Here is a 104489-nt window from a genome sequence, read left to right as displayed (position 1 = left end):
CTGGAGAAATTAATAACTCGATGCCTGACTATGTTATTAATCGTGCAATGCAAATTTTAAATGATGACGGAAAAGCACTTCGTAACGCAAAAGTACTATTACTAGGCGTAGCTTATAAAAAAGATATCGATGACATGCGCGAATCTCCATCATTGAAATTAATTGAGTTATTAATCCAACAAGGTGCAGATTTCAAAACAGTCGATCCACATGTAGAAAAATTCAGAGTGAACGGCGAAACACTAGAAACTACTGAATTAACAGATGAATTATTGGAAGAGGTAGATATCGTTATTTTAGCGACAGACCATACAACATTTGACTATGCGAATATCGCGCAAAAATCAAAAGTAGTTTTTGATACGCGTAATGCATTCAAAGGTATTGAAATGCCAAATCGTTATATTAAATTATAAAATATCATCACTGTTTTAAAAAACTGATGGATTTTATTCAAGTTGTATCCAGTATACTACTGATTAACTTTGCTGATGCATCCTTACATAAGTGAAGAGGAACTTGAGGAAGTTTGTAATGTAATTAAAGAATTTATAATTTAATTTCAGCGAAAGTAACTGGCCGCTGGAAGTGGCTGTGTCACTTCCAGCGGATTTTTTTCATTTTCGTGTTGAGATAGGTACATTCAAGATTAATATTATGTCTTTTTCATTAAAGAATTCATTAGATGATAGAAAAATAGTTGAATAATTATTTATGATAGGATTAATGCCCAAAAGGAGTAAGGTAGGTGGGTGAAAAGCAAAATGAAAAATAGGAGTTTAATCATATTTCTTCTATGCATCACACTGATTTTATTAAGCATAATTTATTTTCCAAGATCACTTTTAATTGATTTTTTATTTTATGAAGATGAAGTAAAACATTCCGACTTAATAATTCTTAATAGTGGAAACTCAGAGAGAATGAAAAAAGTGGCTGAATTATATCATTCAGGATATGCGGATAAGGTCTTGTTAACGAATGCGCTCTCATCAGATAGTACAATCGAATATGCAGAATCGTTTGGTATCTCCCGTAACGATATATTAACAGAGAATGCGGCAACGAGTACATATGAAAGTGCACATTATACAAAGGAGATTTTGTTGGATCATGAATATAAGTCCGCAATAGTGGTAACAAGTAATTTCCATATGAGAAGAACCAGGTTGGCTTATGAGCGAGTTTACCATGATACCAATGTTAATTTTATTTATGTACCATTCAATCATGAATCTATAACGAGAGATAGTTGGAAAGAAAATGAAGAATTATTCATGAAAGAATATAAGAATCTAATTGGAGGATATTTCTTATATTTTGACGGAGTGATTACACCGGTAAGGGAATGGTTTGAAGATGAATGATTTATATGAAATCATGTCTAGTCTAGTTTGTCTAGTGAAGGGATAGGTTTTATCACTTCGCACGTCTATCTTTGATTTTGATATTACTATGGATTTATTTCGTAAGGGGATTCTAGTTTAACGTTTACATGTACCAAAGGGTGATTTAGTAATAAATTTACACTGTTTGTCCAAATTAAATTACTAATAATAGAACCTAATTAGAAAGAGGAGGAAATAAAAGTGAAGATAGATCCTAAATTAATTGAAATTTTGAAAAAGAAAGAAACTCAGGAAATGTTAGTGAAAGTTGGAACGGAGGTCCTCCCAGAAGCTATTAAAGGGGTTCCTGCTTTTGCCAGAGGAGGTGCAAGTAAAGTTAAGGATACCTTTGCTCTAAGTAAAGATAGAATTAATAAAGGATATGAGTCGTTAAACCATGAAAAAATATTCTATAAGAAAATTAAAGAAAAAGTCATACCTTTTCCTTCGAATTATAATAGGAATCATTTAAAACAATTTGTGAGTCAATCCTCTACCTATATTAAACAAAGGTCTCTAACTGAGGACTCCACAAAGAAAAAATTTGTGAAGTACAATAATCTGCATAGATTACTTGAAGTAACGATTCAAAATAAAGATTATGAAGAATATTTGAAGATTTATATCGGTAACCTTGAGAGTAACTATTTTGTGGATAGTAAAAAACTCAGAGATGATTTTCACAGTATCGTGCATGATTATAGAAAAGTGGTTTTTTTTCTTTTTAATGTACTGGATGGGAAAAAGAGTGAAGAGGAAATTATGAGGGAATTAGCAAAAGAAAAACCAATTACCAATATCTAAATATAAGAAATTCATATTAAAATCGCATCTCTGTGTTAGGAAAAATTCTACACTATTCTTACAATTCATATGTAACAGGTAATGATAAAAAATCGCTCACTTAATGAAAGGGGACGTTATTGTACCCTAGCATTAGTAATAACTTTTGAAGCGACAAAACACATCGATTAAATTGCTGATGTTTTTCCATTATTATAAATTAAGGGTTTTTACAAATCATCTCGTCTATAGGACTATCTTACACTCCCATTTCTTTAAGAAGATTCTCTAAATCCTCATCCCAGGAGAATTAGAAGAGAAGTTCACCCCCGAAACAGATCAATCAGGTCAGGAAATTGTTAAACCTTATGCAATAGGTGGCATTATGGCTTCAGTTTCATTTCTTGAAGGCAATATAAATGAATTGTTCGAGAAAATAGTTGATAAACCCAATGACTTTACGACTCTAATGTAACCGTCAAGTAGAATTGAACACTTTTTGCTAATTTAGATTGAACACTTTTGCCTAAAACAAATTCTGCCGGTTTTTCATCCGATAACTGTCTCCATTCATGTGTACTACCTTCACACGATGTAAAAGGTGATCTAAAATTGCCGTGGTAATTCCTTCATCTCCCATTAACTCTCCCCATTGATCAGGACTCTTATTAGAAGTTAAAATAATAGAACTTTGTTCATAAAGATGATTGATCATTTGGAAGAACAGATTTGCCTCTCGTTGATCCATAGCCATGTACATTAAATCATCAATAATAACTAAATCAGAAGCTCTTAATCGTTTCATCTGCACCTGTGATTTATGTGCAAATTCTTCGGTTTTAAGTAATTGAATTAATTCTCCCATTGTCACAAAGTACACTTGAAACCCTTTATTAATCGCCTCGATGCCTAAGCCTACGGCTAAGTGTGTTTTTCCTACACCTGGTGGTCCTAATAAGATCAAATTATACTGTTGTTCAAGCCAATTTATTTCTTGTAGTTGAGTAAGTTGGCGTTCACTTAAAGAATTTTGTGCTTCAATACTAAATTCCAGCAGGGTTTTTTGATAAGGAAATCGTGCCCATTTCAATCTTCTTTCCACACTTTTTTCGTCTCTTTTCTTTAATTCAAAGTTGGTAATGGCCTCTAGGAATTCTAAATAGGTCCATGAGGATTTTTCAGCTTCGCGAAGGAGCTGTGGTAGCTCCTCTGCTGTTTCAGCTAATCGTAATTGTTTGAAATGGCTCTGAATTTCTTTTACCGTATGATTCATGAAACATCGCCTCCTAAAATGCTTGTGTAAGTACTTAAAGGGCGTGTTTCAACTGGTATATCTGCTTTATTAATCGGCCGGCTCTCGCCTGCTATAGAAAATAATGGTTCCTGCTGGGATTGTTTTTTTAAGTAATGTACAACGTCTTTAAAATCATTCGCGCTATATATGTTTTCTTGGATGCATTTCTCAAGTGCTTTATCTAACCAGGTTGAATCATTTATCGAAACTAAACGAAAAATTTCTAAATGATCCCTACGATAACGCGGGTATTTCTCCAGCACTTTCTCTATGTACACTTTAGCTGCCTCTTCATTTTCAAATGCTGATAAAAGCCCATTTTTTAATGCCTCGATACCTTTAGAACGATCCCTACCATGATTTCTATTCTTTATGAGAATACCTTTCTCCTTGCTGACCGCGTGTTTGGCAATGACTTCACCATTCTTACTATTTCTGATAATTAACTGCCTGTCATTTGAACCGGTTATTTCAATGAATACCTGATTATTTCCTTTTGCTTTGTAAGTACCTATCGGTACAGAGTATCGATTAGACTCAAACCTAACCGTATTGTCCTTCATTACATTTCTTGATATACTTGACTCATTCATACTTTCTATTGAAAGTAGGCTAGAGACCGGTTGTAAGTGTTGCTTTTCGAGGAGAAGCACTTCTGCAGGTCTTTTTTTAGTTGTATAATGGACATTGTGATTTCCAGTACGTTTAAGCCACTGAAGGGCTCGTTCATTCCAGTCATCAATATCTTTAAAAACTCGACTATCTGCGAAGTTTCCTTTGATAAACTTGACGACATTTTCAATCATTCCTTTTGATTCAGGGTCTGCCTTACGACATAGATGAACCCGAAAATTTCGTTCTTTCACATACGACTGAAAATCGGTAGTCAAAATTAAATCACCAGCGTTCTCGCTAACTGAGAGTAAGTGATCCTGGTCGTATACTATTTCGTTTGGCATTCCCCCATAAAAATGAAAGGCTTTTTCGTGGCAGCGAATCGCATCTCTTGTTGTAAATGGACGAACTTGCCATTCCATATATTTATGACGTGAATGTGCCAAAACAAACGCGATAAAGTAAAGTTTTATTTCTCTTTTACTCACTGTCTTCTGCTTTGTTTCTCCCCAGTCAACTTGCATCTGTTTCCCCATAGGCTGTTGTTGTACTGCCTCATACTGCCTTATTTGAGTCGTCTTTTCAATTTGATATTTCTCTCTCACTTCTTGAACATATAATCGAACCGTACTGTCCCCTATTTCTAGATTTGGAAACTTTTCTAATAACCAATCTTTAATCTGAGCCGCGCTTAAGTGTGGATACTCCTCAAGCCAGGCAACTATCCAATCCAGATGCACATCTAATTTCTTCTTCCTTGTTTTACATTCTTCAAATTGGTGTAAAGCCTCTTCAAAGCTCATCTCCAAATATTTATAGACCGTCGTTCGAGATATTTTAAATTGTTTTGCGATTTGAGAAACTGTTAAGTTTCTTTTGGCGAGTTGATGAATTTCTAAATAAAGCACTAATTTCCCCTCCACTTGTCTGACCCCCAATAAACGAATATATCTAGTTTACTGAAAATCTATTAGATTAGCGAAAGTGTTCAATGTTATTTAGCAGAAACTGTTCATTTTATTTTAGCGTTTACATCTAACTGAAGAATGCAAACAAGAGATAATTGTATGGTGGAATAAAAACAAATCAAGAAGGGATTTATCAATTATTGCAAAATATCAGGAATTATTAATACTATGTGGAAAGAAAAAAATCAAAGGACATAATGAACTGTTCAAAAATGTTAATTTACTAATCGGATTAAGAAATGATCTTATACACTATAAACCAGAATAGAATACTACAGAATCTGAGATTGATGATATCCCTGTGTCTCCAAAGAAATTTCAGGATGAACTTCGAGGTAAAATAAAACCAAGTAAGTTTTTTGAATTCACAAGTAATCCATTCTATCCAGATAAGTGTCTAGGATACGGGGGGACAAAGTGGGCAGTATCCACTTCTTTTGAATTTGCTACTGAGGTTTATCGTTTGCTTAACATTAAGCCGGACTATTCTCATATTATAAAAGATTTATCAGAATTAACAACTTCAAAGTAAATAACATTTGGCTCATCTTCATTCAAGGAGGAGGGCTATTTTTTATTATACTTTAGAAGCCATTTGATATAATTTTATTGAGAAAACAGCATTCGGAGGAAGTATTAAATGAAAATAAAATTAGATGCACAACTACATGTTGCAAGAAATGGCATTTTGGACTTGTCCAAAATAAAACCAGTTCAAAACCAAGAATACATGGCTAAACCTAAATATGGATTCTGGACCACAACTTACATTAATAAAAAAGTGGGATCGTATTTTTCTAAAGATTTTACGATGGATGATGGAGAGTGGTACAAACTAGAGCCGGAGGAAGCTGAGATATTTGTCGTGGAGACAGGAAAAGATATAGATACGTTGCTATCAAATTATAGCCGATCAAATTTCTTAGAAGATAATACATTTATAGATTTTGAAAAACTTACTGAAGACTTTGATACATTGCACCTACTGAAGAGTTGTTTTGATAAGGGGTCACCTGTTAAAGAACTTCTCTTATATGATCAAACTTTAAATATACATAATTCTGATTTTCATCCTTTCCATCAATGGTGGACTGAAAGTACACTGTGGTTTAAGCCCAGATTTAATAGTTGCGAAAAAATAAATAAATAACTGTAAGAAAACGAAACAGACTCATCTCCATTAAGGGGTGGGCCGTTTTTTTGCGTTCTGCAGAGTGAGTTTCCTATTAAGCTAGTGACTAATAGTTAGAAAAATAAGGAATGGGGAAGAAGGGTAGGAAATATCGCATTATATACATAGTAGAAATTCAGATATTTTAATCTATATCTTGTGTATTTTTATCCATTCAGCCTCACGGCGTCGCTCGCACATCGAGGGGTATTGTTTTTGGATGAACTTGGTCATTTTCCAAGACGGCCCGCTGTCATCGCCTGTTGATCAGCAATTGGCTTGCCCTCCGTGACTGGCAGGTGAAGCATATTATTCCGGGGCACCATGGAGGGGAGCTAGTACCGCATGAAATGGGAAAATGGGGAGCGATGCCTATTATTGAAGAAGATAATACGGTTGTGTATCCCAAGTTGGAATGAAAAGCGTTCAAGTGTTAGAAATAAACTTACTATAATTCCCTATACTAACAAGTACTTCTGATGTGGTATATTTGTCCTATAACAAAACTAATTTCGATAGTCGAAATAATTAGTCCTTCGTGTCACTAAAGATATAGATATTCCGTGCCAAATGGCTATATCACATTACTAATTAATCAAATATTCATAATATATTTACTATTTAAATTTCCTTTGTTATTCTATTAACGATTCTAAGAATAAGAAGGAGTAGATACGTATTGAAGAAAAAAATCGTTAGTACAATTGGAATTTTAGGATTATGTACAAGCTTGGCTTTCCCTGCTTATGCGGCGGATACTGTAAATCAAGAACCGCATCATCATGAGTACTCAATCTCTGGTTTTATTAGTCATACTGAACTGCAAAAAAGCCTCAAACAGATCGAAAAATCAAGTAATGGGGTTGTGCAGGTAGAGGTCGTTGGGCAATCACATAAAGGGTTGGATATTTACACGGCAAAAGTTGGGACAGGTGACAAAGTTATTCTTATTCAAAGTGAAATTCATGGAAACGAAAAAACAGGTACGGTCGCTGTTTTAAATCTATTAAAAAACCTTTCCGCAAATTCAAAAGAAGCGAAGAAAATACGGGAAGAAGTCACCCTTGTGATCATGCCAATGATGAACCCGGATGCATCCGAAGGGGATAAACGCCGCAATAGTATGACGTGGGATGAAGTGGTGAACGATTTCCCGCAACTAGCAAGTGCTAAACCTTCTTGGAACTATTTAGACCGAGGAATCAGTCAAAGCTATAACTACGGTGAAAACCCAGGTTTCGATGTAAATAGAGATTTTAATCCAAATCTCAACTATGTCCCAACGGCACAAGATTTCCCTGGAGCATCTAATAAGCCTGGTTGGTTTATCACACCTGAATCGCAAACTTCTCGTGACGTATACAAAGCATTAAAAGCGGAATATGGAAATGTCGATGTCTTCGTGGATCTACATCATCAAGGTATGTACTATGTGGACGGCACCTCGGATGAAGTAACCCTGTCACTATCCGCACAGTTTGTTCCAGATCCGAACACGCCTGAAGGAGCAAAATATGCCGAGTACGCTGAAAACTACAACTATGATTTTTCAAGACAATTGAACGTTGCAGCTTATAACGAACTTCAATCTTATGGAAACTCTAAGTTTACGAATATATCACTATATTCTCAAGGACTTGATCTCCCGGGTACAGCACTTGGAAGTTATGCACTGAATGGAAGCGGAACGGTGCTTTTTGAGGTAAGAGGCCAGACACAAATGATGGGACAAAAGGAAAAAGGACAACTTGTTAAATCGGTTGAACGTGGACTCGAAGCAATTATCAAAGGAGTCGCAGATGGATCTGTTGAAACATTGAATCCGGAAGATTATGAGAACATTCCACTGACATCTAGTAGACCTTCTTGATGTTTTGAAGCGTTCCTGTGTTAGAAACGGGTTGCATTATGTTCACTAACATACTTTCATTAATGTGCACTCTTGCGAATAGTGTCTACTAATATCTAAACATATATCATCCTTAGCGAATAAAAAAGCACTTTTCACTAATATAAAAGTGAAAAGTGCTTTCGTTTAATCGTTCGCATCATTCATTAAATCGTTTATTGAACCCTCATCCTACGTTTCCGCATCCTCGTTTTCTACAATTTCCTCCACATCCTTTGCATTTACTTCGCTCTCAACATCTACACCGTTTTCTCCGTCATCTTCTATCACTGAATCATTTACTTCAATTTCCTCCTTTGTTGTTTGCAGAACGTGCTGGAAAAGAATACGGAGTAGATGCCAGGGATATTTTGAATACGGAAAGTTCAGCTTCCTACAAGAAGTATATGTCGTTAAAGAGGAAGAAGAGTGGAGGATACTGTGGGATTATAATTAATATAATTAGAAAGCGAGCCCTCATGTTAGAGAACATACTTTTGTTAGAACCCTAGTTTAATAGAAAAGTTATTGCCACTTCTCTCAATTTGAGAAGTGGTATTTTTCGTATAAAAAATAGTAAATGGTATTTTAATTACTTAATTTTTCAAAAAACACTTTGACAATACAATATAATTGTCTTACAATAAAATTTATAGAAAATTGTAATTATTAAACTTACTAGAAGGGTGGAATTTGTATGACAATGAGAAAGAGGAAAGCACCAAAAGGCATTTTAGGATTTCCAGTTGCACCAATGGATGTGGAAGGGAAACTAGATTTAGATGCATTAGGAAAGAATATTGAGTTTTTAATAGAAGGTGGTTTAAGTTCTATATTCGTTGCATGTGGAGCTGGTGAGTTGCATGCAATTAGCAATGAAGAATATAGGTCTATGGTTGAAGTTGCCGTGAAGAAGACGCAAGGGAAAGTACCGATTTATACGGGAGTAGGTGGCAATATTTCCAATGCTTTAGAACAAGCAAAAATTTCGGAAGAGCTAGGAGCAGAAGGTTACTTAATATTACCGCCATATTTAATAGATCCTTCACAGGACGGAATTTACGATTATTTAAAAACTATTATCCAAAGCACGGATTTGAATGCAATCGTCTACCAAAGGGATAATTGTATTCTAGATTCGAAGACACTGATCAAACTATGTGAATTTCCACAACTTGTAGGATTCAAAGATGGGGTTGGAAATATGGAGAATAATACGGAATTTACTCATCTAATCGGAGATCGTTTGGAGTGGGTGAACGGAATGCCATTAGCAGAAGTGACAATGGCTGCTTATGTGAACTTAGGGTACACATCGTATTCATCTGCCATTTCCAACTACATACCACATATTTCTGCTATGTACTATGAAGCATTATTAAATGGGAATAAAGAAGTTGCACATGAATTGCATGAAGACGTTATTTTGCCTATACATCGAATTCGTAAACAGAAAAAGGGCTATGCAGTTTCGCTTATAAAAGCGGGTATGCAAATTGTTGGTCTGCCAGTGACAACGAATGTTAGGGCACCAATTGCTCCTGTTGAAAAAGAACATTATGACCAACTGAAGAAAATTATTGACCATGCATTGGAAAAATACCCAGTTCCATCAAGAGTAATATAATAGGAGGTTCATTTTAATGACAACCATAACTAAAACAAAAACATACCTAAATTATATAAATGGTGAATGGATTGTGTCAGAATCTGGTGAAACAGCTGAAAGTAAAAATCCTGCGAACAAAGATGAAGTGGTTGGCCTTTATCAATTATCTTCAAGTAAAGACTTTAACCAAGCGGCAACTTCTGCAAGAAAAGCGCAAAAAGCATGGCGTAAACTTGCTGGAAATGTCAGAGGGGATTATTTACTAAAAGCTGCCGCTATCTTGGAAGAACGGATTGAAGACATTGCAACTGCTATGACGAAAGAAATGGGTAAGACATTTGCAGAGGCAAAAGGAGAAACTGCACGTGGTGTAGCGATTTTACGTTATTATGCAGGAGAAGGAATGCGACCAGTAGGTGATGTAATTCCTTCTACTGATAGCGACGCACTTATGTTCACAACTAGGGTACCACTTGGTGTTGTTGGTGTTATTACACCTTGGAACTTTCCGGTAGCTATTCCGATGTGGAAGATGGCACCAGCACTTATTTATGGGAATGCAGTTGTTATTAAACCTGCTAGTGAGACAGCTATTACTTGTGCAAAAGTGATTGAGTGTTTGCATGATGCAGGAATACCAGCGGGTGTTATAAACATGGTAACGGGATCAGGTTCTCTTATTGGAACGGAAATGGTCAATCATCCTGAAATAGATGCGATTACATTCACAGGCTCTAACACTGTAGGGAAACAGCTCGCACAAACTGCTATTTCGAGAGGTATTAAATATCAACTTGAAATGGGAGGAAAAAATCCAGTGATCGTTGCGAATGATGCAGATCTGGATTTGGCTGTAGAAGCAACGATTAGTGGTGGATTAAAATCATCAGGTCAAAAATGTACAGCTACTAGCAGGGTTATTGTACAACAAGAAGTTTATGACCAGTTTAAAGAAAAGCTATTAGAGAAAGTGGCAGCTATTACAGTTGGTGATGGCATGGAAGAAGGAACTTGGATGGGGCCATCCGCAAGTGAAAATCAGTTGAATACTGTACTTTCAGCTATTGCAAAAGGCAAATCAGAAGGGGCAAACCTACTTTTTGGTGGAGAAAAAGTAGAAAAAGAAGGATTGAATGGGTATTACGTTGAACCGACTGTGTTCGAAAATGTATCATCCACTATGACACTTGCACGGGAAGAAATCTTTGGACCAGTTCTTGCACTTATGAAAGTAAAGACAATTGAAGAAGCATTAGAATTGGCAAATGACTCGGAATACGGATTAAGTGCTTCTATTTTTACAACAAAAATTAGTAATATGCTTTCATTTATTAATGAAATGGATGCAGGATTAGTACGTATAAACGCAGAAAGTGCTGGTGTTGAATTGCAAGCTCCATTTGGTGGCATGAAACAATCCAGTTCTCATTCACGTGAACAAGGCCAAGCTGCAAAAGAGTTTTACACAGCTATTAAGACAGTGTTTGTTAAATAAAATGTAAGCGCTACAATGGAGGTATAATGATGAGTTATGAAGAAAAGTTAGAAAGTAAAGGCTATAAACTTTCTACACAAGCAAATAAGCGTATATTCGAGGCAGGAGTAAGAACTGGAAATTTGATATTTGTAAGTGGTAATGCAGCGAAAGTAGAAGGTGTATTAAAATACAAAGGGATTGTAGGTGATACAGTTTCATTGGAGGAGGCCCAGGATGCAGCTAAAATTGCTTTCGTGAATTGTTTAGCAACAGTTCGAAATATGATAGGTAGTCTGGACTCTATGATAAGAATTGTTAATATTAAAGGTTATGTCGCAAGTACGTCTAACTTCACTGACCAGCCAAAAGTGATGGATGAAGTATCTGCATTGGCGATAGAAGTATTCGGTGAAGTAGGAAAACATAGTAGGGTTTCACTTGGAGCATCTTCTCTTCCTGAAGGAACACCAGTAGAAGTGGAAATTATTGTGGAAGTTTAATGATTGATAAAAATATAAATTACTAGAATAGGAGAGTTGGTTGATGAAAGATATGAACGAACTACCATTAGGTATCAAACAATTATTTACCAGTATTACTTATTTGAAGGAAGGAGAAAGAGTACTAATCATTACGGATGATGATAAGAGAGAAATTGGTGAATTTGTTTATAAGTATGCGAAACAATTTTTTGAAACTTCCATGATTGTTATGCCTCCAACTGAAGGTCATGGGGCAGAGCCGACAGAGGCTGTTACTGCCGCGCTAAATAATTGTGATGTTGCGTTTGGTGCGACTACCTATTCTTTATACCATACAAAAGCACGTTTAAATGCAAGTAAAAATGGAAGATTGCGTTGGATTGGACTTCAAGATTATGCGCTTCATATGTTCGAAACAGGCGGATTAACTGCAGACTTTGATGAAGTTACACGAGTTGTCAATCGAGTTGCTCCTTTTTACAAAGGTAATACATTTACACTTACCGCTCCAGGTGGGACTCATATGGTATGTAGCATAGAAGGACGGGAACCAGTGCTGGATCATGGAACAGCAACTGTGCCTGGTTCTGCTTCATTTCCTCCAAACGCAGAAGTTGCACTGGGGCCAGTTGAAGGAACTGCAAATGGTGTACTAGTTTTTGACGGAAGTATCCCACACCCATTGTTGAATCTAATAGAAGAACCTATTACATGCACAGTGAAGGATGGGTTCATCACGGAGATAAGCGGTGGACGTGAGGCTGATATTTTACGTAAGATGCTGGCAGACTTTAACGATCCAACTGTTTATAATATTGCAGAGCTTGGACTTGGGCTTAATAAAGAAAACTTCTTGTGCGGGCATATGGCACCGGATGAAGGGTCATTTGGAAATATTCATATTGGTATTGGAAAGAATTTAAACTTTGGTGGACATGTCGATTCACCTTTACATTTAGATATGATTATCAAAACGGTTACATGTAATATTGATGGAAGAGATATTATGAAAGACGGAGACTTACTAGTTTAAGATAGGGATGAGCAAAGAACTCTTGGTATTCTACTTACATTGCAAAATGTTAATTAGGTATACCAAGAGTCTGCTTTTAGAGAAATATATTTACCAATAAAGGTAAGCGCTTTCAAATATTTGTTTATTTAGAATATAAAGAACGAGGTGATTAAATGAAAAAGAAAAATAAAATCACAGCTATTCTACTATGTATTACATTGATGATGGTGATAGCTGGATGTTCGGCTTCAGCTAATGGAGAGATAAGTAGTAAGCGAATTATCAGTGTTGCAACAGTGCAGCCTGAGAGTCATGCAATCTATCTTGGATTAAAAGCATTTAAAGATTATGTAGAAGAAGAAATGGGAGATAAATTCGAAATTAGACTTTTTACTAACGGTGTAATTGGTGGAAATTCGGAAGCACTTGAATTGTTACAAATGGGATCACTCGATTTGGTTGCTACGAGCGGAAGTAACTTGGAAGCTTTTGCAAATGAGTATAAAATTTTTGGTTTGCCCTATTTATTCAACGACGAAGCAAGCTTTCGTAAAGTAATGAACGACGAAGAATTTACGGATGTGATTTATAATTCGACAGCTGACAAAGGAATTCAAGGTGTGGCTTGGTTTTCTAATGGAGTGAATAATTTTTATGCTTCAAAGAAAATTGAAACTCCAGAAGACTTGAAGGGATTGAAGATTCGTGTTCAGTCGAGTGAAGCAAACGTCAAACTTGTACAAGGATTTGACGCGGCAGCTGTTGTCATGGCTTATGGTGAAGTATATACAGCATTACAGAACGGTGTAATTGATGCTGGAACTAATCCTGAGATGGCGCTCGTTGATATGAAGCACGGGGAAGTTGCAAAATACTATTCACGAACAGAACATCAGATATTTACTGATATGCTTGTTGCAAATACAGACTTTTTAGATTCACTTACAGTAGAAGAAAGACAGATTTTCCAAGAAGGGTTTAAATTGAGCAGTCAAGTCTCAAATGAAGCATGGGACAAACGTATTTCTGAGGTTACAAAGGAAGCAACGGAGATGGGAGTAGAATTCATCACAGTTGATAAACAATTATTCGAAGAAATGCAAAAACCAGTAAAAGAGGCATTATTGGTCTCCAATCCAGAATTGCAGGCACTTTATGAGAAGATTCAACAAATCCAGAACTAAATAAAGAGGTGTATTTTGTGGGAAAAGTAAAGAGAATAATGGATAAAGTGTTATCTGCTGCTTGTGCCGCTTTGTTGTCTTTTATGACTCTACTTGCAACTTATCAAGTAATTTCACGATATGTTTTTAGTAGTCCGAGTACGATGTCTGAAGATTTGCTGAGCTATTCTTTTGTTTGGGTATCATTGCTTGGTACAGCACTAGTATTTGGTCAAAAAGATCATATGAATCTATCAATACTTTCGGATAGATTAGTTGGGGTGAATAAGTTTGTGTTATCGATTTTTACAGAACTACTCATCATGTTTATCGCAATAATTGTCTTTCTGTTTGGCGGTACACAGGTTGTCGGCGTAGGTGCAATACAAATTTCTCCTACACTGAATATCTCTATGGATTGGATTTATATAGTACTTCCAATAAGTGGTGTATTAATCGTGATCTATAACTGCATTAATATAATCCAATTAATCCAACAATTTAATGAAAGTAAAAAGGAGGGGATTCTATGAGTGTAGCAGTAACAGCAGGTTTGTTGATTTTTTTTACGATTGTCATTCTATTACTTCTCGGTATTCCAATTGGTATAGGACTCATTGTTGCATCAATACTAGCAATCACCCAAGTATTAGGTTTTTCGGCGGCAGTTCCATCATCCGCTTTGAAAATGTTTCAAGGTATCAATATATTTACTTTATTGGCTATTCCTTTCTTTATACTTGCAGGTAATATTATGAATAAAGGTGGTATAGCAGTCCGGTTGATTAACCTAGCAACTGCATTGACAGGAAGGATACCAGGCTCACTTGCTCAGACGAATGTGGTTGCTAATATGCTTTTTGGCTCTGTTTCTGGTTCTGGAACAGCAGCGGTTTCTGCAATGGGATCTATTATGGGACCAATTCAAAAAAAAGAAGGCTATGACGAGAATTTTACAGCGGCAATAAATATAGCAACAGCTCCTACGGGATTATTAATACCACCGAGTACTGCATTGATCACCTATGCTTTAGTAAGCGGAGGCACTTCAGTAGCCGCTCTTTTTCTTGGCGGTATCATTCCCGGTATTTTGTGGGGGATAAGTTGCATGGTCGTTGCGTTCTTTTATGCTAAAAAGAAAGGGTATGTTGGTAAAAAGCAAATAACGTTAAATGAATTCTTTAAAGTTGCACTAGATGCAATCCCTAGTTTATTACTAATTATTATTGTCGTTTTTGGTATTGTTGGAGGTATATTTACAGCTACAGAAGGCTCCGCAATTGCGGTTGTCTATAGTTTGCTTTTATCTACAATATTTTATAAAACGATCAATCTCAAAGAATTGTATGTTATTTTGATAGATAGTGCGAAGCTGTCTGCTATAATCATGTTTTTAATCGGATCATCTAATATTATGGCATGGGTTATGTCGTTTACTGGGATTCCAGATATGATGGCCAACTTGATATTAGGCATATCCGACAATCCCATAATTATTTTGTTAGCAATTAATATTTTATTGTTGTTCGTTGGCACATTTATGGATCTAACACCAGCAATCTTAATTTTTACACCAATTTTGCTTCCTGTTTGTTTAGCATTAGGAATGACCCCATTGCATTTCGGTATTATGCTTACGTTTAATCTTTGTATTGGTACTATTACACCGCCAGTCGGCAATATTCTTTTTGCTGGTATTAAAGTATCGAGTGTAAAATTGGAAAAGGTTATGCCACAAATTCTTAAATTTTATGTGGCTATTGTTGTTGTTCTAATACTTGTAACGTATTTTCCATGGTTTTCCACATTTTTACCGTCTTTAGCTGGACTTAGTTAAAGTATTTTGAGGATTAAATGAACGAAGAGGGAGAATGTAGTGCAAAACGACTACATTCTCTTTTTACATAGTATTATGAAATTCCGAAGAGATTTTAGTGTATAATTGTTATAAAGAAATTCTCGATTATTTTTTATGGAAAGGAGGGATTTAATGAAGGAGCATACAATGGACACTATCCGTAGGAGTACTTTATCCCAGCAGGTGATAGAACAGGTTATTTATATGATAACGAGCGGTCAATTGAAGCCTGGCGATAAATTGCCTTCTGAAATGTCATTGATGGAGCAGCTTGATGTAAGCCGCCCAGTATTACGAGAGGCACTAGGCTCACTGGAAACGTTAGAAATTATAAACAGAAGACCTCGAAGTGGTACTTTTGTCAATGATAAGGTGGGAAGCAGTCCATTCAAAGCGATGCTTGCATTGTCGATTAATAATGTCCCTGCCGTTATTGAGGCAAGAATGACTTTAGAATTGGGACTCGTCACAATTGCAGCTGAAAAAATTTCCGATGATCAACTTGAAAAATTAAAAGAAACAATTGATAAAATTCAAGAAAACCCAAATAGTGATTATGGAAAATTAGATAAGGAATTTCATCGGCTAATTGCCCAAAGTGCAAATAATCCAGTAGTCGAAGGAATGATAGATTCCCTTCTTATCACACATGAAAAAACGGATAGCTTGATTACTTACCGAGAACCTACTATTACAATCGAGCATCATGTAGCAATATATGAAGCATTGAAGAATAGAGATCCCTATGAATCGTTCAATCAAATGTATAATCATTTAAGATATGTACGGAAGAAGATATTAGGTGACTGAATGCTATAAGAGACGTAATTAAAGTGGCTGATATTTTCATCTTCAGCCGCTTTATTTTGTTAAAATTTCTGCTCTTATGCTATTTTTAGGAGGTATAAGTTTGGAAAACTTCTTTATCTATATATGTATTATACTCGTGGCATCCATTTTACAAACAAGCACTGGTTTTGGATTTTCGATTATGGCCACACCTTTTTTATTGTTGCTATTTAAGCCTTCGGAAGCTATTCAAATAAATATTATCCTTTCTTTAATTATTTCCCTTGCATTAATAATGAAAGTCAAAAAGAGTATTGATACATATTTATTGAAAAAATTAATTTTGGGAAGCATTATGGGACTTCCACTTGGTGGTCTAATTTATTTAACGGTTGATATTAAGACGTTTAAGCTGCTAATTAGCATCATTTTATTGCTGCTGACTTTAATGTTAATTTTTAATGTTAGATTCAAATCGACTACGGATAGAGATTATATAGTAGGTGGGATATCTGGAGTTTTAACTATAAGCATAGGTATGCCAGGACCCCCATTGTTGATATACTTTGCGGGCACAAACACCGGAAAAGAAAAAACTAGAGCCACCACATTAGCGTTTTTCTTATTTATCTATCTCATTAGTTTGTTATCACAGCTATTCTTAACTGGTACAGATATGCTTGTCTGGCGTTCTAGTTTGTATGCCATTCCTGCTGTATTTATAGGATTGATTTTAGGACAAATCCTATTTAAATATTTAAATCAACAAGTATTTAAGATTTTTACATACATCCTTTTAGGAGGTACTGGGATTTACCTCTTAATTGATAGTATTTTATCTCTGTGACTTGTACGTATTCATTCATCTCTACAATGTTAAATAGATAACCAACAAAGTTAATGACCATTGTTTTCAGAGGAAAAAAGAAGTACTAATCACAGAACTTCCTTACATACCCACCCTCATCAAAGGGATCTGAAAACAATGGGAGTCTTCCATCAGTTTAGGTGACATCTTGTGTATTGATGTTTATAAGCTTGTAATAATTCTTTTCAATTTCTTTTAACCGCTTTATCTCGTATTGTGTAACGGAAGTGAAGCCATTTTCCCCATATTCTTTATATTTTTTTATCCATGTGGTAATGGAATTAACGCTCACATTTAATTCTGTAGCAATGTCTTTTCGGGATCGTTTTTCTAATAGAACTTCCTGAACTGCATAAAGTTTTTGCTCACATGACGCATGGATATGTCTTTTTCTACGAAGACCATGCATGGATATACCTCCTAACTCCTATTAATATTAATGGACTACAGCAATTCTGCTAAATTGGCATAGATAATATTACGCGCTATAATTATTGGTTTATTTGTATGTTCCCTTATTATGTTTTTCATTTCATTGGAATATCCCATACAGTCTAAGAGAATTGCTTGAACTTGTGACTCATTTATTCTTTTGGTTGCTTGAACAAATTCTTCGTGTGACCCATCATATGGTGAAGTGGAAGTAATATACGTTTTGAAATCCACTTCATTCCATTTATCCGAAATCATCTCCGATTGTTGGATTAAAGGTACGATAACCCCTAGTTTACCCTCTCGAAGTAACCCCTTTACTGCATAATTTAATAGAAAGTCGGGATAGATAACAGGAATTTCCGATAAGAAAAAAGGAAATTTCCCTGTACATGCAAGTAATATCAAATCTATCTCTGTTTTTTGGCATTCATCAATGAGCTTTTGAATGATTGGAATTACTTTTTCTTTGCTCACTACTACACTTTTTCCATTTTTTAATCGTGAGACTAATGTTGTTTGGCCATCTTCCACACATAGATTTTGAATTTCCTCTATTGATAATGAATCTAAAACTCCTTTTTCGATAATTCTAGTATCATTCGGTAAATATGATTTTAGTGGAGGAATCATATCAGTACGAGGAGTTTGGCCGATTGTGATGACACATATTGTTTTCATGAGCATTTCAAACTCCTCTTTTGTATCTTTTGTATACTTGTTCTCCATTAATATACGTTTCTACTATATTTGCTTCTGTTTCAAAGGGAGGATGGGACCAAATAACAAAATCTGCGTCTTTTCCAATTTCTAGTGAACCTACTCTGTTATCGATCTTTGTTAATTTTGCAGCTTCTATCGTTATGCTTCGCAATGCGGTTGTTTTACTTAGACCGTATTTGACAGCTTCAGCAGCACAATAATATAAATACTGAATAGGAATAAAAGGATGATCTGTCATAATTGCAAATGGAATACCTGCTTGTTCAAAATGCATAGGTCCTGCAGGTGTTGAATTCCTAGTTTCATACTTACTAGGGGGAAGCATAAATGGCCCCAATGTTACGTGTGCTTTACTGTCTTTAATAGCATCTAACATTAAATGTCCTTCCGTACAGTGTTCTATGGAAAGTTCTATATCGAACTCTTTCGCAATACGAATAGCAGTTGCAATATCATCTGCACGGTGACAGTGAAGATGGAGCGGCATTTTATGTTCCAATACTTCGATGAATGGGTATAGATTAGATCTGTTTTTTAGTACGGTTTCTTTTTCTGTCTCTGATAGTGCGAGGGCTTCTTGAAAACCTTTCCGAATAATTTCTGCAACTGCCATTCGAGTCATTGGTTTTTCCTTGCTATTACCAAACACATTTTTGGGGTTTTCTCCCAATGCTCCTTTTAGTCCGCTTCGCTCGATAATTATTCTTTCTTTTAAAGAGCGTCCGCTAGTTTTTAATATCGTCCAAACTCCACCGATGGGATTAGCACTACCTGCTCCTGTTTGTATAGTTGTTACCCCGCCTTGAACAGCTAAATCAAAAGAAAAATGCCGTATATCTATTCCATCTATTGCGTTCATTAGTGGTGTGAATGGAGAAGAGTATTCATTTGCATCATTAATCTGCTCATTGATTTCGCTCCATAAACCGACATGCGTATGTATATCTATCAAACCAGGGGTAATAATACAGCCATTTTTGTCTTCTATTATTGCATTCTCTGGTGGAGTTTTATCACTTCCTACATATAAAATCTTGCCATTTTCCACCCAAATTTCTGCGTTTTCATAGTATGAATTTTGTTCATCCATTGTAACTACCGTGCAATTTTTATAAATTGTCGTCATTTGCAATCGCTCCCTTTATAAACTTCTTTTCCTTTAATAAACGTACTCAATACTTTAGCTGTTAAATTAAGAGGGTGTTGGTCCCATACGACAACATCTGCATATAGACCAGTGGTTATAGAACCAGTTAAATGATCTATTTGAAGAATTTTTGCAGCGTCTGTTGTTAAAGATCGGAGGGCGTTATTTCTTGAAACACCTTCACGAATGGCTAACGAACTCTCCAGTTTTAAATGAGATACTGAGCTAATAGGGTGGTCTGTTGCGTTACATGATAAAATATCTGTCGTTTGTAATTGATTAAAGAGGGAGGGATGCAAATTTTTTAGTTCAAATCTTTCGATTGCTTGAAAAACTGGGCCGGCAATTACCTGGCTAATTTCTTTTTTTGCATCCGTGTCTATAAGTGCAAACTCTGTTGCATGGACAAGTGTGAAATTTGCTTGAAGCTCTTTTTGAATTCGGAGTGCTGTTTCTATATCATCGGCACGATGGCAACGTATAAAAAAAGGAAAATCAAGTGGTAATCCATCCACTCTTAGCTTTTGTATTGTTTGTCTAATAATATTTGCAATACCCATACGTGTTAATGGCTTTTTAGTAAAGTCGAAGAATGCTTTTTTGGGAACATCACCCATAGAAAAAGAGAGTCCTACATTATTTGTAATAAGCATTTCATCTACGGTTGCACCGTCCATATGGATAATTGCAGAGTATGCACCAACAACGTTTTCAGCAGTGGACATAATATGTGCGCTAGTAACTCCAGTAGAAATGGCTAGTTTAAAGGAAGGATCAAATGGATATATACCGTCTACAACAGATAAAATAGTATTTATTTCTTGAGTAGGCTCATATGAATCATTGCCTTCCCAACGAATACCAGTTTCTTTCAAACCAATTTGAGAGCAAGCATCTATTAAACCGGGTGTAATATATAAACTGGATGCATCTATATTTTGATAAAGGTTTTCTTGTTCAATGGTAGTATTACAGTCTAAAATGGCATGTATATATTGATCTTTCATCACTAATTTCTTCTTCTCGAATTCATTAGAAGTGGGATTTAGAACGTATGCATGGTTTAATATAATCATTTTGTTCTTCCTTTCATTTAAAAGAAAAGCAGAGAATATATACTCTCTACTTTTCTTGGATATATTTAGATATAATAATTTGTTATTTCTCCAACCATACGTTTGTACCATTTGGATTGACAATAGAGATAGAGAAGTCAGGAGAAACATCAAAGCCTTTTACTTTTTTCGTAATTCCTGCTGCAGCTTCTGTATTTTCTAACTCAATACGTGGAACATCCTTTAAGATTAGTTTAAGCGCTTCTTGATAAAGTGTTGCACGCTCAGCTTGGTCAACTGTTTCTGATACTGCACGATTCAATAACTCATCAACTTCTGCATTTTCGTACCCTTTTCCATTACCTAATGCTCCAAGCTGATCCGTGTGGAATAATTGGTATAAGTAGAAGTAAGGGTCTGGATACCAGGTCCATCCACCAATAGACATCGGTGCATTTCCTTTAGAGACAGTATCGCTATATGTTCCCCATTCCACAGTTTTTATCTCTACATCAATATTAAGGTTTTCCTTCATTTGATTTTGGAAGATTGTCGCATATGGAACTCGAGATTCCGCTACATAAATTTCAGTTTTGAAACCATCTGGATAACCTGCTTCTGAAAGTAAGGCTTTTGCTGCTTCTGGGTCATATGTTGGAACAAGCGCTTCTAAACTTTCGTCATATCCCCATGAATCTTTAGGGATAGGTAGAAGGGAAGGGACTGCGCCACCCCATTGGTTTACACCTTGGACAATTTCTTCTACATTAGTAGCTTTATAAATTGCTTCACGGACTTTAGTATCCGCAGTAGGTCCTACTTTGTTATTTAAGTCTAGATAAACTGTAGCAAGTGCTGATTTTGATATTAACTCTAAATTAGTATCTTGCTTAATTAATTCTCGGTTTTGTCCTTTCACATCCGTAGCGATGTCAATGTCACCAGAGCGAAGTGCATTTGTCATCATATTAGGATCTGAAATAATTTTAACCGTTACACCATCTAAGTGAGGCTTTTCTCCCCAATATTTATCATGACGTACAAGCTCAACTTGTTGATCTTGTTGCCAATTTTTAATCTGAAAAGGTCCTGTTCCTACAACGTTTGAACCGAAGTTGTCTCCCCAGCCTTCTACTTCTTCTTTAGCTATAATCATATTTCCAGCGTCTGTAAGCATTGCTAATAGTGCGGCGTTTGGTGATTCTAAGTGAAGTTTGACCTCGAATTCTCCGCTCACCTCAACGCTTGTTACTCCTCTAAGGCGATTCATCGCAGATTCTTTAGCAGAACGTTCTAAGCTATATTTTACGTCCTCTGCTGTCATTTGACGCCCATCTTGATATTCGCCAGGTTGGAAAAATACATCATCTCTTAATGTGAAGGTATATTCTTTCATATCTTCTGATACTTCCCAGCTTGTTGCTAGGGAAGGTTGAATCTCACTTAAATCTTTACTGTAAACAACTAAAGTATCGGAAACCATTCTCATTATTTGAGATTCATATACCCCAGTATATTTAATAGGATCAAGCGTTTTAGGGTTTGCTGATAAGCCTAGACGAAGGGTACCCCCATCTTGAGGTTCTCCAGTGCCATTCCCGTTTCCATTAGAAGAAGCTTCTTCATTGGAAGATGTTTTCCCAGAACAGGCTGCAAGTACTAACACCATACATAAAACAAGTGTTAGTAGTGATAAGTATTTCTTCTTCAACATATTTATAATCACTCCTTTTAGTTGATTCACATTGTGAAACGCTGTATCACATGATGAATTGTTAACTAATTTATCACATGAGAAAAGAAGTGTAAATGGTTTTTTAAAAATGTTTAGATAATTTTTAATTTTATATTTACAAATAATTTTTAGGGTGATAAACTTTTTTTAATTCACATTGTGAAACGGTGATTCATATAGTGAAAAAAGGAGGGGTTTTATGGGTAAATATATACTTAAACGTTTAGTAGACTTGCTACCGACTATATTTGTCGTAGCTATTATTGTATTTGTCATAACACGTTTAATACCTGGTGATCCGGCTGCAGTTATGTTAGGACCACAAGCAAGTGTAGAAGACATACAAGAGTTAAGAGATGATTTAGGATTAAATGAACCATTGCATACACAATTCTTTCAGTATATTGGGGATTTGGCTCAAGGAGATTTCGGAGTTTCACTAACTTATAATCAACCAGTCATTTCGTTAATTATGGATAGATTCCCCAATACGCTTATTCTAGCCATTTCAGCATTAGTAATAGCGTTATTAATAGGAATTCCAGCAGGTATTATTTCAGCGTCAAAGCAAAATTCAGTAATGGACTATACGGTTATGGTTATTTCGTTAATAGGAGTCTCTATTCCTATCTTTTGGTTAGGAGTAATGCTTGTACTGTATTTTAGCGTGAATTTAGGTTGGTTTCCTGCTACCGGAATGGGAACGATGGATGAAGGATTTATCACATACATTAAGCATTTAGTGTTACCGAGTATTACGCTTGCAACGATTCCCATGGCTACTTTCGCAAGAATTACACGTTCTAGTATGTTGGAAGTAATTTCACAAGACTATATTAAAACAGCCCGAGCAAAAGGGTTAAAAGAGTTTTTTGTTATAGGAAAACATGCGTTTAAAAATGCATTAACACCTATTTTAACAGTACTTGGTATGCAAGTGTCTGCCTTATTAGGAGGAGCTGTTTTAACAGAAACAATTTTTAGTTGGCCTGGAATGGGCCGTTTAATAGTAGATGCAATAGATAAACGAGATTTTGTAGTAGTGCAAGGAACAGTTCTATTCATCGCTATAATTTTTGTACTAGTCAATCTACTAATAGATGTTTTATATAAAATTGTGAATCCGCGTGTCAACTATTCTTCTGGAAAAGGAGGAGCAGGAAAATGACTTCTACTCAACCTTCATCTATAGAAACAAGAGAAGTGAAGAAAAAGGAAATAAATGAGCGAAGTTTTATACGAAAGTTGTTGAAAAATCGAATAGCTGCATTTGGTTTGTTCGTTACTATTTTCATGACAATTATTGCAATATTCGCTCCACTAATTGCTACACATTCACCGAATGAGATGGATATTACACATAGTCTACTAGGGGCTGGAGTGGATGGACACTTCCTTGGTACAGATAATTATGGGCGTGATTTATTTAGCCGAATTGTGTATGGAGCCAGAATTTCTTTGATTGTAGGAGTATCTGCCGTTTTATTTGGAGCAGTATTTGGTACGTTTTTAGGTTTAATAGCTGGTTACTTTGGTGGGAAATTAGATTCTCTTATTATGCGTACAATGGATGGATTATTTGCTTTTCCTTTCATCCTACTTGCAATAACTTTAATGACGGTTTTGGGTCAAGGGTTAGTCAATGTAATTATTGCGATTGGCATAGCTAATATACCAGGGTTTGCACGAATAGTACGAGGGCAAGTATTAAGCGTAAAAGAGGAAGAATTTATAGAAGTTACGCGTTCTTTGGGTGCAACCCACGGAAGAATTTTATTTCAACATGTGCTTCCTAACTGTTTAGCTCCATTAATAGTATATGGAACGATGAGTATTGCGGGAGCTATTATCTCTGAAGCTGCATTAAGTTTCTTAGGATTAGGTGTTCAGCCACCAACAGCTTCATGGGGGAGTATTTTGAAAGATGGCAAGGACTTCTTAGTACTTAATCCACAAATGGCCACTTTTTCTGGTCTTGCTATTCTTATTACCGTATTAGGAATAAATCTATTCGGTGACGGGTTAAGAGATGCATTAGATCCTAAAATGAAAGTTTAAAAATTACTATTACTGGAGGTGGAAAGATGTCAGATGAAATACTAAAAGTTGAAAATTTAGATGTCCACTTTCGTTCTTCAGCATCCATTGTAAAAGCAGTTAATGGTGTAAATATATCATTGAAGAAGAAAGAAACTTTAGGGATAGTTGGAGAGTCTGGATCGGGTAAAAGTGTTACTGCAACAGCACTGATGAGATTACTACCGAAGGGAATTGGCAGTATTCCAAATGGGAAAATTACCTTTAATGGAAAAGATATATTATCCCTTTCCGATAAAGAAATGAGAGATGTTCGTGGTAATGATATTGCTATGATATTTCAAGATCCAATGACCAGTTTAAATCCAGTGTTTACTGTGGGAGACCAAATCGAGGAAGCAGTTCGTACTCATCAACAGATATCCAAAAAAGAAGCGAAGTTAAAAGCAATTGAAATGTTGAAAGTTGTCGGAATTCCAGAGCCAGAAAAAAGGGTGAAAATGTATCCTCATGAGTTTTCAGGGGGGATGAGACAACGAGTTATGATCGCTATAGCATTGTCGTGCAATCCAAAGTTACTAATTGCTGATGAACCAACTACTGCATTAGACGTTACAGTGCAGGCACAAATATTGGAACTTATGAAATCGTTGCAGGAAAAGAATGATACATCGATTATTATGATCACGCATGATTTAGGGGTTGTATGGGAGATGTGCGATAAAGTAATTGTGATGTATGCAGGAAACACAGTAGAATCTGGCAAAGTAAAAACTATTTATGATAATCCTCTACATCCATATACTTGGGGGTTGTTAGAATCCCAAATAACCAAAAATACATTGAATGGCAATAAATTACCTGCAATCCCGGGGAGTCCTCCTGATTTACGCAACCCAATCCGGGGATGTAATTTTGCTGATCGTTGTCCCTATGCAAAAGAAATTTGTAAAACAACAAAACCAGAGCCGATTGAGGTGGAAGAAGGTCATATAGTGTCATGCCATTTCCAAACTAAATCTAACCGTCTTGAAAGAAAGGAGCTCGTTTACATTGAGTGAAGTTGTGATTAAAGTAGAAAATTTAAAAAAACATTTTCCTATTAATGAAGCAATACCTTTCAAAAAATCTACACAAAGTGTAAAAGCAGTGGATGGAGTTAGTTTTGAAGTGTTTAAAGGTGAAACACTAGGGATTGTTGGAGAATCTGGTTGTGGAAAATCAACGATGGCAAGGCTGATTAACCAACTAATCCGTCCTACAGAGGGGGTTGTTGAGTTTAAGGGAAAGAATTTAGCAACACTTGGTTCAAAGGAGATACGTTCCATTCGAAAATCTATCCAAATGGTTTTTCAAAATCCATATGCTTCTTTGGACCCTCGTAAAACAATTGAGTATTTAATTGCGGAACCTCTAGTTATACATCAGATTGGTGACGCTAAATCTAGAAAAAAGAGAGTAATAGAATTATTAGAAGTTGTTGGTTTAAGTGGTTATCATGCCGAAAGATATGTTCATGAATTTTCTGGTGGACAAAGACAGCGTATAAATATCGCTCGTGCACTTGCATTAAACCCAGATATTATTATATGCGATGAACCGGTTTCCGCTTTGGATGTATCTGTTCAAGCACAAGTTATAAATTTATTAAAAGATTTACAGCGTAAGTTTGATCTTACTTATATTTTCATTTCTCATGATTTAAATGTTGTTCGCTATATATGCGATCGAATTGCGGTAATGTATTTAGGAAAAATTGTGGAAATTGGTACTTATGAGGAGTTATACGAAAATCCAAAACATCCTTATACAAAAGCATTATTATCGGCAATTCCAAAAGAAAATCCGTTTGATAAAAAAGAGAGAATTCTTTTGGAGGGGGATGTACCAAGTCCTGTGAATCCACCATCTGGTTGTAGTTTTCATAAAAGATGCCCTCATGCAATGGAACATTGTAAAAAGGATATACCAGCATTTGTAGACTTGGGTAAGACCCAAAAAGTAGCTTGTCACTTATATTCATAAAAACTAGGAGGAACAAATCATGTCATTAAAACACGTAATGGAATTATTTGAAGAAATGGATAGTATTCATGTAACTGGAGAAGTAATTAAATCGTATTTAGAGAAAATCTCAGATAAAGGTGAGATTAGTGTTCAAACAGTTGAAGGAAAAGCTGGATCTACAGATTTCGTTAAAGTTTTCATCCCTGGCACGAATGGAAAACGAATGGGAGGTACAGCTTCAACACTAGGCATAGTTGGAAGACTTGGTGGAATCGGAGCTCGTCCTGAAGTAAAAGGTTTTGTGTCTGATGGAGATGGGGCCTTATCTGCAATGGCAACAGCTGCTAAGTTATTAGATATGCAAGCTAAGGGAGATCAGCTGGAGGGAGACGTAATTTTAACAACACATATTTGTCCAACTGCCCCAACGTTACCGCATGACCCTGTACCATTTATGGACTCTCCGGTTGATATTTTAACAATGAATCAGTATGAAGTGACGGATGAAATGGATGCAATTCTTTCTATAGATACCACTAAAGGGAATATGATTACAAACCACAAAGGATTTGCAATTACTCCAACTGTAAAACAAGGGTATATTTTAAAAATAAGTGACGATCTACTTCATATTTACACGCAATCTGCTGGTATTTTACCAGTAACTTTACCTATCACGACTCAGGATATCACTCCTTATGGTAATGGAGTATACCATGTAAATAGTATTTTACAGCCAGCAGTGGCAACATCAAGTCCAGTGGTTGGTGTTGCAATTACAACAGAAACAGCTGTCGCTGGTTGTGGTACAGGAGCTAGTCATTTAGTGGACATTGAACAAGTTGTACGTTTTGCTCTTGAAGTTGCAAAAGTTTATGGTGAAGGTAAATGTTCATTCTTTAACGAGGAAGAGTTTGTATTATTAGAAAAGCTTTATGGCAAGATGGAACATTTACAAACTTTTGGAAAGCAGGAGGTAGCTAGATAATGGATAATGCACAATTGAAACAGCAATTAGTGGATGAAGTCGAAAAGCGAAAAGACGAATTAATCGAATTATGTAGTTCACTTATCCGAATTCCTAGTGAAAATCCACCAGGTGACTCAACAGAAGCGAGTGAATTTGTATCCGACTATTTAAAACAGTTTGGACTAGAGGTGGACTGGCATGAAGCATCCGAAAAAATGTATAATCTCGTCAGTTCTTTTGGAGATGAATCCGGAAAAAAACTCATTTATTGTGGTCATACTGATGTAGTTCCCGCTGGTGACTTATCTAAATGGGATTTTGATCCTTTTTCTGGAGAAGTAGTAGATGGTTGGATGTTAGGACGTGGTGCAAGCGATATGAAAGGCGGACTTGCCGGTATTATTTTTGCATTCACTTTGTTTAAACGACTAGGAATCGAGTTACCTGGACAACTTACTTTAGCAATTGTTCCAGATGAAGAGACAGGCGGAGAATATGGTGTCCCGTGGTTACTTGAGAATAAATTGATTGATGGTGATGGGTGTTTGATAGCAGAACCTTCCTCTCCGTTAAATCCAACAATTGGCCAAAAGGGGTCCTATTGGTTTGAGTTAGAGGTATTTGGTGAGCCGGGTCATGGCAGTCTATCACCGGTAGCTGGAAACAATGCCATTGTAGATGCAATCGCAGCGATTGAAAAGATTCGTACACTTTGGGATTTGGAAATTCACATGCCAGAAGAAGTGAGAGAATTAGTGGAAATTTCTAAACGTTATTTACGCGAAGTGGAAGAAGAAAGAGAAATTTTTCAACCTGTTTTAGAAAGAATTACGGTGAATATTGGGACGATTAATGGAGGAACAAAGTCAAATGTTATTCCAGAAAGCTGTAAAGTTCAAGTAGATTGTCGTTTACCGTTTGGTATTACCCACGAAGAAGTATCGGATTATTTAAAGAAAGAGTTAGATAGCTTAGGTATCCGGTACTCGATACGGTTATTTGGTTTTAAAAGTGTTGCAAATTATACATCTGCGCAAGATCCAGTCTGTAAAGCGATAGTTGAAAATATTGAATTTGTCACAAAAGAAGAAGCATACGGAGTAATGCAATGGGCTAGTAGTGATGCTAGACATTTTAGAGATTATCATATTCCAGTGTTACAATATGGTCCAGCATATTTACCTAGCATTCATGGCTATAACGAGAAAGTATTAGTAGAAGATATAGTAAGATGTGCAAAGGTATACGTTGCTGCAGTCGTCGATTTTTTATATGAAACTTCCAATGATTAGAAGAGAGTGTAAAATTACTTGTGTTTTATTCTAATTTAGGTAAGCTAGTATATAATTAGGAAAGATATGGGGGATTTTTACTTGTTAAAGACACTAGATTTATCTCTAAAAGTATTAAGAATGTTCACTCGAGAAATGCCAGTTTGGGGTGGGCGAGAACTCGCCAATGAAATGAATATCAATCATACGAATATATATCGTATTTTAGAAACTTTAGAAAAAAATCGATTTGTAACCAAAGATCCAGTTACCAAAAAGTATTCCCTAGGTTATGCCACTTGGGAACTAGGGAAAATTATGTATGAATCTCTTAATGTAGATACCCTCATCAAGCCATCTTTAGATAAGCTGTGTGAGGAGACGGGAGAGTCTGTTTTCTTAACTATTCTTGACCGAGATGAAGCGGTCACTTTAGCTGCGGTAGAACCTGAAAATAAAGTAAGGTTTACCGTTTCAGCAGGAAGTCGCTCGCCATTATATGTTGGGGCGTCTTACCGATCTATACTGGCGTTTCTTCCAGAAGAAGTAGTTGAAAAAGTTATCAGTGAAGGATTTATCAAGTATACGAAATATACAGTGGATAGTGGAGAGAAATTGAAGGAAGAACTTGCAGTTATAAGAAAAAATGGTTGGGGAGAAAGTCAAGGAGAATTTACTCCTGAAGTGCTCGCTATAGCCGTTCCATTAAACGATGACTTTGGCGTTATTGGATCTATAACTGTTTCAGGTCCTATTTATCGTATGACAGAGGAACATAAAGAGGCATGTCTTCCTTTATTAATGAAAGCACGTGATGAGATCGAAGTAATTATTAAGCGTTACAATATTAAGCTCAAATCTTAATATAAAGGAGCGATAGGTTTTGTCTACTATAGAAAAAGCAAAAAATGTATTGACTAATAATCTACATATAAAAAAGGACGAGACACTTCTTGTACTAACAGATACTGCGCTATCAGATATTGCCCAATATTTTGTAGAGGCAGGACGGGAATTAGGTAATGAAACTATTTCTATGCAAATGTCTACTCGAAGTAAATCTGGAGAAGAGCCTCCCCATCTAGTTGCAGAGGCAATGCAATGTGCAGATGTAGTACTTTGTATAACAGAACATTCCCTTACTCATACAGTGGCACGAAAAAATGCTTCCAAAAAAGGTGCGCGTGTAGCAACAATGCCTGGAGTAACTTTAGATATGCTAGAAGAAGGTGCGATTTCTGCAAATGCAGAAGAAATAGAAGAGTTAACTGCAGAGTATTGTAAAATGTTAGATGAAGGTTCAACAGTTACAATTGAAAAAGAGGGAATGAGTTTGTCCTTCTCCATAGAAAAGAGAGAGAGTATTGCCAGCACGGGAGTATTTAAGGAAAAAGGCCAATCGGGTAATATTCCCTCTGGTGAGAGCTATATAGCACCTATTGAGAACTCAGCGAATGGCAAAGTAATAATTGACGGTTCCATAGCAGGGATTGGTCTGGTTCAAGAACCGATTATTCTAGAGATTAAGGACGGTCGTTTAGTAAATGCAACTGGTAGCCAAGGTAAACAATTATTAGAAATTTTAGGCGAGAATAATGGTCGGATTATCGCAGAATTTGGTATAGGGACTAACAAAAAAGCACGACTTACAGGTAATATACTAGAGGATGAAAAAGTTTTTGGAACTGTACATATTGCTTTTGGAAGTAATAAATCGTTCGGTGGTGAAAATGAAGCTGGTGTTCATATCGATTGCCTTATTAAAGATCCGATTATAACCATCAATTGATTATTTAAGCGTCCAGGATATATATGGTTCTACAACACTATGACAATAGTGAAAGTTCACTATTTGAATTTCACTCCAATAAAAAATTTGTATTATATTCGATTAAGAGCCTCGGTAGTGATTTTATCACATCCCTTGGCTCTTGTTTTTTCTCTGTGCAGAAGTTTCGTCAAAAGACAGCTTAATGGAAAAATACTATAACGGAGAAGTCAATACGTACTGGCTTGCTCACATTCCTAGAAGAGTCCACGTATCTTAACATCATCCGTGTAAGGGATAAAACAATTCATTTTTTTGTTATTTTTGAAGGCGTAGAAATCAACTTATTAATTCATCTTGAAAATACGATAGCATAGCTCTGTTCGATTCGTCACATTTAGTTTTTGATACAAATTCTGCAAATGTTTTTTAACCGTGTTAATGCTAATAAATAAGATTTCACTAATTTCTTTGTTTGAGAACCCCTGTTTTACAAGTTGTATGAGTTCTCTTTCTCGTGCTGTTAAATGTTCCTCTTTTTTCCTATTTGGACTACTAAGAGAAAGGATTTCATAAGCATTAAAAGCACTTTCAATCGGTTTTATCAACAAGCGTAATCGATTTCTGTCCTGCTCACTAAAGTAATTTTCCCCTTCTTTTCTAACCAAACCAATCACACCAACAATGTTATTTTTATTGAAAATATACATCCCAATTTCGTCTATATATTGATGTTTTAAGAAAAATTCCTTATAAAAGTTAGTTTCAGCAAAGTTTGAAAGCGACATGATATCTCCAATTTTTACGACGTGGTTGTCTGTTCTTAAGGAAAGATTGTTAGGAATTAATACATCTAGTGGTTGAAAGAACTCAAGATACTCACTAATCACTTTATCTTTAACATTATTTAGGATTGGATCGATTAAATCCCCCTGTTTATTCGGTAACCAAAAGATAGATTCCGTATAACCAAAGATATTGGAAAGAGCGTTTAATACGTTCTTGCGATAACGAACAGGATCACTGAGTCCAGGATCGAAGGCAATAGAATCTAAACATTTAAGAATCTTACCGTAATCTCTCTTTGTTAACTGCAATTAATCTCCCTCCATCTATCTTTCTTCCTACCATCCTATCATTTATAGAAAATTCAATCAATTTAAAAGTGTTATTCTTTCGGGTAATAGTTTTACAAAATTTTCTCATTCATACTGAACAAAAAGGAGGAAAGAGAATGAATTTTTCAGAGTATACAACATACGACGGTTTAGGATTGGCTGAACTGGTTAAAAAGAAGGAAGTTACACCTGAGGAGTTGGTAAATACCTCCGTAAGTATCATGAAGGAACTTAATCCAACGTTAAATGCAGTCGCATCAATCGTCGAGGAAAAAGCGCTTAAAGAAGTAAAAGGTGGATTGCCACAAGGACCATTTGAAGGAGTTCCATTTCTCATTAAAGAGCTTGTTCTTCATGCTAAAGGAATTCCTGTTAACATGGGAAGTAAACTTGCTGAAGGAATTACATTCCCAGTGGATAGTGAATTAATGGCTCGTTTTAGGAAAGCTGGAGTTGTCACGGTCGGAACAACAACGACACCAGAATTTGGTTATAACGCTACTGCTGAAGCAACTTTATATGGAAATCCAACAGTTAATCCGTGGGACACTAATCTTAGCCCTGGCGGATCAAGTGGTGGTTCTGCCGCCGCTATTGCTGCTGGTATTACCCCTCTTGCGCATGCGAATGATGGTGGTGGATCTATCCGTATTCCTGCATCATGTAGCGGACTTGTTGGTTTGAAACCGACTCGGGGAAGAATTCCGTTCGGCCCTTTTAATAGCGAACCACTTAATGGAATTGCAATTGAATTTGCTTTATCCAAAACAGTACGAGATACGGCAACACTTCTTGATGCCGTCGCTGGTCCTGATATAGGATGTTATGGTTGGGCTGAGCCCCCTGCAACACCATTTGCCGAAGCAATGAAAAAAGCGCCCAAACCGTTAAAAATTGCTTGGACTGGAAAACCAGCATCAGGTGTTCCGGTAGATGAAGAATGTCTTCGTGCGTTAAAAGAAACAGTCGCCCTTTGTGAGGCACTAGGTCATACACTTGTGGAAGCTACTCCTGAATACGATGCGGAGAAGTTTAGCATGGCAACGGTACGTATTTGGACAGCGAATATTTATCATATGATTAATGGAGCGGCAGCTCTATCTAATCGTATACCGAGCGAGAAAAATATTGAGGCGGCAATTTGGGCTTGTTATCAATATGGTAAAGAAATGCCAGCATCTCATCTATTAGAAGCAATTGATACAAATGCCGCTGTTTCACGTGGTGTCGGACATTTTTTTACGGATTATGATGTTCTTTTATCACCGACACTTGCAACACCGCCAGCACCAATCGGCATGTTAAACTCAAACAATCCAAATATCAACGCTGTTGAATGGACAGAACAAATCTTTACGTATGCACCATTCACGAATCTGTTCAATGCTACAGGTCAACCATCCATCTCTCTGCCACTTTGCTGGAGTGATAAAGGTTTGCCAATTGGTATGCAATTTACTGGAAGGTTTGCTGATGAAACAACACTTTTACAACTTGCTGCACAATTAGAACAGGCAAGACCATGGAAAGGCAAAAATCCTCCTATTCATGCTTCAAATCTAATTAAGTCTTAAGGCATAAGGTGTGTAACACCCCTGTCTTAGAAACATTTCTGTAAATTGAATCCAATCCAATTCAATTCAAATCAATAAGATAGGCAATTATGAATTAACGTCCACTTAACAAATAAGTGGGCGTTATTTAGCGTTTACATAATTCGTGGATTAAAAGTAAAACTGTGAAAAGCGGTTCCCCCTGAAGATTACCCAACATAAAAGACGTGGAGTAGCACTATCAATAAATCCCTAAAATAATAGTTGACTAAAGCCACTTTCTAATATAAAGTAAACTTAAAATTCAAAGGATAGTGAAGATTTGAAAATGTCAGGAAATAATGTACAAAAAATCAAAAGATTTAACCGATTTTACACTCGCACAATGGGGCTTTTTAATTTATACACAGATGAGAGTCCTTATTCAGCTACAGAGGCATTAATATTGTTTGAAATTTCTACACGCAATGACTGTACAGCTGCATATCTATCGAATTATTTTCTGTTAGATAAAAGCTATATGAGTAGAATCCTTAAGCATTTTGAACGAGATGGGCTGATAGTTAAAAGTTTTTCGGAAGAGGATCGACGGATTCAACATATAAAACTAACAGATTTAGGGGGAGAGGCACTTAAAACACTTGCTGATAAAGCAAGTCTTAATGTTGAGAGTATGATAGACGGAATTGCTGAAAAAGAAATCGAAGTATTAATTGAATCAATGCAAAAAATAGAGGAAATTTTATATCCAAAAATTCGATAAGGGGGAACTAAAATATGAGAAAAAATTCATTGGTTTTGCTAGTTTTAAGTCTTTTGTTAATTTTATCAGGTTGTACTGAAGGAACAGCAGGTACTAGTAATTCAGATGGAGATGGAGATTCTTCCACCTCAACTAAAGATAGTCTTGTTATTGCCTTTGAAGCTGATGCTGGAACCCTCATTGCTAACTCAGATGTGAACTATGTGACAGATACACAAATTCGCAATATTTACGACCCTCTAATTGATAGAGATGGACAAAGCGGTGAATTCGTTCCTGTACTTGCTGAAGAGTGGAAAAATGTAGATGAACTGACTTGGCATTTAACATTAAAAGAAGGAGTTAAATTCCATAATGGAGCGGACTTTGATGCAAATTCGGTTAAGTATAGTATTGATTATATTTTAGATGATGCAAATCAATCATTTTATAAATCTAGATGGGTAGATGTGGAAGAAGTAAAGGTAGTTTCACCTTTTGAAGTAGAAATCAAAACATCTAAGCCGTTTCCAAGCTTAATCCAACGTATTACGGAAGATTTACTGATTATGGAACCTGGATATGTGGAAGAGGTAGGGACGGATGAAGCGGCTAAGAAACCAATAGGAACTGGAGCTTATAAATTTGTAGAATGGTCTCGGGATAATTATTTGAAATTAGAAGCCAATGAAGATTATTGGAAAGGAACTCCTGAGATAAAAAAATTAGAGTTCCGCTATATTCCAGAGTTCAGTTCTCGTCTTTCTGCCTTTTTAAGTAACGAAGTGGATATGTTCAAAAATATACCAGTGGATTCTGTAGAAAAAATTGAAAGTGACGATGATTCGAAAGTTGAAAAGGTTCCATCAGCTCGTATTAACTACCTTGCCTTAAATACATTCTATGATGGTCCATTAAAAGATGAAAAGGTTCGTCAAGCATTGAATCATGCTGTTGATGTCGATGAACTAATAGAAGCGGTGTTAAATGGAAATGGTACAAAAATGACAGGTCCTCTGGCAGTTATCAATACGGGCTACATTGAAACAGAGGGATATGAATTCGATCCTGAAAAAGCGAAAAGTTTACTAAAAGAAGCTGGATATGAGCCCGAGTCTTTAACATTAACGCTAGATACACCGAATGGTCGTTATCCGATGGATACTCAAGTAGCTCAAGCCATTGCTGCTCAATTACAACGAATCGGAGTGAAAGTCAATGTTCAAGTAAATGAATGGGGTGCTCACTTAGAGAAAATTAGAAATAGAGAAATGAAGGATATGTTCATACTAGGATGGGGTCCTGCATTTGATCCACAATCCACTATTGAAAATCTCTTTACAGAAGTAGCACCATATAGTGGTTTTTACGATGAAGACATCGAAGCGAAAATTTATGAAACAAATGCATTATTTGATGAAGAAAAACGATTCAATGGATATGCTGAGCTTCAAAATGCTTTAGTGGAAAAAGCTGCGTGGGTTCCATTATGGCAGCAGGCTGACTTATATGCTGTAAGAAAAGATTTGAACTTTAAGCCTCGTGTAGATGAAAAAATACAAGCCTTTGAAATGTCATGGAATTAAAAAACTATAATAACGGCTAATAGGTAAGGAGGGTTTCAATCCTCCTTTTCTCCTTAAGAATACAAGAAATATAGGTTACGAGAGGGAGGTAACGTATGCTTGATTTTGTGATTAAAAGGCTAATTCAAGTTGGGGTTGTTGTTTTATTGGCACTTACAGTTGTATTTTTTTTGATAAGACTATCTGGAGATCCGACTGCGCTGTTCTTACCTCCTGATGCACCAAGGGAACAAATAGAAGAATATAGAGAAAAATTAGGATTTAATCGTCCTATCTATGTTCAGTATGGAGATTTCATGGTAAATGCTGTTCAAGGAGACTTTGGTCAATCTTTACGAAGTAGAGAGGATGCATTGCCTTTAGTATTAGATCGATTGCCGGCTACTTTCCAATTAGCTATATCTGCATTAGTTTTATCCTTATTGATTTCCATACCACTTGGCGTTCTATCGGCATTCAGAAGAAATTCTATTTTTGATCGAATTGCTGTCGCCTTTACTGTACTTGGACAAGCCGTACCAAGCTTTTGGCTAGGTCTGTTGCTTATATACTTTTTTGCGGCTCAATTGAACATGCTTCCATCTGGTGGGGCGGGTTCTATCACTCACTTATTACTGCCGATGGTGACTCTTGCTGCTTATAGCGTGGCAAGATTTACACGCTTCACGAGGTCTACCATGCTGGATGTACTCAGAAAAGATTACATTAGAACAGCTAAGGCATCTGGAGTGCCTACTATTAGATTAATAGGGCGTTATGCGCTTAAAAATTCTCTCATTCCAATAATTACACTAGTGGCTCTTGATCTAGGAACTTTGCTTGGAGGAGCCGTCATTACCGAGGTTGTATTTGCTTGGCCGGGAATTGGAAGATTGTTAATGCAGTCGCTTATGAATCGAGACTTCCCAATAGTTCTGGCTGGAGTATTTATCATAGCCCTAATTTATGCAGTGATTAATTTTATTGCAGATGTGTTGTATGCATATGTTAATCCGCAAATTCGAGTGAAGTAGGTGAGATTATGACAGTTAATATTCCAAAGGTAACTCATACAACCCAAGCAATAAAGGTCAAGAAACAATCAGCTGTAGTTACGTTTTTCTCTAATTTACTAAGAAGTTGGACAGGAATGGTCGGATTTCTTATCATGATTCTCTTGCTATTTATCAGTATTTTTGGTCAATGGATAGTACCTTATGATCCTCTTCTTGCGGATTTCAGTAAGAAATTATTACCCCCTATGACGGATGGACATCTTTTAGGGACAGATCAGTTAGGACGAGATATTTTTTCTAGAATTATTCTTGGTGCCAGAGTGTCCGTCATTATCGGCTTAACAACTGTGCTAATCGCAGGTACTTTCGGAACAATTGTAGGAATTATTTCTGGTTATTTCAGAGGTTGGGTTGATGTAATTTTAATGCGGATTGTAGATGTTCAATTAAGTTTTCCTTTTATCCTGTTGGTATTGGTCATAAATGCGATTATTGGGTCAGGCCTTCGTAATATCATTATTTCACTAGCAATAGGGGGATGGGTTATATTTGCTCGCGTCATTAGGAGTGAAGTTCTTGCACTTCGTGAAAAGGAATTTATCACTGCTTGCGTAGCGACAGGCGTATCGAGAACTGGAATATTGTTTAAACATATTCTGCCAAACTTGTTTACTCCTATTATCATTCTGTCCTCCCTTCAAATTGGTACTTATATTATTGCCGAGGCATCTGTAAGCTTCTTGGGGTTTGGAGTACAACCACCTGAACCCGCATGGGGGAACATGCTAAATGAAGGAAAAGATTATATATTCAGTTCATGGTGGTTAATCACATTCCCAGGAATCGCTATTATGATCACGGCTCTCGGTGTTAACCTTTTTGGAGATTGGCTTCGTGATACATTGGATCCGGAATTGAAAGGTGAATAACAAGGAGGGATGATTATGTCAGATAAGGTTCTACAAGTGAACGACCTACGAATTCGTTTCAGAAATGGTAAGGAGACATCTCAACCTATACGAGGAGTCAACTTTCATGTGAAAAAAGGAGAAACATTGGGAATTGTTGGTGAGTCGGGGTGTGGAAAAAGTGTGACTTCTCTTTCGGTTATGGGACTTCTTCCAATAAAGACAAGTGAAATCGTCTCTGGCGAAATCCTATTCAATAATAGAGATATCTCTAGATTGAAGGAGAAAGAATATCGTAAACTTCGTGGCAACGAAATTTCGATGATTTTTCAGGAGCCAATGACATCTCTGAATCCTGTATTTACAATTGGTGAACAATTGAGTGAACCATTAAGACAACATAAAAAAATGTCAAAGTCAGAAATCCGTAACAATATTATTGCTGTGCTAAAACAGGTTGGTTTACCAAGAGCAGAACAAATAATTGACGAATACCCTCATCAGCTATCCGGTGGCATGAGACAAAGGGTTATGATATCTCTTGCACTCTTATGCCATCCAAAGCTTATGATTGCTGATGAACCGACCACAGCCTTGGATGTAACAATTCAAGCTCAGATTCTAGAACTATTAAAAGAGATTAAAGTAAAAAATGAGATGAGTTTAATGCTAATCACCCATGATTTAAGTGTGGTTGCTGAAATGTGTGATCGCGTAGTAGTCATGTACGCTGGAGAGGTAGTGGAAGAGGCAGAGGTAAATGAATTATTTGATAGACCTTTACATCCTTATACGCAAGGACTTATGAAATCTCTACCCTCTAATAATGAACGAAAGAGCAAATTATTTTCAATCGATGGTCAAGTACCAAAGCCCTCTGAGATAGGGGAAGGCTGTGTATTTGCAAATAGATGCCCATTTGCCTTTGAGAAATGTTTTGCGGAAACACCACCTGCGTTCAATCGGGGAAAACATATTAGCAAGTGTTGGCTACAGGACCCGGCAGTTAAGGAGGTCATGCAGAATGAAGAACGAAGTATTGTTAACAGTTAAAAACTTGAAAAAGTATTATGAGATATCTCAAGGAATGTTTAAGGAAAAAATCGTTGTAAGGGCTGTAGATGATGTGAACTTTACCGTTATGCGGGGAGAAACTTTTGCATTGGTAGGAGAATCTGGCTGTGGTAAATCAACTACAGGCAGAACAATTTTAAGGTTGGTCGAACCTACAGCTGGGGAAGTAGTTTTTAAAGGTACAAATTTGGCGTCACTACCATATGAGCAAATGCGGTCGCTTCGAAAACAGATGCAGATGGTATTCCAAGATCCATATGCTTCCCTGAATCCGAAAAAAACGATTTTGCAAATATTGATGGAACCATTAAAGGTCCATAACAAATTTGATAAAAAAGAAAGACTGCGCAAAATCATAGCAATGTTAAAAATCGTCGGACTTTCCGAATATCATCTAGATAGATACCCACATGAATTCTCAGGAGGGCAAAGACAGCGGATTGGGATTGCACGTGCGGTCATCCTTCAGCCCGATTTTATCATTGCAGATGAACCTGTTTCAGCGCTGGATGTTTCTGTACAGTCTCAAGTTATCAACTTGATGCTTGAGCTACAAAAGGAATTTGGATTGACCTATTTATTTATCTCTCATGACTTAAGCGTGATTCAACATATGACTGACCGTGTAGCTGTCATGTACTTAGGAAAAATCGTTGAAGTTGCTGATACAGAAGATTTGTTCCGAAATCCGAAACACCCATATACACAAGCACTGTTATCCGCTGTTCCAGTGGCACATCCTAAAGAAGAAAAAAAACGAATTATACTAAAAGGGGATGTTCCTAGCCCGGCGAATCCGCCATCTGGCTGTGCATTCCATCCAAGATGCCCATTTGCTCTAGAAATTTGTAAAACTAAAATGCCAGAACCAACAACATTTGAAAAAGGTCACACGGCAAATTGCCATTTATATATAAAAAACGAGGAGGAAATTGAGTATGTTACTAGCTATTCCTAAAGGTGAGTTTCAAGAACGTCAGCAAAAATTCTTTCATAAATTAACGGAGAAAAATTGTGATGCTGCAGTTATTTTTTCAGTAACTGATATCTTTTATTTAACAGGGTTTCACTTTCATCCGACAGAACGACCAATTGGATTGTTCATTGACCCAAGTCAAAAGGTTCACTTATTCTTACCGGCATTAGAGCATGAGCATGCAGAGGAATACGGTATAGTTGATCACGTTCACTCTTATCCGGAGTATCCAGGAATCAAGCACCCGATGGAGTATCTAAAAGAATTATTACTTCAATACGGCTTTGAAAACAAAACAGTTGGTTATGACTCTCTCGGTTATGGTTCTTCCATGGGATATCGAGGACAATCGATTGACCAACTGATTTCAGTTAAAGAGTTTGTATCTTTAAAATGGGTTATAGAGGAAATGCGCTATGTCAAATCTGACAAGGAGATCGAGTTAATCAAAGAATCATGCCGTTGGGGAAATTTAGCTCATCGCTTACTGCAAAAATATACGAAAGCTGGGTTAAGTGAAATTGAGATTACTAGTAAAGCATCTATGGAAGCGACGATGGCAATGATTGAAACGTTGGGTTCTGAATACAAGCCACATGGCCAAACAGCTTATGCAATTTTTAGAGGACAAATTGGACCTGAGTCAGCTTTCCCACATGCCGTCACTCAAAACCTTGTCCTTCGAAAAGGAGATACGTTGGTTACTGGAGCCGCTGCAGATGTCTTTGGCTATAAGAGTGAGTTGGAACGTACCATGTTTGTTGAAGAGGTATCTAATGAACAAGAAAAGTATTTCCAACACATGTATGAAGCGCAGGATGTTGCACTTTCAGCGATTAAACCAGGCATTCCATATTCTGCAGTAGAAGCTACAGTCCAAAAGTATTTTAAAGAGGCAGGCATCACAGAATTAACAAGTCACCACACAGGTCATAATATTGGGTTGCTTGGTCACGAAGCACCATTCTTTGATTTAGGTGATCATACAGAAATCAAACCAGGCATGGTAGTTACAGTAGAACCTGGAATTTATGTGAAGGGGATAGGTGGTTTCAGACATTCGGATACAGTCCTAGTTACGGATAGTGGTATAGAAATGCTAACTTATTACCCAAGAGATTTAAATTCTCTCATTTGTTAATCAAGTAATAACCTGACATGGCTAACTGTTTTTCGATCATCCAAAAAAGTTAAGTGAAATGAGGTTAATTGATTGAAATTATTTATTTCTGCAGATATCGAAGGAATCGCTGGCGTTGCGACTATTCAGCAGCTTACAACAAATGCTGAGTATCAGCGGTTTCGAAAGTTAATGACAGCGGAGGTAAATGCTGCTGTTAGAGGCGCCTATAAAGGTGGGGCAAAGGAAGTTGTCGTGGCTGATGGTCACGGAAATATGTCTAACATTCTAATAGAAGAGTTGGATCCAAGAGCTCGATTAGTGTCAGGTAATAATCGTGTCATGTGCCAATTAGAGGGGCTCGACAATACATTTGATGGAATCATTTTTATTGGGCATCATGGAAGAGAAAGTGCTTCACATGCAGTAATAAGCCATACTCTTGCTGGAATATGCGTTAAGGAAATGAAAATCAACAATCAGATTGTTGGAGAAACCGAAATGAATGCCTTGGTTGCAGGTAGTTTAGATATACCTGCCCTCTTCATCAGTGGGGATGATCAATATGTGGCCGAAGTGAAAGAGACATTGCCAGACATAGAATCAGTGATAGTCAAATTTGCACGTGATCGCTTAGCAGCAGAATTAATACATCCTGAGGTGGTACAAAAAGAAATCGAGCAAAAGATTGCTTTTTCTCTTACTAGGATTAACAATATTAAACCGTTAAAAATAGAAGGTCCGATAACTTTTGAAATTGAATTTAAAGGCCCCCAACAAGCAAAAATGACAACTACACTACCAACGGTTCAAATGATCAGTCCAACAAGAATTAAGTTTACGTGTGAAGATATGGTTACCGCTTATAAGCATATGTGGGGATGTGTAATTATTGCAATTGCATCTACTAATGGAGTACTCGGAAGCGTAAATGCCTGATAAAAAGTATTACATGTAAGAAAAAATTCTGACCATAGACTTTTGTCTTTATTAAATAGTTAAATACCAAATAACACTCACCTAATGAAGGGTGGGTGTTATTTGTATCTTGTTGTCCCTGTGTAAGAGACAATTCTGAATTGTTTCTTACACAGGGAAGGTAAAACTATTCATTTTCCCGTTTCCCAATCCCCTCAAAGATCATCGTAACAAGTACTTTAATTTCTTCGACAATATCCAATTTATTTTGGAAGATGATCCAGTCGAAGACGGTGGCTCTCATGCATCGAGTCAAGTTATGGAGCAATTGCTCTTTTTCCCATGCAGAAGTGAATTCCCCTTTTTCAAGCCCTTCATCGAGAAAGCTTTCTATCAATTTGTAAATGCGGCGTTCGGGGTCCACTAAATAGTGCTTCTCATCCATCGTACGTGACAGCGCACTTGTATAGACTGTTCTTACAAAATCTACTCCTAGTTCGTCACGTAAATATTTCATCTGCTCTTGATAAGCCAGGATGATTTTTTCTTTTACCGTACAAGCTGGATGTATTTTTTCATAGAAGCTCTCGTAAAAATTATCGATATCTTTGAATTTAACTGCGAAGACATCATATTTTGAATTGAAATGTCTGTAAAACGCGCCTTTTGAGACATCGCATTTTTCGGCAATTTCATCAATGGTCACATTATCAAACCCTTTTTTATCAAATAATTCAAGGGCTGTATCTAATAATAGCTGGCGTGTTTGCTGCGCTTTGATCGCTCTTTGGGAAGATGGTTTCATCTATCTACACTCCTTTATTAATTGAAACTAACATATTTTCTAAATAATACAAGGACTATTATTAGAATTTCAGAACTAAAAATATAAAAATCAGAAAATAGTAAATTTACTGTTTACAAATAAAATTCTTTCTATTATCATTTAAGATACTAAAGTATCTGACTTTGGTATCTCAAATCTTTGAATGCTTAAAGGGGAGCAGGGGGAAGAAGATGGTTATTGCGTTTATCGGTTTTTTTCTGGGGTTAGGGTTACTTATGTATTTCACCATGCGGGGGATGAATATTATCTTCGCAGCATTGATTGCTTCCATTGTAGTCGCTTTGACAAATCATTTGTCTTTAGAGAAAGCGCTTACAGAAAATTATATGACGGGATTCACCGGCTATTTTGCTAGTTGGTTCCTTGTATATTTGCTTGGGGCAGTATTTGGAAAAATCATGGAAGAAACAGGTGCGGCTAATTCGATTGCCAATTGGGTGAAACGGGTAATTGGTGCAAAGCACGCCGTTTTGGCAGTTGTCGTCGCTTGTTCGGTTATGGCATACGGTGGAGTGAGTGTGGCAATTGTGGCATTTGCTGCTTATCCGATTGCTTTATCATTGTTCCGGGAAGGGAATATTCCTCATAGATTTATCCCGGCAGCGATTGTTTTCGGATCGATTTCATTTACGATGACTTCACCAGGGTCACCAGAAGTGCAAAACTTAATACCAATGGAGTTTTTCGGAACGAAGCCGACTGCTGGTGGCTGGATTGCAATAGTCGTAGCGATTTTCATTATTATAGTAGGAAGTTATGCAATGAAGTTTATGGTGGACCGTGCCATCAAAAACGGTGAACAATTTGATGCACCTCAAGTGGTCATGGAGAACTTAAGTAAACTTGAGGCAGTAGAGCGTAATTTGCCGCCAGTATTCTTTTCTATTTTACCACTTGCACTTGTGGTCATAACGCTGAATATAAGCGCGCAGTTCATATCCTCGGTCGGTGCTGCTTTGTTAGGATTGTTTGTCGGCTGCGCAGTTGGGCTAGGTACGATGTATAAATACACCGATCAATACCGGGCGATGTTCACAAAAGGTGCTGAAAATGCCGTCATTGCTACTGTAAATATTTGTGCGGTGGTCGGTTTCGGAGCTGTAGCCCAGCAAACGCCGACTTTTCAAATGATTGTAGATGGCCTTGTCTCACTTCCAGGTATGGAATACATCGGGCTAGCAGTAGCGGTTACGGTGATTGCTGGAATCACAGGATCTGCTTCAGGAGGACTAGGAATAGCGCTTCCGATTTTGGCTCCAATTTACAATGTACAAGGCTTGGATCCAAACGCTATGCACCGAATCTCAGCACTTGCTTCTGGTGGTTTGGACTCATTGCCACATAACGGGTATATCGTAACGACGATTCGGGCAGTCAGCAATGAAACCCATGACCGCGCTTACAAACCAATCTTTGTGATTAGCGTTGGTGTATCGCTCGTAGCACTTGCATTAGCAATTATCTTATATTCAATCTTTTAAAAGGAGTGGAATAAATAATGGAAACAATCGGTTTTATTGGACTAGGCAATATGGGATTGCCAATGACAACTAATTTGATCAAGGCTGGCTACACCGTTTATGGAATGGATGTTAAAGAAGAGATACTGCAAAAATTTACGGAAATTGGCGGTAAAGTTGCGAAGACAAACGCTGAACTTGCGGCACAGACAAAAGTGATTATGACTAGTCTTCCAACACCTCAAGTGGTGGAAGCGATTTATACAAATCCAGGTGGATTAATCGAGACTGCGGCACCGGGGACTTTATTGATAGACTTCAGTACAGTAGATCCGAAGCTAAATGATGATATTGCGGCTCTTGCTAATAAAAACGGTCTGCATTATTTAGGAGCTCCAGTAAGCGGCGGTGTTATCGGAGCAGTTCAAGCTACCTTGACGATCATGGTTGGTGGAACAAAAGAAAACTATGAAAAAGCACTTCCACTATTAAATGTATTGGGCAAGAATATTTTCTTGCTTGGCGATTCACCGAGTGTCGGCACTCGCATCAAATTGCTGAACAACTTGATGATCGGCTTTTATACAAAGGGTGTCGCAGAAATGCTAGTGCTGGCAGAAAGTGTTGGATTGTCCCTCGATAAAGTTTATGAAATCTTAAATGTCAGCTATGGACAAAGCAAAATCTACACACGTAATTATGCGGAGTATATGAAAAATGAAGATTACCAGCCAGGTTTCTCCATCGATCTTTTACTAAAAGATATGCGCCTTGCACAGCAAATGGCTGTCCAAGGAGAAGTGAATCTGCCAGTGACCAATCAATTGATAGAGGAATATGAACAAATGTCTCAGGATGGGTTCGGACATCTAGATATCTCAGCAGCTTATTTATCAGAAGCCAAAACAAATAAGAAGGAGGAAGTACTATGACAACCATACAAGAAGTTCAAAAACTATCCCACTTTATCGGAGGTAAAAAAGTCGAAGGAACAAGCGGCCGTTTTGGCGAAGTGTTCAATCCATCAACTGGAGAAGTAATTGCAGGTGTGCCTCTTGCAACAGCAGAAGAAACCAAACAAGCAATCGAGCTTGCAAAAAAAGGTCAGGTAGAATGGCAGGCGAAATCACTCGCTAAAAAGATGGAAGTGGTATTAAATTTCCGTAACTTGCTGTATTCTCGACAAGATGAATTAGTTGATATTGTTTGCTTAGAAAGTGGTAAAACGAAAGCGGATGCGCTAGGAGAAATCACTCGTGGATTGGAATCAGTGGATTTGGCGTTAAGCGCACCTCATTTATTGAAAGGCGAGTATTCTGTCAACGTAGGTGGGAATATTAATGCTTTCTCAACCAAGTCACCTTTGGGCGTAGTAGCAGCAATAGCTCCTTTTAACTTTCCTGTAATGGTGCCTGTTGCAATGACCTCCATGGCAGTTGCAGTAGGAAACTCGGTTATCTTGAAGCCATCTGAAAAAGTGCCACATTCAGCGCTTTTCATCAGTGAACTATGGGCAGAAGCTGGGCTACCTGAAGGCGTATGGAGCGTAGTCAATGGAGACAAGGAAGTTGTGGATGAGTTGCTGAAGAATGAAGATGTCAGTGCGATTTCATTCGTAGGATCTACTCGAATTGCTGAATATGTATATCAAACAGGCACTCAGCATGGAAAACGCGTTGCAGCATTCGGAGGTGGGAAGAACCATATGATCATCATGCCAGATGCAGATCTTGAGCAGGCTGCCACTGCATTCTTAGGGGCAGCATATGGAGCCGCTTCCCAACGCTGCATGGCCATCTCAACAGCAATGCCAGTAGGAGAGGAAACAGCAGAGAAATTTGTTTCCATTCTAAATGAAAAAGTCAGAGCATTAAAAGTCGGTCCATACACAGACGAACAAGTCGATTTTGGTCCAGTCATCTCAAAAGAAGCGAAACAAAATGTATTGTCCGAAATAAACAATAGTATTGAAGAAGGTGCATCATTAGTTATTGATGGACGCAACCCAGAAATCTGTGAAAGTTCGGAAGGCTATTATCTTGGACCAACTTTGCTAGATAACGTTACACCAGACATGAAAATCTACAAAGAAGAGGTTTTTGGACCAGCACGCATCGTCGTACGTGTACCGTCACTTGAAGATGCCATCGATTTGGTCAACAAGCATGAATTAGGTAATGGAGTTACGATCTACACAAACAGTGGAGCTGCATCCCGTAAATTCACTAGCGAAATCGAAGTGGGCATGGTCGGTGTCAACGTGCCAATTCCAATCCCTGTTGGCTATTATAATTTCGGCGGCTGGAAAAGTTCCAAGTTCGGGGAAGGTCATATGTTTGGACCGGATACAGTTCGATTTTTCACGAAAAACAAAACTATTTCGGAACGCTGGCCAGAAGATCAGTTGGAGCAAGCATCTTTCTCATTCCCAAGTAATTAATTTATAGAATCCAGGACATTTTGATGTCCTGGATTTTTTGCGCTGTATACTTCCCTGTGTAAGGAACTATTCTGATAATTCACGAAAGTCTCCTATCCTTTCTATAGAACGCTACTAATACCAATATTGTATGCCTTCACTTTTCCTAGGTCATTTCCACTATTTATTAGCAATCCAATATAAATTAAATTTGTTTAACAGCGCTATTATACTAGATGTTACCTCATTAAATGATTAACTATATTTATTCTTAGGTCTTAAGGCATGAGTACATAGACTTCCCATTATTATGTCGTTTATAATAGAATAAAGTTGAAATTGAAAGATGGAATAATTGGAAGATATCGTAATAAAAGGGAGAGGCATAAGGATAAAATATCTTGTTATATTAGAAATGACATATGATAAATTCCATTCACTTCTGTATAAGAGATTAGGAGACATACATTTTGCGCAATGAGAGCGATGCTAATCCTATCATCTCTGCTTTCTCTAGGACATGGATTATTACCCAATTAAAACAAAAGAAAATGATTTTTGAAGACGTACCGATTGTATATAAAACTAGACATCAAGCAGTACAGTACGTATGCATTATTACTAGAGGGAGTAGTGGGAATAATGCTTGTCTATTATTGTCACTTTTATAGGAGGTTCATTATATGTTTTTTCTATTTTTAATTTTGTTATCCTGTATTCCCTTATGTATTGGAATTACGATACTTGTTTTATTCAAAAACAATAATCTATCCAAAATTATCTTTATGTTCCTTTTGTTATCCTCATTCTGGCAATTAGATGTTGCCTTTTTGTATTCGTCTACTATTTTTAAAGAAGAGACCATTGAGATCTTTTTCAAGCTCTTTCGATTTGGGTCTATTATGATACCGCCCACGATCTTTTATGTAGCATATATAATTGTTCATGAGATGTTGGCAAATGACTTAAAAAAGAAGTGGCGTTTTCTGATTAATCGTACTACCGTTCTATTATTCTATGTGATGGCTTTGGTTGTTTATATAAGCGGATGGAGTAATAAGGGGGTTAGTGGATTAGAAGCTATACATAATGGTTCCACTATATATTACTTTCCTGTTTATGGAGAGCTATCATGGTTGTTTCATTCTAATATTCTTTTATTTGTACTTAGTATGATTCTCTGTTTTTTAATAAGTTTACAAGTAAAAGACAAGAGTATGCGTTCTTTTTTAGTTTATTTTAATATCTTTGCTTTCACTGCATACGCAATAGGAACTTTAAATATGTTCCCAGCGACAAGATTATACCCAAGTTCTATTGCGATTTTACTCTTTGCAATTTCTCTTTTAATTCTGTCGAGCAGAATGTATCTAGAAATAGTAAACAAGATGAATATGAAGCTGTCTGAGCAAAAAAATTTTCTGTTTCAAGTTATCGATTTGAACCCAAACTACATTTATGCTCAGGATGAAAATGGTCGATATACTCTAGTCAATCAATCATATGCGCAGTTAATGGGAATGAAAATTCAAGATATGATAGGGAAAACGGACGATGACATTCAGCTAGATACTTGTGTAATAAGACAAAATGTTGATCAAAAGAAGATAATCCTCAAGCACACAGAAAAACTCTTTATAAAAGAGGAAATCGTCACAGCCAAATCAAGAGATGCCATATGGTTACAGACTGTTCAAGTACCAATCAATATTAATGACAGCTCAGGATCACTTGCTGTTTCAATGGATATTACCGATCGAAAGCAACATGAAAATGAAATTATGTTCCAAGCCAATCACGATATCCTAACAGGGTTACCGAATAGAAGAATGTTTAATGAGGATTTAACTAACTTTCTTGAAAAAGCTAAAATGGAGAACAGTAAGAATGCGATTATGTTTATTGATTTAGATCGCTTTAAATATATAAATGATACACTCGGACATGATGTAGGTGATCTGCTATTAATCGAAGTTACAAAACGTTTAGAAAACATACTGAAAAATAGACATTCTGGTGCCAAAATTTATCGACTTGGAGGCGATGAGTTTACCATTATACTTCCGCATCATAATGAGGAAGCTAGTGAAACTTTTGCAAAAGAGTTGCTGGAACAATTTAAGAATGGCTTTTGGCTCGATGGCAGTGATTACATTATTACACCAAGCATTGGGATTAGTATCTTTCCAACTGACGGAGATGACGCTAATACATTGATAAAACATGCAGATATCGCAATGTACCATGTAAAAGAAAGAGGAAAGAATGACTTTCAATTGTTTACACACGAAATGCATCAGAAACTTTACAGGAAAATGATGATTGAAAAACAATTACGAAGCGCATTAGATAATGAAGAATTTGAACTTTATTATCAGCCTATTATAGATTTAAATAACAATGAAATAGTAGGCATGGAATCTCTTATTCGCTGGAATAACGAAACACTGGGACAAGTTCCACCAGATGAATTTATTTCCATTGCGGAAGAGACAGGAATGATTATTCCGATAGGTCACTGGGTACTGAATACTGCAATAGAACAAAATGCTCGTTGGCAAAAGGCGGGTTACAAGCCTTTAACCGTAAGCGTTAATGTATCTGTAAGACAGTTACTCGAACCAACTTTTTTAGTGAAAGTGAAAAACGCTATCGAAAAATATGGACTCCCTGCATCCTATATTGTGTTAGAGATTACAGAGAGTATTGCGATGTATGCAGAGGTCATGGTTGAAAAGTTAGATGAATTAAAAGCGCTCGGTATAAGTCTATCAATGGATGACTTTGGAACAGGATACTCTTCGTTTAGCTATCTGACAAAATATCCACTTGACTCATTAAAAATCGATAATTCATTTGTGATTAGTATGAGTCAAGACGCTGAGAATAAAGCCATTGTAAAAACAATCATAGCGATAGCTAAGCAACTAGATTTGAAAGTCATTGCCGAAGGGGTGGAAGGAGTAGAAGAATATAATTTCTTGGCTGCGAATTGCTGTGATTTTGCGCAAGGCTATGGCATCAGCCGTCCACTACCTGCAACTGATTTTGAAGATAAATGGCTTACGAGAAGTGAATTACACTTAAAACCGGTAAAGAATGAAGGCTAGGAGACCAATTAGAGTAAGCTACTTTCTTATTTCCGAGATTTATCCCGCATTAACGGGCAGTAAGACTCCCACTTCAAGATTTAAGAAAAACGAAAAGATAATAGGGAGTTCAACTGCCCGTAAAAGCCCGATTGGTTTAACTAACAATCAGTGGGGATGAAGACCCTCCACTGATTGAAGTTTCACTTTATAGGATCCAGGACATTTTGATGTCCTGGATTTTTTTAATGAAGGAAGATTCATATACCTTACAAAGAGCAAAAAGGTATTGTTGTGGATGTGCGAAATTTGATAAATTTCAATTAAGATAGGTAGATATAGAGTAACTTAGTGTATTCTATAGTTAAAAGAATTTTCGTATAATAAGGGTTTTAAAGGGGGAGAGACGATGAACTGGGAGCAAAATGTGATTAATTCGATTAATGAAGGAGTAATGGTTGTTGACACGGATTTGACAATTACTTTTGCCAATAAAGCAGTCAATTCCATCGGGTTAAATCATGAAAAAATAATCGGGAAAAGTGTGTTTGATGTTTTTCCTAATTTAATAGATAGCAAAAGTACTTTTCAAGAAGTGATTAATACGGGAAGAGAGATTAGTAGTAATCAGGTAACATTTTTAACTTATAGGGGGGAAAGAAAAACGACTTTGACTTCTACCTATCCTATTATGAAAGAAGGAGTTATAGTTGGTGCCTACGAAGTATTTCAAGACTTTTCTGCACTTCAAAATTTGAAAGAACAATTAATGGATTTACAAAAAAACAGGACAGATTATCAAAACAAAATAGATAACAAAATTAATAATTTTGAGGAGAATTTCCAATATTTTATTGGTGAAGATGAAACTATTTTAAAACTAAAAAACCAAATAAAGCTGCTTGCAAACTCTCCATCTCCGATTTTTATATATGGTGAAACGGGGACAGGTAAAGAGGTAATCGTTCAAAACATCCATCATGCTAGCTCGAAAAGTATCCCTTTAATCACACAAAACTGTGCTGCTATTCCTGATAATTTATTGGAATCCTATCTTTTCGGTACAGTAAAGGGAGCTTATACAGGCGCATTAGATAAGGAAGGACTATTTGAAATAGCGAATGGCGGTATTTTGTTTTTAGATGAAATAAATTCATTGTCAAAAAGTTTACAAGCAAAATTGCTTCGGGTTATTCAAGATCAAAAGGTAAGAAGAGTGGGAGGAACAAAAGAAATTCCAGTAAATGTTCGCATCATTGCGGCGACAAACGTTCACCCAAGAGAATTGCTGGCCAATAAGGAATTTAGAGATGACTTATATTATCGGCTATGTGTATTGAATATTGAACTTCCTCCACTGAGAAACCGAAAAAGTGATATTCCTCTTCTGATAAATCATTTCATCGCTCACTTTAATGAAAAATTTGGGAAACGTATACAAGGTATGTCTAATGAGGCAATGGAATATTTAATGGATTATTCATGGCCAGGGAATATTAGAGAGTTAAAAAATATGATAGAGCGATTACTCAACATGGTACAAACAGACTGTATTGAAAGGAAGGATATACAGCTAACTGACTATCTTCAATTGCTATCCACAAATGGAGATAACAATAATGTACGAGAGAATTATCATAAAGTAAGCTTTAAAGAAGAAATAGAGAAAAAAGAAAGACAGCTTATTATGGAAGCATTACAACAATCGACGGGGAATATATCGCAAGCTGCTAGAAGTTTAGATATACCACAACAAACATTAAGCAATAAAATAAAACGATACAGATTGGAATCGCATATCCATAAAATAAAATTACTCAAATATGAGTAATTACTCAATATTTAATAAAAAATTGAGTAAAACTGATTTACTAACACTGATGAATATTCATTATCAGTGTTTTTATTTTTGGCACGCTTCTTGCAATATATTAAGTAAACAGAAAAAGGAGAGAATGACAATGAAAAAATATGAATACTCAATCTTACCAGAATATGCTCCACTATATCCAAAGCTGCCATATCGCTATGAGGAATATGAAAAAGTGAGTGTTTATTGTCGAGGAGATAAAGAAAAAATGCAGAGACTTTTACCTAAAGAGTTTACTGTGACAGATGATGTATTTGAAGTTTTTCTATTAAGAAATAACAAAATTGAAGGGCTGGATAATTACAATGAAGGAGGATTAATCATTCCATGTTCATACAAAGACATAAACGGAGCTTGTATGTCTTTTGAATATGTAGACACGGACGATGCTTTATGTGCAGGAAGAGAGATTTGGGGTTATCCCAAAAAAATAGGAGAAATTGAATTTAATGTGGACGGTGGCAAAGTTTCCGGTAGTGTTAGCCGTAAAGGTAAGAAAATAATTGATGTAACGTTTGAAGAAACCGGAGAAGCATTCGAACAACCAAATTTGTTTCCAAGACTTCAAGTGAAAAGATTTCCACATGTAGAACATGAAGGAACACATTTGAATACCATTTTGAAAAATGAATTTTATGATGCAGTAACAAAAAAGCAAGTTACAGGAAAAGCAACATTAAACTGGGAAGAATCATTGGACGATCCATTAGCATCATTAGGGGATGTAGAAGTAGTGGGTGCTATTTACTTCGTTGGGGGCTATACACTTTCTTATGGAAAAGTAATTGATGAACTTTAAGAAATAAATTACAGGGGGAAAGTAAATGGAGAATGCGGGTTTAGTTTGGTTTTTGTATGTTATCGTTCCTGTCATAGGATTTATTTCTACATTTATTCTTGCAAGTCGTGCACAGAATAAAGGTGATGCAAAATGATGCTTACAGTTTTTGTTGTTTACTTAGCTGTTGTTTTTGTCATCGGGATTATGGCTGAAAGACGTATGAGTAAGAGTGAAGAAGGTTATTTTCTAGGAGATCGAAATTTTGGACCATGGGCGACAGCAATTAGTGCGGGTGCTACAGATACGAGTGGATGGATCTTTATAGGAGCAGCTGGGTATGCATATACTGCTGGGATTTCAACGATGTGGATGCTGCCAGGGTTTATTGTAGGTTATCTAATTAACTGGTTTGCTGTAGCTCCCCGTCTTCGTAAAGAAGGCGAGGAACTCGGTGCGTTAAGCTTAGTAGATTTCTTTAGTTTGAAGTTAAAAGATCGCACGAATATGATTAAGATTGTAGCAAGTATTATCGTCATTATTTTCTTTACTGCTTATTTAGCATCTCAATTGACAGCAGCAGGGAAAGCACTGAATTCTATTGTAGATTTTGATTATAGCTGGGGATTAGTTTTATCGGCGGTGTTTGTATTAGGTTATTCAGTTTTTGGCGGATATAATTCTGCAGTGTTGACGGATCTTTTCCAAGGATTGCTCATGCTAGCAGTACTATTATTATTCCCAGCCTATATGATTTTCTTTGAATTTGGCGGTCCAGTGGAGTTCTTTCATATTCTATTTACACTTGATCCAGTATTACTTTCATATGCAGGAGGGGCAACAGGCGCCGCTGCTTTTGGAATTATTGTCGGGTTGGTCGGATTTGGGTTAGGAGAACCGGGACAACCGCATATTGTTCAACGTTTCTTATCAGCAAAAGATGATAAAACGGTTAGACAGGCTTCTTTAATCGCAATGTTTTGGGTAGTTGTTGTAATGATGGGTTCAAATTTACTCGGTCTTATTGGAAGAATATTAATACCTGATTTAGCAGATGCAGAATATGTATTTCCAACTTTGGTAGGGGATACAATGCATCCAGTTATTGCTGGGGTTGTAATTGGAGCTATTTTTGCAGCTATTCAATCCACTTTTTCTTCTCAATTAATGACCGTTACACAATCTTTTGCTAGTGATTTATTAAAAGTAATAACAAAGAGAACATATACAAATGAACAAATGATTAAAATTAGTCGTATCACTATGTTAGTTTTCGGTATTATCGCTACAGGAATTGCATTAATGGATATACAAGCAGTATTTGAACTTGTGCTATATGCTTGGGCGGGACTCGCTGCGAGCTTTGGAACGGTATTGCTATTAGTTTTATATACAAATTTGGTAACGAAATGGGGAGCTGTTTGGGGGATGATCACAGGTACTGTGGTGACTATGGTTTGGATTAATACACCTTGGGTCGCTTATATGTATGAACTTATCCCAGCAGCAATAGTGTCAGTTATTGTCATTTTAGTTGTGAGCAAATTTACAAAAGAAAAAGAATTGTTGTAAAGGAGGTTATACTGTGTCAGTAAAATCGTATAATACACCAGCGCATGCACCAATGTTTCCAGATCCTTTTGTACCATATGAAAGTAAAGATTATGTGTCATTATACGCTGTAGTAGAATTGAACGAAGAAGAAGTCCGTCGAATTCTTTCGTTTACACCATATGAATATGTGAGTAATAAAGCAGTAATCTCCATTACCGACTTTAGCAAATGCAATAAGGTGTCTTATATGGATGCTGCTATTGTAATTCCGGTTACCTTTGAAGGGAAATCTGGTGGATATTATATTTATGAATATGAAAACAATGACGCAGCAATAGCTGCAGGTAGAGAACTTTGGGGATATCCGAAAAAGTATGCAAAAATTTCATTGACAGAGAACAATGATTTATTTAGGGGGAAAGTTGAAAAAGATGGCAAAGTGTTTTTAGAATTAATCGGCGAGAAGACTGCTGACCTACCAATAGTGGAGGAACCAAAAACGACACCACACTTACTTATAAAGACTATCCCCCACCCGGGCGGAGAGCCTTCGTCTAAACAAATTATCGAAAGAGATACAAATCCCGACTTTGTACTGAAGGAGAAGTTTGCAGTTGCTACACAAGTAAATATCCAATCGACTGAAAGAGAACCGCTAGAATTATTAAAGCCTATGAAAATTCTAGGTGGTGGGGTTATTAAGGGAGACTTTTATGCAACCGAAGAAAATGGGTGGGGAAAAATTATTGCTGAATATAAGTGAGTATAGATACTTATTCATTAGCCAGCGATATCCCGTTTTATGGATGATAAAAAATAATATTTTTAATACGACACAACTGAGGTTTTCCATGAGTTCATTGAACTTATGGGAAGCCTCTTTTTCATCTCTTTTGTTACATGATTAAAAATAGTCATAAGTGCACTCATGAACAAATATACTGCTTATTATAATCGACAGTCGACAGAAAAATTTTTAGCTCAATTGTTTATTAAACATAATATGAATTGGAGAATCGAGGATGAATAAGAAAACTTTACAGAAAGCAGAGCCTTACTACTTGCAACTTCAGCAGACAATAAAAGAAAGAATTTGGAGCGGGTTCTATAAACCAGGTGAACGTTTGTATGAAGCTCAACTTGCAAAGCATTTTAAGGTTAGTAGGAGTCCTGTTCGTGAAGCAATCCGCACATTGATTAATGAAGGACTGCTAACCATGGGTAGTAATTCTCAAATCACTGTGTATGAACCTTCTTTACAGGATGTTCGAGATATCTATGAATGTCGCATAGCACTTGAATCTATTGCAGTTGCCCTTACGGCTGAACAGGCAACAGATGAACAGTTGGAGGAATTGGAAGAAACACTGCGAGAAACGCAAGAAGCTATTAAGAAGGAGGAAAAGGAAAGAATCGTAGAATGTAATGTACGTTTCCATGAATTGATTATCGAAATCAGCGGAAATTTACGATTGAAAAAGATTGTCGAGGATCTTCATTCATTAACCTATTATTATAGACTTCTCAATACTAAAGGAGTGCAACGTGCTACCACTATATTGAAAGGTCATTCGGACATATTGGATGCAATTAAAGAAAAAAATGCGGAAAAAGCTTCGAAAAGATTAGAGAAACATACGCAGGAAGACCTTCAGAATTTAATACGTTCTTTAAGTATCGAAATGATATAGAGGCGCTTCTAAAAAAGAAGTACTGCTTACTTGGAAAAGTGCGAGATAAGGCGTTTATAAAATTTAAATGGAGGCAGCCAAAGTGTAACGAATCTATGGGGGCGATTTTCAAAGGAATTTAGTGCAAAGTTATAATACCAATCTAAAAAAGGAGTTGTATAAACAGGATGAAAAATTATGAAATTGCTGTAATAGCAGGAGATGGAATAGGAAAAGAGGTTGTTCCTGCATCATTGAAAGTATTGGAAGCGGTTGCAGAAATTCATGGTGGATTGAATTTCAAATACAAAGAGTTTCCCTGGAGTTCCGAGTATTACGTAGAGCATGGGAAGATGATGCCAGATGATGGGTTGGATATACTTCAGAATTTCGATGCGATTTTTCTAGGGGCAATTGGTAACCCTGACCTTGTACCTGATCATGTCTCTTTATGGGGTCTGTTAATAAAAATTAGAAGAGAATTTGAACAGCAGATTAATATCCGTCCCGCAAAATATTTTAAAGGACTAAGGTCCCCTTTGGTTAATCCTAATGACTTCGATTTGATTGTCGTAAGAGAGAACAGTGAAGGCGAATATAGCGAAGTGGGTGGCAAGATTCATAAAGGCGAAGAAGAAATAGCGATTCAAAATGCAGTGTTTACAAGAAAAGGAACAGAACGTGCGATGCGTTATGCATTCGAACTGGCTAAAAAAAGGAGAGGACATCTATCATCTGCAACAAAATCGAACGGAATCGTTCATTCAATGCCATTTTGGGATAGTGTTTTCAATGAGGTAAAGAAGGATTACCCAGAGGTAAAGACCGCATCATATCACATTGATGCTTTGTCCGCTTTTTTTGTGACACGTCCACAGGAGTTTGACGTTATAGTAGCCAGTAATCTTTTTGGCGATATCCTGACAGATATCAGTGGTGCAATTATGGGAAGTATCGGGATTGCGCCAGCAGCTAATATTAACCTTAATGGTAAATATCCTTCTATGTTTGAACCGGTGCATGGATCAGCTCCCGATATTTTTGGAAAAGGTATTGCTAATCCGATTGGTCAAATCTGGACTGCCAAAATGATGCTGGATCACTTTGGCGAGCAAGAATTGGGTCAAAAACTTCTTGAAACAGTCGAAGAGGTTACAAAAGATGGGATTAAAACAGGAGATATTGGTGGTTCATTCACTACAGTTGAGGTTGCTGATGAAATTTGCAACCGGTTGAAAAAACTGGCTTCCGTGTAAATTAGTTTTTTTCCATAAATAGATTTTATTACGGGAGAATCATCCGAGCGATGAGAGTTTTCTATAGCGTCAATCCACGTAGAATTACTGTAAAAATATATTAAAACTTTTAGGGGGTAAATTATGAGGAATTTCAAAAGAGGTTTTATGATTGTTTCAATTGTTTTACTGATGATGTTGTCAGCTTGTGGAAATAAAAAATCTTCGGAACCTAGTGCTACCTCAAGCAATGAAGTACAAGAAATAACCATTAAACTTGCTCATGAAGTATCTGAAAATACATCTCAACATGTAGGGTCGTTGGCAGTAAAAGACTATATAGAGAAAGAATCAGGAGGCAAAATTAAAGTTCAGATATATCCGAACGGTCAGTTGTTTGGAGACAAGGACGTCTATCAGCAATTAGTAGCTAACAATGTTCAAATAACACAAATTGATATGGCGAAACTAGTTGGTGAAGATACTCGTTTTAATATTCCTTCAATGCCATTCTTATTCAATGGAGATGATGAAGCGGTAAAATTTTGGGATAGCGAAAAGGGATTGGAAATTCTAAAAAGCTTAGATAAAGATGGTATTTATGGTATTGCCATGTGGCCAAATGGACAGAAACACCTAACAAATGATAAAAGACCGATTAAGACTCCAGAGGACTTGAAAGGATTGAAATTCCGTACACAAGGCGGACAAGTACTTGAGCAGGTCTTCTCTACCCTTGGAGCTGGTTCAACATCCATTCCTTTCACAGAACTTTACACAGCACTTCAGCAAGGCACAGTTGACGGACAAACAAATACCTTTGTAAATATAGAAAGTAAGAAGTTTGATGAAATACAAAAATACTTGACCGTGTCTGGAGAAACACGAGTAGACCTGGGGCTTTTTGTAAATAAAAAGTTTATGGATAGTCTGAATGAACCAACCCGTAAAATTGTAGAAGAGGGTTTAAAGGCTGGTACAGATTCAGCACGTCAAGCTGCTAAAACTATGAATGTTGAAAGCCGTCAGAAACTTGAAGAAAGAGGAAACATTGAAATTTATGAGCTTACTACACAAGAAATCGATGCTTTCCGTGAAGCCTGGGCACCTATCTATGATGAATTTTCATCTATCATTGGTGAAGAATACATCGAAGCTGCAAAACAAACGAACGAATAATGAACAGTTTAAGAAGATTATGGTCTAATCCATAATCTTCTTAATACTCATAGAGTTATAGTTACAAAGGGGGCTATTCAAAATGAAAAAGATCCTATCGATTTTAGAAATAGTTGAAGAAGGTATTGCATCTTTCTTTTTTATTACAGGTTCAATTATTGCAATATACGGCGTGTTTATGCGTTATATTTTCAATAATCCAGTTGGTTGGACAACAGAAATTTTCGAGATTTTTATGGTTGCAGCCATTTTCCTTGGTTTTGGTATGGCATTAAAAGATGAACGTCACATTGTAGTGGACTTAGTTTATGATAAAATGCCACCCTTCATTAAGAAAATATTCAATATTATAAGCAATGTCCTAGGAGCTGGTTTTAGTATTTACTTAATGTTCATGGGAATAGAAATGGTAGACATTGCAAGAGTCCAAGGAGGAGTAACTGTAGATGTAGGAATTCCAATCTGGCTTACTTATATGATTATGCCAATAGGGATGGGACTGCTTTCTTTCTATTTTTTGGTTAGGATTGTAAGTGTTATTCGTAATCCAGTTAAAGATGAAGAACAAGAAAATATTGAACGCATGAAGAATGCGGTATAACGGGAAGGAGGGACCATTATGAGTGCCACATTAGTACTGCTGATATCATTTTTTGTTCTTTGCTTAATCAGGGTTCCAATTGCTGTAAGTCTCGGATTATCTAGTTTATTTGCCCTTAGTTTAATCGATTTTACGATGTATGCAGTTATACAAAAAATGTTTACTTCGGTTAGTTCCTCAGCATTAATGGCAATTCCGGGCTTTATTTTTGCCGGAATCATTATGTCAAGAGGAGGAATTTCTTTCGCTTTGATCGAAGCGTTAAAGTCATGGATCGGTCATTTTAGAGGCGGGCTTGCACTTGTTACGATTTCAGCTTGTATGATTTTCGCAGCTATTTCTGGATCGAGTCCAGCGACAGCTGCTGCTATAGGAGCTATTATGATTCCTGCAATGGTAGAAGCAGGTTATAGCAAGCGGTATTCGATGGGACTGGTTGCAGCTGCAGGAACTCTTGGTATATTAATACCGCCATCTATACCTCTAATTATTTATGGAGTGGTTTCCGAACAGTCCATCGGGGATCTTTTTACGGCGGGTATTTTACCTGGTATATTCCTGGGAGCACTATTAATGATCTCAGCCATTATAAATGCCAGAATAAATAAGTATGATACATTGCCAAAAGAAAGTATGCAAGAAAGAATCCGTAAATCACGAAAGGCAATTTGGGGTTTTATATTGCCGATTCTAATTTTGGGTGGAATTTATACTGGGATTATGACACCTACGGAAGCATCGTTTGTTGCAGTTCTTTATTCAGTAATTGTATCTGTATTTGTCTATAAAGAAATGAAATTTCCTATATTTAGAGGCATAGTGAAAGAATCCATCAATATTTCAGCAATGATTTTCTTGATTATTGCATCTGCTAATATTTTCGGTATGTTCCTGACTACTGAACAAATCCCACAATCGATAACACAATGGATAGAGTCAAGTTCCACAAATGTTTGGGTTTTCCTAATTGCCATTAACTTGTTGTTCTTTGTGTTAGGTATGTTCCTAGATGCGGTGTCTATCATTCTAATCACCTTACCAATCTTGTTACCACTACTAGCGATATTCGATATAAACTTGTTACATTTTGCAATCATTATGACGATTAATATGGAATTGGGAATGATTACACCACCAGTAGGATTAAATCTATTTGTAGTGAGCGGGATTACTAGAGAAAGTGTAGGAAATGTGGTCAAAGGCGTATTGCCTTTCTATGCTGTACTGATACTCGGTCTGATTGCTGTTATTGCTTTTCCTGCTCTTTCTCTTGGACTAGTTAAGTGATATCAAGATAAATGATGCAAAGGATGGGATATTAAATGAAAACTAAAGAAGATTTAGTGACTTACGATATTAAAAAGATTTCTGAAATGATCAAAGAGAAGAAAATATCTCCGGTTGAAATTGCTTTAAAATTCCTAAAACGCATAGAAAACATTGATCCTATAATCAATTCATATATCACCGTCGATCGCGAAGATGTTATAGAACAAGCTCATAAAGTTCAACGAGAAATAGAAGCTGGTAATTATAAAGGTCCTCTTCACGGAATTCCCATTGGTTTAAAAGATTTAATCTATACGGTGAATGCAAAGACTACAATGGGTTCTGAAATCTACCAGGATTTTGTCCCTGAATATAATGCAACCGTAGTTGAGAAATTGAAAGAGGCAGGAGCCATCTTAATCGGAAAGTTGAACACTCATCAATTTGCTTATGGTCCTACTGGTGATCGTTCCTATTTTGGCCCAGTTCGAAATCCTCACAATCCGGAAAAAATGACAGGAGGATCAAGTAGCGGATCCGCCGCTGCAGTATCTGCTTGCTTGTGCTACGCTGCGTTAGGCACTGATACAGGAGGATCAGTCAGGGTTCCAGCTTCCTTTTGCGGAGTTGTTGGAATGAAACCGACATATGGCCGTATTAGCAAACAAGGAGTTTATCCGCTTTCATGGACGCTTGATCATGTCGGACCACTGACTAGAACTGTGACAGATAACGCAATAGTTATGAATGCTCTTGCTGGTTTTGATAAAAATGATCCTTATTCCATTGATCGTGAATCAGAAGATTTTTTAAGAGATATAGGAAAAGGAATAGCAGGAATGAAAATAGGGTTGCCATCTAAATTTTATTTTGATGATATGAATGATGAAGTAAGAACGATAATGAATAAAACTATTCAAGTTTTACGAAACATGGGTGCTGTTGTTAAGTCTGTAGATTTGCCGCACATTGAAAAGTTCTCAGATGCACATAAAGTTATCTTACGAAGTGAAGCATTCGCTGTTCATGAACAGAATTTAAAAGATTATCCAGATCAATGGGATGACGAGGTGAAAGAACGCCTGTATACAGCCATGGAGACGAAAGGATATGAGTATGCGCAGGCTTTACAGACTCGTCAACTAGCTAAAGAAGAATTTAACCGAGCACTAGAAAACGTTGATGTAATTTTCACTCCGACATTGCCCATCCTGCCGCCGAAAATCGGTGAGCGCCATGTGGATATTGAAAAATATATTGGTCAGCATATTCGCTGGTCAATTATCAAACTTACAGCCCCGACAAATCTTAATGGTTTTCCTAGTCTGTCAGTACCATGTGGCTTTTCCTCTGATGGTATGCCAGTAGGATTTCAGCTTATCGGAAGAGAATTCGATGAAGTTACTTTATATCGGGTAGGTCATGCTTTGGAATCGGAACTCTCCATTAATACAGCAAAATATGACATTCTCAATTAAGTGTCGTCGTTTGATTGTATGTTCGTGTGTATTTAGCTAATGGATCAGATGGGAATTTTACATTTGGCAGAATATCTTCCTGGGGACTGTGAATATTAGTGTGATTCTTAAATAAACCAGATTAAGTGAACTAAAAAGCTTTCCTATTTTAATTAAATACATTAAAAACGTCCACTTAAACGAATAAGAGGGCGTTTTTTTATGTGAGCGAAGAAAAATGATTGTACACGAAAAAAGTACTTTCTATTAAATATATAATCCAAAACTAACGCTCACCTGATAAAAAGGTGGGTGTTATTTTATGTTCTCTTTTGATAAATTTCGTCCTTTTAGAACATAAAATCTATTCTTTATTCAGACTATTCTATAATTATGATGTTTGTTACAATGAAAATGGGGTAATTTACAATAAAAGCTAAAAAGCGCTTGCTTTGATAAGGCATTCCTGTATTATTATTCTGGAAGTTATCAGATATTTTAGAGGTGAGTTAATCATTCAAAAACTTTTGCATCGAATTTAATCGTAATTTAATAGATAATGAGTAGTTTTGACATCATGCTGTAATGGTGCTGTATTACAATATACAAAAAGTTAATTAATTATTAATAGATACAATATATTGAAAAACATAGGAGGTATTGTCGTATGACAACGGCAGAATTACAAGAAGAATTCAAGCGTATTTTAGAATATGGATATAATAGAGGAAATGAGAATGATTCGATTAAAACGGATGATATTATTAAAGAGTTATCGGAGCAGCTGAGAAGCTTATTGGATAAAAGTAAAGTTTGACAAGCGTGAGATGGAAGTTCTTAAACTTCCTCGTAGCCAAACCAAATGCCCACCTGATTTAGGTGGGCATTTGGTTTATTTATTGTGTGTTTCCTCTGATTCTTTAAAAATCTCTCCAGCGATTCCCATTGCGTGAACCGCTTTTGGAAAACCAACGTATCCGGCACAGTGGATGATAATCTCTATTATTTCTTCTTTGGAGAGCCCAACATTTAGAGCTGCTTGTAAGTGAACTCTAAGCTGATCGAAAGCTCCTTGTGTGATAAGCGTTGTCAGTGTAATGATTTCTCGTTGTGCGAACGAAAGTGTTTTTCGAGAGTAGAGGTCTCCAAAGCCAAAGGATACAATCATCTCCCATAAGTCAGGGGAAACTTTTTTTATTTCTTCCATGCCAGTTCGTACTTCTTGTGAAAATAATTCCTCCATTGCTTGTTTCCCGGCCTCATATCGCTTGTTGTTTTCCATGTTATTGCCTCCCCATAGTTGGTGGTATTTCGTGTTCATCCACCAATGCTTCAATTACGATTGGTTTATTTGTTTCTTTTATCTTCAGTAACGACTCTTTTATTTTATTGGATAAATCATATGGGTCATGACAAGTAAATGCTTCCAATCCCATAGATTCGGCAAACCCTTTTACATTGAGTGGAGTCTCGTACACACCACCGATAGAAGTGCCGATCATTTTTTGCATTCCTTTTTCAACCATATCAAGTCGTCCATTATTTAAAACGACGAACAAAACAGGGGAGTTATAGTTATAAGCCGTTGAAAGTTCAGTTCCGTGCATGAACATACATCCGTCCCCAACTAAGCACACAATCGTTTCTTCAGGAGCTGCTAGTTTTGCGCCAATGGAGTAGCCAATTCCGTTCCCCATGGCACCGAATATATCATCAAAGAAGAAAGTGCCTGGCTTATAGATATCAAAGTGTTTAATACCATAAAAAGAGTGACTTCCATCATCTCCAAAAACAATCGCATCGTTTGGAAGTGCGTGGCGCATTGCCCGTAAAACTTGGACTGCGGACATACGCTCCCCTGGATTATTTTCCTGAAGTTGAATCTCCTTGATTGGTGTTAAAAATGCTTCGCTATCTGTTTTTGGCATATCTTTTAACATAGCTGTTAAATTCGACTTTATATCACCAAGTACTGGAGTAGTGGGTACTTGAATCGATTTCCCGATAAATGTTGGGTCATAATCGAAGTGAATGACATGTTCGGGATACATCGCTTCCGATATACCAGCTGTAGACATATCACTTAGTTTAGAACCGATGACTATTAATAGGTCGACCTTTTCTTGTAAGTATGATGTTGCTTCAGGAGTACCACCGAGACCAAATGCGCCAAGAGACAGCGTATGGTTAGAAGGGAATGTTCCTTTTCCTCCTGGTGTTGTGATGACAGGGATGTTCCAATGTTCGGCAAGCTGTTGAACTTCTTCATACGCCCGACTCGAATGTACGCCTTTTCCTAAGAATAGAAGAGGACGTTTAGCTATATTCAGTTTCTCAATCACTTCACTAGTTTTAGGTGAAATCATTTCATGAGGTACCGGTAGGTCAAGCTGGAATGGTTCAATCTCTTCCAATAAAATATCAAACGCGATAGAAAGATGGACAGGTCCTTTTACACCGGATAGAGCTTTTTCCAGGGCATGCTCTAGAAAAGGTTTTAGCATATCTCCTCGTTCTACCCGAGCACTAAATTTCGTGACAGATCGGAACATATCTACAAGATCCGCACCAAAAAGACTTGAGTCCTGTCCCATTGCTTTTCCGGTGTCTTTCATGGAAGGATGTCCAGTGATGATTAATAATGGTAGATTCGAGGCTTTCGCCTGACCAGCGGCTGTAAGCAGGTTAGTACCGCCTGGTCCAGATGTACCAACTGCGACTCCGATTTTTCGATTCATCTGGGCATAACCAGTGGCTTCAAATCCTGCAGCTGCTTCATGTTTACTTAATACAAATTCCATTTCATGGTGTAATACTTCGAATAATATTGGAGATATTGCTTTACCTGGAATACCAAATATATGGTGAATTCCCCAATGTTTAAAATTCGATACTAATACCGATGAAGTCGTTGTCATGTTGTAAGAGTCCCCTTATAGTCAATGTTGTGCTAAATAGATGGTTTCAATTTCATCTACTGGAAGTGGTTTGTTAAAGTAATAGCCCTGTGAGATATCACATTGGTGATCTTTCAAAAAATCAAGCTGTTCCTTTGTTTCCACTCCTTCTGCTATAACTTCCTTATGAAGATTATGAGCTAATGTGATGATTGCTTTTACAATGATCGTATCTTTCTCGTTGTTCATTAATTCACTTACAAAGGATTTGTCGATCTTAATATAATCGATTGGAAAGTTCTTCAGATAATTAAGAGAGCTGTAACCTGTCCCAAAATCATCAATACTGATACCAAGACCAAGCGCTTTTAACTGTTTCAAAACGTGTATGGAATATTCGCCTTCCATTGCCATATACTCAGTAATCTCTACTACGAGATATGCCGGATCAATAGCTGTACGTTCGAGTACATTTTTCATGAATGAAACAAGATTTCTTGTTAGAAATTGCTGGGTAGATAGATTAACGGACATTTTTACTGGTGTCATGCCAGCATCTTGCCATTTTTTGATTTGGGAACAGGCTTCCTCAATTACCCATTCACCAATTTGCGTGATCAATCCATTCTCCTCAGCAAGCTTTATAAACTTTCCAGGAGGTATTAAACCTAGTGTCGGATGCTGCCAGCGAATGAGTGCTTCAAATCCAACCAACTTACCTGTGCAGTTATTAATCTGAGGCTGATAATGTAGAACAAATTCATTTTTATCCAGTGCTCTTCTTAAATCGACCTCTAGCTTGTATTCGTCCATCATGACATTTAATAATTCGGCAGTATGAATGACATAACGATTTTTACCTTGAGATTTTGCCTGATACATCGCATTATCGGCATAGACCATCAGTTGCTCCTTTGAAATAGAATATTCGGGATAAATGGCAACACCGATACTTGCTGTCGTATGTAATTCTTTCATGCCGACGTAAAAAGGTTGCTGAAACAGTTGAAGTATCTCTTCTGCTTTATTCGTAACATAGTCCCGATCAACAAAATCTTTTAGTAGGAAAACAAATTCATCTCCACCCATTCGAGCAAGTATATCCTTTTCTCCGAGACAGCTGCTTAAACGTTTACTTACCTCAATCAGAAATTTATCTCCAAAAGAATGGTTAAAATTATCATTAATAATTTTAAAGCGATCCAAATCTATAAATAACAGAGCTAAAGTCCTGCACTCACCGCCGTTTAGTGCTTGAATAATGGTTTCTATTTCCTTATTTATATATCGTCTGTTTGGGAGATTTGTTAAATCATCATGAAAAGCTAAATAGTTATATTTTTCTTGCAACAAATATCGATCAGAAATATCTCTGAACTGACCAAAGGCACCAATCATCTTGTCCTCTTCATAAATTGGCTGTGCATCGAATAGACAGACAATAAGGTTACCCTCTTTATCTCTAAATTTTAACTCTTCATTTTCTATAATTTTTTCTTGTTCCAGTACTTCCTTGAAATAGTTTCCTGTTAGATGAGATTCCTGAATATTTCTTCCCATAACCGAATCTCTACTATTATTAGATATTTTTTCGGCAAAGCTATTAAATTCTGTAGTAATTCCATTCTCATCGGTAATGACAATTCCGTTTCTTGTTCTGCTTAACATAATTTGATTCATAATATTAAGCTTCTTATTTTGTTTTCTTAATAATAGCTCTCTTTCAATCGAGTCAACTGCTTGAGAAAGCATCGTTAAGAAAAGTGGATTTTGAAACTCGATAGGCATCATAATGGACACACTGCCAAGCAAGTCATTATCATCCGTGTAGTGAAATGCGGTTCCATAACAAGCGATACCATGAAGAAATGTATGATAATGCTGTTCACCAATCAAACTGATCGGATGCTTTTGCTGCAATGAGAGGCTAATCACATTGGTTCCTGTATCCTCTTGGATGAATAAGCTACCAAGAACAATACCAAACTGCTCGATGGTAGACTTAATAGTCTCATCTCCCTCAATTTCAAGCAGATAACCAGCTGCATCTGAAACAACAACAAGTATCGGCGTTCCTTTTAAGGAATCTAGTAACTTATTCGAGAAAAAACTTACGACTGATAATATTTCGCTATATGATTTTCGCTTCTTTTCAAACTCCGATTTGCTTAAAAAGGTCTTAGGTCTCGATACCTCATACGGATCCATCCCAGCTTCTATACACATTCTATTAGATTCTGTAATGTAGTAAGGTTCTGTAAAATTCATGTTTTCCTCCTTAAGCTTTTATATATATACATACCCCTATTTAAAAGAGTATAAATTTTCTTATAGCATAGTAAAAAGGAACTCTTTTCTGCCAGGTGCAAAATACTAGAATCTGACCAATAGAAAGAATTCCCAATTGCACTAATTTTACCTCAAAATATTGCTAAATTCAATGGAAGTGGATTGTAAATATGGCTTTAGTAGGAGCGATTCTGTTAACTTTTTGTTGAATTGGAAAGCGTTATTGTAATTATAGTTTCAGTGAAGTGGATAGGGAGTAACATGCTAAAAATAAGGATCTCTGTAAGACACAAAATAACACCTCCTAGATAGGAAGTGTCTGTTAGTCACCATTCGATATGATCTGAGTATTCCTTGGAATAGCGAACTTGGTCTGGGTGTAATTCCTGTTCTTGTGCAAACTTGTGAATAGCGTTCTTGTCTTGGAGATACTGTTAATCTAGTTCACCTAATCTTTTAGCCATAATGCTGAGTTTTTTTTCACGCTTTAGGGAATCCTGTTTTAAAGAGGTATCTAAAAGTTAGGTGCATTACTACTAAAATGAGCAAAGTTTTTTCTGGCGGATTTTTTATGCTACATATCCTTATAAACTATCTAATATGTATAAATTCACTCTACCTAACCCCCATCGTAAAAAAATGAGGGTTTAGTTGCTGTTCATCGTTCTATTTTGTTCCATATTCATATCTGTCAACAGTATAGGAGATGAAATAATTAAACATAGAGGATAAAATATCCATGTTTTTTGTTATAGAACAGTTGTTTTAAATAGATTTACCATTCTAACTGGATTCACTGGAATATTTTATAGTAAAAAATTCTCCCATTCTATGTTTATACTGGTGGAGCACAAGAAGGAGGAGAAAATAATGAAAAAAAGTTATTCATTACTAGTTGGGGTACTTGCAGGAAGCATTCTATTTTCCACACACGCTGCCGAGGCATCTATGACTACTGGAAATGCAAATACCACTTCACCAGCAAAATCTTATAACACACAAACATGGAAATCTCCATATCAATATAAATATGATTTCAATAAATACAGCAATGAGGCAACACCAAAAAATGTAGAAGCTGAAAAAGCACCAGATGCTGAGCAACCAGTTGCTTCAGAGCAACAGCAACCAGCAGAACCAAACAATGAAAATGTACAAGTTTCTTCTGAAATTCAGCAAGTGGTCGATTTAGTAAATAGTGAACGTGCAAAAGCTGGACTTCAAGCATTGCAAATAGATGCAAAGCTTACAGAATCAGCACAAGCAAAATCACAAGATATGAAAAACAAAAACTATTTCTCTCATACGAGTCCAACATACGGCTCACCATTTGACCAAATGAAATCTCTAGGCATTTCGTATAAATCAGCAGGCGAGAATATCGCGATGGGTCAACGTAGTGCAGCAGAAGTTATGGACGCGTGGATGAAGTCACCAGGTCATAAAGCAAATATCCTGAATCCATCGTTTACACATATCGGAGTAGGATTATCTGATAGTGGTAACTACTGGACACAACAGTTTATTGGAAAATAAATAGAAGCAAAAAGTTTCCGTCTTTGGCGGGAACTTTTTTTGTGACTTTTTTACTTCTACCTATTATTTTGTCATGTATCTAAAAGTGCGCTCATCCTTTGTAGATCAAGCATTATGGAAGTAAAAAAATATTTTTATAAAAATAGGTTTAAAGAAAAGATAAGAAGGGTAATAGGGTTAAATAATAGGAAAAATGAAATAATTCATCCTATCTATGCCATCAAAAAAGAAGTGGGGGAAGTTTATCGAAAAGAAGAGGAGAATAACTTAGAGGTGTTGTAAGGTTTTTTAGAGTTCTGGCAGATTAATAGAGTTGGCTAGCATAGAGAGGATATCCTACCGTATATTGGATACGAGAAAAGTCCCCTAAATTAGTATCAATATGAACTGGCTAGAATACAATGGTAATTGTGCGAAGATTTTCACCCAAACAGAGGAGGAGAAACATGAGTAAACGTTTTATCAAGCAAACAACAGCGGCTGTATTATTAACTACATCGGTATTATCATTTTCACCAGCTGCATTAGGGGCAACGAATTCAGCCGTAGATCAAGCGGTGAATAAAACAAAAGCAGAATTGAACAAAGCGACGACACATTATGTTTATCCATCACTAGAAGAGAAGCTTGTATCCAGCAGCGCACTCTACCCAGTATTAAATAGTACGAAGAAAAACTATCAAGCTGCTAGAAAAGCAGTTGTTACTTCCAAGCTATCAACTTCTGCAAAGGAAGCAAAACTGAAAGAAATCGATGGTTTGTATAGCGAAAAAGTTTCAGGAGGATTGGTTCCTTATATTGATGCTTATAACTATGCAACTGAATACTTAGTACCGATTATGAAAGAATTAGAAGCTGCGCAAGCAAGAAATGACTTTGCGGCAGTGGATACAGCGTATCACAAGCTTTCCTACCAGCTAAAAGGAAGAACAGCGATTTTATACCGTTTCTCGGGTAAAGCAGCACGCGATCTTCTACTAGAACGCTATAAAAAACCAGCTGATGCAAAACGAGATGAAATGATGGTACCTGTAACCATTCATATGTCGCTTGTAAAGATTAATGATTTATTAGATGCTGGCAAGAAAGCAGAAGCGAAAAAAGAATTTGGGGAAGTCGAAGCTTTATTGGACCGTTTACCAACTGCAGCGTCTAATTCATTTATTAAGGCCTTATTAGATGAAGTGGCGAAAGTGAAAGTAGCCGTTGGTGAAGCTACAGCTACTCCTCAACAAAAATTGGATGAGAAGGTTGGTACTTTAGTAAAGGCATTAAATGCTAGCCAGTTTGATAATATTACAGCTGCAACAGGTGCTTCCAATTCTTTAATCATCGTAGTTAAGAAAGATGTGGGAGTTGTAGATTTCTTAGGAAAAGGATTCTATGAATCATTTATAAAAGAACTAGGCTTAACGAAAGTGAACGGGCTGGATCCAACATCCAAAGAAGCGGCTACTTTTATTGCGTCTAAATTCCCAGTAGGAACGGATTCACTGGAAGACTTGAAAGGTCAAACTATCACTCTTCCAATTACCGTGAATAATGGTGCTGATTTAACAGTAGATTTCACGATCTTATTTCAATAATTAATTGACATTAACTAAAAATGAATTAATCAATAGTTTAAAAAGCAGTCGAATGACATATTCGACTGTTTTTTACATGGTCGTATAGTGCCGTTTTTTCATTTTTACAAGGGTTATGAAAAGGTTTGTCGAATCATGGAAAAGGGGATAGGAAAAGCGAAGATTTTGAAATTTGAAAGGATAAACCCTTTTTTTATAGGAATGGAGGTTATGGGATGATTGAGCTTCGTGATGTTCGCAAATTTTATCGCTCGGGAAGTGGAAAGGCGGAGATTTTACGTGGTGTGAATTTGCGTGTGGAGCCTGGTGAGTACGTGGCGATTATGGGGAAGTCTGGTTCCGGTAAAAGCACGATGTTGAATCTACTTGGGACACTGGATTTGTTGGATTCAGGTACATATGAGTTGGCAGGGAAATCGGTACATAAGATGAGTAGAGGGCGACGTGCACGCCTGCGAAATGAAGAAGTCGGCTTTGTTTTTCAGCACTTTCAGTTGATCCCTAATTTGTCGGTCTATCAAAATGTGTTGCTTCCATTAACATACGGACGAAAACGTTTAAGAAGAAAGAAGTCCCGTGTACTTGCTCTATTGGATGAAATGGGGATTTCCAATAAGAAAAATCAAAAACCGGACCGCTTATCGGGAGGAGAAAAACAGCGAGTGGCCATTGCAAGAGCGCTTGTAAATGAGCCCAGGCTAATACTTGCAGACGAACCGACAGGAAGTTTGGACGAGGAAACGACGGAAAGCATATTAAAATTATTTGACCGTGTACATAAAAATGGTGCGACAATCATTGTAATAACCCATGACATCGAAGTAGCAGAGCGAGCAGAACGCATTCTATATTTGCAGAACGGGGTGCTCGTATGAAATTATTTACCGCATTTAAACTGGCTTGCTATGGGCTATGGTCGAACCGCTTTCGTGTACTATCTGCCATGATGGGCGTAGTGATCGGCATGTTTGCTGTCATTGTATTGACGGCGATTGCGATAGGCGTAAAAGATACATTAATGAAACAAATGGGCAGTCTTGGAGCCGAACAGATTCTAGTATTGCCTGGAAGGGTTTTGGATACGGCAAACGGGCAAAAGGATTTATTGAGTGGACTAACGAATGTGCCGAGTACATTGACGTATGAGGATGCCAAAGCAATTCAAGATGTGCCGAATGTAAAATCAGTGACTCCACAACTAGAGACAATAACTATTGCTCAATATGATGAAAGAAATGTACAGTCAGTGCTGGTAGGGACAAGCGATCAGTACAGCCGGATTCAGCATGCGGATCTTTCGGAAGGGCGTTTTTTTACGAAGGAAGAACAGGAAGAAGAAGCAAGAGTAATTGTACTTGGAAATAATATTCACGAGGCTCTGCTTGGTAAACAGGAGGTACCGGTGGAGGATGAAGGAAGCTCCGACGACGCACAACAAACAAAACCAATATGGAAAAAAGTATTGGATAAGTTACTAGGAGAAAGTGCCTCAGCTGAAGAGACGTCATTAGTCGGAAAACAAGTAACGATTAACGAAGAGACGTATGAAGTAATCGGGGTGCTTGCACCAAATGCAACACTAGGATCCAGTACGGACAATAATATTATGCTGCCGATCGAAACAGCACTAGCAACGACAGATATGAAAAATTTAACGAAAATGATTGTGGAATCTGCAAGCATTCAAGCGGTAGATGAAGTGGATGGAGCGGTGTTTAACGCTATCAAAGCTCAGCATTCTGAAATAGATTTCAGCGTTGTAAAGCAAGATCAAATGCTTGGTGCACTAGGCAAGGTGACTTCCATTTTGCAGATGATGCTGTTCGGCATAACCGTAACCGCGTTATTGATCAGCGGAACTGGAATTATGAACGTGATGGTTATGTCGGTACGAGAGCGGACGCGCGAAATTGGCATTCGTAAAGCACTCGGCGCGACAACATCGGAAATAATGGGCCAATTTTTCTTTGAAACGTTACTTCTTTGTTGCATTGGCGGAGCGGTCGGCATCGGACTCGGCTATGCCTTCATTGAAGTATGGAATAATAATATCGAGATATTTGCTTTAGTGTTACCGATGTGGGCAGTAAAGCTTGCATTATATACAACGTTTGGGATAGGTAGTTTGTTTGGGATTTATCCGGCTTTGAAAGCGGCAAGGATGAAACCTAGTAATGCTTTGCGGTTTGAGTGAAAATGGTGTGTTTGGAAGAAGAAAGAGACGCCTGCTAATAGTATGTATATCCTATAGAAGATGATGCCAGTCGTTAAGGGCATCATCTTTTCATTTACTAGTTTATTGCTTCCTCCAAATTCTAAATTTTCACGCACGGACTTTTAGGAATGAGCCGATAGTAACTAGCATACGATAAATAAAATAGTAAAAAGTGATGGTGATGAATTGAAAGTACTAGTTACGGGCGGTGCGGGGTTTATTGGTTCTTTTATTGTAGAGGAAGTGATGGATAGAGGGTGGGAAGTAATTGTTGTCGATGATTTGAGCACTGGAAATTTAAGCTTCGTACCAGAAGGCGTTTCATTTTATAACGTAGATATTTGCTCTCCCTCTTTAGAGCACGTTTTTTTGTTGCATAATCCGGATGTGGTCATTCATCAAGCAGCTCAAGTTTCAGTAGAATTTTCGAATCATCATCCTTTAAAAGATTGTGAAATTAATGCTTTAGGAACTTTAAATATATTAAAACTATGCGCTAAATACAACGTTTCGAAGTTAGTATATGCTTCTTCAGCAGCTGTATATGGAATGGCAAAAGAGGTGCCTTTAACAGAAGAGCATAATGTGTTACCCATTTCTTTTTACGGGTTATCTAAGTATACCGCTGAACAATACATTCATTTATATCATAAACTTTACGGACTAAGTTATACAATTCTTCGATATAGCAATGTATATGGTATGCGACAAAATATGCATAGTGAAGCAGGAGTAGTAAGCATCTTTGTTAACAAAGCAATTAACAATCAAACGTTAACGGTTTATGGGGATGGAAGCCAAACTAGGGATTTCATTTTTGTGCGGGATATTGCAAAAGCAAATATACAAGCTGCCCAGTACAGTGGAAGCGAGACATTTAACATTAGTACAAATCAGCCAATTTCATTGAATGATTTAATTGTTGAGTTGCAGAAGTCTACAAATCACCTACTAGAAATAGATTATAAGAGCGCTAGAACTGGAGATATAAAAGACAGTTATCTTTCGTATGAGTTGGCTAATCATTTGTTGGAATGGGAACCCCAAACAAGTTTCGAATCTGGCATAAAGGAAACCATTGCATATTATCAAAGTCTTGTAAAGATAGAAAAATTCGTCTAAATAAGTAGGTGAGGAGAACGGAAAAACTAAAAGTCTTACTCTCAACAGAAGGAACTTATCCTTTTCATGAAGGTGGTGTAAGCACTTGGTGCAACATTTTAATAGAAAAACTGGATATGGTTGATTATTTTTTATACAGTGTTGTAACCAATCCTTTTATCCTTCAAAAGTTTCCACTTCCCAAATCAACTAATCTTATAAAGGTTCCTTTATGGGGCACAGAAGAACCAAGTGAACATCTAGCAACTCCATTCTCGCAAATCTATCTACAAAAGAAACAAACCACAACGCAACTTATTGAAGCTCAATTTATTCCATTATTTAAAGACTTAATACATGAAATAATAAGTCCTAACAAGAACCCCGAAAAATTAGGGATGACAATCCATCAAATGTATAAGTATTTTCAAGAGTACGAGTATAAAGAAACATTCAAATCAGAACTGGCTTGGAATACGTATAAAAAGATTATATTAGATTCTACCGAAAGTTCAGAGTATAGACTGATTCAACCAGATATATATGGAATGATTCAAAGTTTAGGATGGGTGTATCGATTTTTAAATATCATCAACACCCCTGTTCCCAAAACGAATGTGAGCCATTCTTCCGCTTCTGCATTTTGCGGAATTCCATGTGTAATTGCAAAACTTGAACACAAAACACCGTTTTTATTAACGGAACACGGAGTTTACGTAAGGGAGCAGTATTTGTCTCTTTCCAAAAGAAACCTTTCTTCTTTTTTAAATATTTTCTTAATCCGTTTTATTCATTCTATTAATACATTGAATTACCATTATGCTGATCAAGTATCCCCGGTCTGCCATTACAATACAAGATGGGAAACTAAGTTAGGAGTTAATCGAGAAAATATCGAAGTCATCTATAACGGTGTAGACAAAAATATTTTTAAAGAAGCTAAAAAAATGGATCGCCCTCATCCTACTGTGGTATCTGTAGCACGAATCGATCCGATAAAAGATATTATCTCCTTGATAAAAAGCGCAGAAATTGTAAGAAAAACTATTCCTAACGTGAAATTTATCGTGTATGGATCGATTTCTGTACAAGAATATTATGAAGAGTGTCTTGCTCTTCAAAAAAAATTAAATCTGGAAGAAACTTTTATATTTGCTGGACATACGACAAATATGGCTGCTGCATATCATGCAGGAGATGTGATAGCTCTTTCTAGTATTTCTGAAGCATTCCCCTATTCGGTAGTAGAAGCGATGATGACTGGGAAGCCAGTTGTAGCTACAGATGTAGGGGGGATTAGGGAAGCTCTTGAAAACAATGGATTTCTTGTGACACCTAGAGATCCAAATGGGTTTGCAAACGCTATAATTACCCTTTTAAAAGATGAGGGGCTCAGAGAAAAAATGGGAAGAGATGCACGGGAGCGAGCAATGAAGTATTTCACATTGGAAAAAGTACTAGAACAACATTTAAAAACTTATATTAAACTTGCTACGCATGCGAATGAACAAATGACAGATGTCATGAAAGATGAGTCAAATGCTGCATCAATAGTGGAGTTACAACAATTTTATAGTGAAAAGGCTTATGCATTGTTTTCAAAAGGTGATTATCTAGAAGCCATTGAACAATTTCGTCTAGCTATTCATGTGGATCGAAATACACCTGCTGCGTTTGTATATACCACTGAAATCGCAAAAGCCTATCATCACTTAGGTGACTCAGAACAAGTCCAAAAAGAACTGGAGAAGTTACAACAATCCATCCGTGACCATTCATGATGAGAGCCATATAACGATTAGGGGTGATATAGATGCATATAGAAGAAACAATATTAACTAAACGATCTCTATCTGGTTATTCCTCCAGGAGCATCGTAAAGCATATTCAGTCGTTACAAGAAAAGTATCGAAAAGAAATAGGGGAATTGAAAGAAAAACTACTTGTTGAAAAAGAAATGAACCAAAAGTTAAAAGTAGAGATAGAGCTAAACCAGTCAATTCCATCTAAAAATAAGATAGAAGAACAGATAAAACTCATGTTAGAAGACGTGTTTCAACAACATATGGTTCATACGAGAGCGATATTGGATTATCAAACGGAACTTAAAGAACAGCAATTAAACTATCTGCAAGAGCTTGAATCAAAGAAACAGCAAAAAATATTGGCTAAAGAGAGACTACAAGAAGCGCTTCACTATTTCAAAATATTACCGGGTGTTCAAATTGAGCTCAAGAAAGTGAAGATAGAATAGATGAAAGAGAAAACGTTTGGTTTAAAAAAAGAGCCGATTAACATAACGTTACAAAAAATAGAAAGTGTTTTTATCTATGAAAAAATTGAAATTGAATTAGAATTAAAAAATTGGATAAAAGAAAATAATAAACTGAGGGTTCAGTTAAAAGAAGAAACTAAAAAGTTTATCAACAAACAGGAAGATCAAACATTATGGGATCTTGGAAAAGAACGTATGAGTAAAATTGCCTATCACTTAGAAAAGCAAAAAGAGATGGAAATACAGGAAATAGGCAAAAGTTTATCTGAAGAAAACAAATTAATCCAGCTTCAAATAGAAGAAATAGAATTAGAAATACAATCGACAGAACGACTGTATACTAAGATGTTTAAAGAAATAGCCAAAATTGTAGAACAGTTAGAAAAAGAGGGTTCCCATTTAGAAGCAGGATACTCTTCAAAGAAGTATAACGTCCAAGTTAACAGTATGCATAAAAGTGTTGAGACTAACTTAAAAGATGATAGCTTACTTATAGAAGAAGAGATACAGCTACAAAACCACGAAAAGAGCATAGGAGAAAGTAAGCAGAAGGCTGAGAATATTTTGGGAAGTATTCAAAAGAACGATACATCAGAAACAAAATCGGAAGAAGTCGATGAAGCCATACTTCCCACAGAAGATTCGCTTATACATCAAATCAATTCGATTAAATCACAGTATATAGTTGGAAAGATGACAGGCAAGGACTTATATGATGCGCAAGGGAATCTGATTATTTCTAAATCCAAGGTCATTACTTCACGGGTGGTCAATAGAGCACATCGTGAAGGGAAGTTAGCAGAGCTTATTGTGAATATGAAGATTTCTGGGCTGGGAGAGGATTAGTTTGAAAAATTATGACCCAGCAATAAGAGAATCAGCTAAATTTAATGAGCTGCTTAATGAAGTGATGGGTGCACAGTCGCATCCACAAGATTCATTTGAAATAGCTGCATTATTAGAATCAATGGGATGGAATGATGACCGGGTTTCGGTGGAGTTTGGGATATATGAAGTACATGAAATTTTTGATTTATCGGATCAGATGTGGGACGAGATCAAATCAAAAATAGGGTATCAAACATTTTCCGATACAGAAAAACGAAATACTTCTATTTTAATAATTTCCCTGATTAGAAGCTTTTTAAGAGGGTTAATTTTTGCTTTCCCAATGGCGATATCCATTTTCGCTATGCTGAGCTTGAAATTCTCTTTATGGTCTTATCAATACTTATCTTTGGAGCAAGCGACTAGTATAGCTATTGGCACAATTCTAAGTTTTGTTCTTGTCGGAGGGTTTACGCAAGCTATCGCGAGACGTGGCTATTTCTACATCATTCAAGGTTATTATGATCTTGCACGCAGAACTACATTTTTGCTCATCGGAATTGGGTTTGTCACCTGTTTTATCTTATCGATCTTGATGGTTGTCTTGAATTTCATTTTTAATATGTTCTCATACAATATGTTATTTCTTATTGTCCTATACTTCTTTTTCCTAACTGCTATTTGGCTTTCCGTGACTGTCATGTACATTTTGAAGAAAGAAATTGTGTTCACAGGACTTATCATTTTTGGTATTTTTCTTGTTTATGTTTTGTTTAAGCTTGTAGGAATCGACATTATCATTTCCCAATTAATCTCCCTTTGTATTGTTTCTGTTTGCAGTTTATTTTTGGTTTTGTTCTTTTTTAAAGTGGGAGAAAGGAAAAATAATAATGAAGTAGCTAAACTCCCTCGTTTTTCCATTACGTTGTATACTGTATGGCCTTACTTTTTTTATGGATTTCTTTACTTTAGTTTCCTATTTATCGATCGTATTATTGCCTGGTCCAAAAATGAAGAATTTATGCCTTATCTTATTTGGTTTAGAGGGCAATACGAACTTGGACTAGATTTTGCCCTGCTCACCATTATTATTCCTATGGGGGTAGTGGAAGTTGTCGTAAACAGACTAATGTTCGATTTAGAATCCAGCCAAAAAAAATACTTGGCTGCAGAAAGTCACAAATTGTATGAGAAGTTTATAAAGATGTATAAAAGAATGACCGTCTTTATTTTGATCAGTACGGTAGTTAGTAGTTTTGTGATTTATCGAGTAATAATTTGGTATAACGACATGTCTATAAGGTTGAATAATGAGAATATCTTGGAAAGCGAAGTCACCGTTTTTGTTTTGTTTTGGGGAATTGTCTCTTATTCCATTTTAGCTTTCTGCTTAATGAATGTAGTTATATTATTTGCGCTTTCGCAACCTGCAAGAGTGATAAAAGCCTTCATACCTGCCTTGCTAACTAATATAGTCGTTGGTTTTTTATTAAGTAGATGGTTCGATTATCATTTTGCTGTTATTGGATTGTTTGTTGGCTCACTTCTACTATTCTATTTAACGATTAAAGCTGTTATAGACGTTTTGCAAAATTTAGACTACTATTTATACGCCGCTTCATAGGGGATGAACCTATTAATGACATACGCAATGATTACAACACATCTGTTTCCTCTTTTTCACTATACCATCGCATTTTGGTTTTTGTTCATCTTGTTACCAAAATGGCTTTTTTCTACTAGCTATGTAGATAGGAGTGAAAGGTGGTTTGCCGCATATGTAAAGATGATTTTGTTCCTTATTTTAAGTGGTTATCTTCTGGTCATAACGAAGCTTTATGAGGTCCTTTCGATATTAGCGCTCATTATGGTCATCATAGGTTATCGGTTTGTACAACGGGAACAAGCGAAAAAGACAGGTACTTTAAAGAATCATCTGTTAAGGCGTTTATTTAATTGGTTAGATGGGTTAAATAAATTTACACTATCCGATATAAACGTAAAAATAGTAAATAAAGTAAGTGGGTGGACATTCACAGTAAAAAAGAAATTTAGTTGGATTATATTATTAGAAGGAATTGCATTGATAATTGTTTTGAGTGGAGCAGCCTATGTTCGTTTTTATGATGCATTTGTTCATGCAGCACCTCCATTATCAGATAGTTATGTGACACTTGCTTGGATGAAGTATATCGATAGTCGTGAATTATTTCATGATGGTATTTATCCTCAAGGATTTCATATTTACTTAGCGACCTTATTCAAATTTGCTGCAGTTGATGCCTTATTTATCCTTCGTTATACAGGTCCACTAAATGCTATCCTGTTTACCTTTGGGCTATACATTGTGATACGAAAGTTGACGAATACTGGCGTAGGCGCAATAGTAGCAGCATTTATTTTTGGTGTATGTTGGGTAATAATGCCATTCACTCCAATAGAATTTGAGCGTCAGGCGGCAACAAACTCACAAGAATTTGCCTTTGTTTTTATCTTACCGGCAATCTTTTTTTTGGTGAAATTTATAGGGAATAAGCGTAAAGAGGATTTAATCGTAGGTCTAGTTTGTACAACGATTATAGGCTTGGTACACTCATTGGCATACATGCTAATCGGAATGCTAATCGGAATACTAATTATTAGTAGCTTACTAACGATTCGGAATAGTTTTAAGTCAGTGATTTCCGTATGTATAGGGGCACTTCTAACAGTAATTGTTTCTTTGGTTCCATTGGGAGCAGGTTATTTGTTAGGTCAAAGGTTTCACTCCTCTTCAGCTGAGTACTTAGTTGATCGAAAAGAAGCTACTTATACGTACCCAGATGTTACGTTTGATCACTATATAGCACTAGGGGCTTGTATAATTCTCCTGTTTTGTTTGTTTAGTAAAAAGAACACAAGTATCGACCGTTTTATTCTCGTATTCACAGTACTTGCGGGATGTAGTGTTTTTACCTTATATTTTGCCGGAGGAACTTGGACACAAAGTACGCTTATTGCCAGTCGTTCAAGTGAATTATGGGGCCTTTTACTCCCGTTTTGCGTAGGGGTTTCCATCTCCTATTTGTTTAGATGGGTGAGAGGAAAATGGAACTCTATGTTATATATTCCGCTCATTTTCTTAGTTATCATGACTTGGATAGTATATAAACCAATGCCTATCGTTCCTTATAAACTAGAACATGATGAAAATATTGAGCAATATTTGAGAATACGTCATGAATATTTGCCTAAGACTTGGATGATTGTATCTCAAATAGAAGGATTCTCTGTTTCACTTGGTACCGGCTTTCATATGCATCTTGGAGACTTTCTACAGAAGTATCAGCCAGAAGGGGAAGCGCTGACCAGTATAGAGGATGGGAAAGTAGACACTAATCTTTCACAAAATATATTTATTTTTATGGAAAAAGATGTATTTGAAGTGTCTGAATCGAATAGTGTGTATGCACTATTAAAACCGGAATATGAAAGAAGAGCGAGAGAATACACACAACTATCCGAGTGGATGAACATTCATCATAGAGCTGGATATGAAGTTACCACTTATTTTGAAAATGAAAATATTCGGGTTTATCACCTCCAAACATCTGAAGATGATTCGTTGTTATTAAAAAATATTTGGGGTCATTAAGGAGGAGGGTAATTTGATAGTAAGTTGGCTTATGCTTTTAAAAATAGTGTTTCTTTTATTTCTTTTTCTTTTTGCCATTCCACTATCAGTTCAGGTGTGGCAAGAGAAACAAGATTGGAAGGACCGTTTGCTCATCTCGATCATCCATGCTCACTTATTTATAATACTCATTGTTCATATGTTAGTGGCGGTGCATTTGTATGAAACATTGTCTTTAATCATTACTTCGGTAATTGCCTATGTAGTGATTCTTCGTAGAAAAAAGAAAAAAGAAATCATTTCTCCGAGTAAAAAAGCGCTGTTATCTTTTATGCATGCTACTGATCAAAAAGAATTTTTAATTCGCTGGGGAAAAGATACCCTTTCACATATCGTAACGAAATTAAAGGTATGGTGGAGCAGGACTTTTAATAAAATTTCTAGGCAACCTTTTTCCGTATTATTCATTCTACTATTATTTTTTATGTCAGCAGCTATCCGTTTTTATCATTCAGTTACCCATTATTATTTTCCTTCATCTGATCCATACGTTCATTTAAAGTGGGTCAAATTACTCCGTGCAAATCAAATTTATGTCGATGGTGTTTATCCATTCGGATTTGAAGCAATTATTTCATCATTACACACGATTCTTAATATTGATCCCTATTATATTCTTCGATTCTTAGGCCCAATATCTGGTGTTTTTCTTGTGTTCACGATTTACTATGTTATTCGAAAACATCGACCGCAGGACTATTCCATTGCTGTATTTGCATTACTCATTTATTTTATTAGTACTTTTCAATTTGGGTTTATCTGGAGGCAGTACTCATCTCTTTCCATGGAGTATGGAATTACTTTTATTTTACCAGCCATCTACTTTTTTATCGAATATATGAAGGAAAAAAGAAATCAGTCATTAGTAATTAGTTTGGAATGTTTTTTATTAACGATACTAATTCATCCGTACGCGGCCATTTGTCTATTTATAAGTTATGTTGTACTATTCTTTTTTTCCTTTAAGCATTTTTCTCTTCTTCATATCCTAAAATTGGTAGGCGTCTTCGCGATTACGGGAATAATTGGAATCCTACCATTGGTGACTGGTTTATTAAGTGGGATAGGGTTTCATGGAGAATCATTTGATTTTGTTCAGTCCAGTTTGAGTTCAAACGTCTCTTCTATTAGAAATTTCACTTTAGATGGTTTTTTTGGAAGAACTGAATATGTGCATATTATGACATTCTTATTGATAAGTTTCTTGATATTATTAGTACTTCTCTTTTTTGGTAAAAAAGCTTGGAGTGCCATCTATCCATTTCAAATGTACATCGCGATTAGTATTGCATTATTCCTCTTTTATAAGTCGGAATGGATAGGTCTACCATCTTTGATGCTTCCATATCGTATAGAAGTTACTCTAGTACTACTAACAAGTATTTCGATATCCTCTATTCTTGTTCTCATACCACGTATGAAATTTACCAAAATAGTTAGCGGGATAGTTATCCTTGGTTACGTTTTCGTAGCTTATCAAACCATCCCTTCCTATACCTTACCAAAAGGAAATCAACTTCAATATGATGAGTCAGTGGAAGCATATCTAAAAATTAAAAATGATTTTTCTTTACAAGAATGGACTATTGTTTCTTCCGTTGAGGAATACCCATTAGCAATTGACTATGGATGGCATTATAATCTGACTGATTTTATTATCAATCTATCAAAAGGAGAAGAATTAAAATTTCCAACGAAGGATGTTTTTTTATTCGTTGAGAAGATACCTGTAGGAACAACGGATGAAATTACATCGAAAAATGTAACAGATCTATCTTTACCAGCTCGTGGGGAGATTTTAGATTTTTACCGTATACCTGAATATAGAAAAATGCTTCATGAAAAGACATGGTTTTGGATTGAGGGTGTACAGGAAAAGCATCCGAACCTATTAAAAATCTATTTAGATACACCTCGATTTACTGTATATCATATTGAACAAGATCCATTAAACCCATATGATGTTTCAAAATTATGGAAATAGGTGATAAAGGATGCTCCCAGTATTTATAACGGATGGATTGTTGAGAAAATCTTTGTCTACAACGAGATCGCTTGGTAAACGAGGGATACCCACTATTGCAGGAGAAAAGAGTTGGTTATCTCCAAGTGGGTATTCAAAATATTGCAGAAAACGAGTCAAATATCCCAGTCCAGAGACAAAGCCACATCTCTTCATGAAATGGCTGGTACAATTTCTTCAAAAAGAAAATCATCCTATCTTTTTACCGATGGATGATGCAGTTATGGAATTGGTAATGGAGCATCGTGATGAAATCACTACAATCAGTAAATGTCTATTGCCGACAAAGAGTTCATATGCAGTAGCAGCCGACAAATATGAAACAATGAGATTAGCAACCAAACAAAAGATTGATTGTCCTGCTACCTATCTAGCGAAGAATTTAGAAGATTTAAGGGAAATTGCAGAGATGGCTAGTTTTCCTTTAATCATTAAGCCGCGCAAAAGTAGTGGTTCAAGAGGGATTCGTCAAGTACCTAATAAGGAAGCATTAGTTCCAATTTTTTTAGAAATTCGGCAAGAGTACGCAGAGGTCCTGATTCAGGAATTTATCCCTCTTGGTGATCGGTATGATGTTTGTTTACTTTACGATGGTAATCATGAAATAAGAGCATCTTTTGTTCAAAGAGAAGTTAGACATTTTCCGATTGCAATGGGACCTAGCACAGTACAAGAGAGTGTTATTTATGATGATTTGATTGAACGAAGTAAGAAGTTATTAAAACCCCTAGGTTGGAGTGGGATTGTTGAAGTTGAGTATATGATGGATTCAAGAACGAATGTACCGATATTATTGGAGATTAATCCTCGTTTTTGGAACTCTTTAGACTTGTCTATCCAAAGTGGTATAGATTTTCCTTATTTGCTGTACCAATTAGCTCAAGGTGAAGAGGTATCGGTTCCAACTCACTATGAGATAGGAAGAAGGAGCAGGTGGCTCTTTCCGGGAGATGTTCTTCATTTTTTATGGAATCCGAAAAGACTGAAGATGAAACCTTCTATTCTTTCTGGAAAAAAACAACGTTTATATGACGATACGTTTAGTATTAATGATCCAATTCCAGGGGTTATATGGATTTTTAGTTGCTTGTTATTCACACTAAACGTAAAAGCATTAAAGACTTTCTTTACACGATAGGAGGTAATTTGATGATTAACGCATTAACAGTAGATGTCGAAGATTGGTATCATACAAATGGTTTAAATATAGCAAAGAAGGATTGGAACAAACTACCGTCAACCGTTTATCCAAATACGATGAAAATCCTTGATCTATTTGACGAGCTTCAAGTAAAAGCAACGTTTTTTATACTAGGGGATGTAGCAAAAAATTTTCCACACCTTGTAAAAGAAATTGTCGCTCGTGGTCATGAGATTGGTTCGCATGGGATGAATCATCGGCTAGTATCATCGCAGACTATTGAGGAGTTTAAAAAGGATTTCAAACAATCGATCAGAATACTAGAAAACATATCAAAACAAAAAATAAAATATTATCGTGCCCCTTCTTGGTCTATATCACAGGATAGATTAGAGGTGCTCTCCTTTATGGAGAAAAACGGTATTATCTGTGATTCAAGCTTACAGCCCTTTAAAACGCCGTTGTCTGGCATAAATGGGATTCCGCTACAGCCATTCAAGCCGATTATAACCGGAAAAAAACTGAATTTAATAGAATTCCCCCCTACCATTATGAGATTAAATAGACATGTTTCTATTCCTTTTGCCGGGGGATTCTATTTAAGACTCTTTCCTAACAAAATGATTATTCAATTATTAAGATCCATTAATAAAACGCGACCTGGTATGGTATATATCCATCCGTGGGAAATAGATGCAAAAATACCTAGATGGAAAACAAGTTGGTTCATAAAAATTATCCAATATTATCGACTACATTCAACGGAACAATCACTAAGAATGCTTATTAATGAGTTTGAATTTGCTCCGCTCGGACAAGTAATTAATGAATATCAAAGCCTGCATGAAGCAATTTAGACTGGGGGAAGCAGGTTGGAAGTAATGGAAAAAGAACAAAAAAGTTTCTGGCTAGTACATATGCTTGTACTCTTTAATCTATTACTTGCCTTTGTTGCATTTATAAAAGATATTGTTCTAGCTTCCTATTTTGGAACTAGTGGTATTGCAGATGCAATTAATCTGGCATTTTTTTTGCCAGATACTCTAGGAAATAATCTAGTAGGTGCTGCGATTGGAGTTGCTTGTATACCCATTCTAACAAGGCTTACTCTAAGTAAAGACCCGATGTTGTATCGACAAACTGTGCAAAAAACAGTGGCAGTGATCTTAACGGGCACCCTTTTACTAATGTTTTTCTCCCTATTTCTCTTTCAACCTATATTCCACCATTTTCCTATAGGAAATGATACGTACTCATCGACCGTTTTTAGCTACTTCCTAATTATGTCACCGATAATATGTTGTGCTCCTCTTTGGCTTATGGGGTCTTCCATATTGCAGGCATCTAGGAAATTCGTCTTTCCAGCTATTACACCCATAATCTTTAATCTTGTACTCCTAATCGCGTTACTATGGTGCAAGTGGCAAGATATACCACAAATTATTGGGGGAGAAGTATTCGCTTATGCAAGCATATTGGGAACATTGCTAAGTGCTACTATGACCTGGATTTATATTTTAAAGAAACAAAAGTGGAGTTGGTCTTTGAAAATATTTCAAATAACAACTGCATTTCAGGAAGTTAAGAAGATACTTTTAATATTTTCTGCTTATGGGCTTATTCTTTTTTTTACTCAAGCAGGGCTCCTCGCTGAAAGATTTTTTGCAAGTACACTCGAGACTGGAACAATTGCTGCATTAACATATGCATATCGCTTATCTCAGTTTCCGTTATGGGTATTCATTGCCGCAATTACTACTTTTATATTACCGACTATCAGCCTTCATCTTGGGAAAAATGATTTAGTCTCATTAAAACGTGATTTAGTTAGATCGCTTTTATTGGTGATTGCAAGTTCTGGTTTTATTTCGTTTATTTTTGTGTTTTTCTCAGAACAAATAGTTAGTATTCTCTTTTTGAGGGGTTCTTTCACAGTAAGTTCTGTACAGCTTACAAGTGAAATTTTGAAAGGTTATGGTCTATCGATTATTGGGCAAAGTTTATACGTATTTTGCACAAGATATTATGTTGCTCAGAGGAGTATGAAAGTTCCATTACTTATTGGTCTAATAGGAAGTTGTATCAATATAGGGCTATTATTTATATTTGTTCCATGGATCGGTGCATCGGGCATAGGATATGCAATAGCGGTTTCTTCCTCATTAAGTGGAGGAGTTCTATTTTTCTATTTCATAAACAACCTTCTTCGTATGGTAAAGAAAGGAGAAATAACAATTGAATGATTTTTTAATAATTATTCCAGCTTTTAATGAAGAGGAAAATATGTTAACAGTGATTAACACTTTAAAGAGTTTAAATAGTCCATTTGATATTGTCATTATAGACGATGGCTCTACTGATCAAACCGCAACAAAAGCAAAGGAATGCGGGGCTGAGATTATTAGTCATCCTACAAATCTGGGCTATTCAGCTGCCATTCAAACTGGATTTAAATATGCCAAAAAGAAACGTTATCCATATGTTATTTTCTTTGATGGGGATGGCCAACACGATTCGACCAATATTAGCGACATGATGGAAGCTATACAAATGGAGAATGTAGACGTCGTCATTGGATCAAGGTTTCTTCAAAAAAGGAATATGAAAATAGGATTTAGCAAAATGATTGCCATCAACTTTTTTCAACTCATTATATATTTAACTACCAATAAGCGTATTACAGATCCTACGTCTGGTTTTAAAGCATATAAAGCTAATGTTTATGAAAAGTTTACCAAATCCAGCGAGTTTTTTTATGATTTACCGGATAGTAACTTTATCATAGACATCTTACTTCGGGAGCTAATCATATTAGAAATACCCGTCAACATGTTTGATAGACAAAACGGAAAAAGTAAAATCCATGCGACAGGATTAAAACCAGTTATTTACATGGCTCAAACATTGTTAAGTATTCTTATCGTCGTAATTAAGAAAAAGGGATTCATTAAGGTTGGTGGCGATTTAAATTGAATAGTATGCTCCAGATATTTATAATTGGGTGTGCAATTTTATTTGCCACGTTCGTTATTAGTTTACTATTAAGGAATAAGATAGGTGAAAGAAACTCTGTTATATGGCTTGGAGGATTAATCGTTATTTTAGTTATATCGAGCAATCCTTCATTATTTGATAGTGTTGCTAGAGGACTTGGTATTAACTATCCCCCAGCGTTACTATTTTTCCTTTCTAGTTTGATCTTATTAACTTTTAGTCTATACCAAACAGTACAAATCACTAAACTTTCCATAAAAATTAAGGACATCTCTCAACATATAGCACTTGGATTTGAAGATAAGCAGCAGTATCCGACTATACAATTGGAGAATGAGATAGAAGATCATGCTACTGATGAGTAACTGGACTTTACTTTTCATAATTGCTCTTACTTGTGCTCCTATCCTATTGTATACCTGGTATTATTCAAAGATTAAAAAGAAGGCAATTCATACAAAGAGCTTTCTGGATTCCTTGAACCCTAGAGAAGGATTAGAAGGAAATCTGGATATGATGTTAATAAAAATGCAAGATTTTGTTAACGCTAAAAATTATGCGTTTTATATATTCGATTCTTCCCAACAGATTTACGTGCTGAAAGCTGTAAGAAAATCGACACGTAATACAATTATCACCCCATCTTATAGCGGACTATTACCTTATGAAAAACAGAACATTCTATTTCCACCAATGTATCCTAAAGAATATTTCCCCTCTGAGGTTTCACTCATTACAGAGGGGGAAATTTCGATGGTATCCATACCTATTAGAAGTGAAATTGGGTTCGTTAATGTAGGACCAGTAAAGAAACTTCGTCAAAAAGAAACTAACGTTTTAAATGAATATAGTGAGATTTTAGCGACTCCTCTTAAAAAAATGGTGGAGGAATATGCAGCAAGTAAAAAGCAAAGTAGAACTGCTTTACAGACAAGGCAGACAAGCAATCGAAAAGAACGAATGCTTTTAGCTAAGAATTATGCTTTATATTATGGATATGGCAAAATGAAAGAGTTGTCTTCATTTGATCTAATTATCGTGGAACCGAAAGCGTATACAATTCCTCAATTTCAAGAACTTAAATATACTAATAAAGTTATTCTTACTTATTTAAGTTTATTAGAGGTTCATCCCACTGATTCTGTATTTCAGGATTTAACAAAAGAAGACCTCTTAATAGTGGATGGAGAGCCTTTGAAGAACAATGAATTTGGTACTTATTTAGTCAATTTAAAGTCAAAAAAATGGATGGAACATTTACTAAAAAATATACAACATCATCTGGAGGAAATAGAAGCGGATGGATTGTTTCTAGACACTATCGGAGATATAGAAAGTCAGGCTCTTCCACCAAATATGCAAAGCATACAACTGAAGGCAATTGTAAATTTTCTTCATATCTTAAAGATGCTTTATCCCAACCATTTACTAATCCAAAACAATGGATTAAATACAGTAGTCTTGGAAACGGCCCCTTATATAGATGGCATCTTTTGGGAAAATCCCCCCTTTACTATTGAAAAGAGTAAAGAGTGGACAGATCTAATAGTCCAACGATTATCTTTGCTTAAGAAAGAATTTCAAGTGAAGGTCTTTTTATTGCTAGAGGAAAAGATAGAAAAGGAACGAAAAGCGTATTCAATGGCAAAGGTTATCGCTAAAGATAAAGGCTTTCAATTATACAATGCACCTATGGATTATTTGGAGGTTCGCCCTTTGGTACAAGATATATCTCAAAATTAGAAAGGATTATTACTAGGAAAGCTAGGTTTCTTATAAAAGATGATGCTGGTTGTCAGTGCATCATCTTTTTTTTGTCGTGTTCTCGGGGGTTTTTCTCTCGTTAAGGATAATTTATCATTTTATTAGAATTTATTTTACAGAATAATGAATCTTTATAGATAGAAAAGAAAGTTATCTGATATAGTAAAAGTAGAGTTATTATATGGTTAATGATAGAAGAGAGAGTTAAATATGAATAAATTTATTTCTTGTACAGCAGTCTTATTATGGATGGCGTTAATTTTTTATTTTTCACACCAACCGGCCAATGAGTCGAATGAGCTGAGCATAGGAGTTACCGAGGTTATAGTTGCGGCGGTTGAAAAAGTAGCTCCTCATTCGGACTTTATTGTTGGAAACGTAAATCATTTCGTCCGTAAGAATGCTCATTTTTTTATCTTTTTAGTGCTAGGCGTACTTGTAATGCGTTCTTTGCGCTTAAGTGGAATAGATAGATATAAAGCGGGGGGACTGGCATTATTCATTTGCATATTGTATGCCATCTCGGATGAATTGCATCAGCTTTTTGTTTCCGGAAGAGGAGCACAAGTGAGGGATGTGCTAATAGATAGTGAGGGTGCATTCGTTGGAATTTTGGTTTATGTCGTGGTTTTGTTTCGAAATCGCGTAGATGGGTAGGCTATGGACAGGGACGGAAGCCAATGCGAGGAAAGGATGATTCCGTATGATATACCCTCTACTTACTATTTTGTGGAGTGCTTGGATTCTAATTGCGACAACTACTTCAGATGCCTATATCTTTTTGTATGACCAAGTTGTTCAATTTAGCTTTGAACCTTCTCCCAATTATCTGGATCTATTCATTACGAGTGATATTGAGCTATCAAGCCAATTTTATATCATACAAAAAACAGGTCATATGATGACGTTTGCGTTATTGTATACTTTATATTTTCGCTGGTGGAAGAGGGTGGGTCTTGCTCTTTTAGTAACAGGCACATTCGCAGTTTTTACGGAGATTCTTCAGCTCTATTTTAATCGAAACGGCAGATTGGTGGATGTTGGAATAGACTTTGTTGGGATTCTGGTTGCTTATTTTGTTAGTGTTTTGGCTGTGAGGCGAAGTGGACGGAGTAGGAAGATGTTTTTGGGTAGGGAATAGTTTTTTGTTTGTTATTATACAAAGTCCGTTCATCGAGAAGTTGATGAATGGGCTTTTTTTCTTTTTATAGAGTTTTATTGGTTGGGATAAGATTGCGCACGCATTGAAGTAGGCGAAGTCAAAATGATGAAAAAGAATTTCTAAATCCAACTGAGTGTTGCAAAAATGCAACGATAATTGCGATATAACTGCAAAAGAAAAATTTATTTATGATAATATATCAAAAAATATGTTTAAAATTAATTTTATTTGCACTATTGCAACAGTTGGAGAGTATGTATATAATGAAAAACATGAATTGATAAAATATTTAGAATTAATTTAATTTTCGGAAGACCGGAGTTTTATTCAAATGATTATAAGTATTTAACATAAAGGTGTGTAGTAAATGAGAGTTAACGAAATAACGATAAAGAATTCAATAAGATATTATGAAAACGATTTCATTGAAAAAGTTGCTGAGAAATTTCTAGATAGTCAAGAGGAAGGAGGACTTGTATTCAATGCTCGAGAAGAATTGACTGGGTACTTTACGTATAAAGACTTGTTAAGGGGGATTTTAGAAAACAAAGTCTTAAGTAGTGTAATTACATCCAGTTTTCATTTAATTAATGAAGATATGCTAATACAAAATATTGATTTTACAGATCATGAAATATTACCTGTAGTTGATGGGTTTAAAAGGATAATAGGTTTTGTAACAAAAAATGATTATTTAGAAGCACTTGCAAAACTGAATAAAACAGAAAGTAGCCGTTTGGACGCTATTTTTAATTCCACGCACAATGGAATTATTTCAATCAATTTAGAAGGGCTCATCACATCGATAAATGAGCAAGCGGAAAAAATGGCACTTACTACAAAAGAAATCGCAATAGGGAAATTTTTGAATGATGTAGTTTCTCCGAGTGGCTTGTTAAATGTCCTGCAAACGGGAAAAAGGGCCACAGAAAAGTATAGGGTGGGTAACCGGTTATACCTGACCCATCGTTCTCCTATTTATGAAAATAAAAAACTAGTCGGGGCGGTAGGTGTTTTTCAAGACATTTCTGAAATAGATTATTTTTCATATGAACTGGATTCGTTTAAACAATTAGTAAAAGACATGGAGACGATAATGGGTAACTCAAGTGATGGCATATGTATCACAGATCAAAAAGGAAATATCATTAAAAGTAATGAAAGTTTTAATACCTTATATTATAGAGATTTAAATGAAGAGAAGAAGAACGATACTTTCCATAAAATGATTAAAGAGGTAGTGGAAAAAGGAAAAACTTACAAATTCCAAGAAAATAATATGATTAATAATAATTCATTATCCATTTCCTTAATTCCTATTAAAGATTCACATAATGTCGTGGAAAGAGTAGTAGTAAATGTGAAAGATATGACTGAAATTTATAATTTGCAACGAAAAAATGATCAAACTCAGTTCCTCTTAAGTAACCTTAAAGACGAAAAAGGCGAAGAGGAATTCGTCGCTATCTCAAAAGAGTTGAAGAATATCGTTGCAAAGGTACATCAAATCGGCAAAGTAGATGTTCCTGTCTTGATTAGTGGTGAAACGGGGGTTGGAAAAGAGAAAGTTGCAAATTTTATTCATAAGTCAAGTCTTAGACAAGATAAACCTTTTGCCAAAGTGGACTGTTATAGGGGGACGTCCGATTTATTGGATAGGCAACTTTACGGCTACGTTAACACCGCAGACACTGAAGAAAACACTAACGGCAAGGCTGGAGTTTTTGAATTCGTGAATGGAGGAACAATCTTTTTGGATGGTATAGAGAGGTTGTCCATTCAATCACAAGATAGATTACTTGGTGTATTGCAAGAACAAGAAATCAAGAGAATTGGTTCTACAAAATCAATCAAAATTGACGTAAGAATCATAGCAGCAACAAATAAAAGTCTAGAAGATCTCATAAGAAAAGGAAAGTTTAGGGAAAAACTTTTTTATAAAATAAATGTTGTACCAATTTCAATACCCCCTTTACGCGAAAGAAAAGATGATATTCCTGAACTAGTCAAAGTCTATTCAAGCGTATTTTCAAGGAAATATAAAAAATCAATACAGTTTAATGATGAAGCTTTAAAAGTTATTATTTCAGCGGATTGGAAAGGGAATGTTCAGGAACTTATCAGTTATCTTGAACAGATTTTTGTAAAAGCACCAGAAGAAATTATAACATCTGAACAATTAGAAAGCATATTAAAAGAGGCGGAAGTATCAAGAATCAATCAGCAAAAACCAATTGTAGTAAATAGAATAATGCCTCTAAAAGAAGCTGTTAAAGAATTAGAAAGGGAGCTAATTGCCCAAGTAAGTCAGACGGAAGCCTCCTCCCGAAAAATAGCGGAAGTTCTAGAAGTAGATGCATCTACGATTATTAGGAAGATTAGAAGGTTAGAAAAGTAATAGATATTTTGTGATAGGAATTAATCAAAACAGTTAAAAACTAAATCTAAAATAGGGGGTTAAATTATGAAGCAAATTACGGTTGTTGGTGCTGGCGTTATGGGAAAAGGAATCGCATATACGAGTGCGGTATCTGGGTATAAAGTTTTCTTGAACGATCTAAATGATGAAAAGTTAGCGGAAGCTAAGACTGAGATTAATGCAATGCTTGATCTGAGTTTACAACATGGTTATTTGATAAAAGAGCGATATAAAGAAGCAAAAGAGAACCTTTTATATGAATCGGATTTAACTCTGGCAGCTAAAGATGCAGATTTAGTAATAGAAGCAGTTTTGGAAAAAATGGATTTAAAAATCAAAGTTTTTCGTGCGTTAGATAATATCTGCAAGCCTGAAGCCATCTTGGCAACAAATACATCGACAATGAGCCCTACTGAAATAGGTGCACAAACAAAAAGACCTAACCAAGTGGTTGCAATGCATTTCTTCAATCCAGTCCATAAAATGAAATTGGTTGAAATAATTAGGGGGTTAGAGACATCAGATGAAACGGTAGAATTCGTAAAAAGTATTGCTTTATCGATGAAAAAAGAATCTGTGGAAGTGAATGAATTCCCTGGTTTTGTTACCTCTAGAATGAATTGCTTGATTGGCAATGAAGCTATGAACATGTTGATGGAAGGTATAGCATCTGCTGAAGATATCGATAAAGCGATAAAATTAGGCCTTAATCACCCTATGGGTCCCTTAGAACTTGCCGATTTGGTAGGACTCGATACACGTTTACGAAATATGGAGTATTTGCATAATACATTAGGCGAAAAATACCGTCCTAGTCCACTGCTGGCCAAATATGTGAAAGCTGGAAAGTTCGGTAAGAAAAGCGGCAGCGGGTTTTATGAATATTCAACGGAGGGGGAGGGGCGTTGAAGTGAAAAACTATGAAAATATAATTGTAAGAAAAATGAACGGTATCATGTGGCTTACATTAAATCGTCCTGAAATGAGAAATGCACTAGATTCGCAAACACTTAATGAAATGGATTCTGCATTCACTGATGCGGAGTCAGATAAAGATGTAAGGGTAATCGTGATTCACGCTACTAGTGGGAAGGCGTTTGCTGCAGGGGCAGATATTAAACAGCTTCATGAACGCGAGGGACTTGAAATGCTTGCTCCTGGTATGCAAGGTTTATATTCCAAAATTGAAAGTTCTAGCAAAGTTACGATTGCTGCTGTGCAAGGTTATGCACTTGGTGGTGGCTGTGAATTGGCTCTTGCATGCGATATCAGAATTGCATCAAAGAATGCAAAGTTTGGACTACCAGAACTAAACTTAGGAATTATTCCTGGTGCAGGTGGCACGGTCCGTCTTGCGAAGCTTGTCGGTAAGGGAAGAGCGCTTGACATGATCTTGACCGGCAAAATAATTGATGGAGAAGAAGCGGAGCGAATAGGCTTAGTTACTTATATTACTGAAGAAGAAAGTTTTACTAAAACCATTGAAAAAGTTTCTTCAGACATAATGAAAAAAGGTCCGGTGGCAGTTCAACTAGTCAAACTTGCATTACATAAAGGTTTTGACTTGGATTCAGGATCAGCGATGTGGATTGAGAAATTATCCCAAGTGGTGGCGTTTAGTACAGAAGATAAAAAAGAAGGAACTTTAGCATTTTTGGAAAAAAGGGAAGCGAACTTTAGTAATAGATAGAGGGAGAGATAAATTTGGACTTTAATTTTTCAGAAGACGTAATTTTATTAAAGGATGCTATAAGAAAATTCGTACGAGAAGAAGTGGAACCACTCGCAATGGAGATAGAAGAAAAGGATGAAATTCCGGAAAAAATAGTTGCACTGTCAAAAGAAATGGGACTTTTTGGACTAAGTATACCTGAAGAATATGGTGGTCTTGGTCTTGATTTGGTTGGCAAATGTGCAATCTATGAAGAGATAGGAAAAACTCACAACGGTTTCACTACACTTATTGGAGCGCATACCGGCATTGGATCAGTTGGAATTGTGGAACTTGGGAACGAAGAACAAAAGAAAAAGTATTTACCAAAAATGGCTACAGGTGAATGGATTGGGGCCTTTGCTTTAACTGAGCCAAGTGCAGGGTCAAATGCAGCAAAATTAAAAACGACTGCTGTTAAAAAAGGCGATAAATATGTGATAAATGGATCTAAGCACTATATAACAAACGCTGTCGAAGGTCATGTATTTACTGTAATGGCTGTCACTGATAGCTCAAAAGGTGCTAAAGGAATCACTTCGTTCATTGTCGAGAAAGATACGCCTGGATTTATCGTTGGGGCTGTTGAGCAGAAAATGGGATTAAGAGGTTCTCACTCAGCTGAATTGTTTTTCGACAATATGGAAGTCCCAGTGGAAAATGTGTTAGGTGAAGTAGACCAGGGTTATATTAATGCGCTAAAAATTCTTGCAAATGGACGGGCGGGTTTAGCAGCTAGGAATCTTGGATCTTGTATCAGACTGTTGGAGCATTCGCTTCAATATGCTCATGAACGCGAACAATTCGATCAAAAAATCGTTGATATACAAGCTGTTCAACATATGCTTGCTGAAATGACTATGCAAATCGAAGTGTTAAAGTCAATAACGTACCGTGTTGCATGGATGGCAGATCAAAATATGAGGGTCGTAAAAGAAGCTTCAATTGCCAAGCTTTTTGGATCTGAAGTATATAACAAAGTAGCAGATCTTGCGTTGCAAATCCATGGTGGAATGGGTTATATGAAAGATTATCCGATAGAAAGATATTATCGTGATGCACGAATTACAAAAATTTATGAAGGTACTTCTGAGATTCAAAGAAATATAATCGCTAGTGAACTAAAACGCGGTTATAAAAATAAGGAGCAATGAAAAATGAGTGAATCCTTTATTGTTGAATCCGTAAGAACAGCAATTGGCAGGATGGGTGGCTCATTAAAAGATATTACGGTCGACCATTTGGCGGAAAAAGTTATACGTGAGTTAATGGAAAGAGTTAATACTGAAATCGAAGTGGATGAAGTGATCTTGGGTCAGGCAAAACAGAGCGCAGACACTTCAAATTTGGCTCGTTTAGCGGCACTTGGAGCAGACTTGCCAGTGACTGTCCCAGGTTATACCGTGCATCGTCAATGCGGATCTGGTTTACAGGCGATTAATAATGCAGACCAGCAAATCAAGCTTGGATTGTCTAGCGTAATAATTGCAGGTGGAGCGGAAAGTATGAGTACGGCGCCTTATTATATCCGAAAAGCACGTTATGGTTTTGGAGTTGGAAATGGATTATTATTGGATCCGAACACAGAAAGTCAACCATGTTCACAACCTAGTGAAAAGTATGGAAATCTAACAATGGGATATACAGCTGAAAATCTGGCTGAACAATATAAGATTTCAAGAGAAGAGCAGGATGAATTTGCAGTGAGAAGTCAATTACTGGCTGAGACTGCAATCATTGAAGGGCGTTTTAAAGACGAAATCGTTCCAATTGAAATAAAAGGGAAAAATAGTAGCACTTTGTTTGAAGTGGATGAACACCCACGGAAATCTACAAAAGAACAATTGGCAAAACTTCGACCTGTTTTTAAAGAAGGTGGGTCTGTTACTGCCGGGAATGCAAGTGGAAGAAATGATGGTGCATCAGTTGTTCTTATGATGTCAGAAGAAAAAATGAATGAATATAACTTACAACCAAAAGCGAAAATTATAGCTCAAGCTGTGAGTGGTGTTTCTCCAGAAATTATGGGTATTGGGCCAATTTCATCGACACAAAAAGCGTTAAAACAATGCAGTTTAACAATAGAAGACATTGACTTAATTGAGTTGAATGAGGCATTTGCTGCACAAGCATTGTCTGTCATCAAAGGAACAGGTATGCAAATTGAAAAAGTGAACGTAAATGGTGGAGCAATCGCACTTGGGCATCCAATCGGAGCCACTGGAGCGATACTAATGACAAAGTTACTTCATGAGATGTCCAGAAGAAAGTCAAAATACGGACTCGTAACATTATGTATTGGCGGAGGACAAGGAATTACAACAATTATCGAAAATCTTCAAAATTAAGATACTTAACATCTTGTTTATCCAAATGTGAAGGTTTTGCCATTTTAAAAAGTAGATATTCATTTAATCGAGTCAACTTTTAAAGGTGATCTACTTAAATTTCACATCATTTTACTATTTTTTTAGTTAAGTTGATAGGTCGACAACTGGGAGAATCCAGTAGAGAGAGGGTTTAAAATGTTACGTTTTACTCTCATCATGATTATGTGTTTCCTATACATGATAGACTCCTATAGTTCTTATAAAGTTATAAGCCTATTGTTTCTTCTTGTAACAGTCGCAGTTTATATCGTGGTAGTTTTAACGACAGAGAAAAAAATGCGAACGTTTACAATCGTTCTTATTATTACCGGAATGGTCATCCATTTAATAAATGGTAACCGTGGTTTAGAGTTATTCGAAGGGATTTCACAAAACCTGCCCTTGCTAGCGGTTTTAATATTAGCTCCTCTTATTTCAATACCATTGAAATGGGAAGGAATTATTGATCCAGTTGTAATGAGTTTTACGAGTAATATAGATGATGAACGTAAAAACTTTTACGGTGTAAGTTCCTTTATGCTCTTGATGGCACCAATCCTAAACATGGGTTCTTTACGCATGGTTCATGGTTTAGTCGAGAATATCGGGATTCAACCCAAAACATTGTCGAGTGCCTATTACACAGGTTTTACGTCTACTATCGTCTGGTCACCATTCTTTGCTTCTGTAGGTCTAATTATTTACTTACTAGATATTTCTTATATGTCCTACATTTTAGTAGGTGTATTGTTTGCATTCATTCAAGTCATCGTAGCAACATTATTACTTCGGCCAAATGCAGTTGCTTTAATAAAAACGAATCGTTTACCTGGAAAGGAAAATGCTGATAAATCTCATTACAAGTACATTTTTTATCTACTCATCTTTTTCTTAGGTCTTTTGCTTCTATTAATAGGAATGGAAGCGATACTGCAAAAACCAATGTTACTTTTAGTAAGCTTTATATGTATTATCGTTCCGTTAGTTTGGGTTTTACTAAGAAATAAATGGAGTGTTGTAAAAAACGAATGTATCACTTTTAAAAGTAATTTATTGCAAGGGTACAGGATGGAAATCACACTATTTTTAAGTGCAGGATTGTTTGGGAATGCAATTGCGGACACACCGTTAGTTAACGTATTGGGTGAAGTAATTGAATGGTCAATCCAGGAATCATTAGCAATACTTTTCCTGTTTGTTCTAATATTTGTCGTAACGATGTCGATGATAGGTGTACACCAGATTATTTCTATTCCAATGATTCTAACGACACTTATTGGGTCTGGAGTTGACTATAACCCGATTACTATTGCATTTATGTGCATATTTTCTTGGATGTTGTCTGCATCGATTAGTCCTATGAACGCATTGAATATAATAATTAGTCAAAATGTTAAAGCACACGGAATAACTGTTGCTTATAAATGGAATGGGATCTATTTTCTCGTTGTTACATGTATTGCATTCGTTTATATCTATATAATAGATTTCATTTGAGTCTTCAGTTGATTTTTATTGAGACTCATATCTTGTATATAAAAAACATGAGTCATTTAAAGGAATGTCTTTATTTTTTAAATTAAATAATCCGAATATTTCAAATTGGTGTTTTTTTTCTTGAAAAGATTTCATTAGACAGGTTATATGGAGGTGAAACTGAATGAGTGAAGTTATTGAAATAGGCACGACTTTTGATGAATTCATTTTTAAATTGGAACTCGGAAAAGTAAAAGAATTGATGGCGGCAATTGGTGATGATAATCCAGCATATATATCTGGAGAAATTCTACCCCCCACAATTCCAACAATCATCGATCTTTGGGGTGGGAAAACTCCATACGGACAATTGCTGGAATTAAACCTAGAAAAAGTACTGTATGGTGGGCAGAAATATGAATATTTGAAAAATATTAAAGTTGGCGATGAGATTACTGTTACAACCGAAGTTGCAGATATCCAAACAAAGAAAGGCATGGATTTTTATACTGTAAAAAGAGAGTATAAAAATCAACAAAAGGAAACTGCAATCATTGGCTACACAACAATTATTGAAAGACATTAAGGAGGGTGTAAATGTATATTGGATACGAATTTCCAACATTGGAAAAAGAGGAAATAACACATACTCAGCTCGTTCGTTATGCAGGTGCATCAGGTGATTTCAATCCTATTCATACAGTAGTTCCTTTTGCAGAAAAGGTAGGTTTAGGTGGTGTCATCGCCCATGGAATGCTAATTATGGGGTTTGTAGGCCAAGCAATTGGAACTTGGTTCCCAAAGAAGGAACTGCTAGAGTTTTCTGTCCGTTTCAAAGCGATGACTAGGCCTGGAGAACGCTTAATAATTACAGGGGAAATAATCGGTGAAGAAGATGACAGATGGGTATGTGTTGCTTATGCAAAAAATGGGGCAGAAGTGAAAGTGTCAGCTGAGTTTCATGTAGGAAAAGATTGAACTAATAAATGATAGCGTTCACAAAGGAGGAAATGCATTGGAATCGTGCATTAAATTTGAACTAACTAATAATGTTGCTATTTTATCTCTCAATAACCCTAAAGAACTGAATGCAATGACGCTCGAAATGCGGGAAAGATTACTAGAACTTTTACAAGAATGCGAGAAGTCACCGGAAGTGAAGGTCATTGTTTTAAAAGGAGAAAACGGTAATTTCTGTTCCGGTAGTAGCGTAAATGGAATGGGGAATCGAACCATTCTAGGAACTTTCAATCATATGAAATTGTTTAGTGGAGTTATATCAAAAATTTATAACATGGATAAAATCGTTATTTCCATGGTAGAAGGCTATGCAGTCGGTGCAGGATTTAGTTTAGCTTTAGCAGCAGACATTGTCTATGCTTCGGATGATGCTAAGTTTGGGCTTGCCTTCAACAAACTTGGGCTTATACCAGACTGTGGGTTAAATTATTTCCTTCCACAATTAGTTGGACCATATAAGGCTAAAGAATGGATTTTGAGTGGATCGATGATTTTGGTTGAAGAGGCAAAAGAAAATCGTATTGTGAATGAGATTATTTCCAAAGAGAAGCTACTTGCTACTGTAATTGAAAAAGCGGAACATATTGCTTCAGGGCCTTTCTACACGAATATATTCACGAAAGAAATCATCAATAAATCAAGTCAACGGACTTTGGAAGAAACATTGGAAGCAGAACGCTATGCACAAACAATCCTTCAGCAAACGGAGGATCACAAAGAAGGAATAAACGCTTTCCGCAATAAACAAAAACCTGTTTTTGTGGGGAGATAGGGAAGTTTATAAAATTATGAAAATCGTTAAGCAGCTTACCGGAAAGTAGTATTGATTAATTTTATCAAATTATTAGGAGAGTAGGTCTTCTTATATGAATCTGACAAATAAGATTGCAATTGTAACGGGAAGTGGACAAGGGATTGGCAGAGATACGGCATTGACCCTCGCAAAACATGGTGCAGATATAATGGTAGCCGATATGAACTTGGAGGCTGCGGAGAATGTTGTGCAAGAGATTGAAAAGCTGGGGAGAAAGGCGATTGCCTGCAAGGTAAATGTTAGTGACAAAGATGATGTGAACCGAATGGTTGATAAGACTATTGAAACATTTGGAGACTTGGACATCCTTGTTAACAATGCTGGAATTACCCGAGACGCGATGATGCACAAAATGTCCGAAGAACACTTCGATCAAGTCATTCAAGTGCACATGAAAGGGACGTTTTTATGTATGCAAGCCGCATCTTTGCATATGAGAAAACAAGGCAAAGGGAAAATTGTAAATATCTCCTCTATCTCCGGAAAGATAGGAAATATGGGACAAGTGAATTATGCAGGAGCAAAAGCTGGAATTGTAGCAATGACGAAAGTAGCTGCAAGAGAGTCTGCTAGATATCAAATAAATGTCAATGCAATTCAACCTGGTTTTATAGACTCTGAGATGACACGTGCTATGCCAGAGGATGTGCGACAAGCAAGAATCTTAGAAATTCCATTACAAAGACCGGGGCAACCTGAAGATGTTGCAAATGCAGTAGTTTTCCTATGCTCTGAATACTCAAATTATATTACTGGTACTATTATCGAGGTAGCCGGTGGACGTTCAATGTAGCGTTATCACACTATTGAATTCATGAAAGCATTCTGGACTAGAAATAATGAATAATACTATTGTTTGAGTGAATAAAACATATAAATTGAATCGAAGGAGTGGAATTCAATGTTCAAAAACAAAGTAGGAATGTTGCTACTACTAATTTTCACATTAATAATAGGAGCTTGTGGAAACTCAGCAGCTGGTGGTGAAGGAAGTACGAAAGGAGTCTCAACTGAAGCTGGATCAATAGAAGGTTTAGCTGATCAAATGGTTTGGAGTGTATATGATGTAGGTTCAGGTGGTTATATAGAATCTACTGCGATTGCAGATGGAATGGCCAAAAAGTATGGTACACAAATCCGTCTTTTACCGTCTTCCAGTGGTGTAGGAAGAATGCAACCAATGAAAAATGGTATGGCGGAAACCGGTCGCTTAGGGGATGAATACCAATTTGCATTTGAGGGTAATTATGAATTCGCTACTAAAGAATGGGGTCCACAAGATATGAGAGTCGTTTGGGCACCTTTCAGCTATCTTGGATTTGTTGGACTAGAAAAATCAGGTATTGAAACAATTGCAGATTTAAAGGGCAAGAAAGTACCTTATATCACCGGCAACATGTCAGTGAATCTAAAAGCGGAAGCCGCTTTAGCATTTGCAGATTTAACTTGGGATGACGTGGAGAAAATTGAATTGTCGAGTTATGGTGGTCAAGCCGATGCATTACAAAACGGACAAATTGATGTTATTTTCATGAATCCAACTGCATCTGTACTACTGGAATTAGAAAGTATGGACCCAATAAAATGGATTCAAATGGATGAGAATGATACGGAAGGTTGGGATCGTGTTCAGGAAATCGCTCCTTGGGTCGTTCCTAGCCCAATGGACAATGGTGCGGGCATGACAAAGGAAAATCCAGTAACACTTATGGGGTATGGTTATCCTGTAGTTTCATATGCAGACCAAAGTGCAGAGAGCATATATGCATATGTAAAGGCAATGGATGAAACATTTGATGATTGGGTAGGAGCTGCTGCGAATCTTCATAACTGGGGTAAAGATAGTATTCTTGTAGAACCTTTTGGAGTTCCAGTGCATGAAGGAACTATTAAGTTTTTGGAAGAGCAAGGATTATGGACGGAAGAGTATCAAAAGAAAAACGAGGCTTTAATTGAGCGTTCTAAGAAATTAAAAGAGGCATGGGATCAAACAATTGAAAAAGCAAAGAAAGAAAACATTAGCGAAAAAGATTTTCCGGAATATTGGATGAAAATGAAGGAAGAACTAGTTAAATAAATTAGAAATAACGCATCGAAAGTAAAACTTTGGTGCGTATTACTAAAAGAAAGTGGTGTAGAAAATGAAGCCTAGAATTACAAAGTTTTGGGGCGGTATAGTTACCGTACTAACTGTGTTAGGTATTTTAATAACCGTAAACCAATTATTTTATCTTGGGATATTTGGAATTAAACCAATTAATTCAGCTTATCTATATTTTCTCATAGCAATGTTCATGCCCATCGCCTTTATTATCCAACCATTTAGTAAAAAGATGGAAAATAAAAGTGTTCGATGGTATGACGTCTTATTGGTAGTTCTTTCATTTAGTATTCCGCTTTATATGGGTATAAATGCACAAAGAATTATTAGTGAGGGTTGGGAATACATTTCGCCCGCTTTAGCCACGGTATTCAGTGTTATTTTTTGGGTTATTATACTTGAAGCACTTCGTCGAGTAGCAGGACTTCCTATCATGATAATTAGTGCAGCTTTTTCTCTTTACCCTTTAATTTCAGGTTCTATTCCCATTAGTTTCTTGTCGGGACAGTCTTTTGATTTTCTTACAACAGCAAGAAATCATGTAATGAGTACGAATAGTGTTATTGGTATTCCATTTGACACGGTAGGATCTCTTTTAATCGGTTTCATGCTATTTGGGGTTGTTTTGACAGCTTCGGGAGGGGGAGATTTTTTCTTCAACTTAGCGCAATCACTCTTCGGTAGATACCGTGGAGGTCCAGCGAAAGTAGCTGTTATTAGTAGTGCTTTTTTTGGGATGTTAAGTGGGAGTGCCATTTCCAATACGATTACAACAGGTGCTATGACAATTCCTTCCATGAAAAAAGCGGGCTATCCACCGCACTATGCAGGGGCTATTGAAGCAACCGCATCAACTGGGGGAACAATTACCCCACCAATTATGGGTTCAGCTGCTTTTATTATGGCTTCTTTCATTGGCGTTCCTTATGTGGAAATCGCTATGGCAGCGGCAATTCCTGCTTTCCTTTATTTTTTTGCCCTACTGATTCAAGCGGACGGATATGCAGCAAAAAACAATTTAAAAGGAATTCCTAAGGCAAATTTACCAGCCTTCTCGTCAGTTTTAAAGCAAGGATGGCCATTTCTTACTGCTTTAGTTTTGCTGACTTACTTATTAGTGGTTATGCGCAATGAAGGTCAGGCACCATTCTATGTATGTATTCTTCTTTTTGCACTTGCGATGATTAAGAAAGAAACACGTTTCAATATGAAGAAACTTTATAACCTGGCATTGGATGCAGGTAAAATACTTTCAGAATTAACCTGCTTGATAGCAGGAATTGGCTTTATTGTTGGTGCATTATCGATTACTGGTGTTTCATTTTCGTTCGCCAGAGAATTAGTTTCTGTAGCTGGCGATAATATGTTCTTTATATTAGTAGCAGGTGCAATAACTAGTTTTGTCCTTGGAATGGGGATGACGGTTTCTGCAGTGTATATTTTCCTTGCAGTGGTAATGGCTCCCGCATTGGTACAGTTCGGAATTGACCCAATTGCTGCTCACTTATTTGTTTTGTATTGGGCTACAGTATCCTACATTACACCACCAGTAGCACTTGCTTCTTTCGCAGCCGCAGGAATTGCGGATGCAAATCCGATGAAAACAGGGTTTACATCAGTCCGACTGGGTATTGTCACCTTTCTTGTTCCATTCATCATCGTATACAATCCTGCATTAATAGGACGAGCTCCTTTACCGGAAGTTATTATGGTCGTAGGAACTGCAATAATAGGAATATTCTTACTGTCTTCAGCCTTGGAAGGTTATGTTTTATGGGCAGGAGATATTAGAAGCAAGGTGCTTCGACTTGTTTTAGGACTGACTTCTTTACTAATTATTGCCCCATTCCTTCTTTCAAGCTTAATAGGAATTGGTATATCGATCATTTTATTATTAGTAATTCGAATGAATAATAAGAGCGCACTTCATTCCAAAGAGATTACTACTTAAAGTTCATTAATCTATGAAAGTAATAGTTTAATAATATCTGTTAAACAAGGGGGATTTAATTAATGTCTACTAAAGAATTAAGAGATTTCTTTCATCCGAAATCGATTGCAATTATAGGTGCTTCTACAGACTTTACAACCATTAGTGGAAAGCCGATGAAGAATCTAATTCATAGTAATTTTGGGGGGGAAATTTATCCGGTAAACCCAAGGTATGATTCAATCGAGGGGTATAAATGTTTTGATAGTATTTTGGACATCCCTGGAAAAGTCGATTTGGCATTGATTGCAGTGTCTGCTTCCCGATTAATTTCGATAATGGGCGAATGTATTTCAAAGAATGTTAAGAACATTTTACTGTTCAGTTCTGGCTTCGCTGAAATTGGGGATAGCGGGAAAAAAATCCAGGATGAAGTGGCAAAGATGGCTCAAGAAAATGATATTCGTATTATCGGGCCAAATAGTGTTGGATGTTTAAATGTAAAAGATAGTATTCCAATGGGGTTTGCGACTTCCATGGAAGCTGAAAAGGGATTTATTAGAGGAAACATCGGGCTGGTTTCACAGAGCGGGGCACTTGGGTTTTCTGTCTTCGGTTTGGCTCAAGAAGAAAGTCTGGGGTTCACATATGTGATAAATACCGGAAACGAGATGGATATTACCACGGTGGATTCAATTGAATTTATGCTCGAAGATGATGAAACGACAGTGATTGCTGCTTATATGGAAGGGATTCCTAATGGAGAACATCTAATAACAGTAGCAAAACGTGCAAAAGTATTGAGAAAACCATTGATTATCCTGAAGGCAGGTAAGTCTGCAATTGGGAAGGAAGCAGCTTCGTCCCATACTGCCTCATTGGCGGGATCAGAAGAGATGTTCCAAGTAATTGCTAAACAATACGGTATTATCACTGTTAAAGACATAGATGAAATGATTGATGTCATGAAGATTGTCTCCAGAAGAAAATGGTCCAATGGAAGGAAAGTTGTAACGATTTCAAACTCTGGCGCAGCAGGAATTGCAATGGCTGATTTCAGTGAGGAATTTGGCTTGATTTTGGAACCATTGCAAGGAGAAACGAAAGACAAAATTGATGCCACTATTCCCTCTTATGGTTCAGCATTGAACCCTATTGATATTACGGCACAAGCATTGAAAGAACAACACATTTTAACAGAAACAGTAGAAACCTTAGTGAGAGATGACAATACCGATATTATCGTTATTCAAACTACTTTTGGTGGAGTGTTAGGTGAACAGATTTGCAGGAGTGTCGTTGAGATAGATAAACGAGAAGAAAAGCCGATTATTGTGACAGTAACAGGAACCGAGGAATTGACTGGTAAAGGTAGACAGGTTTTACGCGAAAGTGGTGTTCCTGTTTATAAAACAACTTATGACACAATGTTGGCTGTCAAACATTTGGTTGAACTTTCGGAGTTCTATCACAAAGAGACGGATTTAAGCAGTCCTGTTTCTCGTGCACATCAGCCGGACAATGTGCAATATAAAACTCGTGTTTGGACGGAAGATGAGTCCAAAAGGCTCCTTAAACAACTGGACATCAGAGTTCCAGAAAATGCTGTAATCCAATCGGTGGAGCAGATAGAAAGTTATGTGGAAGGACTAAAATTTCCCCTAGTTGCCAAAATCATCTCCAAAGATATTTTGCATAAGACAGATGCCGGTGGGGTTAAATTGGGCGTTCAGAATATTGACGAAGCCAAACAGGCTTATATTGACATAATGGAAGCGGCTAAAAATTATAACCCTAACGCACATATCCAAGGTGTGTTACTTGAAGAGATGCTAAATAAAAATGGGATTGAGATGTTCATAGGCGTAAAGAGTGATCCGCAATTTGGTAGTTTCCTAGTTTGTGGTTTAGGAGGAATATTTATCGAAGTCTTAAAAGACATTTCGATACGTCATATCCCGATTACGAAAGAAGAAGCTAAAACGATGGTGGAGGAGTTAAAAGGATATCCATTGCTTTTAGGAACACGTGGACAAGAGAGATCAGATATAGAAGCATTTGCTGATGCACTAGTCAAAATTTCTGATTATGTTGACCAGCAAAATGGAACGTTGAAGGAAATGGATATCAACCCAGTCGTTGTATTAAATGATGGAGAAGGAATAATCGCACTTGATGGATTATTTGTATGGGATGAAGTGGAATCCGCATACTTGGTGTCAAATCAATAAGGA

Annotated in this window: 94 protein-coding genes; 82 read left to right on the top strand and 12 right to left on the bottom strand. The window is 36.5% G+C overall.

The annotated features are described in order from the left end of the window. From FG382_RS15015 to FG382_RS15005, 3 genes are all read left to right on the top strand, one after another. Positions 1 to 416: UDP binding domain-containing protein (locus tag FG382_RS15015; RefSeq protein WP_280525889.1), on the top strand; the 416-nt coding region annotated here is incomplete at its 5' end. Positions 417 to 764: 348 nt separating this feature from the next. Further along, on the top strand, positions 765 to 1367 hold the full coding sequence (locus tag FG382_RS15010; RefSeq protein WP_142539705.1) for a YdcF family protein: 603 nt from the start codon (positions 765 to 767) through the stop codon (positions 1365 to 1367). Positions 1368 to 1589: 222 nt separating this feature from the next. Continuing rightward, on the top strand, positions 1590 to 2192 hold the full coding sequence (locus FG382_RS15005; RefSeq protein WP_142539704.1) for a hypothetical protein: 603 nt from the start codon (positions 1590 to 1592) through the stop codon (positions 2190 to 2192). Between the two features lie 505 nt (positions 2193 to 2697). On the opposite strand, the gene istB is transcribed toward FG382_RS15005, so the two are convergent. After that, complete coding sequence (gene istB, locus FG382_RS15000) at positions 2698 to 3444, bottom strand: IS21-like element helper ATPase IstB (RefSeq protein ID WP_142539703.1); 747 nt, start codon at positions 3442 to 3444, stop codon at positions 2698 to 2700. Beyond that, the gene (gene istA, locus FG382_RS14995) at positions 3441 to 4988 is read right to left on the bottom strand and encodes an IS21 family transposase (RefSeq protein WP_229677304.1); all 1548 of its coding nucleotides are present in this window, start codon (positions 4986 to 4988) and stop codon (positions 3441 to 3443) included. The genes istB and istA overlap by 4 nt, the downstream gene beginning before the upstream one ends. A 361-nt stretch (positions 4989 to 5349) precedes the next feature. On the opposite strand from istA, the gene FG382_RS23015 reads away from it, so the two are divergent. The 13 genes from FG382_RS23015 to FG382_RS14935 all read left to right on the top strand — a co-directional run bounded on the left by FG382_RS23015 (position 5350) and on the right by FG382_RS14935 (position 17347). Further along, positions 5350 to 5580 (top strand): hypothetical protein, encoded by a 231-nt coding sequence (locus FG382_RS23015; RefSeq protein WP_211356406.1) that lies wholly within the window; start codon positions 5350 to 5352, stop codon positions 5578 to 5580. A gap of 108 nt (positions 5581 to 5688) precedes the next feature. Continuing rightward, positions 5689 to 6198 (top strand): hypothetical protein, encoded by a 510-nt coding sequence (locus FG382_RS14990; RefSeq protein WP_142539701.1) that lies wholly within the window; start codon positions 5689 to 5691, stop codon positions 6196 to 6198. Positions 6199 to 6482: 284 nt separating this feature from the next. Then, positions 6483 to 6638: a hypothetical protein gene (locus FG382_RS23010; protein WP_211356405.1), complete on the top strand. Its 156-nt coding sequence runs from the start codon at positions 6483 to 6485 to the stop codon at positions 6636 to 6638. Positions 6639 to 6898: 260 nt separating this feature from the next. Continuing rightward, positions 6899 to 8089: a M14 family zinc carboxypeptidase gene (locus tag FG382_RS14980; RefSeq protein ID WP_142539699.1), complete on the top strand. Its 1191-nt coding sequence runs from the start codon at positions 6899 to 6901 to the stop codon at positions 8087 to 8089. Positions 8090 to 8810: 721 nt separating this feature from the next. Further along, complete coding sequence (gene kdgD, locus FG382_RS14975; RefSeq protein ID WP_229677303.1) at positions 8811 to 9734, top strand: 5-dehydro-4-deoxyglucarate dehydratase; 924 nt, start codon at positions 8811 to 8813, stop codon at positions 9732 to 9734. Between the two features lie 16 nt (positions 9735 to 9750). Next, positions 9751 to 11211 (top strand): alpha-ketoglutaric semialdehyde dehydrogenase GucD, encoded by a 1461-nt coding sequence (gene gucD, locus FG382_RS14970; RefSeq protein ID WP_142539697.1) that lies wholly within the window; start codon positions 9751 to 9753, stop codon positions 11209 to 11211. Positions 11212 to 11240: 29 nt separating this feature from the next. Beyond that, entirely contained in the window at positions 11241 to 11693 is a 453-nt protein-coding gene (locus tag FG382_RS14965; RefSeq protein WP_170206541.1) for a RidA family protein, read from the top strand. A gap of 43 nt (positions 11694 to 11736) precedes the next feature. After that, the gene (locus tag FG382_RS14960) at positions 11737 to 12708 is read left to right on the top strand and encodes an aminopeptidase (RefSeq protein ID WP_142539695.1); all 972 of its coding nucleotides are present in this window, start codon (positions 11737 to 11739) and stop codon (positions 12706 to 12708) included. Positions 12709 to 12863: 155 nt separating this feature from the next. After that, entirely contained in the window at positions 12864 to 13874 is a 1011-nt protein-coding gene (locus tag FG382_RS14955) for a TRAP transporter substrate-binding protein (RefSeq protein WP_142539694.1), read from the top strand. A 17-nt stretch (positions 13875 to 13891) separates the two neighbouring features. Next, positions 13892 to 14386: a TRAP transporter small permease gene (locus FG382_RS14950; protein ID WP_142539693.1), complete on the top strand. Its 495-nt coding sequence runs from the start codon at positions 13892 to 13894 to the stop codon at positions 14384 to 14386. After that, the gene (locus FG382_RS14945) at positions 14383 to 15690 is read left to right on the top strand and encodes a TRAP transporter large permease (protein WP_142539692.1); all 1308 of its coding nucleotides are present in this window, start codon (positions 14383 to 14385) and stop codon (positions 15688 to 15690) included. Before FG382_RS14950 ends, FG382_RS14945 begins: the two co-directional genes overlap by 4 nt. A 153-nt stretch (positions 15691 to 15843) precedes the next feature. After that, on the top strand, positions 15844 to 16521 hold the full coding sequence (locus FG382_RS14940) for a FadR/GntR family transcriptional regulator (protein ID WP_142539691.1): 678 nt from the start codon (positions 15844 to 15846) through the stop codon (positions 16519 to 16521). 100 nt (positions 16522 to 16621) lie between these two features. Next, on the top strand, positions 16622 to 17347 hold the full coding sequence (locus FG382_RS14935) for a sulfite exporter TauE/SafE family protein (protein ID WP_142539690.1): 726 nt from the start codon (positions 16622 to 16624) through the stop codon (positions 17345 to 17347). 157 nt (positions 17348 to 17504) lie between these two features. Here the strand turns inward: FG382_RS14935 and FG382_RS14930 are convergent, their stop codons facing one another. From FG382_RS14930 to FG382_RS14910, 5 genes are all read right to left on the bottom strand, one after another. Next, a complete protein-coding gene (locus FG382_RS14930) occupies positions 17505 to 17777 on the bottom strand; it encodes a helix-turn-helix domain-containing protein (RefSeq protein WP_142539689.1) in 273 nt (90 codons plus the stop codon). A 35-nt stretch (positions 17778 to 17812) separates the two neighbouring features. Further along, positions 17813 to 18481 carry an AroM family protein gene (locus FG382_RS14925; protein WP_170206540.1) on the bottom strand — a complete coding sequence of 223 codons (669 nt, stop codon included), beginning with the start codon at positions 18479 to 18481 and terminating at the stop codon, positions 17813 to 17815. A gap of 7 nt (positions 18482 to 18488) precedes the next feature. Next, the gene (locus tag FG382_RS14920; protein ID WP_142539687.1) at positions 18489 to 19649 is read right to left on the bottom strand and encodes an amidohydrolase family protein; all 1161 of its coding nucleotides are present in this window, start codon (positions 19647 to 19649) and stop codon (positions 18489 to 18491) included. Beyond that, positions 19646 to 20746 carry an amidohydrolase family protein gene (locus FG382_RS14915; RefSeq protein ID WP_170206539.1) on the bottom strand — a complete coding sequence of 367 codons (1101 nt, stop codon included), beginning with the start codon at positions 20744 to 20746 and terminating at the stop codon, positions 19646 to 19648. Before FG382_RS14915 ends, FG382_RS14920 begins: the two co-directional genes overlap by 4 nt. A gap of 82 nt (positions 20747 to 20828) precedes the next feature. Further along, positions 20829 to 22439, bottom strand: a complete 1611-nt coding sequence (locus FG382_RS14910; RefSeq protein WP_142539685.1) for an ABC transporter substrate-binding protein — start codon at positions 22437 to 22439, stop codon at positions 20829 to 20831. A 220-nt stretch (positions 22440 to 22659) separates the two neighbouring features. Here FG382_RS14910 and nikB point away from each other — a divergent pair, with 220 nt between their 5' ends. From nikB to FG382_RS14870, 8 genes are all read left to right on the top strand, one after another. Continuing rightward, the gene (gene nikB, locus FG382_RS14905; protein ID WP_142539684.1) at positions 22660 to 23628 is read left to right on the top strand and encodes a nickel ABC transporter permease; all 969 of its coding nucleotides are present in this window, start codon (positions 22660 to 22662) and stop codon (positions 23626 to 23628) included. After that, positions 23625 to 24518: an ABC transporter permease gene (locus tag FG382_RS14900; protein WP_142539683.1), complete on the top strand. Its 894-nt coding sequence runs from the start codon at positions 23625 to 23627 to the stop codon at positions 24516 to 24518. Before nikB ends, FG382_RS14900 begins: the two co-directional genes overlap by 4 nt. Positions 24519 to 24544: 26 nt before the next feature. Next, complete coding sequence (locus tag FG382_RS14895; RefSeq protein ID WP_142539682.1) at positions 24545 to 25558, top strand: ABC transporter ATP-binding protein; 1014 nt, start codon at positions 24545 to 24547, stop codon at positions 25556 to 25558. Continuing rightward, complete coding sequence (locus tag FG382_RS14890; protein WP_142539681.1) at positions 25551 to 26522, top strand: ABC transporter ATP-binding protein; 972 nt, start codon at positions 25551 to 25553, stop codon at positions 26520 to 26522. Before FG382_RS14895 ends, FG382_RS14890 begins: the two co-directional genes overlap by 8 nt. A 19-nt stretch (positions 26523 to 26541) precedes the next feature. Beyond that, a complete protein-coding gene (locus tag FG382_RS14885) occupies positions 26542 to 27492 on the top strand; it encodes a DUF1177 domain-containing protein (RefSeq protein ID WP_142539680.1) in 951 nt (316 codons plus the stop codon). Further along, complete coding sequence (locus tag FG382_RS14880; protein WP_142539679.1) at positions 27492 to 28766, top strand: M20 family metallopeptidase; 1275 nt, start codon at positions 27492 to 27494, stop codon at positions 28764 to 28766. The genes FG382_RS14885 and FG382_RS14880 overlap by 1 nt, the downstream gene beginning before the upstream one ends. 81 nt (positions 28767 to 28847) lie before the next feature. Further along, entirely contained in the window at positions 28848 to 29609 is a 762-nt protein-coding gene (locus FG382_RS14875) for an IclR family transcriptional regulator (protein WP_142539678.1), read from the top strand. 19 nt (positions 29610 to 29628) lie between these two features. Next, a complete protein-coding gene (locus FG382_RS14870) occupies positions 29629 to 30534 on the top strand; it encodes an aminopeptidase (RefSeq protein WP_142539677.1) in 906 nt (301 codons plus the stop codon). A gap of 326 nt (positions 30535 to 30860) precedes the next feature. On the opposite strand, the gene FG382_RS14865 is transcribed toward FG382_RS14870, so the two are convergent. Further along, positions 30861 to 31610: a helix-turn-helix transcriptional regulator gene (locus tag FG382_RS14865; protein WP_142539676.1), complete on the bottom strand. Its 750-nt coding sequence runs from the start codon at positions 31608 to 31610 to the stop codon at positions 30861 to 30863. A gap of 137 nt (positions 31611 to 31747) precedes the next feature. Here FG382_RS14865 and FG382_RS14860 point away from each other — a divergent pair, with 137 nt between their 5' ends. From FG382_RS14860 to FG382_RS14820, 9 genes are all read left to right on the top strand, one after another. Further along, positions 31748 to 33205, top strand: a complete 1458-nt coding sequence (locus FG382_RS14860) for an amidase (protein ID WP_142539675.1) — start codon at positions 31748 to 31750, stop codon at positions 33203 to 33205. A 307-nt stretch (positions 33206 to 33512) separates the two neighbouring features. Beyond that, on the top strand, positions 33513 to 33947 hold the full coding sequence (locus FG382_RS14855; protein WP_142539674.1) for a MarR family winged helix-turn-helix transcriptional regulator: 435 nt from the start codon (positions 33513 to 33515) through the stop codon (positions 33945 to 33947). A 14-nt stretch (positions 33948 to 33961) separates the two neighbouring features. Next, positions 33962 to 35512, top strand: a complete 1551-nt coding sequence (locus FG382_RS14850) for an ABC transporter substrate-binding protein (protein ID WP_142539673.1) — start codon at positions 33962 to 33964, stop codon at positions 35510 to 35512. Between the two features lie 95 nt (positions 35513 to 35607). Continuing rightward, complete coding sequence (locus FG382_RS14845) at positions 35608 to 36525, top strand: ABC transporter permease (protein ID WP_142539672.1); 918 nt, start codon at positions 35608 to 35610, stop codon at positions 36523 to 36525. An 8-nt stretch (positions 36526 to 36533) separates the two neighbouring features. Next, positions 36534 to 37436: an ABC transporter permease gene (locus FG382_RS14840; protein ID WP_142539671.1), complete on the top strand. Its 903-nt coding sequence runs from the start codon at positions 36534 to 36536 to the stop codon at positions 37434 to 37436. A 15-nt stretch (positions 37437 to 37451) separates the two neighbouring features. After that, complete coding sequence (locus FG382_RS14835; protein WP_142539670.1) at positions 37452 to 38468, top strand: ABC transporter ATP-binding protein; 1017 nt, start codon at positions 37452 to 37454, stop codon at positions 38466 to 38468. Continuing rightward, positions 38440 to 39447, top strand: a complete 1008-nt coding sequence (locus tag FG382_RS14830; protein WP_142539669.1) for an ABC transporter ATP-binding protein — start codon at positions 38440 to 38442, stop codon at positions 39445 to 39447. Before FG382_RS14835 ends, FG382_RS14830 begins: the two co-directional genes overlap by 29 nt. Continuing rightward, entirely contained in the window at positions 39428 to 40606 is a 1179-nt protein-coding gene (locus FG382_RS14825) for a M24 family metallopeptidase (RefSeq protein WP_142539668.1), read from the top strand. Before FG382_RS14830 ends, FG382_RS14825 begins: the two co-directional genes overlap by 20 nt. Positions 40607 to 40678: 72 nt before the next feature. Beyond that, positions 40679 to 41524 carry a M55 family metallopeptidase gene (locus FG382_RS14820; RefSeq protein WP_142539667.1) on the top strand — a complete coding sequence of 282 codons (846 nt, stop codon included), beginning with the start codon at positions 40679 to 40681 and terminating at the stop codon, positions 41522 to 41524. Positions 41525 to 41690: 166 nt separating this feature from the next. On the opposite strand, the gene FG382_RS14815 is transcribed toward FG382_RS14820, so the two are convergent. Continuing rightward, positions 41691 to 42308: a TetR/AcrR family transcriptional regulator gene (locus FG382_RS14815; protein WP_142539666.1), complete on the bottom strand. Its 618-nt coding sequence runs from the start codon at positions 42306 to 42308 to the stop codon at positions 41691 to 41693. A 212-nt stretch (positions 42309 to 42520) separates the two neighbouring features. On the opposite strand from FG382_RS14815, the gene FG382_RS14810 reads away from it, so the two are divergent. The 16 genes from FG382_RS14810 to FG382_RS22685 all read left to right on the top strand — a co-directional run bounded on the left by FG382_RS14810 (position 42521) and on the right by FG382_RS22685 (position 61748). Continuing rightward, entirely contained in the window at positions 42521 to 43831 is a 1311-nt protein-coding gene (locus tag FG382_RS14810) for a GntP family permease (protein ID WP_142539665.1), read from the top strand. A gap of 17 nt (positions 43832 to 43848) precedes the next feature. Continuing rightward, positions 43849 to 44742: an NAD(P)-dependent oxidoreductase gene (locus FG382_RS14805; RefSeq protein WP_142539664.1), complete on the top strand. Its 894-nt coding sequence runs from the start codon at positions 43849 to 43851 to the stop codon at positions 44740 to 44742. Further along, positions 44739 to 46250: a CoA-acylating methylmalonate-semialdehyde dehydrogenase gene (locus FG382_RS14800; RefSeq protein WP_142539663.1), complete on the top strand. Its 1512-nt coding sequence runs from the start codon at positions 44739 to 44741 to the stop codon at positions 46248 to 46250. Before FG382_RS14805 ends, FG382_RS14800 begins: the two co-directional genes overlap by 4 nt. Positions 46251 to 46699: 449 nt before the next feature. Then, complete coding sequence (locus tag FG382_RS14795) at positions 46700 to 46900, top strand: hypothetical protein (protein WP_142539662.1); 201 nt, start codon at positions 46700 to 46702, stop codon at positions 46898 to 46900. Between the two features lie 12 nt (positions 46901 to 46912). Then, on the top strand, positions 46913 to 49339 hold the full coding sequence (locus FG382_RS14790) for a sensor domain-containing protein (protein WP_142539661.1): 2427 nt from the start codon (positions 46913 to 46915) through the stop codon (positions 49337 to 49339). Between the two features lie 388 nt (positions 49340 to 49727). After that, a complete protein-coding gene (locus FG382_RS14785) occupies positions 49728 to 51149 on the top strand; it encodes a sigma-54 interaction domain-containing protein (protein WP_142539660.1) in 1422 nt (473 codons plus the stop codon). 130 nt (positions 51150 to 51279) lie between these two features. Beyond that, positions 51280 to 51987 (top strand): acetoacetate decarboxylase family protein, encoded by a 708-nt coding sequence (locus FG382_RS14780; RefSeq protein ID WP_170206538.1) that lies wholly within the window; start codon positions 51280 to 51282, stop codon positions 51985 to 51987. A 132-nt stretch (positions 51988 to 52119) separates the two neighbouring features. Next, positions 52120 to 53538, top strand: coding sequence for a sodium/proline symporter (locus FG382_RS14775; protein WP_142539658.1), 1419 nt, complete (start codon positions 52120 to 52122; stop codon positions 53536 to 53538). A gap of 13 nt (positions 53539 to 53551) precedes the next feature. Beyond that, entirely contained in the window at positions 53552 to 54283 is a 732-nt protein-coding gene (locus FG382_RS14770; RefSeq protein WP_142539657.1) for an acetoacetate decarboxylase family protein, read from the top strand. Between the two features lie 259 nt (positions 54284 to 54542). Further along, on the top strand, positions 54543 to 55211 hold the full coding sequence (locus FG382_RS14765) for a GntR family transcriptional regulator (protein WP_142539656.1): 669 nt from the start codon (positions 54543 to 54545) through the stop codon (positions 55209 to 55211). A gap of 167 nt (positions 55212 to 55378) precedes the next feature. Beyond that, positions 55379 to 56446, top strand: coding sequence for a tartrate dehydrogenase (locus FG382_RS14760; RefSeq protein WP_142539655.1), 1068 nt, complete (start codon positions 55379 to 55381; stop codon positions 56444 to 56446). Between the two features lie 123 nt (positions 56447 to 56569). Then, entirely contained in the window at positions 56570 to 57604 is a 1035-nt protein-coding gene (locus tag FG382_RS14755) for a TRAP transporter substrate-binding protein (protein ID WP_142539654.1), read from the top strand. Between the two features lie 82 nt (positions 57605 to 57686). Further along, on the top strand, positions 57687 to 58205 hold the full coding sequence (locus FG382_RS14750; protein ID WP_142539653.1) for a TRAP transporter small permease: 519 nt from the start codon (positions 57687 to 57689) through the stop codon (positions 58203 to 58205). An 18-nt stretch (positions 58206 to 58223) separates the two neighbouring features. Beyond that, a complete protein-coding gene (locus FG382_RS14745; protein WP_142539652.1) occupies positions 58224 to 59492 on the top strand; it encodes a TRAP transporter large permease in 1269 nt (422 codons plus the stop codon). 35 nt (positions 59493 to 59527) lie between these two features. Next, a complete protein-coding gene (locus tag FG382_RS14740) occupies positions 59528 to 60952 on the top strand; it encodes an amidase (RefSeq protein ID WP_142539651.1) in 1425 nt (474 codons plus the stop codon). A 646-nt stretch (positions 60953 to 61598) separates the two neighbouring features. Further along, a complete protein-coding gene (locus FG382_RS22685; RefSeq protein ID WP_170206537.1) occupies positions 61599 to 61748 on the top strand; it encodes a YwzD family small protein in 150 nt (49 codons plus the stop codon). Between the two features lie 75 nt (positions 61749 to 61823). Here FG382_RS22685 and FG382_RS14735 read toward each other — a convergent pair whose 3' ends face one another. From FG382_RS14735 to FG382_RS14725, 3 genes are read right to left on the bottom strand one after another with little or no spacing between them, the layout of a single operon-like run. Continuing rightward, on the bottom strand, positions 61824 to 62213 hold the full coding sequence (locus FG382_RS14735) for a carboxymuconolactone decarboxylase family protein (RefSeq protein ID WP_142539650.1): 390 nt from the start codon (positions 62211 to 62213) through the stop codon (positions 61824 to 61826). Position 62214: 1 nt separating this feature from the next. After that, positions 62215 to 63849, bottom strand: a complete 1635-nt coding sequence (locus FG382_RS14730; protein ID WP_142539649.1) for a thiamine pyrophosphate-binding protein — start codon at positions 63847 to 63849, stop codon at positions 62215 to 62217. A gap of 21 nt (positions 63850 to 63870) precedes the next feature. After that, positions 63871 to 66096 carry an EAL domain-containing protein gene (locus FG382_RS14725; protein ID WP_142539648.1) on the bottom strand — a complete coding sequence of 742 codons (2226 nt, stop codon included), beginning with the start codon at positions 66094 to 66096 and terminating at the stop codon, positions 63871 to 63873. Between the two features lie 891 nt (positions 66097 to 66987). Between FG382_RS14725 and FG382_RS14720 the strand changes: the two genes are divergently transcribed. The 33 genes from FG382_RS14720 to FG382_RS14565 all read left to right on the top strand — a co-directional run bounded on the left by FG382_RS14720 (position 66988) and on the right by FG382_RS14565 (position 104486). After that, complete coding sequence (locus FG382_RS14720) at positions 66988 to 67653, top strand: CAP domain-containing protein (protein ID WP_142539647.1); 666 nt, start codon at positions 66988 to 66990, stop codon at positions 67651 to 67653. Positions 67654 to 67767: 114 nt separating this feature from the next. Then, entirely contained in the window at positions 67768 to 67935 is a 168-nt protein-coding gene (locus FG382_RS22680; protein ID WP_170206536.1) for a hypothetical protein, read from the top strand. A gap of 164 nt (positions 67936 to 68099) precedes the next feature. After that, on the top strand, positions 68100 to 69239 hold the full coding sequence (locus FG382_RS14715) for a hypothetical protein (RefSeq protein ID WP_142539646.1): 1140 nt from the start codon (positions 68100 to 68102) through the stop codon (positions 69237 to 69239). Positions 69240 to 69454: 215 nt separating this feature from the next. After that, entirely contained in the window at positions 69455 to 70114 is a 660-nt protein-coding gene (locus FG382_RS14710; protein ID WP_142539645.1) for an ABC transporter ATP-binding protein, read from the top strand. After that, positions 70111 to 71433: an ABC transporter permease gene (locus tag FG382_RS14705; protein ID WP_142539644.1), complete on the top strand. Its 1323-nt coding sequence runs from the start codon at positions 70111 to 70113 to the stop codon at positions 71431 to 71433. Before FG382_RS14710 ends, FG382_RS14705 begins: the two co-directional genes overlap by 4 nt. A gap of 207 nt (positions 71434 to 71640) precedes the next feature. Then, positions 71641 to 72576, top strand: a complete 936-nt coding sequence (locus tag FG382_RS14700; RefSeq protein ID WP_142539643.1) for an NAD-dependent epimerase/dehydratase family protein — start codon at positions 71641 to 71643, stop codon at positions 72574 to 72576. A gap of 8 nt (positions 72577 to 72584) precedes the next feature. After that, positions 72585 to 74336, top strand: a complete 1752-nt coding sequence (pelF, locus tag FG382_RS14695) for a GT4 family glycosyltransferase PelF (protein WP_142539642.1) — start codon at positions 72585 to 72587, stop codon at positions 74334 to 74336. Positions 74337 to 74368: 32 nt separating this feature from the next. Beyond that, positions 74369 to 74809 (top strand): hypothetical protein, encoded by a 441-nt coding sequence (locus tag FG382_RS14690; protein ID WP_142539641.1) that lies wholly within the window; start codon positions 74369 to 74371, stop codon positions 74807 to 74809. After that, positions 74810 to 75676, top strand: coding sequence for a hypothetical protein (locus FG382_RS14685; RefSeq protein ID WP_142539640.1), 867 nt, complete (start codon positions 74810 to 74812; stop codon positions 75674 to 75676). Between the two features lies 1 nt (position 75677). Continuing rightward, positions 75678 to 77282 carry an exopolysaccharide Pel transporter PelG gene (locus tag FG382_RS14680; protein ID WP_142539639.1) on the top strand — a complete coding sequence of 535 codons (1605 nt, stop codon included), beginning with the start codon at positions 75678 to 75680 and terminating at the stop codon, positions 77280 to 77282. A 15-nt stretch (positions 77283 to 77297) separates the two neighbouring features. Continuing rightward, positions 77298 to 79292, top strand: coding sequence for a hypothetical protein (locus tag FG382_RS14675; RefSeq protein WP_142539638.1), 1995 nt, complete (start codon positions 77298 to 77300; stop codon positions 79290 to 79292). Between the two features lie 13 nt (positions 79293 to 79305). Beyond that, complete coding sequence (locus FG382_RS14670) at positions 79306 to 81315, top strand: hypothetical protein (protein WP_142539637.1); 2010 nt, start codon at positions 79306 to 79308, stop codon at positions 81313 to 81315. A gap of 10 nt (positions 81316 to 81325) precedes the next feature. Continuing rightward, positions 81326 to 82492 (top strand): carboxylate--amine ligase, encoded by a 1167-nt coding sequence (locus FG382_RS14665; protein WP_142539636.1) that lies wholly within the window; start codon positions 81326 to 81328, stop codon positions 82490 to 82492. A gap of 11 nt (positions 82493 to 82503) precedes the next feature. Continuing rightward, positions 82504 to 83352, top strand: a complete 849-nt coding sequence (locus FG382_RS14660; protein ID WP_142539635.1) for a DUF3473 domain-containing protein — start codon at positions 82504 to 82506, stop codon at positions 83350 to 83352. Positions 83353 to 83376: 24 nt separating this feature from the next. Continuing rightward, positions 83377 to 84738 (top strand): murein biosynthesis integral membrane protein MurJ, encoded by a 1362-nt coding sequence (murJ, locus tag FG382_RS14655; RefSeq protein WP_170206535.1) that lies wholly within the window; start codon positions 83377 to 83379, stop codon positions 84736 to 84738. Beyond that, a complete protein-coding gene (locus FG382_RS14650) occupies positions 84731 to 85468 on the top strand; it encodes a glycosyltransferase family 2 protein (protein WP_142539633.1) in 738 nt (245 codons plus the stop codon). Before murJ ends, FG382_RS14650 begins: the two co-directional genes overlap by 8 nt. 5 nt (positions 85469 to 85473) lie before the next feature. Continuing rightward, positions 85474 to 85854 carry a DUF2304 domain-containing protein gene (locus FG382_RS14645; protein WP_229677302.1) on the top strand — a complete coding sequence of 127 codons (381 nt, stop codon included), beginning with the start codon at positions 85474 to 85476 and terminating at the stop codon, positions 85852 to 85854. A 112-nt stretch (positions 85855 to 85966) separates the two neighbouring features. Further along, a complete protein-coding gene (locus tag FG382_RS14640; RefSeq protein ID WP_211356404.1) occupies positions 85967 to 87232 on the top strand; it encodes a hypothetical protein in 1266 nt (421 codons plus the stop codon). A gap of 231 nt (positions 87233 to 87463) precedes the next feature. Further along, on the top strand, positions 87464 to 87910 hold the full coding sequence (locus FG382_RS14635; RefSeq protein WP_142539630.1) for a VanZ family protein: 447 nt from the start codon (positions 87464 to 87466) through the stop codon (positions 87908 to 87910). Positions 87911 to 87956: 46 nt separating this feature from the next. Next, positions 87957 to 88394 (top strand): VanZ family protein, encoded by a 438-nt coding sequence (locus FG382_RS14630; protein WP_142539629.1) that lies wholly within the window; start codon positions 87957 to 87959, stop codon positions 88392 to 88394. Between the two features lie 388 nt (positions 88395 to 88782). Then, positions 88783 to 90813 (top strand): sigma 54-interacting transcriptional regulator, encoded by a 2031-nt coding sequence (locus FG382_RS14625; RefSeq protein ID WP_142539628.1) that lies wholly within the window; start codon positions 88783 to 88785, stop codon positions 90811 to 90813. A gap of 66 nt (positions 90814 to 90879) precedes the next feature. Next, positions 90880 to 91743: a 3-hydroxyacyl-CoA dehydrogenase gene (locus FG382_RS14620; protein ID WP_142539627.1), complete on the top strand. Its 864-nt coding sequence runs from the start codon at positions 90880 to 90882 to the stop codon at positions 91741 to 91743. 1 nt (position 91744) lies between these two features. Then, positions 91745 to 92524 carry an enoyl-CoA hydratase/isomerase family protein gene (locus FG382_RS14615; RefSeq protein ID WP_142539626.1) on the top strand — a complete coding sequence of 260 codons (780 nt, stop codon included), beginning with the start codon at positions 91745 to 91747 and terminating at the stop codon, positions 92522 to 92524. Positions 92525 to 92538: 14 nt separating this feature from the next. Then, on the top strand, positions 92539 to 93699 hold the full coding sequence (locus tag FG382_RS14610; protein ID WP_142539625.1) for an acyl-CoA dehydrogenase family protein: 1161 nt from the start codon (positions 92539 to 92541) through the stop codon (positions 93697 to 93699). A gap of 3 nt (positions 93700 to 93702) precedes the next feature. Next, on the top strand, positions 93703 to 94893 hold the full coding sequence (locus FG382_RS14605; RefSeq protein ID WP_142539624.1) for a thiolase family protein: 1191 nt from the start codon (positions 93703 to 93705) through the stop codon (positions 94891 to 94893). Between the two features lie 177 nt (positions 94894 to 95070). Next, positions 95071 to 96411 (top strand): hypothetical protein, encoded by a 1341-nt coding sequence (locus tag FG382_RS14600; protein WP_142539623.1) that lies wholly within the window; start codon positions 95071 to 95073, stop codon positions 96409 to 96411. 163 nt (positions 96412 to 96574) lie between these two features. Continuing rightward, positions 96575 to 96976: an FAS1-like dehydratase domain-containing protein gene (locus FG382_RS14595; RefSeq protein WP_142539622.1), complete on the top strand. Its 402-nt coding sequence runs from the start codon at positions 96575 to 96577 to the stop codon at positions 96974 to 96976. 11 nt (positions 96977 to 96987) lie between these two features. After that, complete coding sequence (locus tag FG382_RS14590; RefSeq protein WP_142539621.1) at positions 96988 to 97368, top strand: MaoC/PaaZ C-terminal domain-containing protein; 381 nt, start codon at positions 96988 to 96990, stop codon at positions 97366 to 97368. A 37-nt stretch (positions 97369 to 97405) separates the two neighbouring features. Then, complete coding sequence (locus FG382_RS14585; protein WP_170206532.1) at positions 97406 to 98182, top strand: enoyl-CoA hydratase/isomerase family protein; 777 nt, start codon at positions 97406 to 97408, stop codon at positions 98180 to 98182. A 94-nt stretch (positions 98183 to 98276) separates the two neighbouring features. Then, entirely contained in the window at positions 98277 to 99017 is a 741-nt protein-coding gene (gene fabG, locus FG382_RS14580; protein WP_142539619.1) for a 3-oxoacyl-ACP reductase FabG, read from the top strand. Between the two features lie 108 nt (positions 99018 to 99125). Beyond that, positions 99126 to 100301 carry a TAXI family TRAP transporter solute-binding subunit gene (locus FG382_RS14575; RefSeq protein WP_142539618.1) on the top strand — a complete coding sequence of 392 codons (1176 nt, stop codon included), beginning with the start codon at positions 99126 to 99128 and terminating at the stop codon, positions 100299 to 100301. A 64-nt stretch (positions 100302 to 100365) separates the two neighbouring features. Further along, entirely contained in the window at positions 100366 to 102276 is a 1911-nt protein-coding gene (locus tag FG382_RS14570; protein WP_142539617.1) for a TRAP transporter permease, read from the top strand. A 62-nt stretch (positions 102277 to 102338) separates the two neighbouring features. Next, positions 102339 to 104486 carry an acetate--CoA ligase family protein gene (locus tag FG382_RS14565; RefSeq protein WP_142539616.1) on the top strand — a complete coding sequence of 716 codons (2148 nt, stop codon included), beginning with the start codon at positions 102339 to 102341 and terminating at the stop codon, positions 104484 to 104486. Positions 104487 to 104489: the final 3 nt, after the last annotated feature.

It is taken from the genome of Psychrobacillus lasiicapitis, assembly GCF_006861795.1.
GTDB lineage: Bacteria > Bacillota > Bacilli > Bacillales_A > Planococcaceae > Psychrobacillus > Psychrobacillus lasiicapitis.
Note: the sequence above shows the minus strand (reverse complement) of the source record. Positions and strands in the feature narration are given on the sequence as shown.

Excerpts from the sequence above, each read along its gene's own strand:
- FG382_RS15010 (WP_142539705.1), top strand. The coding sequence starts at position 765 with ATGAAAAATAGGAGTTTAATCATATTTCTTCTATGCATCACACTGATT.
- istB (WP_142539703.1), bottom strand. The coding sequence starts at position 3,444 with ATGAATCATACGGTAAAAGAAATTCAGAGCCATTTCAAACAATTACGA.
- FG382_RS14990 (WP_142539701.1), top strand. The coding sequence starts at position 5,689 with ATGAAAATAAAATTAGATGCACAACTACATGTTGCAAGAAATGGCATT.
- kdgD (WP_229677303.1), top strand. The coding sequence starts at position 8,811 with ATGAGAAAGAGGAAAGCACCAAAAGGCATTTTAGGATTTCCAGTTGCA.
- gucD (WP_142539697.1), top strand. The coding sequence starts at position 9,751 with ATGACAACCATAACTAAAACAAAAACATACCTAAATTATATAAATGGT.
- FG382_RS14965 (WP_170206541.1), top strand. The coding sequence starts at position 11,241 with ATGAGTTATGAAGAAAAGTTAGAAAGTAAAGGCTATAAACTTTCTACA.
- FG382_RS14960 (WP_142539695.1), top strand. The coding sequence starts at position 11,737 with ATGAAAGATATGAACGAACTACCATTAGGTATCAAACAATTATTTACC.
- FG382_RS14955 (WP_142539694.1), top strand. The coding sequence starts at position 12,864 with ATGAAAAAGAAAAATAAAATCACAGCTATTCTACTATGTATTACATTG.
- FG382_RS14945 (WP_142539692.1), top strand. The coding sequence starts at position 14,383 with ATGAGTGTAGCAGTAACAGCAGGTTTGTTGATTTTTTTTACGATTGTC.
- FG382_RS14940 (WP_142539691.1), top strand. The coding sequence starts at position 15,844 with ATGAAGGAGCATACAATGGACACTATCCGTAGGAGTACTTTATCCCAG.
- FG382_RS14930 (WP_142539689.1), bottom strand. The coding sequence starts at position 17,777 with ATGCATGGTCTTCGTAGAAAAAGACATATCCATGCGTCATGTGAGCAA.
- FG382_RS14925 (WP_170206540.1), bottom strand. The coding sequence starts at position 18,481 with ATGAAAACAATATGTGTCATCACAATCGGCCAAACTCCTCGTACTGAT.
- FG382_RS14920 (WP_142539687.1), bottom strand. The coding sequence starts at position 19,649 with ATGACGACAATTTATAAAAATTGCACGGTAGTTACAATGGATGAACAA.
- FG382_RS14915 (WP_170206539.1), bottom strand. The coding sequence starts at position 20,746 with ATGATTATATTAAACCATGCATACGTTCTAAATCCCACTTCTAATGAA.
- FG382_RS14910 (WP_142539685.1), bottom strand. The coding sequence starts at position 22,439 with ATGTTGAAGAAGAAATACTTATCACTACTAACACTTGTTTTATGTATG.
- nikB (WP_142539684.1), top strand. The coding sequence starts at position 22,660 with ATGGGTAAATATATACTTAAACGTTTAGTAGACTTGCTACCGACTATA.
- FG382_RS14900 (WP_142539683.1), top strand. The coding sequence starts at position 23,625 with ATGACTTCTACTCAACCTTCATCTATAGAAACAAGAGAAGTGAAGAAA.
- FG382_RS14895 (WP_142539682.1), top strand. The coding sequence starts at position 24,545 with ATGTCAGATGAAATACTAAAAGTTGAAAATTTAGATGTCCACTTTCGT.
- FG382_RS14885 (WP_142539680.1), top strand. The coding sequence starts at position 26,542 with ATGTCATTAAAACACGTAATGGAATTATTTGAAGAAATGGATAGTATT.
- FG382_RS14880 (WP_142539679.1), top strand. The coding sequence starts at position 27,492 with ATGGATAATGCACAATTGAAACAGCAATTAGTGGATGAAGTCGAAAAG.
- FG382_RS14860 (WP_142539675.1), top strand. The coding sequence starts at position 31,748 with ATGAATTTTTCAGAGTATACAACATACGACGGTTTAGGATTGGCTGAA.
- FG382_RS14855 (WP_142539674.1), top strand. The coding sequence starts at position 33,513 with ATGTCAGGAAATAATGTACAAAAAATCAAAAGATTTAACCGATTTTAC.
- FG382_RS14850 (WP_142539673.1), top strand. The coding sequence starts at position 33,962 with ATGAGAAAAAATTCATTGGTTTTGCTAGTTTTAAGTCTTTTGTTAATT.
- FG382_RS14845 (WP_142539672.1), top strand. The coding sequence starts at position 35,608 with ATGCTTGATTTTGTGATTAAAAGGCTAATTCAAGTTGGGGTTGTTGTT.
- FG382_RS14840 (WP_142539671.1), top strand. The coding sequence starts at position 36,534 with ATGACAGTTAATATTCCAAAGGTAACTCATACAACCCAAGCAATAAAG.
- FG382_RS14835 (WP_142539670.1), top strand. The coding sequence starts at position 37,452 with ATGTCAGATAAGGTTCTACAAGTGAACGACCTACGAATTCGTTTCAGA.
- FG382_RS14830 (WP_142539669.1), top strand. The coding sequence starts at position 38,440 with ATGAAGAACGAAGTATTGTTAACAGTTAAAAACTTGAAAAAGTATTAT.
- FG382_RS14825 (WP_142539668.1), top strand. The coding sequence starts at position 39,428 with ATGTTACTAGCTATTCCTAAAGGTGAGTTTCAAGAACGTCAGCAAAAA.
- FG382_RS14815 (WP_142539666.1), bottom strand. The coding sequence starts at position 42,308 with ATGAAACCATCTTCCCAAAGAGCGATCAAAGCGCAGCAAACACGCCAG.
- FG382_RS14810 (WP_142539665.1), top strand. The coding sequence starts at position 42,521 with ATGGTTATTGCGTTTATCGGTTTTTTTCTGGGGTTAGGGTTACTTATG.
- FG382_RS14805 (WP_142539664.1), top strand. The coding sequence starts at position 43,849 with ATGGAAACAATCGGTTTTATTGGACTAGGCAATATGGGATTGCCAATG.
- FG382_RS14800 (WP_142539663.1), top strand. The coding sequence starts at position 44,739 with ATGACAACCATACAAGAAGTTCAAAAACTATCCCACTTTATCGGAGGT.
- FG382_RS14790 (WP_142539661.1), top strand. The coding sequence starts at position 46,913 with ATGTTTTTTCTATTTTTAATTTTGTTATCCTGTATTCCCTTATGTATT.
- FG382_RS14785 (WP_142539660.1), top strand. The coding sequence starts at position 49,728 with ATGAACTGGGAGCAAAATGTGATTAATTCGATTAATGAAGGAGTAATG.
- FG382_RS14780 (WP_170206538.1), top strand. The coding sequence starts at position 51,280 with ATGAAAAAATATGAATACTCAATCTTACCAGAATATGCTCCACTATAT.
- FG382_RS14775 (WP_142539658.1), top strand. The coding sequence starts at position 52,120 with ATGATGCTTACAGTTTTTGTTGTTTACTTAGCTGTTGTTTTTGTCATC.
- FG382_RS14765 (WP_142539656.1), top strand. The coding sequence starts at position 54,543 with ATGAATAAGAAAACTTTACAGAAAGCAGAGCCTTACTACTTGCAACTT.
- FG382_RS14760 (WP_142539655.1), top strand. The coding sequence starts at position 55,379 with ATGAAAAATTATGAAATTGCTGTAATAGCAGGAGATGGAATAGGAAAA.
- FG382_RS14755 (WP_142539654.1), top strand. The coding sequence starts at position 56,570 with ATGAGGAATTTCAAAAGAGGTTTTATGATTGTTTCAATTGTTTTACTG.
- FG382_RS14750 (WP_142539653.1), top strand. The coding sequence starts at position 57,687 with ATGAAAAAGATCCTATCGATTTTAGAAATAGTTGAAGAAGGTATTGCA.
- FG382_RS14745 (WP_142539652.1), top strand. The coding sequence starts at position 58,224 with ATGAGTGCCACATTAGTACTGCTGATATCATTTTTTGTTCTTTGCTTA.
- FG382_RS14740 (WP_142539651.1), top strand. The coding sequence starts at position 59,528 with ATGAAAACTAAAGAAGATTTAGTGACTTACGATATTAAAAAGATTTCT.
- FG382_RS22685 (WP_170206537.1), top strand. The coding sequence starts at position 61,599 with ATGACAACGGCAGAATTACAAGAAGAATTCAAGCGTATTTTAGAATAT.
- FG382_RS14735 (WP_142539650.1), bottom strand. The coding sequence starts at position 62,213 with ATGGAAAACAACAAGCGATATGAGGCCGGGAAACAAGCAATGGAGGAA.
- FG382_RS14730 (WP_142539649.1), bottom strand. The coding sequence starts at position 63,849 with ATGACAACGACTTCATCGGTATTAGTATCGAATTTTAAACATTGGGGA.
- FG382_RS14725 (WP_142539648.1), bottom strand. The coding sequence starts at position 66,096 with ATGAATTTTACAGAACCTTACTACATTACAGAATCTAATAGAATGTGT.
- FG382_RS14720 (WP_142539647.1), top strand. The coding sequence starts at position 66,988 with ATGAAAAAAAGTTATTCATTACTAGTTGGGGTACTTGCAGGAAGCATT.
- FG382_RS22680 (WP_170206536.1), top strand. The coding sequence starts at position 67,768 with ATGGAAGTAAAAAAATATTTTTATAAAAATAGGTTTAAAGAAAAGATA.
- FG382_RS14715 (WP_142539646.1), top strand. The coding sequence starts at position 68,100 with ATGAGTAAACGTTTTATCAAGCAAACAACAGCGGCTGTATTATTAACT.
- FG382_RS14710 (WP_142539645.1), top strand. The coding sequence starts at position 69,455 with ATGATTGAGCTTCGTGATGTTCGCAAATTTTATCGCTCGGGAAGTGGA.
- FG382_RS14705 (WP_142539644.1), top strand. The coding sequence starts at position 70,111 with ATGAAATTATTTACCGCATTTAAACTGGCTTGCTATGGGCTATGGTCG.
- FG382_RS14690 (WP_142539641.1), top strand. The coding sequence starts at position 74,369 with ATGCATATAGAAGAAACAATATTAACTAAACGATCTCTATCTGGTTAT.
- FG382_RS14685 (WP_142539640.1), top strand. The coding sequence starts at position 74,810 with ATGAAAGAGAAAACGTTTGGTTTAAAAAAAGAGCCGATTAACATAACG.
- FG382_RS14675 (WP_142539638.1), top strand. The coding sequence starts at position 77,298 with ATGACATACGCAATGATTACAACACATCTGTTTCCTCTTTTTCACTAT.
- FG382_RS14665 (WP_142539636.1), top strand. The coding sequence starts at position 81,326 with ATGCTCCCAGTATTTATAACGGATGGATTGTTGAGAAAATCTTTGTCT.
- FG382_RS14660 (WP_142539635.1), top strand. The coding sequence starts at position 82,504 with ATGATTAACGCATTAACAGTAGATGTCGAAGATTGGTATCATACAAAT.
- murJ (WP_170206535.1), top strand. The coding sequence starts at position 83,377 with ATGGAAAAAGAACAAAAAAGTTTCTGGCTAGTACATATGCTTGTACTC.
- FG382_RS14645 (WP_229677302.1), top strand. The coding sequence starts at position 85,474 with ATGCTCCAGATATTTATAATTGGGTGTGCAATTTTATTTGCCACGTTC.
- FG382_RS14635 (WP_142539630.1), top strand. The coding sequence starts at position 87,464 with ATGAATAAATTTATTTCTTGTACAGCAGTCTTATTATGGATGGCGTTA.
- FG382_RS14630 (WP_142539629.1), top strand. The coding sequence starts at position 87,957 with ATGATATACCCTCTACTTACTATTTTGTGGAGTGCTTGGATTCTAATT.
- FG382_RS14625 (WP_142539628.1), top strand. The coding sequence starts at position 88,783 with ATGAGAGTTAACGAAATAACGATAAAGAATTCAATAAGATATTATGAA.
- FG382_RS14620 (WP_142539627.1), top strand. The coding sequence starts at position 90,880 with ATGAAGCAAATTACGGTTGTTGGTGCTGGCGTTATGGGAAAAGGAATC.
- FG382_RS14605 (WP_142539624.1), top strand. The coding sequence starts at position 93,703 with ATGAGTGAATCCTTTATTGTTGAATCCGTAAGAACAGCAATTGGCAGG.
- FG382_RS14600 (WP_142539623.1), top strand. The coding sequence starts at position 95,071 with ATGTTACGTTTTACTCTCATCATGATTATGTGTTTCCTATACATGATA.
- FG382_RS14595 (WP_142539622.1), top strand. The coding sequence starts at position 96,575 with ATGAGTGAAGTTATTGAAATAGGCACGACTTTTGATGAATTCATTTTT.
- FG382_RS14590 (WP_142539621.1), top strand. The coding sequence starts at position 96,988 with ATGTATATTGGATACGAATTTCCAACATTGGAAAAAGAGGAAATAACA.
- fabG (WP_142539619.1), top strand. The coding sequence starts at position 98,277 with ATGAATCTGACAAATAAGATTGCAATTGTAACGGGAAGTGGACAAGGG.
- FG382_RS14575 (WP_142539618.1), top strand. The coding sequence starts at position 99,126 with ATGTTCAAAAACAAAGTAGGAATGTTGCTACTACTAATTTTCACATTA.
- FG382_RS14570 (WP_142539617.1), top strand. The coding sequence starts at position 100,366 with ATGAAGCCTAGAATTACAAAGTTTTGGGGCGGTATAGTTACCGTACTA.
- FG382_RS14565 (WP_142539616.1), top strand. The coding sequence starts at position 102,339 with ATGTCTACTAAAGAATTAAGAGATTTCTTTCATCCGAAATCGATTGCA.